The organism is Virgibacillus kekensis, from assembly GCF_042654125.1.
GTDB lineage: Bacteria > Bacillota > Bacilli > Bacillales > Amphibacillaceae > Lentibacillus > Lentibacillus kekensis.
In genome coordinates this window covers 1-103198 of sequence record NZ_JBHSFU010000014.1, presented here as the reverse complement: position 1 = coordinate 103198, position 103198 = coordinate 1, and the positions used below count along the sequence as shown (strand labels likewise).

Annotated in this window: 106 protein-coding genes, 12 tRNA genes, 1 pseudogene and 1 other annotated feature; of the genes and pseudogenes, 85 read left to right on the top strand and 34 right to left on the bottom strand. The window is 42.3% G+C overall.

Annotated elements, in window-relative coordinates; all coding sequences use genetic code 11:
* From ACFO3D_RS17650 to ACFO3D_RS17610, 9 genes are all read left to right on the top strand, one after another.
* Positions 1-684: IS3 family transposase (locus tag ACFO3D_RS17650; protein WP_390299251.1), on the top strand; the 684-nt coding region annotated here is incomplete at its 5' end.
* Positions 685-1321: 637 nt separating this feature from the next.
* The gene (locus ACFO3D_RS17645; RefSeq protein ID WP_390299248.1) at positions 1322-1771 is read left to right on the top strand and encodes a DUF2188 domain-containing protein; all 450 of its coding nucleotides are present in this window, start codon (positions 1322-1324) and stop codon (positions 1769-1771) included.
* An 84-nt stretch (positions 1772-1855) separates the two neighbouring features.
* On the top strand, positions 1856-2716 hold the full coding sequence (locus ACFO3D_RS17640) for an MBL fold metallo-hydrolase (protein ID WP_390299245.1): 861 nt from the start codon (positions 1856-1858) through the stop codon (positions 2714-2716).
* Between the two features lie 126 nt (positions 2717-2842).
* Complete coding sequence (locus tag ACFO3D_RS17635; RefSeq protein ID WP_390299241.1) at positions 2843-3562, top strand: DsbA family oxidoreductase; 720 nt, start codon at positions 2843-2845, stop codon at positions 3560-3562.
* Between the two features lie 202 nt (positions 3563-3764).
* The gene (locus ACFO3D_RS17630; protein ID WP_390299237.1) at positions 3765-4718 is read left to right on the top strand and encodes an ABC transporter permease; all 954 of its coding nucleotides are present in this window, start codon (positions 3765-3767) and stop codon (positions 4716-4718) included.
* Entirely contained in the window at positions 4708-5658 is a 951-nt protein-coding gene (locus tag ACFO3D_RS17625; RefSeq protein ID WP_390299234.1) for an iron chelate uptake ABC transporter family permease subunit, read from the top strand. The genes ACFO3D_RS17630 and ACFO3D_RS17625 overlap by 11 nt, the downstream gene beginning before the upstream one ends.
* Positions 5652-6410, top strand: a complete 759-nt coding sequence (locus ACFO3D_RS17620) for an iron ABC transporter ATP-binding protein (RefSeq protein WP_390299231.1) — start codon at positions 5652-5654, stop codon at positions 6408-6410. Before ACFO3D_RS17625 ends, ACFO3D_RS17620 begins: the two co-directional genes overlap by 7 nt.
* Positions 6411-6432: 22 nt before the next feature.
* The gene (locus ACFO3D_RS17615; protein WP_390299228.1) at positions 6433-7368 is read left to right on the top strand and encodes a siderophore ABC transporter substrate-binding protein; all 936 of its coding nucleotides are present in this window, start codon (positions 6433-6435) and stop codon (positions 7366-7368) included.
* A 692-nt stretch (positions 7369-8060) separates the two neighbouring features.
* Positions 8061-8813: a SurA N-terminal domain-containing protein gene (locus ACFO3D_RS17610; protein ID WP_390299225.1), complete on the top strand. Its 753-nt coding sequence runs from the start codon at positions 8061-8063 to the stop codon at positions 8811-8813.
* A gap of 61 nt (positions 8814-8874) precedes the next feature.
* Here ACFO3D_RS17610 and hisC read toward each other — a convergent pair whose 3' ends face one another.
* Genes hisC through hisZ form a run of 9 tightly spaced genes read right to left on the bottom strand, consistent with a single transcriptional unit; the run spans position 8875 to position 16428 of the window.
* The gene (hisC, locus tag ACFO3D_RS17605) at positions 8875-9936 is read right to left on the bottom strand and encodes a histidinol-phosphate transaminase (protein WP_390299222.1); all 1062 of its coding nucleotides are present in this window, start codon (positions 9934-9936) and stop codon (positions 8875-8877) included.
* Positions 9926-10567, bottom strand: coding sequence for a bifunctional phosphoribosyl-AMP cyclohydrolase/phosphoribosyl-ATP diphosphatase HisIE (gene hisIE / locus ACFO3D_RS17600; RefSeq protein ID WP_390299266.1), 642 nt, complete (start codon positions 10565-10567; stop codon positions 9926-9928). Before hisIE ends, hisC begins: the two co-directional genes overlap by 11 nt.
* Positions 10567-11331, bottom strand: coding sequence for an imidazole glycerol phosphate synthase subunit HisF (gene hisF / locus ACFO3D_RS17595; RefSeq protein ID WP_390299219.1), 765 nt, complete (start codon positions 11329-11331; stop codon positions 10567-10569). Before hisF ends, hisIE begins: the two co-directional genes overlap by 1 nt.
* Positions 11321-12043 (bottom strand): 1-(5-phosphoribosyl)-5-[(5-phosphoribosylamino)methylideneamino]imidazole-4-carboxamide isomerase, encoded by a 723-nt coding sequence (hisA, locus tag ACFO3D_RS17590; protein WP_390299216.1) that lies wholly within the window; start codon positions 12041-12043, stop codon positions 11321-11323. Before hisA ends, hisF begins: the two co-directional genes overlap by 11 nt.
* On the bottom strand, positions 12040-12645 hold the full coding sequence (gene hisH / locus ACFO3D_RS17585) for an imidazole glycerol phosphate synthase subunit HisH (RefSeq protein ID WP_390299213.1): 606 nt from the start codon (positions 12643-12645) through the stop codon (positions 12040-12042). Before hisH ends, hisA begins: the two co-directional genes overlap by 4 nt.
* Positions 12646-12689: 44 nt before the next feature.
* Positions 12690-13274, bottom strand: a complete 585-nt coding sequence (gene hisB / locus ACFO3D_RS17580) for an imidazoleglycerol-phosphate dehydratase HisB (RefSeq protein ID WP_390299210.1) — start codon at positions 13272-13274, stop codon at positions 12690-12692.
* A complete protein-coding gene (gene hisD / locus ACFO3D_RS17575) occupies positions 13267-14553 on the bottom strand; it encodes a histidinol dehydrogenase (RefSeq protein ID WP_390299207.1) in 1287 nt (428 codons plus the stop codon). The genes hisB and hisD overlap by 8 nt, the downstream gene beginning before the upstream one ends.
* 3 nt (positions 14554-14556) lie before the next feature.
* Entirely contained in the window at positions 14557-15186 is a 630-nt protein-coding gene (hisG, locus tag ACFO3D_RS17570) for an ATP phosphoribosyltransferase (RefSeq protein WP_390299204.1), read from the bottom strand.
* Complete coding sequence (gene hisZ, locus ACFO3D_RS17565; protein ID WP_390299201.1) at positions 15187-16428, bottom strand: ATP phosphoribosyltransferase regulatory subunit; 1242 nt, start codon at positions 16426-16428, stop codon at positions 15187-15189.
* Between the two features lie 110 nt (positions 16429-16538).
* On the opposite strand from hisZ, the gene ACFO3D_RS17560 reads away from it, so the two are divergent.
* The 4 genes from ACFO3D_RS17560 (at position 16539) to murB (ending at position 19623) form a co-directional block, all read left to right on the top strand.
* A complete protein-coding gene (locus tag ACFO3D_RS17560) occupies positions 16539-17333 on the top strand; it encodes a histidinol-phosphatase HisJ family protein (RefSeq protein ID WP_390299198.1) in 795 nt (264 codons plus the stop codon).
* Positions 17334-17438: 105 nt separating this feature from the next.
* Positions 17439-17822, top strand: coding sequence for a YbaN family protein (locus ACFO3D_RS17555; RefSeq protein WP_390299195.1), 384 nt, complete (start codon positions 17439-17441; stop codon positions 17820-17822).
* A 27-nt stretch (positions 17823-17849) separates the two neighbouring features.
* Positions 17850-18680, top strand: coding sequence for an alpha/beta hydrolase (locus tag ACFO3D_RS17550; RefSeq protein WP_390299192.1), 831 nt, complete (start codon positions 17850-17852; stop codon positions 18678-18680).
* Positions 18681-18762: 82 nt separating this feature from the next.
* Positions 18763-19623: a UDP-N-acetylmuramate dehydrogenase gene (gene murB / locus ACFO3D_RS17545; RefSeq protein ID WP_390299263.1), complete on the top strand. Its 861-nt coding sequence runs from the start codon at positions 18763-18765 to the stop codon at positions 19621-19623.
* Between the two features lie 681 nt (positions 19624-20304).
* On the opposite strand, the gene ehuA is transcribed toward murB, so the two are convergent.
* From ehuA to ehuB, 4 genes are all read right to left on the bottom strand, one after another.
* Entirely contained in the window at positions 20305-21075 is a 771-nt protein-coding gene (gene ehuA, locus ACFO3D_RS17540; protein WP_390299188.1) for an ectoine/hydroxyectoine ABC transporter ATP-binding protein EhuA, read from the bottom strand.
* Positions 21076-21107: 32 nt separating this feature from the next.
* Complete coding sequence (gene ehuD / locus ACFO3D_RS17535; protein ID WP_390299185.1) at positions 21108-21806, bottom strand: ectoine/hydroxyectoine ABC transporter permease subunit EhuD; 699 nt, start codon at positions 21804-21806, stop codon at positions 21108-21110.
* A complete protein-coding gene (gene ehuC / locus ACFO3D_RS17530) occupies positions 21803-22465 on the bottom strand; it encodes an ectoine/hydroxyectoine ABC transporter permease subunit EhuC (protein ID WP_390299260.1) in 663 nt (220 codons plus the stop codon). Before ehuC ends, ehuD begins: the two co-directional genes overlap by 4 nt.
* Before the next feature lie 199 nt (positions 22466-22664).
* Entirely contained in the window at positions 22665-23567 is a 903-nt protein-coding gene (gene ehuB, locus ACFO3D_RS17525; RefSeq protein ID WP_390299182.1) for an ectoine/hydroxyectoine ABC transporter substrate-binding protein EhuB, read from the bottom strand.
* Positions 23568-24075: 508 nt separating this feature from the next.
* Between ehuB and ACFO3D_RS17520 the strand changes: the two genes are divergently transcribed.
* Together ACFO3D_RS17520 and ytzI are read left to right on the top strand one after the other, a co-directional pair.
* Positions 24076-24996 (top strand): ketopantoate reductase family protein, encoded by a 921-nt coding sequence (locus tag ACFO3D_RS17520; protein ID WP_390299179.1) that lies wholly within the window; start codon positions 24076-24078, stop codon positions 24994-24996.
* An 11-nt stretch (positions 24997-25007) separates the two neighbouring features.
* On the top strand, positions 25008-25181 hold the full coding sequence (gene ytzI / locus ACFO3D_RS17515; RefSeq protein WP_390299176.1) for a YtzI protein: 174 nt from the start codon (positions 25008-25010) through the stop codon (positions 25179-25181).
* Here the strand turns inward: ytzI and ACFO3D_RS17510 are convergent, their stop codons facing one another.
* Both ACFO3D_RS17510 and ACFO3D_RS17505 read right to left on the bottom strand, forming a co-directional pair.
* Complete coding sequence (locus tag ACFO3D_RS17510; protein ID WP_390299173.1) at positions 25182-26159, bottom strand: ring-cleaving dioxygenase; 978 nt, start codon at positions 26157-26159, stop codon at positions 25182-25184.
* 61 nt (positions 26160-26220) lie between these two features.
* Entirely contained in the window at positions 26221-26793 is a 573-nt protein-coding gene (locus ACFO3D_RS17505) for a M15 family metallopeptidase (RefSeq protein ID WP_390299170.1), read from the bottom strand.
* A gap of 170 nt (positions 26794-26963) precedes the next feature.
* Between ACFO3D_RS17505 and ACFO3D_RS17500 the strand changes: the two genes are divergently transcribed.
* The 8 genes from ACFO3D_RS17500 to ACFO3D_RS17465 all read left to right on the top strand — a co-directional run bounded on the left by ACFO3D_RS17500 (position 26964) and on the right by ACFO3D_RS17465 (position 34583).
* Positions 26964-27581: a glycerol-3-phosphate acyltransferase gene (locus ACFO3D_RS17500; protein WP_390299167.1), complete on the top strand. Its 618-nt coding sequence runs from the start codon at positions 26964-26966 to the stop codon at positions 27579-27581.
* Between the two features lie 16 nt (positions 27582-27597).
* Positions 27598-28083, top strand: coding sequence for a DUF456 domain-containing protein (locus ACFO3D_RS17495; RefSeq protein ID WP_390299164.1), 486 nt, complete (start codon positions 27598-27600; stop codon positions 28081-28083).
* A 23-nt stretch (positions 28084-28106) separates the two neighbouring features.
* Positions 28107-28931 (top strand): bifunctional hydroxymethylpyrimidine kinase/phosphomethylpyrimidine kinase, encoded by an 825-nt coding sequence (gene thiD, locus ACFO3D_RS17490; protein WP_390299162.1) that lies wholly within the window; start codon positions 28107-28109, stop codon positions 28929-28931.
* 176 nt (positions 28932-29107) lie between these two features.
* Positions 29108-29313, top strand: a binding site (T-box leader).
* Positions 29314-29362: 49 nt separating this feature from the next.
* Positions 29363-30802, top strand: a complete 1440-nt coding sequence (gene proS, locus ACFO3D_RS17485) for a proline--tRNA ligase (protein ID WP_390299159.1) — start codon at positions 29363-29365, stop codon at positions 30800-30802.
* A gap of 404 nt (positions 30803-31206) precedes the next feature.
* Complete coding sequence (locus ACFO3D_RS17480; RefSeq protein ID WP_390299156.1) at positions 31207-32376, top strand: M20 family metallopeptidase; 1170 nt, start codon at positions 31207-31209, stop codon at positions 32374-32376.
* 23 nt (positions 32377-32399) lie between these two features.
* Positions 32400-33176, top strand: coding sequence for a transporter substrate-binding domain-containing protein (locus ACFO3D_RS17475; protein WP_390299153.1), 777 nt, complete (start codon positions 32400-32402; stop codon positions 33174-33176).
* Positions 33177-33208: 32 nt separating this feature from the next.
* Positions 33209-33868 (top strand): amino acid ABC transporter permease, encoded by a 660-nt coding sequence (locus ACFO3D_RS17470; protein ID WP_390299150.1) that lies wholly within the window; start codon positions 33209-33211, stop codon positions 33866-33868.
* Positions 33861-34583 (top strand): amino acid ABC transporter ATP-binding protein, encoded by a 723-nt coding sequence (locus ACFO3D_RS17465; RefSeq protein WP_390299147.1) that lies wholly within the window; start codon positions 33861-33863, stop codon positions 34581-34583. The genes ACFO3D_RS17470 and ACFO3D_RS17465 overlap by 8 nt, the downstream gene beginning before the upstream one ends.
* A gap of 85 nt (positions 34584-34668) precedes the next feature.
* Here the strand turns inward: ACFO3D_RS17465 and ACFO3D_RS17460 are convergent, their stop codons facing one another.
* A complete protein-coding gene (locus tag ACFO3D_RS17460; RefSeq protein WP_390299257.1) occupies positions 34669-35157 on the bottom strand; it encodes a glutathione peroxidase in 489 nt (162 codons plus the stop codon).
* Positions 35158-35393: 236 nt separating this feature from the next.
* Between ACFO3D_RS17460 and ACFO3D_RS17455 the strand changes: the two genes are divergently transcribed.
* Together ACFO3D_RS17455 and ACFO3D_RS17450 are read left to right on the top strand one after the other, a co-directional pair.
* Positions 35394-36416, top strand: a complete 1023-nt coding sequence (locus ACFO3D_RS17455) for a TAXI family TRAP transporter solute-binding subunit (RefSeq protein ID WP_390299144.1) — start codon at positions 35394-35396, stop codon at positions 36414-36416.
* 114 nt (positions 36417-36530) lie between these two features.
* Complete coding sequence (locus ACFO3D_RS17450; protein ID WP_390299254.1) at positions 36531-38438, top strand: TRAP transporter permease; 1908 nt, start codon at positions 36531-36533, stop codon at positions 38436-38438.
* Between the two features lie 157 nt (positions 38439-38595).
* Here ACFO3D_RS17450 and trhO read toward each other — a convergent pair whose 3' ends face one another.
* Complete coding sequence (gene trhO, locus ACFO3D_RS17445) at positions 38596-39570, bottom strand: oxygen-dependent tRNA uridine(34) hydroxylase TrhO (protein ID WP_390299141.1); 975 nt, start codon at positions 39568-39570, stop codon at positions 38596-38598.
* A gap of 298 nt (positions 39571-39868) precedes the next feature.
* Here trhO and ACFO3D_RS17440 point away from each other — a divergent pair, with 298 nt between their 5' ends.
* From ACFO3D_RS17440 to ACFO3D_RS17415, 6 genes are all read left to right on the top strand, one after another.
* Positions 39869-40066 (top strand): cold shock domain-containing protein, encoded by a 198-nt coding sequence (locus ACFO3D_RS17440; RefSeq protein ID WP_390299138.1) that lies wholly within the window; start codon positions 39869-39871, stop codon positions 40064-40066.
* Positions 40067-40184: 118 nt separating this feature from the next.
* Positions 40185-40886, top strand: a complete 702-nt coding sequence (locus ACFO3D_RS17435; RefSeq protein WP_390299135.1) for a class I SAM-dependent methyltransferase — start codon at positions 40185-40187, stop codon at positions 40884-40886.
* Positions 40876-41181: a hypothetical protein gene (locus ACFO3D_RS17430; RefSeq protein WP_390299132.1), complete on the top strand. Its 306-nt coding sequence runs from the start codon at positions 40876-40878 to the stop codon at positions 41179-41181. Before ACFO3D_RS17435 ends, ACFO3D_RS17430 begins: the two co-directional genes overlap by 11 nt.
* Positions 41182-41184: 3 nt before the next feature.
* Positions 41185-41628, top strand: coding sequence for a GNAT family N-acetyltransferase (locus ACFO3D_RS17425; protein WP_390299129.1), 444 nt, complete (start codon positions 41185-41187; stop codon positions 41626-41628).
* Positions 41629-41706: 78 nt separating this feature from the next.
* On the top strand, positions 41707-42381 hold the full coding sequence (locus ACFO3D_RS17420; RefSeq protein WP_390299126.1) for a TraR/DksA C4-type zinc finger protein: 675 nt from the start codon (positions 41707-41709) through the stop codon (positions 42379-42381).
* Between the two features lie 147 nt (positions 42382-42528).
* Entirely contained in the window at positions 42529-42735 is a 207-nt protein-coding gene (locus ACFO3D_RS17415; protein WP_390299123.1) for a zinc ribbon domain-containing protein, read from the top strand.
* Positions 42736-43298: 563 nt separating this feature from the next.
* On the opposite strand, the gene ACFO3D_RS17410 is transcribed toward ACFO3D_RS17415, so the two are convergent.
* Positions 43299-44087, bottom strand: coding sequence for a zinc ribbon domain-containing protein (locus ACFO3D_RS17410; protein WP_390299120.1), 789 nt, complete (start codon positions 44085-44087; stop codon positions 43299-43301).
* Between the two features lie 148 nt (positions 44088-44235).
* Complete coding sequence (locus ACFO3D_RS17405) at positions 44236-45576, bottom strand: S1C family serine protease (RefSeq protein WP_390299117.1); 1341 nt, start codon at positions 45574-45576, stop codon at positions 44236-44238.
* A gap of 170 nt (positions 45577-45746) precedes the next feature.
* Between ACFO3D_RS17405 and ACFO3D_RS17400 the strand changes: the two genes are divergently transcribed.
* From ACFO3D_RS17400 to treR, 7 genes and pseudogenes are all read left to right on the top strand, one after another.
* Positions 45747-46433 carry a response regulator transcription factor gene (locus tag ACFO3D_RS17400; protein ID WP_390299114.1) on the top strand — a complete coding sequence of 229 codons (687 nt, stop codon included), beginning with the start codon at positions 45747-45749 and terminating at the stop codon, positions 46431-46433.
* 2 nt (positions 46434-46435) lie between these two features.
* Positions 46436-47755: a sensor histidine kinase gene (locus tag ACFO3D_RS17395; RefSeq protein ID WP_390299111.1), complete on the top strand. Its 1320-nt coding sequence runs from the start codon at positions 46436-46438 to the stop codon at positions 47753-47755.
* A 61-nt stretch (positions 47756-47816) separates the two neighbouring features.
* A complete protein-coding gene (typA, locus tag ACFO3D_RS17390; protein WP_390299108.1) occupies positions 47817-49646 on the top strand; it encodes a translational GTPase TypA in 1830 nt (609 codons plus the stop codon).
* A gap of 260 nt (positions 49647-49906) precedes the next feature.
* Positions 49907-51010 carry a PQQ-dependent sugar dehydrogenase gene (locus ACFO3D_RS17385; protein ID WP_390299105.1) on the top strand — a complete coding sequence of 368 codons (1104 nt, stop codon included), beginning with the start codon at positions 49907-49909 and terminating at the stop codon, positions 51008-51010.
* Positions 51011-51284: 274 nt separating this feature from the next.
* The gene (treP, locus tag ACFO3D_RS17380) at positions 51285-53222 is read left to right on the top strand and encodes a PTS system trehalose-specific EIIBC component (protein WP_390299102.1); all 1938 of its coding nucleotides are present in this window, start codon (positions 51285-51287) and stop codon (positions 53220-53222) included.
* A 119-nt stretch (positions 53223-53341) separates the two neighbouring features.
* Positions 53342-55000 carry an alpha,alpha-phosphotrehalase gene (gene treC, locus ACFO3D_RS17375; RefSeq protein ID WP_390299099.1) on the top strand — a complete coding sequence of 553 codons (1659 nt, stop codon included), beginning with the start codon at positions 53342-53344 and terminating at the stop codon, positions 54998-55000.
* 12 nt (positions 55001-55012) lie between these two features.
* Positions 55013-55713: pseudogene (treR, locus tag ACFO3D_RS17370) on the top strand (trehalose operon repressor).
* A 609-nt stretch (positions 55714-56322) separates the two neighbouring features.
* On the opposite strand, the gene ACFO3D_RS17365 reads toward treR, so the two are convergent.
* Positions 56323-57186 carry a manganese catalase gene (locus ACFO3D_RS17365; protein WP_390299096.1) on the bottom strand — a complete coding sequence of 288 codons (864 nt, stop codon included), beginning with the start codon at positions 57184-57186 and terminating at the stop codon, positions 56323-56325.
* Positions 57187-57266: 80 nt separating this feature from the next.
* Here ACFO3D_RS17365 and ACFO3D_RS17360 point away from each other — a divergent pair, with 80 nt between their 5' ends.
* The 4 genes from ACFO3D_RS17360 to arsC all read left to right on the top strand — a co-directional run bounded on the left by ACFO3D_RS17360 (position 57267) and on the right by arsC (position 59725).
* Positions 57267-57554 (top strand): YkvA family protein, encoded by a 288-nt coding sequence (locus ACFO3D_RS17360; protein ID WP_390299093.1) that lies wholly within the window; start codon positions 57267-57269, stop codon positions 57552-57554.
* A 71-nt stretch (positions 57555-57625) separates the two neighbouring features.
* Positions 57626-57967 carry an ArsR/SmtB family transcription factor gene (locus tag ACFO3D_RS17355; RefSeq protein WP_390299090.1) on the top strand — a complete coding sequence of 114 codons (342 nt, stop codon included), beginning with the start codon at positions 57626-57628 and terminating at the stop codon, positions 57965-57967.
* Between the two features lie 25 nt (positions 57968-57992).
* A complete protein-coding gene (locus tag ACFO3D_RS17350; RefSeq protein ID WP_390299087.1) occupies positions 57993-59291 on the top strand; it encodes an arsenic transporter in 1299 nt (432 codons plus the stop codon).
* A 14-nt stretch (positions 59292-59305) separates the two neighbouring features.
* Entirely contained in the window at positions 59306-59725 is a 420-nt protein-coding gene (gene arsC, locus ACFO3D_RS17345; protein ID WP_390299084.1) for an arsenate reductase (thioredoxin), read from the top strand.
* A 35-nt stretch (positions 59726-59760) separates the two neighbouring features.
* On the opposite strand, the gene ACFO3D_RS17340 is transcribed toward arsC, so the two are convergent.
* Together ACFO3D_RS17340 and ACFO3D_RS17335 are read right to left on the bottom strand one after the other, a co-directional pair.
* Positions 59761-59949, bottom strand: a complete 189-nt coding sequence (locus ACFO3D_RS17340; protein ID WP_390299081.1) for a hypothetical protein — start codon at positions 59947-59949, stop codon at positions 59761-59763.
* A gap of 293 nt (positions 59950-60242) precedes the next feature.
* Complete coding sequence (locus ACFO3D_RS17335) at positions 60243-60401, bottom strand: YfhE family protein (protein ID WP_390299078.1); 159 nt, start codon at positions 60399-60401, stop codon at positions 60243-60245.
* 147 nt (positions 60402-60548) lie between these two features.
* Between ACFO3D_RS17335 and ACFO3D_RS17330 the strand changes: the two genes are divergently transcribed.
* From ACFO3D_RS17330 to ACFO3D_RS17320, 3 genes are all read left to right on the top strand, one after another.
* Positions 60549-61697 carry a thiolase family protein gene (locus ACFO3D_RS17330; protein WP_390299074.1) on the top strand — a complete coding sequence of 383 codons (1149 nt, stop codon included), beginning with the start codon at positions 60549-60551 and terminating at the stop codon, positions 61695-61697.
* 179 nt (positions 61698-61876) lie between these two features.
* Positions 61877-63163: a DUF2254 domain-containing protein gene (locus ACFO3D_RS17325; protein ID WP_390299071.1), complete on the top strand. Its 1287-nt coding sequence runs from the start codon at positions 61877-61879 to the stop codon at positions 63161-63163.
* Positions 63164-63215: 52 nt separating this feature from the next.
* A complete protein-coding gene (locus ACFO3D_RS17320; RefSeq protein WP_390299068.1) occupies positions 63216-64382 on the top strand; it encodes a CapA family protein in 1167 nt (388 codons plus the stop codon).
* A 28-nt stretch (positions 64383-64410) separates the two neighbouring features.
* On the opposite strand, the gene ACFO3D_RS17315 is transcribed toward ACFO3D_RS17320, so the two are convergent.
* Together ACFO3D_RS17315 and ACFO3D_RS17310 are read right to left on the bottom strand one after the other, a co-directional pair.
* Positions 64411-65100 (bottom strand): DUF1129 family protein, encoded by a 690-nt coding sequence (locus ACFO3D_RS17315; protein WP_390299066.1) that lies wholly within the window; start codon positions 65098-65100, stop codon positions 64411-64413.
* Positions 65078-65431, bottom strand: a complete 354-nt coding sequence (locus ACFO3D_RS17310) for a PadR family transcriptional regulator (protein ID WP_390299064.1) — start codon at positions 65429-65431, stop codon at positions 65078-65080. Before ACFO3D_RS17310 ends, ACFO3D_RS17315 begins: the two co-directional genes overlap by 23 nt.
* Before the next feature lie 373 nt (positions 65432-65804).
* Here ACFO3D_RS17310 and ACFO3D_RS17305 point away from each other — a divergent pair, with 373 nt between their 5' ends.
* The 3 genes from ACFO3D_RS17305 (at position 65805) to ACFO3D_RS17295 (ending at position 67697) form a co-directional block, all read left to right on the top strand.
* Positions 65805-66617, top strand: a complete 813-nt coding sequence (locus ACFO3D_RS17305; protein ID WP_390299061.1) for a DUF368 domain-containing protein — start codon at positions 65805-65807, stop codon at positions 66615-66617.
* A 68-nt stretch (positions 66618-66685) separates the two neighbouring features.
* Positions 66686-67006 carry a thioredoxin family protein gene (locus tag ACFO3D_RS17300; protein WP_390299058.1) on the top strand — a complete coding sequence of 107 codons (321 nt, stop codon included), beginning with the start codon at positions 66686-66688 and terminating at the stop codon, positions 67004-67006.
* An 88-nt stretch (positions 67007-67094) separates the two neighbouring features.
* Positions 67095-67697: a class I SAM-dependent methyltransferase gene (locus ACFO3D_RS17295; RefSeq protein ID WP_390299055.1), complete on the top strand. Its 603-nt coding sequence runs from the start codon at positions 67095-67097 to the stop codon at positions 67695-67697.
* Between the two features lie 3 nt (positions 67698-67700).
* On the opposite strand, the gene ACFO3D_RS17290 is transcribed toward ACFO3D_RS17295, so the two are convergent.
* The 6 genes from ACFO3D_RS17290 to phnD all read right to left on the bottom strand — a co-directional run bounded on the left by ACFO3D_RS17290 (position 67701) and on the right by phnD (position 74123).
* Positions 67701-68330 (bottom strand): VOC family protein, encoded by a 630-nt coding sequence (locus ACFO3D_RS17290; protein ID WP_390299052.1) that lies wholly within the window; start codon positions 68328-68330, stop codon positions 67701-67703.
* A 77-nt stretch (positions 68331-68407) separates the two neighbouring features.
* Positions 68408-70000 (bottom strand): bifunctional metallophosphatase/5'-nucleotidase, encoded by a 1593-nt coding sequence (locus ACFO3D_RS17285; RefSeq protein ID WP_390299049.1) that lies wholly within the window; start codon positions 69998-70000, stop codon positions 68408-68410.
* A 680-nt stretch (positions 70001-70680) separates the two neighbouring features.
* Entirely contained in the window at positions 70681-71481 is an 801-nt protein-coding gene (gene phnE, locus ACFO3D_RS17280) for a phosphonate ABC transporter, permease protein PhnE (RefSeq protein WP_390299046.1), read from the bottom strand.
* The gene (gene phnE / locus ACFO3D_RS17275) at positions 71481-72296 is read right to left on the bottom strand and encodes a phosphonate ABC transporter, permease protein PhnE (RefSeq protein WP_390299043.1); all 816 of its coding nucleotides are present in this window, start codon (positions 72294-72296) and stop codon (positions 71481-71483) included. Before phnE (ACFO3D_RS17275) ends, phnE (ACFO3D_RS17280) begins: the two co-directional genes overlap by 1 nt.
* Entirely contained in the window at positions 72293-73069 is a 777-nt protein-coding gene (phnC, locus tag ACFO3D_RS17270; RefSeq protein WP_390299040.1) for a phosphonate ABC transporter ATP-binding protein, read from the bottom strand. The genes phnE (ACFO3D_RS17275) and phnC overlap by 4 nt, the downstream gene beginning before the upstream one ends.
* A 124-nt stretch (positions 73070-73193) precedes the next feature.
* Positions 73194-74123 carry a phosphate/phosphite/phosphonate ABC transporter substrate-binding protein gene (gene phnD / locus ACFO3D_RS17265; protein WP_390299037.1) on the bottom strand — a complete coding sequence of 310 codons (930 nt, stop codon included), beginning with the start codon at positions 74121-74123 and terminating at the stop codon, positions 73194-73196.
* Positions 74124-74335: 212 nt separating this feature from the next.
* Here phnD and ACFO3D_RS17260 point away from each other — a divergent pair, with 212 nt between their 5' ends.
* The 6 genes from ACFO3D_RS17260 (at position 74336) to ACFO3D_RS17235 (ending at position 78611) form a co-directional block, all read left to right on the top strand.
* Complete coding sequence (locus tag ACFO3D_RS17260) at positions 74336-75235, top strand: YegS/Rv2252/BmrU family lipid kinase (RefSeq protein WP_390299033.1); 900 nt, start codon at positions 74336-74338, stop codon at positions 75233-75235.
* 120 nt (positions 75236-75355) lie between these two features.
* Entirely contained in the window at positions 75356-75955 is a 600-nt protein-coding gene (locus tag ACFO3D_RS17255; protein WP_390299030.1) for a DedA family protein, read from the top strand.
* Between the two features lie 214 nt (positions 75956-76169).
* On the top strand, positions 76170-76793 hold the full coding sequence (locus tag ACFO3D_RS17250; protein WP_390299027.1) for an SDR family oxidoreductase: 624 nt from the start codon (positions 76170-76172) through the stop codon (positions 76791-76793).
* A gap of 188 nt (positions 76794-76981) precedes the next feature.
* On the top strand, positions 76982-77260 hold the full coding sequence (locus ACFO3D_RS17245) for a glutaredoxin family protein (protein WP_390299024.1): 279 nt from the start codon (positions 76982-76984) through the stop codon (positions 77258-77260).
* 74 nt (positions 77261-77334) lie between these two features.
* Positions 77335-77688 carry a YppG family protein gene (locus ACFO3D_RS17240; protein WP_390299021.1) on the top strand — a complete coding sequence of 118 codons (354 nt, stop codon included), beginning with the start codon at positions 77335-77337 and terminating at the stop codon, positions 77686-77688.
* Between the two features lie 221 nt (positions 77689-77909).
* On the top strand, positions 77910-78611 hold the full coding sequence (locus tag ACFO3D_RS17235) for an alpha/beta hydrolase (protein ID WP_390299018.1): 702 nt from the start codon (positions 77910-77912) through the stop codon (positions 78609-78611).
* Between the two features lie 42 nt (positions 78612-78653).
* Here the strand turns inward: ACFO3D_RS17235 and ACFO3D_RS17230 are convergent, their stop codons facing one another.
* Together ACFO3D_RS17230 and ACFO3D_RS17225 are read right to left on the bottom strand one after the other, a co-directional pair.
* Complete coding sequence (locus ACFO3D_RS17230; RefSeq protein ID WP_390299015.1) at positions 78654-79508, bottom strand: DegV family protein; 855 nt, start codon at positions 79506-79508, stop codon at positions 78654-78656.
* Positions 79509-79571: 63 nt separating this feature from the next.
* Positions 79572-80477, bottom strand: coding sequence for a DMT family transporter (locus ACFO3D_RS17225; RefSeq protein WP_390299012.1), 906 nt, complete (start codon positions 80475-80477; stop codon positions 79572-79574).
* A 434-nt stretch (positions 80478-80911) separates the two neighbouring features.
* On the opposite strand from ACFO3D_RS17225, the gene ACFO3D_RS17220 reads away from it, so the two are divergent.
* The 3 genes from ACFO3D_RS17220 (at position 80912) to ACFO3D_RS17210 (ending at position 85081) form a co-directional block, all read left to right on the top strand.
* Complete coding sequence (locus ACFO3D_RS17220) at positions 80912-82390, top strand: degradosome RNA helicase CshA (protein ID WP_390299008.1); 1479 nt, start codon at positions 80912-80914, stop codon at positions 82388-82390.
* Positions 82391-83181: 791 nt separating this feature from the next.
* Positions 83182-83661 (top strand): PH domain-containing protein, encoded by a 480-nt coding sequence (locus ACFO3D_RS17215; protein ID WP_390299005.1) that lies wholly within the window; start codon positions 83182-83184, stop codon positions 83659-83661.
* The gene (locus ACFO3D_RS17210) at positions 83654-85081 is read left to right on the top strand and encodes a PH domain-containing protein (RefSeq protein WP_390299002.1); all 1428 of its coding nucleotides are present in this window, start codon (positions 83654-83656) and stop codon (positions 85079-85081) included. Before ACFO3D_RS17215 ends, ACFO3D_RS17210 begins: the two co-directional genes overlap by 8 nt.
* Positions 85082-85273: 192 nt before the next feature.
* On the opposite strand, the gene ACFO3D_RS17205 is transcribed toward ACFO3D_RS17210, so the two are convergent.
* On the bottom strand, positions 85274-86041 hold the full coding sequence (locus tag ACFO3D_RS17205; RefSeq protein WP_390298999.1) for a rhomboid family intramembrane serine protease: 768 nt from the start codon (positions 86039-86041) through the stop codon (positions 85274-85276).
* Between the two features lie 154 nt (positions 86042-86195).
* Between ACFO3D_RS17205 and acpS the strand changes: the two genes are divergently transcribed.
* The 15 genes from acpS (at position 86196) to ACFO3D_RS17130 (ending at position 99464) form a co-directional block, all read left to right on the top strand.
* Entirely contained in the window at positions 86196-86555 is a 360-nt protein-coding gene (gene acpS / locus ACFO3D_RS17200) for a holo-ACP synthase (RefSeq protein ID WP_390298996.1), read from the top strand.
* A gap of 64 nt (positions 86556-86619) precedes the next feature.
* Entirely contained in the window at positions 86620-88140 is a 1521-nt protein-coding gene (locus tag ACFO3D_RS17195) for an NAD(P)H-hydrate dehydratase (RefSeq protein WP_390298993.1), read from the top strand.
* A gap of 74 nt (positions 88141-88214) precedes the next feature.
* Positions 88215-89234, top strand: coding sequence for a LolA family protein (locus tag ACFO3D_RS17190; protein WP_390298990.1), 1020 nt, complete (start codon positions 88215-88217; stop codon positions 89232-89234).
* Positions 89235-89340: 106 nt separating this feature from the next.
* Positions 89341-90465 (top strand): alanine racemase, encoded by a 1125-nt coding sequence (alr, locus tag ACFO3D_RS17185; protein ID WP_390298987.1) that lies wholly within the window; start codon positions 89341-89343, stop codon positions 90463-90465.
* Between the two features lie 261 nt (positions 90466-90726).
* On the top strand, positions 90727-91014 hold the full coding sequence (locus tag ACFO3D_RS17180) for a CopG family ribbon-helix-helix protein (RefSeq protein ID WP_390298984.1): 288 nt from the start codon (positions 90727-90729) through the stop codon (positions 91012-91014).
* Between the two features lie 4 nt (positions 91015-91018).
* Positions 91019-91378, top strand: a complete 360-nt coding sequence (locus tag ACFO3D_RS17175; RefSeq protein ID WP_390298981.1) for a type II toxin-antitoxin system PemK/MazF family toxin — start codon at positions 91019-91021, stop codon at positions 91376-91378.
* A 281-nt stretch (positions 91379-91659) separates the two neighbouring features.
* The gene (locus ACFO3D_RS17170) at positions 91660-92529 is read left to right on the top strand and encodes an RsbT co-antagonist protein RsbRA (RefSeq protein WP_390298978.1); all 870 of its coding nucleotides are present in this window, start codon (positions 91660-91662) and stop codon (positions 92527-92529) included.
* A gap of 4 nt (positions 92530-92533) precedes the next feature.
* Positions 92534-92890 (top strand): STAS domain-containing protein, encoded by a 357-nt coding sequence (locus tag ACFO3D_RS17165; RefSeq protein WP_390298975.1) that lies wholly within the window; start codon positions 92534-92536, stop codon positions 92888-92890.
* Between the two features lie 2 nt (positions 92891-92892).
* Positions 92893-93294 carry an anti-sigma regulatory factor gene (locus tag ACFO3D_RS17160; RefSeq protein ID WP_390298972.1) on the top strand — a complete coding sequence of 134 codons (402 nt, stop codon included), beginning with the start codon at positions 92893-92895 and terminating at the stop codon, positions 93292-93294.
* Positions 93295-93379: 85 nt separating this feature from the next.
* Positions 93380-94390, top strand: a complete 1011-nt coding sequence (locus ACFO3D_RS17155) for a PP2C family protein-serine/threonine phosphatase (protein ID WP_390298969.1) — start codon at positions 93380-93382, stop codon at positions 94388-94390.
* A gap of 107 nt (positions 94391-94497) precedes the next feature.
* On the top strand, positions 94498-94830 hold the full coding sequence (locus ACFO3D_RS17150) for an STAS domain-containing protein (protein WP_390298966.1): 333 nt from the start codon (positions 94498-94500) through the stop codon (positions 94828-94830).
* On the top strand, positions 94830-95306 hold the full coding sequence (gene rsbW, locus ACFO3D_RS17145; RefSeq protein WP_390298963.1) for an anti-sigma B factor RsbW: 477 nt from the start codon (positions 94830-94832) through the stop codon (positions 95304-95306). Before ACFO3D_RS17150 ends, rsbW begins: the two co-directional genes overlap by 1 nt.
* Complete coding sequence (sigB, locus tag ACFO3D_RS17140) at positions 95278-96069, top strand: RNA polymerase sigma factor SigB (protein ID WP_390298960.1); 792 nt, start codon at positions 95278-95280, stop codon at positions 96067-96069. Before rsbW ends, sigB begins: the two co-directional genes overlap by 29 nt.
* Positions 96066-96671: a SpoIIE family protein phosphatase gene (locus ACFO3D_RS17135; protein ID WP_390298957.1), complete on the top strand. Its 606-nt coding sequence runs from the start codon at positions 96066-96068 to the stop codon at positions 96669-96671. The genes sigB and ACFO3D_RS17135 overlap by 4 nt, the downstream gene beginning before the upstream one ends.
* A gap of 615 nt (positions 96672-97286) precedes the next feature.
* Positions 97287-99464, top strand: a complete 2178-nt coding sequence (locus ACFO3D_RS17130) for a Tex family protein (RefSeq protein ID WP_390298954.1) — start codon at positions 97287-97289, stop codon at positions 99462-99464.
* A 49-nt stretch (positions 99465-99513) separates the two neighbouring features.
* Here the strand turns inward: ACFO3D_RS17130 and ACFO3D_RS17125 are convergent, their stop codons facing one another.
* Complete coding sequence (locus tag ACFO3D_RS17125; protein ID WP_390298951.1) at positions 99514-100977, bottom strand: catalase; 1464 nt, start codon at positions 100975-100977, stop codon at positions 99514-99516.
* A 162-nt stretch (positions 100978-101139) separates the two neighbouring features.
* Between ACFO3D_RS17125 and ACFO3D_RS17120 the strand changes: the two genes are divergently transcribed.
* The 13 genes from ACFO3D_RS17120 (at position 101140) to ACFO3D_RS17060 (ending at position 103130) form a co-directional block, all read left to right on the top strand.
* Positions 101140-101598, top strand: a complete 459-nt coding sequence (locus ACFO3D_RS17120; protein WP_390298948.1) for a SprT family protein — start codon at positions 101140-101142, stop codon at positions 101596-101598.
* Between the two features lie 207 nt (positions 101599-101805).
* A tRNA-Asn gene (locus ACFO3D_RS17115) sits at positions 101806-101880 on the top strand.
* 6 nt (positions 101881-101886) lie between these two features.
* Positions 101887-101977 (top strand) — tRNA-Ser (locus ACFO3D_RS17110).
* 7 nt (positions 101978-101984) lie between these two features.
* Positions 101985-102056, top strand: a tRNA-Glu gene (locus ACFO3D_RS17105).
* Positions 102057-102080: 24 nt separating this feature from the next.
* Positions 102081-102157 (top strand) — tRNA-Asp (locus tag ACFO3D_RS17100).
* 8 nt (positions 102158-102165) lie between these two features.
* Positions 102166-102240: transfer RNA gene (locus ACFO3D_RS17095), tRNA-Gln, on the top strand.
* Between the two features lie 153 nt (positions 102241-102393).
* A tRNA-Lys gene (locus ACFO3D_RS17090) sits at positions 102394-102469 on the top strand.
* Between the two features lie 5 nt (positions 102470-102474).
* Positions 102475-102555: transfer RNA gene (locus tag ACFO3D_RS17085), tRNA-Leu, on the top strand.
* 81 nt (positions 102556-102636) lie between these two features.
* Positions 102637-102722 (top strand) — tRNA-Leu (locus tag ACFO3D_RS17080).
* Positions 102723-102778: 56 nt separating this feature from the next.
* Positions 102779-102855, top strand: a tRNA-Arg gene (locus ACFO3D_RS17075).
* Positions 102856-102862: 7 nt separating this feature from the next.
* Positions 102863-102939: transfer RNA gene (locus ACFO3D_RS17070), tRNA-Pro, on the top strand.
* A 31-nt stretch (positions 102940-102970) separates the two neighbouring features.
* A tRNA-Gly gene (locus ACFO3D_RS17065) sits at positions 102971-103044 on the top strand.
* A 12-nt stretch (positions 103045-103056) separates the two neighbouring features.
* A tRNA-Ile gene (locus ACFO3D_RS17060) sits at positions 103057-103130 on the top strand.
* Positions 103131-103198: the final 68 nt, after the last annotated feature.

Below are 103198 nucleotides of genomic sequence, written 5' to 3'. Positions count from 1 at the left end.
GGTGGGATTTATGGTTATCGACGAATAAGGATGGTTATCCAGCGCGAGTTTGGGAAACGGTATAACCTAAAACGCATTCGCCGTCTGATGATTCAATTGGGATTGAAATCGTTTATTCGCCTTTCCAACGGGTATTCCACGAGAACCAGCTATGTCAACATAGAAGACAATATTCTGAATCGAGAATTCACTGTGGATAAACCAAATCAGAAATGGGTAACTGATATCACGCATCTTCAGTATGGACTGGGCGGCAAAGCTTATTTGAGCGCCATCAAAGATCTGTATGATGGATCAATTGTGGCATACAAAATAGGCCACTATAACAATAACCCGTTGGTCATAGAGACTATTAAAACAGCCTTAGAGCTCAATCCTGACGCAACTCCTCTACTTCATAGTGATAGAGGCGTACAATATACATCGAAGGAATATCGTTATGTCACAACTGAAGCTGGAATCACACGCAGTATGTCCCGTGTAGGAAAATGTATCGATAATGCACCGATAGAAAGCTTTTTTGGTCACTTTAAAACGGAGTGTTATGACTTAAAACAATATAAAAGTTATGAAGAACTAGTACAGGATATAGATCGATATATCCAATTTTATAATGAAAGACGTTACCAGGAGAAATTAAACAGCCTGACACCATTAGAATATCGGTACCAGGCCGTTGCATAGATTTTTTGTTTTTCACTGTCTACTTGACAGGGTGCAGTTCAATTTAGGTAGTTCGGGTTTTGTGTTAGCAAAACTTCGTATAATCTATAAAATGCGAAGTAGTCAAGACTTCTAAGATAGAGTGCTGAAACTCTGCTACGGAAATACACTACGCTTTCCACGGGCGGCTGTTGAGCCTCCTCGAGCTAAAGCTCTCCGGGGTCTCATCGAGGCCTCTGCTCCCGTAGGAGTCTCCGTGTATTTCCTCCGCTGATATAGCCGATGATTGAAGCGTAGGGCAGTCGACTTCTGCGGGAACAGCACGTGTCTGAAGACCCCGCAGCGGTGGTTTTCCGCGAGGAGGCTAAAACCGTGCCCGGCGGTAAAGGAGACACTGCGAATTCATGAGCAGATGTCGTACTTGCACCCGGAGTGGTGAAAGCGACTGCGCGAAGCGGAAATCAACATAGCTAGCTATGTCGCATTTTATACTAACTCCGAAATGATCTAACTAGAAGGGTAACATTCCAAGATTCCCACATTAATTCGTTCGTCTCTCGAAAGCAAGTTTTAGTTATGTCCCAGCCTCTTTTACGTTTGCTGTAAACAGATAAGGGAACATTAATTACAATACTTACATTATGCAGGAGGGACTTTTATGCCTTGGACATTAAATGACTATCCTTCATCCATGAAGAATCTGGATAAGGTTACGAAAAAGAAGGCAATTGATATAGCGAATTCCATGGTAGACGAGGGGTATGATGAAGGACGGGCCATCCCCATTGCAATTGAGCAGGCGAAAGAGTGGCATGATAACGCCAGTGAAGATGAATTGGACGAATATAAAGAACATGGACAGCCCACGAAACGTTCGAGAGAAGGGAAGAAATATGAAAATAACCCGGAACGACTCGAAGAAGGTGAACATGTAGAAGCACATGATGATGGTTGGGCTGTACGGTCCGCTGATGCAAAACGGCCAAGCGAAGTCTTTGAGAATAAAAATGAAGCGGTAAAGCGGGCGCGTGAAATAGCAAAAAATAAAGGAACATTCTTGACCGTGCATAAATCCGATGGTTCTGTTCAGGAGGAAAGGTCCTATTAAATATCCCGTTAATATAACTCAGTTTTTCAATGTTTAAAAAGCAATAACCTCCAGATACTATAGAAAAAGAAGGGCGGGATGTATATGGAGACTCAGAGAGAACAGAGCAGTGATGAAAAGTTTATCCCCATGACCTCGGTGACCAGCGGATCAGGCAGGGAGGTTATCAATGATGTTTATTATTACACCGATCAAATTGCCAATATTTGCTTTATCGGTTATCCAAGTGAAGGAGACTGGGTGCTGGTGGACGCAGGACTCCCTAGATCCGCAGCGGAAATTCGATCAGTCGTGGTTGACCGATTTGGAAGGAACAGTAAACCATCGGCTATTTTATTAACTCACGGGCATTTTGACCACATTGGAGGACTGAGAGAATTGGTTCATGAATGGGATGTGCCTGTTTATGCACATGAGAAGGAACTTCCTTACTTAACAGGCAAAAAAAGCTATCCAAAACCAGATTCCTCGGTAGAAGGTGGGATGCTCGCCAAAATAGCAGAAATGTATCCAAATGAACCGATTGATTTAGGTGATTCTGTTCACGCACTGCCATCCGATAATAGTGTGCCAGGCCTGGATGATTGGAAATGGATTCATACACCGGGACACTCTCCAGGACACGTATCGTTTTACCGGGAAACAGATTCGTTACTTCTCTCAGGCGATGCATTCATTACGGTCAGGCAGGATAAGTTTTACAATGTATTGATGCAGACTGAGGAGGTAAATGGACCACCACGGTATTATACCACCGATTGGACTGCGGCTAAGAAGTCCGTGGAGACACTGGAATCACTTCAACCGGAAATGGTAATCCCTGGGCATGGAACCACGATGAAAGGGGATAAGTTAAAGGAAGGGCTTCGGAAGCTTGTTCAAACGTTTGATCAAACGGCCGTCCCGGATTATGGTCGTTATGTTGACGATCAGCGTGAACATTAATCGACGGGTCCAAAAGGCTCACGAATGAACTGGATATCACCGGGTTTTGTGAATCACGATAAGCACAACATTTACTGTAAATTGCATAGCTATGCTAAAATAAGACACAGAAATGAGGTGTTTTCTATGAAAATAGAGGTATGGTCAGATTTTGTCTGTCCGTTTTGCTATATCGGTAAACGCAGACTGGAATCGGCACTTGATCAATTTCCACACAAAGAAGAAATAGAACTAGAATATAAAAGTTATGAACTTGATCCTAATGCAGAAAAAAATCCCGGTAAAGATATCCATGAAATCTTAGCAGGAAAATATGGGATGAGTTATGAAAAAGCCAAAAACTCCAATGAGCAACTTGGTCAGCAAGCTGCGGAACTTGGTTTGACGTATAACTTTGATACCATGAAACATACCAATACATTTGATGCACATCGTGTTGCAAAGTATGCGGAAGAGAATGGTAAAGGAAAGGCAATGACCGAACGGCTTCTGAAAGCTTATTTTACCGACTCAGAACTAATCAGTGATCATGAGACACTTATCAGGCTTGCTGATGAAATGGGGCTTGATACAGACCGTGTCACGGAACTTCTGAAGGTAGATGATTATGCAATTCATGTTCGGGCTGATGAAGAGAAGGCGCGGCAGATTGGAGTACAGGGCGTACCTTTCTTTGTTTTAAACGAGAAATATGCTGTGTCCGGTGCCCAACCGTCCGAAGTATTTTCCGAAGTGCTGGAAAAGGTTTGGGAAGAAGAAAATGAAAAACCGGCATTGCAATCGTTGAACCCCAAAAAGTCTGAAACCGAATACTGCACAGATGAAGGTTGTGAAGTTAAGGAATAATTTAACATGAATACAGGCAAACCGTGGAAGAATCAGTTTCCACGGTTTTTTTATGTGAACAAATAAAATAACACTTTTGAAATTGTTGACGTTAAATGGTGGTATGCTATAATCTTTATTAAGGCTAATTGATAATGAATTTCATTATTGATTAAACTTTGTAAAAGATAGTAATTAATATAATCTGCGAGAAGGTCTTTCCATGAAAATCCGTTACCTATTTATAACAGTAATAATACTGTCATTTAGCTCAGTCTTTATAGGAGTCACCGAGATTGGGCCATTGGAAATATTCAACCTGTCTGACGAACAGATTGAAATTCTTCTCATAAGCCGATTACCGAGACTGGTAAGCATTCTGATTGCCGGGATGAGTATGAGCATATGCGGGTTGATTATGCAGCAGTTAAGTCGTAACAAATTTGTATCACCAACAACAGCGGGAACGCTTGATTCCGCAAGGTTAGGGGTTCTGGTTGCCCTAATGGTGTTTACGTCGGCAACTCCACTCCAAAAAATGCTGATTTCATTCTTATTTGCGCTTATTGGAACTTTTATTTTCATGAAAATTCTTGAAAAAATAAAGTTCAAGGATGCGATATTCATCCCGCTGGTAGGATTGATGTTTGGTAATATCATAAGTTCGCTTGCTACCTTTTTCGCATATAAAAACGATTTGATTCAGAATATGTCCTCCTGGATGCAGGGTGACTTCTCGCTGATCATGAGTGGAAATTACGAGCTGATGTACATAAGCATTCCAATCCTCGTAATTGCCTATTTATTTGCGAATAAGTTTACCATTGCTGGAATGGGGGAGGATTTTTCTAAAAATCTTGGGCTCAATTACCGGCAGGTCGTAAATATCGGCTTAATTATTGTCGCACTTGTAACTGCGTCTGTTGTTCTGTCGGTTGGCGTAATACCCTTTCTGGGACTGATTATTCCGAATATCGTAACCATCTACCAAGGGGACCATTTGAAAAAAAGCCTACTGCATACCGCTTTGCTTGGAGCATCGTTTGTTCTCTTTTGCGACATTATTGGCCGGGTCATCATTTACCCGTATGAAATACCAATCAGTCTGACAGTCGGTGTGATCGGAAGTGGGATATTCATTTATTTGCTGCTAAGGAGAAAGAAGTATGGGCTATAAGAAAAAGACAATTATACTTGCAGCTATCGCACTAGTCCTGGCCCTGGTGTACATCCTTTACGATTTAAAAGGCAACATTGGATATATACTTCCACGGAGGCTTCTAAAAGTTAGTGCCATTATTATCACCGGTACTGCAATCGCCTTCTCGACGACCATTTTTATGACCATTACGAATAACCGAATACTCACACCAAGTATTCTTGGGCTTGATTCTTTATATATGCTTCTCCAGACGTTCATTATCTTTGTGTTTGGGTCTCAATCGCTTGTAATGATGAGCAGCAATGTCAATTACTTTTTGTCGATAGGGGTAATGGTTATTTTTTCACTGGCATTGTACCGATTTCTATTTCGGGGGGAAAAAAATAATATTTATTTCCTCTTATTGATTGGCATGATTCTTGGAACGTTTTTCGGAAGTATGACTGATTTCATGCAGGTTCTTATTGATCCTAATGAGTTTATGGTTGTACGGGATCGCATGTTTGCAAGTGTTAACAATGCAAATGAAAGTCTTGTCTATCTATCTCTGTTATTTCTGATTTTAGTTACGATGTATTTTGTGCGGTTTTATAAATATCTGGACGTACTTGCATTGGGAAAACATCAGGCAATAAATCTTGGAGTTCCATATGATTATGTCGTTAAACGCTTGCTGATCATTGTCGCTGTATTGATCTCAATCGCTACTGCATTAATCGGACCCATCACATTTCTAGGGCTGCTGGTAGTCAATCTGGCATATGAGTTCCTGAAAACATACCGTCATTTCTACCTGATTATCGGGTCAGTTTTGATTAGTATTATAGCTTTGCTCGGCGGGCAGTTCGTGGTGGAAGAGATATTTACTTTTGAGACAACAATCAGTGTGATTATTAATTTTGCTGGCGGAATTTATTTCATTTATCTTTTGTTAAAGGAGAATCAATCATGGTAGATATTAAAAGTGTTTTCAAGCGCTATAACGAGAGAAGTGTTATAAAGGATGTCTCCCTTAAGATTGAAAAAGGGACAATTACCTCGTTCATCGGTCCCAATGGTGCCGGAAAAAGTACATTAATTTCTATGATCAGCCGACTTATCTCTAAAGACGATGGGGAAATCACGATAGACGGAGAAGACATTACGAAAGCTAAAAATAATGAACTTGCAAAGAAAATCTCCATTTTAAAACAATCTAATGCGATTAATCTAAGATTGACTATTCGGGAACTTGTATCCTTTGGACGCTTTCCATACTCACAGGGCAGACTTAAACATGAGGATTGGGAAAAAGTTGAGGAAGCTATTGATTACATGGAACTTAGGGAGATTCAGGATAAATATCTTGATGAACTTAGTGGCGGGCAGCGGCAACGCGCACATATCGCCATGGTTATCGCCCAAGATACAGAATATATTCTGCTTGATGAACCACTGAACAATCTGGATATGCGACATTCTGTTCAAATCATGAAAACTCTTAGAAGGCTAGTAGATGATTTGGGGAAAACCATCCTGATTGTGATTCATGATATAAATTTCGCTTCCTGCTACTCTGATCAGATTGTCGCCTTGAAGGATGGAAAGGTCATCAAACAAGGAAGAACGTGTGACGTGATTGATGAATGCGTACTTAAGGATATTTACGATATGGATATCAATATAAAAAATATTAATGATAACCGGATTTGCGTCTATTTCGCATAAATAACTCAGGAGGTTGGTAGTCATGAGAAAAGCTTTTTGGATAATAACATTCGGTTTAATTGCTGTACTGGTTGCTGGATGCAGTAATACAGATGCAAGCGGTGACACAGGGAATAAGGAAACCATAACTGTTTCCCATGAACTCGGTGAAACAGAGGTAGTCAAAAACCCTAAAAAAATTGTTGTCTTCGATTTTGGGGTCTTGGATACGCTTGATAAGTTGGGTATTGAAATTGCTGGTGTCCCACAGTCAAGTACAATTCCTGAATATTTGAGCAAATACAGCGATAACAGCTATGAAAATGTGGGAAGTCTGAAAGAACCAGACTTTGAGAAATTGGCCCAAATAAACCCGGATTTGATTATAATTTCCGGCAGACAGGCCTCCTTATATGATCAGCTCAGAGAGATAGCACCAACTGTATACCTAGGGGTGGACGCTTCGAAATATATGGATTCTTTTAAAGAGAATATGTCCGTAATTGGAACCATCTTTAATAAGAAGGAAGAGATAGACCAGGAACTACAAAAAATTGAACAGTCAATTGCCTACTTGAAGCAACAGGCAACTAACAGTAGCAAAGAAGCGTTGATTATTCTGGCTAATGACGATAAAATTAGCGCCTATGGACCAAGTTCACGATTTGGCCTTATTCACGATGTGTTTGGTGTACCAGCGTCCGATAAAGGAATTGAAGTTTCCACGCATGGCATGAATGTTTCTTTCGAGTATGTGGTTGAACAAAATCCTGATTTACTTTATGTAATTGACCGAGGAGCCGTTGTCGGTGGTCAGTCATCTGCAAAACAGCTTGTTGAAAATCAGCTTGTTAAAAAAACCAACGCATATAAAAATGACCGTGTTATCTACCTGGATCCAGACTATTGGTATCTGTCTGGTGGTGGCTTGGTATCGGTAGCGGAAATGATCAAAGAAATTGAAACTAGTCTAAAATAAAACTAACAGGCAGTCGCATGCGACTGCCTGTATTTATGCTTCCTGAGTAATATCTATAAACTGCGACATATCTGCGAAGCTTCGCTCCGGCAGAATACTTCGCTTTCCGGGGGCACGGCTTCAGTCTCCTCGCGGAAATACCGCCGCTACGGGGTCTTCCGACTCGTGCTGTTCCCCAGGAGTCTTCGTATTCTGCCTACGCTAAAATACGTTCACTATTTGATAAGATTAAAAGGCCAATGTTAAATACAGTACAAATCCACAATCCAGCGAGGGAAATACATGGAGACTCCTGCGGGAAAAGCAACAGCTGAAAATCCCGCAGGAAGTGGTTTTCTTCCGAGGAAGTTGAAGCGTTGCCCGCGGAAAGCGTAATGTATTTCCCGAGCGAAGCTACGATCTATGTCGCACTTTACATCAACTGTAAGCTTAATAAGCACTGGAACTTACGAAAAAAGACATTAAAAAACGAGGGTTTAGACAACAGCTTATTTAAATAAGCTGTGGCATGGTGCTTTATTATGGCAGAAGTATGTAAATTTACGTAAAAGCGTAAACTAAATGTAAACAACCCGTCAGAATCCCCGTGTGGAGCTTATTAATGGCTGACCACAGGACTTTTGGGACTTGCAATACCCCCATTATGTGTGATTGAATAAAAGAACAACAAATGAAATGAGGGAATACCAAATATGAAAAAAGCAGTATTGTTTATAATGACTCTGGCCCTTTTAACAATTTTGGCAGCATGTGGTGAGGATGCAGCTAAAGGTGACGATAAAAATAATGAAAAGCAACAGGATCAACAGGAACAACAGCAACAACAACAGCAACCGCCAAAAGTAGAGGTTACAGATAAAGAGAAGGTAAAAGAGGATAAAGTAGTTGTTTCTGTAAACGGAACGGATATTACAGGAAAGAAATATAATTCCGTATATGCACAGACCAAAATGATGATGAGCCAATATGGACAAGATGTAAGTGATACAAAGAAAATCAAGGATATGACAATCAGCGCCCTAGTCGAACAGGAAATTCTAAAACAGGATGCCAAAGATAAGGGAATTAAGGTTACTGAAGAAGAAGTACAGTCTGCATTTGAAAAAGACAAGTCCAGTACAAAAGGTGACTTCAACAAAGTTCTCGAACAGAATCACTTTACAGAAGAATCTTATAAGGAACAGGTAGAACTCCGCCTGATTGTTGAGAAATATGCTAATGAAACATTAGATATAAAAGTAACAGATAAAGAGGTTCAGGATTATTACGATAAGATTCTTGAACAACAGGAAAAGGCACCTGAAGAACAGAAACAAGAAGTTCCGAAGCTGAAGGAGCTGGAAGACCAGATCAGACAGCAACTTAAGGTTCAAGAAGAGCAAAAACTTCTTCAGAAAAGAGTTAACGAGTTGAAAGATAAAGCAGAAATTAAGACAATGATATAAAATCATGTAATGGCAGCTGTTCCGGCCGAACCGGGCAGCTGCCATTTTTGTTTTTTCAACCTTATTCCATAATCAAATCAAGCGTTTTAAGCAGGGTATTCATTTGGTCATCCGTACCAATTGTAATCCGCAGATAGTTTTCAATATCAGGTTTACTAAAATGCCGGACAAGAATGAGTTGTTCCTTCAACTTTTTATATAAGTCTTCAGCAGCGTAATGATAATGATTAACGAAAATAAAGTTAGCGCTCGAAGGCAGGACATGAAATCCTCTTTTCTTCATTTCACGGACAGTCCATTCACGCGTATTTATAATTTTTTCCGTAGTTTTATTAAAATAGGCTGTATCTGTTATAGCTGCTTCTGCCCCGGCAATCGCAAGCCGATCAATCGTATAGGAGTTAAACGAGTCTTTTATGCGCATTAACGCTTCTATCAGTTCTGGACTTCCAAGTGCGAATCCTATCCTAAGCCCTGCCAGTGATCGGGATTTTGACATTGTCTGTACGACCAGAAGGTTTTCATACTTATTAAGTAAAGTGACGGCTGACACATCAGCGAAGTCAATATACGCTTCATCAATAATTACAACCTTATCCTGATTGCTATCGAGGATGTCTTTTATTGTTTCCAGTTCCATGTAAATACTTGTCGGGGCATTGGGGTTAGGGAAAATGACGCCACCTTCCGACTGGAAAAAATCCTCTGCTGGAATGGTAAAATCACGGTTTAGGCCAACCTCCTCAAATGGTACATTAAACAGCTTTGCATAGACCGGATAAAAACTGTAAGATATCTTTGGGAATCTGATTGTTTCTGTACTGTTAAAGAATGCCATAAAAGAAAAAGCCAGAACTTCATCAGACCCATTTCCCACAAAGACATTGCTCGTATCAAGATTATAATAATCGCCTATTTTGTGGCGCAGTCCCTCCAAAGTGGGTGAAGGGTATAATTGAAGTTTGCGGTCAAGCTCCTCTTTAATGGCTGCTGTAACATTAGGGGAGGGGGGATAAGGGTTTTCATTGGTATTCAGTTTAAGGAGGTTAGGCAGATTCAGCTGCTCCCCCGGTACATACGGCTCCGTACGTCTGACTGTTTCACTCCAGAATTTACTTGCCATTTTTACCTTCCTTTTCAATGTGCCTGCTATACAGTACTTGTTTTATATCGTCAATCGTAACACCGAGAAGCTCCATCAGGACAAGGGTGTGATAGGTAAGATCGGCAATTTCCCACCTAATTTCATTTTTATCGTTATTTTTTGCGCCGATAATGACTTCACTGGCTTCTTCACCGACTTTTTTGAGGATTTTATCAATCCCTTCCGTGAACAGATAATTTGTATAAGACCCTTCAACAGGATTTAGTTTGCGTTCCCGAATTTTTTCAGTCAGTTCATGAATGACTGTACGTGCTGGCGTTTCATCACCAGAAAGTGTGCGGTGGAAGCATGTTCTTTCACCAGTATGGCACGCCGGTCCTTTTGGATTAACCTTAACAAGTAAAGCATCCGCATCGCAATCGTATGTAATGCTTTGAACACTCTGTTTGTTGCCTGAGGTTTCTCCTTTATTCCAAAGCTCCTGACGTTTTCTGCTGAAAAACCATGTTTCGCCTGTGTCTACAGTTTTTTGCAGAGCTGTTTCATTCATGTATGCAAGCGTTAAAACTTCTCCTGTACTGAAATCCTGTATAATTGCTGGTATCAAGCCGTTTTCATCATATGCAAGTTCGCTGAAATTTGTCTCCATCATCGTTCCCTCCTGACTGTGATTCCATCCGCTGCTAAGTAATCTTTTAAATCGATAATTTCAATTTCCCCGTAGTGGAAGACGGATGCGGCAAGTGCTGCATCAGCTCTACCGTCCTTCAGTACATTAGCAAAGTGCTCCATCGTGCCGGCACCGCCGCTTGCAATAACCGGGATATTTACTGCATCCGAAATTGCCCTAGTCAACTCAAGGTTATACCCGTTTTTTTCTCCATCGGTGTCGATGGCATTAACCACAATTTCACCGGCTCCGAGTTTCTCACCTTCAATTGCCCACTCAATCGCATCTTTCCCGGTATTTGTTCGGCCGCCGTTTACAAAGACTTCCCATTTATCGTTCTCAGTTGCCTTGGCATCGATTGATAAAACGACACACTGACTGCCAAATTTTAAGGCAGCTTCGGTAATTATCTGCGGATTTTTTACTGCGGCACTGTTAATCGAAACCTTATCCGCACCGGCCCTGAGTGTCTGGTGGATATCAGAAAGGGTTCTGATCCCTCCACCTACTGAAAAGGGGATCGCAATCTCAGCTGCAACACTTTCCACTACATCAAGAAAGATATTGCGTTCTTCATTCGATGCCGTAATATCATAAAAAACAAGCTCATCGGCACCTTCCTGATTATATTTTTTGGCCAGATCAACTGGGTCAGCTACGTCCTGGATATTCTGGAATTTCCGCCCTTTAACAACCCGACCTTTATCGACGTCAAGACAAGGAACGATCCGCTTAGCCAACATTAGAATCACCATCCATCAGAGAACTGAATTCAAGGGTTCCATCGTAAAGAGCTTTCCCAATAATTGCACCGTAAAGATCCATAGCTTTCAGTTGTTCAACATCCGTTTTGGTTGTAATGCCCCCAGAGGCAATGGTATTCATCGATGTTGCTGTGTTAATTGCTTGCAGTTCATCAAAGTTAGGTCCTTTCAACATTCCGTCTTTCAGAATATCCGTGTAGACAATCGTCCGAACGCCAATTTGTTCTAGGTCTTTAACGAGATCAACAGCTTTTACATTTGTTGTTTCCGTCCATCCATCAGTTGCCACATAACCATTACGCGCATCAATAGACACGGCAACTTTTTCCCCATATCCCTGTACGGCCTGTTGCAGCAGTACTTTATCCGTAATAGCTGCAGTACCTAGTATTACCCGATCAATTCCTGCGTTTATATATTCTTCTATGCGTTTAAGGGAACGGATGCCACCGCCAACCTGAACAGGTATAGAAGTTTCAGCAGCAATCTCTGTTATCGTATTAAGATTTGTTGAATCACCTGTTCGTGCACCATCCAGGTCCACAACGTGCAGAAATTCAGCTTTCTTAGCTTGCCACTCCAAGGCGACTTTTGCCGGGGAGTCATTATAGATTTTCTCCTGGTTATAGTCACCCTGTGTAAGGCGGACACATTTTCCGTTTCTGATGTCGATTGCCGGAAATAAAATCATGAAATCATCTCCCCGAAGTTTTTCAGCAGTTGTAATCCGGTTTCGCCACTTTTCTCCGGGTGAAACTGCATGCCTGTAACATTTTTGTACTTAACAATTGAAGGAATTAATCCCCCATACTGAGAACTGCTGATAAGGTCTTCTTGCTGGTCATCGGTCACGGCGTAGGAATGGACAAAATACACGTAAGCGTCCTCTCTGATATCATTCAGAAGCTCGCTGTTCTGGTGATGCTGCAAGGTATTCCATCCCATATGGGGAACCTTCACGGTATCAGGAATTCTACTGACATTCCCTTTAATTAGGCCTAGACCTTCCCAGTCGCCATCTTCGTAGCTGCGCTCATAAAAGAGTTGCATACCTAGACAGATTCCCAGAAGCGGTTTGCCAGCCGATGCTTCGTCTTTAATCGTTGCCGCCAGTCCAAGACCGTTCAACGCATCCATGGCATCTTTAAATGCTCCGACACCTGGCAAGATAATTGCCTCAGCGTTCCGGATTGTTTCAATATCAGTTGTCAGGCAGGAATCCAGGTTCACCTTTGAAAGGGCAAATTGAAGGCTTTTAATGTTTCCCGCCCCATAATCGATAATCGCAATCATTTATATGAACTCCTTCTTTATAAGGTAGTTTTCTTAAAAAATATTTACAAAGATCCCTTTGTAGACGGCACTCCTTTTATACGAGGGTTCTGTGCGCTTGCCTGATCAAGTGCGCGTCCAAAACCTTTAAATATTGACTCGATAATATGGTGCGTGTTCCGTCCATATAACAGGTTAATATGAAGGGTGACTTTGGCGTTGCTTGCAAATGCCTGGAAAAATTCCTCCACAAGTTCTGTATCAAAATTACCGACTTTATCTTTAAGTCCCTCAACATGATAGACGAAATAAGGACGCCCGCTAATATCAATCGAAACAGTGGAAAGGGACTCATCCATTGGTGTTGTGACAGTTGCATATCGGGTAATACCTTCCTTGGTACCTAGTGCTTCATTGAATGCCTGTCCAAGGGCTATCCCGATATCTTCCACAGTATGATGCTGGTCAACCTCAAGATCGCCCTTACAGGAGAGCTCCATATCGAAGAGGCCATGTCTGGACATCAGGGTAAGCATATGGTCCAGAAACCCGACTCTGGAGTCAATTACCGAACTGCCGTCACCATCAACCGAAAACGAGAGGTCAATCGAAGTCTCACTGGTCGTGCGTTGTATGCTTTGTTTACGCATGATAAGCATCCTTTCTGACTTTAATTGAATTTGCGTGCGCGGTCAGACCCTCTGCCTCAGCCATTGTGATAATGTGGTCGGAAGCTGCTTGCAGTGCACTGTTCGAGTACTGAATAATACTGGACTTTTTGAGAAAATCATACACACCGAGAGGGGAGGCAAATGCCGCCGTTCCACTGGTCGGAAGAGTGTGATTTGGTCCCGCAAAATAATCACCCAAAGGTTCAGGTGAATAATTGCCAAGGAAAATGGCCCCCGCGTGTTTGACCATTCCAAGTTTCTCGGAAGGGTTCTCAATCATAAGCTGGAGATGCTCGGGTGCAATTTCGTTTACAAGGGAAAATGCTTCTGCCAAATCACTTACGTTAATGATCCGGCCGTTTGCCGAAAGTGACTTCTGAATAATCTCTTTCCGTTCAAGCTTTTCTGTTTGCTGATCAATCGTTTGTTTAATTTCTTCTGCCAATGTTGGACTTGTAGTGATACATATCGATCTAGCCTGTTCATCGTGCTCAGCCTGAGATAACAAATCGGCCGCAACAAACTCAGGTGATGCGGTCTCATCCGCCACAACGCAGATTTCGCTGGGACCCGCAATCATATCAATTGCGACATCACCGTAAACCCATTTCTTGGCTCGAGCGACAAATGAATTACCCGGCCCTACAATCTTTGCTACTTTTTTAACTGTAGGAGTTCCGTACGCTAACGCTGCTATTGCTTGTGCACCGCCAACCTTGTATACGGCGTCCGCACCGACCATCTCTGCGGCAGTTAAAACCTCTGGGCTGATTTTACCGTTCGTATCTGGCGGTGTAGTAATGACGATTTCGTTTACGCCTGCAAGTTTAGCAGGTATAACATTCATCAATACGGTTGACGGATAGGCCGCTTTACCGCCAGGAACGTACACACCAACCTTATCCAGTGGAGTAACTTTTTGTCCAAGCATAATTCCATCCTCAGAATGGGTAAACCACGATACTTCCTTCTGTTTGGCATGGAAATCAGTAATGTTTTGCTTTGCTGCTTTCAGTGCTTTAATAAATGTTTTACTGACAGCATTTCTTGCCTCTCTAAATTCCTCATCGGTCACGGCAAGTTGATTAAGCTTAACTCCGTCCAACTTTTCGGTATACTGGAGCAATGCCTTATCGCCTGATTCTCTGACCTCTTTTATAATAGTAAGGACAATCTCATCAATTTCAGCATTGCTGTCCTGTTCAAGTGAACCAGCATCCCTTTCTTGTCTGAACTGTTCGGCTGTTATCAGTTTCATTGATCATCTCTCCATTACCGATTTTAATTTATTGATAAGTTCATGTATGGCTGCTGACCGCGTTGTGAAACTCGCTTTATTAACAATCAGTCGTGTGCTGATGGATTCAATCTCCTCGATTACCTCAAGTCCGTTTTCCCGAAGAGTAGTACCGGTCTCGACAATATCTACGATGACATCCGCCAATCCAATCAATGGAGCAAGCTCGACTGATCCGTTAAGTTTAATAGTCTCGGCAGGAATTCCTTTCTTTTGGAAGTGCTTCATTGCCACTGTCGGGTATTTGGATGCGATGGTAAGACGCTGGGAGCCTTCTAGTCTTGTTTCTGGCTTCCCTGCAACAGCAAAGTGGCACTTTCCGATTTTCAGGTCAAGAATCTCATAGACGTCTGCTTCGGATTCCAGGATATTATCTTTTCCAGCCACACCTATATCCGCAGCACCTTTTTCCACATATGTCGGTACATCGACTGCTTTAACAAAAATCAGTTTTACGGAACGGTCGTTATTATGAAAAACTAATTTTCTGCTTTTAGGGCTGAAATCCGGGAAATGGATTCCTGCTTCCTCGAGCAGGCTGATCGTACTGTCGGCGGTTCTGCCCTTTGCAAGGGCTATGGTGATAGTATCCATTTACGTATTCTTCATCCCTTCCTCAATAAGACTGAGCAATTCTTCCTCATTAGTAAACTCGTTTTCCGTGTCACCGTTGACGAGTAGATTTTTTCCGTCTTTAAAATAGACTTGATAGTCGAAAGCAGCTTTACAATCTTCTGTATTTTCCAGTGAAGAGGTGATCACCGGGTAACCCGCCGTTCGAAGGGAACCTGCAGCGGTCAATGCGTATTTTTGCTTAGCGTTATCGTAATAAATAACTATCTCTGTGCCAGTTTCAGGTTCTGTCTGTGGAGTTATTGCCTGAAGAAGGCTGTCAACTTCACAGGCAAATCCGATTGCTGGTATCGACGCACCAAATTCCTCAGCCAATCGGTCATAACGTCCTCCCATAAGAACTGGTTTTCCAAGACTGGCAACAAATCCTTGAAAAATAACCCCTGTATAATAGTTCATGTTATTGATCAACCCAAGATCGAACACAACATAATCCTCAACTCCATAGGCCTCCAGCACCTTATACACCTCACGGAGATTCGTTAAGGTCTGTTTCATCGTTTCATTGACTGCAAGGTTATCTGCTTTGCCTAGTACATTGTCAGGGTCCCCGTATAACATGGGAATCTCATATACCGCATCGGCAAGTTCTTTTTTAACCGGAAGACCTGCCAGGAGAGACTCCATTTCAGCTAAATTTTTTGATTGAATTAATGCCTGCAGCTGTTCGGTTTTCCCTGAGGAAAGATTTAACTCATTGACAAGTTCTCTGAAGAAACCAGCATGCCCAACCTCAAGTTTGAACGAATCAAAACCCAGGTCTTTCAATGTATGGATGGCCAGCGCGAGTATTTCAGCGTCGGTTTCAGGGGTATTTGCCCCAAAGCATTCAATACCTGCCTGCGTGGTTTCCTTTCTGTCAATTTGTTCGTATGTTTGGCGGAATACATCCTGTACGTAGAATAACCTTGACTGGTCTGGCACCTGTCTTTTCCCCGTTGCAACCATCCGGGTAATAGGTATCGTTACATCAGGGCGGAGTACCAGTACTTTCCCTGAACTATCCACAACTTTTATCATTTCATCTTTGTTTATGGTTCCTGTAATGGTCGAATAAAGATCATAATATTCGAAGGCTGTAGTTCGGACCTGTTTGTACCCGTATGTGGAAAAGCGGCTCTTAAGGATAGAGATAATTTCATCCCGCCGCTGAAAGTCTTCAACACTGGTATCTTTTGAACTATCTAGCAAATATTGCTGCACAGGATTAACTCCTTTCAATGCTTTATTACTTTACCGCTTTATTTAATTAAAGTTATATTGTATTGTATAGATTAATAGAAATAATGTCAACCAGAAGGGATGTAGTAAAAATGTTTGATTATCATATACACAGTGACTTTTCGGCAGATTGTGAAACACCTATGGAGCGGACAATTGAAGAGGCTATAGAACTGGGGCTTAAAGAAATTTGTTTCACCGAACATATTGATTATGACTATCCGGACGAATCAATCGTATTCGAATTTGACCTCAAGGATTATGACGAAAAAATTACTCGAATGCAGGATACCTATCAAAGCCAAATACAGATTAAAAAAGGGATTGAAATTGGAATCCAGCCACATTTAATACCGCGATACAATAACCTGCTCGATAAGGAGAAGTTTGATTTTATTATTTGCTCGATGCACACTTCCCAGCGTAAAGATCTTCATTCAGGAAGTTTTTTTGAAGGCAGGTCTGTAGAGGACTCATATCGTGCGTACTATAGTGAACTCCTCCAGTGTGTCAAGGAATTCAAAAACTATAATATCCTCGGCCACATTGATCTTGTGAAGCGCTACAGGAAGCTTGACAGCACAAATGATTTTCATGATGTTATCCGCGAAATTTTTAAAGTGATTATACCTGAAGGGAAGGGGATAGAGCTGAACACTTCAGGTAGACGTTATGGAATGGAAAATGGTATGCCTAGCACCGATATTCTCAGACTCTATAAAGAATCCGGCGGTGAAATTATCACCCTTGGGTCCGATTCACATGTTGAATCGACTCTGGCATACGATTTCCGAGCTTCACTTGATCTGCTGAGAGAAATAGGTTTCAAGTATATAACAACCTATAATGCAGGGCACCCGGAGTTTCATGACATCAGCAAGCTTTAGTTCTTAAAAAAACTGACACAATTTTTCTGTAATAATAAGGCACTGAAAGTTCCATGATGATATAATATAAACGTTGTAAAAATTTTAGCTATAGCTGGTGCTAACATGAAAAATTTAACCCGATACGTTCTGATTGCCGCAGGAACAGTTAGTCTGTTTTTCGGACTCCTGGGAATTGTTCTTCCGCTGCTGCCGACCACGCCACTACTGCTACTCGCTGCAGCCTGCTATGTGCGGAGTTCAGAACAATTATATGAATGGCTGATCACCAATAAATATTTTGGTCCCTATATAGAAAATTACCGGGCAGGGAAGGGGATACCGCTCCGCGCTAAGATTATTAGTGTGACTCTGCTGTGGATATCCATGGGGTATACGATTCTGTTTGTTATTCCCCTTATCGGGATTAAATTTTTATTGGTTTGTATCGGTATGTTTTTTACGTGGTTTATTCTGAAGCAGAAAACATTACAGAAAGCTGAAAGATAAAAGGAATAGTAAGCGGGGTCAGTTTTGTTGAAAAAGAATCGTATTATAAATTCAGTATCACTTTTTGCCATTTTCATCGGTATTATCTTTGTTATTTATTTGCCAAAGGAAGCGAAGTCAGTACCTGCTTCCGGTAATCCGACCGTGTTTGTCCACGGCTTCAAAGGAACCCATAATTCATTCGGAAGATTGCTTGATAGGTTTGAGTATAAGTATAATTGGGGAAACAAGGCATTGGTGTACCGGGTAAATGAGGCAGGGCGTCTGCAGGTTTACAATTTGAACAAAGGGAAAAAAGAACCTGTCTTTGTGCAGGTAGTATTTGACGACGCCCGGGCCAGCATGACTGACACGTCAAGATGGCTGGCATCGGTATTGGCACATATGAAATCTGTCTACGAAATAGATACAGTAAACCTTGTCGGTCATTCGATGGGCGGACTTGTATCGCTTAAGTATATCGTGGAACGTGCGGATCGCACCCATTTCCCGGAGGTCGAAAAGCTTATCACAATCGGTAGTCCATTTGATGGAGTATACAATAAACTTTATTTCAACCGTAACTGGGGAAAAGCATTGGTTGATCTGCAGCCCGGTTCACGAGCGCTCGACCGCTTGCGGAAAAGAAAAGAGTCTGTCCCTGATGCGCTGCAAGTATTAAGTATCGGCAGTACCGGAGATGCTGTTGCTGTACCGGAAAGTGTCCAAACCTTGAAGCGTATCATAAATAAGGACCAATTAACGGAAATAATGATAGCTGACAGAACACTGGGGCATAGTGAGATGCATGAGGATATGCGGGTTGATAAGCTGATTCATGATTTTCTCGCAGAGCCCCTAGCAGAGGTCAGACATTAATAATAGTTAAAGGAATGATTTTGTGGTGAACTATCATCATGTGTACGATGATTTAACAGCAATAGCTACCGTGAAAAATGTGATGGTGGATGAACAGTTAAGAAATCATACGTATACACGACTGGGCGGAAAAGCCGACTTTTTTGTAACACCTGAAACATATGAACAGGTTCAGCAGATTGTTAAATTATCAAATGAAAAAGATATACCTTTCACATTGCTTGGAAATGGCTCCAATCTGATTGTAAAAGACGGAGGTATCCGGGGCATTGTTATGAATCTTAACCGCCTGGCAAGCATCCAGACAAATGAAACAACAATTGTGGCGCAGAGCGGATCCAGAATAATAGATGTTTCCCGGGAGGCACTGGGTAAAAAACTGACAGGACTTGAATTCGCCTGTGGGATACCAGGGTCAGTCGGAGGGGCACTTTTCATGAATGCCGGCGCTTATGGCGGCGAAATAAAGGATGTCCTGGAGAGCACAAAAGTTGTCGACCGTAATGGTGATTTGCTCTCATTATCTGCCGATGAACTCGATCTGGAATACCGTTCAAGTAATATTCCGGATAGAGGCTATATTGTGGTGGAGGCTACTTTTTCCTTGAAAGAAGGAAACTATGATGAAATTAAGGCAATGATGGATGATTTAACGTTTAAGCGGGAATCGAAGCAACCGCTTGAATATCCATCATGTGGCAGTGTGTTTAAACGTCCGCCGGGTTATTTTGCCGGAAAACTGATTCAGGACAGCGGGCTGCAGGGTACACAGATTGGCGGTGCCCAGGTTTCACTGAAACATGCCGGATTCATCGTCAATAAGGATGGTGCATCAGCTAAAGAATATATTGGCTTGATTCACCATGTTCAAAATACAGTAAAAGAGAAATTCGGGGTAAGTCTTGAACGCGAGGTAAAAATTATCGGTGAAGACCCGAAGTAATAGGAAAGAGCCGTAAACGTACTTGAATGTTTACGGCTCTTTATTTCAAAGTTGATATAAACTGCGACGTAGTGAATTTATATAATACTAGGAAACCGCTTCAGCAATACTCTTCGCTTTCCGTGGACTCACCACGAGCCTCCTCGTTCGCCAAAACCGCTCACTGTGGGGTCTCTTAGGCTCGTTGTTCCACAGGAGTCTACGCGTATTGCTTACGCTTGTTGAATTTGGCATAATTCCATTAGGCTTGCACTGAAGTCTACATAAACCTGCTTCGCTAACTAGGCGTTGATTGGAGCGTAGGGTAGTCGACTCCTGCGGGTCACCGGCTAAAACCGGTCACGTCCTGTGACCAACGCCGGTACTAGAACGTCCTGTTCGTCGAAGCAACAGCTGAAAATCCCGGAGGAAGTGGTCTTCTTCCGAGGAAGTTGAAGCGTTGCCCGGCGGCAATGGAAACACTGTGAAAGCTTTAGCTTGAACAGATGTTGGACTTGCACCCGGAGTGGTGAAAGCAAGTATTCTGCCAGAGCGAAGCTACGCTGTTATCTCGCAGTTTATAGTTTATACGAAGTTAACCTAACAGAACAATCCGAACTACCTTATTTTCATAAGATAGTTCGGATTGTTATATGAGTTATACACTTTTGTCCCAGCCGCTGTGTTCAAAGATAAATTCAATTATGCTCTGAATCTATGCAGGAAGCTTCGGAGGCGTTCGTTTGTTGAATTCTCCAATACTTGCTGCGGTGGGCCCTGCTCGGCGATTACGCCATTATCCAAGAACAGAACACGGTCAGCTATGTCACGTGCGAAGTCCATTTCGTGGGTAACGAGTACCATCGCCATTTCGCCCTCTTTGGCAATATCACGAATAACTTCGAGAACCTCACCGACCAGTTCCGGGTCAAGTGCTGAGGTAACTTCATCAAAAAGCATGATTTTCGGACGCATTACAAGGGCCCGGGCCATGGCTACACGCTGTTTCTGACCGCCTGAAAGCTGACTTGGATAGTTATCTAACTTTTCACCGAGGCCAACCTTTTCAAGCATCTCAATAGATCGTTTCTTCGCAGAAGCTTTATCTTCTTTCTGCACGTTAATAGGTGCAGTCATACAATTCTCCAGAATAGTCATATGCGGAAACAGGTTAAAGTGCTGAAACACCATACCGATATCCCCACGTACCTGGCGGAGATGTTTTTCATTAGCTGGTACAAGTTCACCGTTCTTTTCCATATGCCATAAATTTTTGCCATCCACTATAATTGTGCCCGATGTAGGCTGTTCTAAGGTCATAAGCATACGGATAATGGTTGTTTTACCCGAACCACTTGGCCCAATTACAGCTACTTTTTCAGCGGGCATAATATCTAGATTGATTCCTTTCAGTACTTCCACATCGCCAAAAGATTTGTGGACATCATTATATCTAACGATAGGTTCAGTCATCGCTTCACTGCTCCTTTTCTTCTTTTGTTTACTTAGCTTTCTGAGAGTGCTTTTTTGTCAAAGCGGCGGTTGAATTTCCGCTCAAGTTTGTTTACAAGCAGTGCTGACGGGTAACTTAATACTAAGAACAGAATAGCTACGATAGTCAGCGGTTCCAGGTATCTCCAGTGCTGGGCACCATAATCGTTTGCAAGTGCAAGGATTCCAAGTACCCCGATGGTTGATGCCAAAGGAACTTCCTTGAACATAATAATTAAATAGTTTCCTAGCATCGGGATGGTTGGCGGGATTGCCTGTGGAATTATAATTTTAGTCCACTTTTTTCCGGTTGAGAAGTTCAGTGCTCGCGCGGCTTCCCACTGACCCTTGTCTACGCTTTCGATTCCGGAACGATATACTTCTCCGACATACGTACTGTAATGCAGACCAAGCCCTAAAACTGCACTTGTGAACGGATCGAGCGTTACACCAATGACTGGTACCATTGGCCAAGCATAAAATATGAAGAATAACTGAACAAGTGGTGGAGTAGAGCGGATGAACTCCATAACCCAAAGTAGTAACCATCGGATTGGTTTAATTGGCATTCGGGCAATCACTGTCCAGAAAAAGCCTACTATCAATGCGAACAAATAACAAGCAACTGTTAGGCCTAATGTTATCCCAAGTCCGTCTAAAATTACAGGGAAAGATTCCATGAATACATCCCAATTCCAATTACCGCTATTCATTGGCTAGCCACCCCTTTCTTGGACATCTTTTCCATTTTCTTGGTGAGTCCGATTAATGGAAGTGCCAGAATGAAATAGAATACAAGAACTAAGAAATAAACGGTTGGTGCCTGTGACAGGTCGGAACTCCGGAGGATATCACCGTAATATAGAATATCGGTCATACCTATCAAGGATACCAGTGACGTGGATTTCAGCATCAGAATTAGGTAGTTGCCAAATTCCGGGAGCATCATTCTGACCGCCTGAGGAAAAATAACGAATCTCATGCGCTGGAAGCGTGACATATTCAATGCTGTAGCAGCTTCCGACTGTCCTTTAGATACAGCAAGAATGGAACTGCGCACTATCTCCGACATATATGCACCATAGTTCAGTGATATTGCCAGAACACCAGCCCAGAAATTACTGTTAATTTCAATTCCGAAAAGAATCGGCAACGCATAATAAAGCCAGAAAAGCTGAACAATCAGTGATGTTCCACGGAAAACCTCTACATAAAAAGCCGTTAAATTTCGAAGGATTGGATTACTTGATAAACGACAGAAACCTGCAATAAATGCCATCAGATAGCCGAAAACAACTGAGGCAAGCATTACAGTTACTGTAATTTCCACACCCTTCCACAATACGGGAAAAATTTCCGCTATTGCATCGATGGTAATCACTCCTTTTTTTGGCAGAAATTATTAATACTAAACTCCATAATGTAAGGGGATCTGTAAAAAAGCATTGTACGCCTTTTGAGATTCCAGATACCAAGTTTCTATGAAATTATATTTTTTGCATAAGTATAGGGTCAGACCCCCTGGGTGAGGGAGCCAGACCCTATGGAGCCAATGTTATTTAATCAGCGTATTAGTATTGTTCGCCGCTGCAAACTCCTTTGGTTGTAATATCTTCAGGAACGGAGTTATTTTCTGCACTGAATCCATTAGCTTCTAAAAGTTCTTTAACTGTGCCGTCTTCTTTCAACTTAGCAAGTTGCTCGTTGTATGCTTCGCGAAGATCGTCATTGTCTTTATGGAATGCTGCAGCGCCATAACTTGGAATACCTTTAATCTCAGGTTGTTCAAAGTCTGTTACAAATTCAAGGTCCTGATCTGATGATTCCAGTGCCATCTTAAGTGACATTTCAGTAGCTGTTGTAGCATCGGCACGTCCAGACGCTACTGCTGAAAATGTAGCTGGAATATCGGATGCAGACTGAATCTGATCTTTACTTACACCAGACTCTTTAACATATTCAATTTCAGTGGCACCCTGCATAATGGACACTGTAGCATCTTTTTCTGCGATATCTTCATAGCTGTGCAGATCAAGCGGGTTACCTTTTTTTACAACAAGTCCTTCACCATACATCATTTCCGGTTCACCGAAGTCAGCGTTTTTACAACGGTCAGGGTTGATTGCCATACCTGCTGTAATAACGTCAAATTTACCAGCATTAAGACCAGGGATCAGCTGACTGAAATCAGCAAGCTTACCTTCTACAGTATCAATTCCCATTTCTGCGAAAACTGCTTCTGCAATATCAACTGCTGCCCCTTTTAACTCCCCGTCTTCCTGATATGCATACGGTTTTTCATTGGCGAACCCAACCTGTACAACGCCTTCTTCTTTCAGCTGTGCAAGTTTGTTTCCTTCACCTTCGCCACCGCCTTCACCATTGCTGCCACCGTCGCTGGATTCTCCTGATCCGCATGCAGCAAGCATTATTACGGAAAGAAAAATGATTGAAGCAAATAATAATTTCTTCATCTCCTAAAAGACCTCCCATTCAGTTTTTTTTGGTAAACTTAAAAGCCTTCGACAATGCGAAGAACTTGTTTACCTGAACTCTATTCTCATAAATTCTATCTATACCCAACTGAGAATAAAGTGTGTTAATAAAATTAAGTAAAATTGTTTGGCGTTTTGACAATGCCAAATGTAAGAACGTGTTATGTGACTTTTTTACTAAGAATTAGGCAAGGCAGGAATTAGGGGAAAATTCTGTTCAAACAGTCATACTTTAATATTATAGGGTATTTCTTATTGGTTCAAACGCAATATTATTTGATAATTTGGAATAAACCTGCATATTAAGTGAACAAGTTACCAATACCTTTTGTACACAAAGATATGCTTGGATATATTATATATTTCTTTGGTTTCCTCAAAATTTGTTATAATTTCCGAAAATTACGGAATATTGAAATCTATTATGGACATATAGACAGGAAACGGGGTAACATAAGGGATAAAGACCGAAACGGAGGGGAATTGCATGCATATTGTCGTTCTAGGTGCTGGAGCCCTTGGTGGGTATTTTGGCGCACGCTGGGAGGAAGCAGGTGCAAAAGTGACTTTTTTAGTGCGGGAAAAACGAGCCGCACAAATCAGTAATCAGGGGTTGAAGGTGATCAGTACAAGAGGTGACTACTTATTGGAAGAACCACGGGTGTCAACCAGTCCAGTAGAAATTGAAAACCCGGATGTGGTATTTGTCAGTGTAAAGGGCTATCACCTAGAAGGAACGCTTGAAAGCCTGAAAGTTCTTGCTGATAAAGGAGCATATATACTGCCGGTCCTTAATGGGATTGAACACATTAACGTTCTTCAAGAAAGCTTGGGAAAAGAATGTGTCCTTGGTGGTCTTGCATTTATTGCTGCAACTCTGAATGAAGAAGGTAATATTGAGCATACAAGTGATTTTGATCGGTTAATATTCGGCCCCCTGGAGCGGAAACAGAATGATATCTGTGACCGTTTGCTGGAACTCTCCGGGACGGCAAACTTTGAACCGATCAAAAGCGACGACATTTTAAAAGAGTTATGGAAAAAATATATGTTCATCAACGCGCTCTCTGGAATCACGACTGCAGTCGACCTGCCAATCGGGCCGATACGCGATCAGAAAGAGACCTTATACGTCGCGGAAAACATCCTGATAGAGATGAAACAGCTAGCAAATAGCTATGGTACTAACTTGGATGACCATAATGTGGAGCAGGCAAAGGAACAGGTAAAGGGGTTTGGGTATGAAGCGACGTCTTCCATGCACCAGGACCGACGTAAAGGACTGCCCCTTGAGCTCGATCATCTTCACGGCGGGGCACTCCGCATGGCAAGAACCAAGGGAATTTCGTTGCCATTTACCGAGGCTGTCTATGGTATAATTAAGCCATTTGCGAATACAAAAAATTAAGGGGTTTAAGAATGACAACACAAATCATTATTGCTGTTTCCATCATGCTGGTTGTTCTTCTTCTTACATTGGCAGCTATATCAAAAGGATATGCGTATAAGCATACAGTTGACCCAATGCCGGGTGAAGATGAAGAAAAAGAGGGCAAGAATGAACAGCAAGTTAAAAACGACCACACAAAGTAATCAGTGTGGTCGTTTTGTATTAAGGGGGTTAAGATTATTTTCGATTTCTTTCCGTCGATCCTCGAAGAAAGGTGGAAGTGCCAGGGATTCACCGAGAAACTCAGGATCCTCATCTGTTGCAAAACCAGGTCCATCGGTTGCAAGTTCGAACAAAATTCCATTAGGTTCACGGAAATACAGGGATTTAAAATAGTAGCGGTCAACCAGTCCGGAATTAGGTAATCGTTCTGATTGCAGCTTTTTCCGCCATTCAGCAAGTTCTGCTTCATTTTCTACCCGGAAAGCTACATGGTGTACACTGCCCCGTCCCGGACGTTCTCTTGTCAGGTCGTTCCGGATTTCCAAATGAATCTCAGCTCCAGTGCCGCCTTCTCCAGTTGTATATACCTGGATATCTTCCTGTCCTTCTATTGGAGACGGATAACTGCTCGTTTTTTTGAATGTTAGTACGTTAGTCAATACGTGAATGGTTGGTTCAGGGTTTTGGACTGTCAGTTTGGACGGCCCAAGTCCGATAATCCCCTTATCCGCAGGCACACTGCTATCTTTCCAAGGCTGCCCTCCTGGGACACCGGTGTTTGTTTCATCTGAGATTAGCGTTAACCGTTGCTTCTCTGGATCCCGGAAATGTATCACTTTCCTGTCATATTGCTCCGAGATGCCATCATGATCGACTTGGTGTTCATCCAACCGTTTTTCCCAGTATTCCAAAGCCCGGTCGTCAGGAACTCTTAAAGAAGTGCCGGAAATACTGCTGAATCCAGGGTAAGTGTTGCCTGCGTTGGGGATTTCAAAAAAAGTCAGGTCTGTACCCGGATTGCCTATTTCATCCGCATAGAATAAATGATAGACGGACGGGTCATCCTGATTGATTGTTTTCTTTACCAAGCGCATACCCAGCACATCCGTATAAAATTGATAGTTATTTTTTGCATTTGCCGTAATGGCAGACACATGGTGGATTCCTTTTAATTCCATATAAACACCCTCCATGTTAATTCAATTTATCTTGAATTAAGAATAAATTCATTATATCACATTACTTAGGATCATCCTTCTTTTCATGCTTGGGGCGCAGTCCGTTTTGCAGCTGTCGGATACTCAGTCCGAAATCCATCTGCAGGTGCGGATAATCTTTAAAACGACTCCAGTCGCCGCCCCATTCAAATCCAAGATCTTTTGCAATTTCAGCAACTTCAAACCAGTCAGGTTTACCATTCCCATTACCATCATAATTTATATCCCAGATCAGTTCGCCGTCTTTATTCCTGAGTGCGTAGTCAAATGCAAGCCCGTAGTTATGGTAGGACTCACCACCCCTTGCATACGTCACCACACTCCCATCAGCAGTTCTTCCCTTTGCGTACAGTTCATTCTGTTCTATTTTAGAGCGAACTGTTTCGGTAATTACAATCTCAATCCCTTTATCAGCAGCCCTTTGAACAAGCTTATCCATTTTCTCTTCCACAACGGGGTTCAGTTTATCGGGAAGTGGTGCATCATCTCCCAAATCTTTATAACGGCTTTCCCGCTGGCTGAAAACTAGAAGCAGCACAATCACCAGCAGAATAAGAATTCCCCAGGCTGTAAAGTCTGTGGCGTATCGTCTCAATTTGTCATGTCTCCCCCGCATGAGTTTCTTCCATAATTATACCATTCTCCGCATTACTATTTCTTAGAATACGATTGCTCCCATTAGTAAAAGTTATCTAAATTTTTTAATGAATGAAGTTGATGTGGTGAGGGATTGACTATAAAATAAACCAAGAGGGGGATGAAAAGGTGTTTTTTTTCATAGTCAGTCTTATTGGTTATCTATTCGGATGCTGCCACGGCTCCCAGATTATTGGTAAATGTAAAAGGATTAATATTAAAAATGAAGGGGTCAAGAATTCCGGGGCATCCAATACTACTATTATTCTTGGATGGAAATTTGGAATACTGGTCGCACTTATCGATATTTTTAAAGCAACATTGGCAATTCTGCTGGTACTTTATATTTTAAATGGTCAGGGTATTGAAGGAGAAAGACAAACATTACTCGTTTATATAACTGCCCTGTTTATTATTCTTGGGCACAATTATCCGGTAACCATGAAGTTCAGCGGGGGAAAGGGTACAGCGTCGCTGGTGGGCGTCCTTTTGGCGATTGACTGGAAGATTGCTCTTATCGGAATCGGTATTTTATTGCTGTTCACACTGTCAACCGATTATCTGGTAATCGGGGTACTATTTATGTATATTTCCTTCCTTGTCACGACGTATATATTCTTTGGAATCGAACCAGCAATGGTTGTTGTGCTATTATCGGTGTTAAGTATTATGAAACATATGGAGAATTTCAAACGTATACGTATGAGGACAGAGACGAAACTCTCAACTATGTTCCGAAAAAAGTGATAGATGGAGGATTTAAATGCTCGATATTATTATGTGGGTGCTTATTATCGCCCTGTTTATTTTAAGTTTTGTCGGGATTGTATTCCCGATTATACCCTCGCCGCTAGTGATCTGGATCGGTTATCTGCTGTACCATTTTGTAGTCAACGGTGAGGAATTGACCGCTTTATTCTGGATTGCCATGGCAATTCTGACTGTTCTGCTGATTGTTTCCGATATGATTGCCAACAGTTATTTTGTGAAAAAATATGGGGGGAGTAAATGGGGAGAGCGCGGTGCAGCGGTCGCTGTCATTGTCGGTTCCTTCATTATTCCGCCATTTGGCATATTGATTGTACCGTTCGTTGCAGTGTTTGCTATTGAGATGATTCAACGGAAAACAGTTCAGGATGCACTGCGGGCGTCTATTGGTTCCCTGATTGGGTTCCTTGGCGGTGCGGTGGCTAAAGTACTGATCCAGCTGCTGATGATTGTCTGGTTCTTTGTAGTTATTTTGATTTAGTATGACAGAAAGGATTTTTTAGCATGAATTACCCACCAAGAGTACTAACGATTGCAGGGTCTGCCGCCGGTGGTAGTGCCGGAATTCAGGCAGACTTGAAAACATTCCAGGAGCTTGACGTGTATGGCATGAGTGTAGTGACAGCATTGGTTGCAAAGCATCCGGAGACCGGTAAGAATGTTCACATGCAGACACAAGAAGCAATTGAAGCACAGTTTGCTACTGCCAATAAACAAGTGGGCATTGAAGCGATTAAGTTAGGGATGTTATTTTCAAAAGAAGTCATCGAATGTGTTGCTGATTTAATAGCTGATTCAGGTGATACTTTAGTGGTTGATCCTGTCATGATCGGCAAAATGAACTCCAAACTGCTCGCTGACGATGCGATTGATGCGTTAAAAAAAGAACTTATACCCGATGCATCGATCATTACACCAAACATGCCGGAAGCATCTGTATTGTTAAACGGCAGAAATCTGGAAAATGTCGATGATTTACGGCAGGCAGCAGTCGACCTTCATAAATTAGGACCCGCGAATGTCCTTGTTAAAGGTGGAAGGCTTGCCGGTGATGCGGTTGATGTCTTGTACGACGGTAAAAGAATTACGACATTCTCTGTCCCACGTATTGATACTGAACACACGAGCGGTGCAGGGTGTACCTATTCCGCTGCTATTACCGCGTATATAGCGAAAGGCTATTCTGTAGTTGAGGCAGTCCATGCAGCGAAAAGCTTTGTGACAACCGCCATTGCATATGGATTTTCCTATACGGATACAGTCGGCCCAACATACCATGCAGGCGTACGAAAACATGGTGAGGCGCATACCGTTAAAGTCAGCAATTAATGACGCCTGGGCTAAAAAGTTTTCGGAAGCTGGACATGCTTACAGGTATACCGAAAATCCGCTGGTTTATAATGTATACCAGCGGGTTTTTTTACATATATGACCAAAACTCTTCCAACAACAGCTACCTGCCTTGACTTTGCCCGCACATCTCTATATATTAAAAAATATAATATACGTAAACGTTGATGAGGATCAGTACTTCTTGAATGTCTTTCTCAGAGAGGAAATGGCTGCTGAAAATTTCCAGAGACACAAGTGGGAACCTGCCTCTGAGTTCGCATTTAAATTTGCGCGGTTCACGGCCGTTATCCGTTTAAGTGTACAGAGTGATAGTTTCCTCTGTAAACAAGGGTGGTACCACCAGACCTCGGTCCCTTACAGGATGGAGGCTTTTTTATATGGAAAAAAATTATAGTGAGGTGTAAAGCATGGGTAAAAAGAACAAACAATTCGTTGAAAAGATCACCGCAATGGAAGATGACTTCGCACAATGGTATACCGATGTGGTGAAGCAGGCAGAACTGGTTGATTATGGACAAGTAAAGGGTACAATGATCATTAAGCCGTACGGGTATGCCATCTGGGAAAATGTCAAAGATGAGCTCGACAATATGATAAAGGCTACCGGTCATTCCAATGTATCATTTCCATTATTTATTCCGGAAAGCTTGCTTCAGAAGGAAAAAGACCATGTGGAAGGATTTGCGCCTGAAGTGGCATGGGTTACACATGGCGGCGAAGAAGAGCTTGCGGAACGAATAGCGGTACGCCCGACTTCCGAAGTGCTGTTTTGTGAATATTATTCGAAAAATATTCATTCGTATCGTGATCTCCCAAAACTTTATAACCAGTGGGGTAACGTTGTACGCTGGGAGAAAACAACCCGTCCATTCCTGCGTTCATCTGAATTCCATTGGCAGGAAGGACATACAGCGCACGCTACCGATGAAGACGCATCAAATGAAACAGACCGGATGCTCGGCGTGTACGCAGATCTTGTAGAAGAATATCTGGCTATCCCGGTTATTCGCGGCCGTAAAACGGAGAGCGAAAAATTTGCCGGAGCTAAATATACGTTAACCATCGAAGCGATGATGCATGACGGAAAGGCATTGCAGTCTGGGACTTCCCACCATTTCGGATCCGGTTTTGCAGAAGCTTTTAATATTACTTATTTGGATGAAAATGGTGAAAGCCAGCATGTACATCAGACTTCCTGGGGGCTTTCCACCCGGATTATGGGAGCATTAATCATGGTTCATGGCGACAACCGTGGGCTTGTTGTTCCGCCACGCATTGCTCCAACACAGGCCATGATTGTACCTATCGCTCAGCATAAAGAAGGTGTACTCGACAAGGCATATGACCTGCGGGATAAACTGAAAAATGTTGCCCGTGTGGATATTGATGGCAGTGATAAGATGCCAGGCTGGAAGTTCAATGAATATGAGATGAAAGGAATCCCTGTCCGTGTGGAAATGGGACCGAAAGATATTGAGAAAGAACAAGTTGTACTTGTCCGCCGTGATACCGGTGAAAAAGAATTCGTTAAGCTGAGTGAGGTAGAAGATCGTTTGCCAAAACTGCTTGATGAAGTCCAACAGAATTTATATAACCGGGCGCTTGAGCACCGAAATGAAAGAACCTTTACTGCCACGAATATGGAAGAATTCAGCAAAGTCCTTGAGGAAACCCCAGGGTTCATTAAGGCAATGTGGTGTGGTGAAGAAGCATGTGAAGATAAAATTCAGGAAGAAACCAGTGCTACGTCCCGTTGTATCCCGTTTGAACAGGAGAAAGTGGCAGATCATTGTGTCTGCTGTGGAAAAGAAGCTAAGGAATTGGTTTATTGGGCAAAAGCATATTAATTTCAAATCGGATGCCAAAACGGCATCCGATTTTTTATATATTTTAACTAAAATTCAAATTAAGTATTTATTAGGCGATTTTGAAGCACTACTAGGCGAAAAATGCTTCGAATCAGGCGATTTCACAAGAGACCATTCCCGGATAGATAGTTTTTTCCAATTGGATCGAGGCAGACAAACTATTTTAATTCAGCGCTAATTGGATGATTTGTCAATTATTCAGCGCCGCAATCCAATAATTCAGCGAAGCAGCCTTTCTCATCTCAAATTAACCACGCTGCATTTTCTATCATGCGCAAAAACACCTTTTTTTTAACTAATTTCAAAAAACCATTGCACATACCGATCAATCTATGGTATAAATATACACATCAACTAATAAATATACAAAAAGGTGAATAAATATGAAAGAGTTATTACAAGAGGAAATTAAAAAAATAGAGAATGACCTATGGGCAATGAGTGATCACCTATACGCCAATCCAGAGCTTGGCGACCAGGAATTCAACTCAATGGAACTTCTCACTAAATTCCTCAAAGACCATGGCTTTCAGATTGAAACAGGGATCGTTAATCGGCCGACTGCTTTTAAAGCCACTTTCGATAGTGGAAAACCTGGTCCTGTCATTGCATATCTGGCTGAATATGATGCACTGCCAGGCGTGGGACATGGCTGTGGCCATAATATTATCGGAACAACGAGTGCTGGAGCGGGTGTTACCCTCAGTAAACTTGTTCAGGAAACCGGCGGATCAGTAGTTGTGCTGGGTACACCAGCCGAAGAAACAAACGGCGCAAAGGTACCGATGAGTGATGAAGGGACATTTGAAGGTATTGATGCAGCAATGATTCTTCACCCATCCGATCAATCGTATGAAAGCGGAGAATCGCTGGCAATGGATGCAATTCAATTTGCATATACCGGCAAATCCTCACATGCGGCAGCGTCGCCTGAGAAAGGAATAAATGCGCTGGATGCAGTTATACAATTGTTTAATGGAATTAATGCATTACGCGAACATTTGTCACAGGACATCCGGGTTCATGGAATTATTTCAGAGGGAGGTCAAGCAGCAAATGTGGTTCCCGACTATGCAGTTGCCAGATTCTATGTCCGGGCTGGGGAGCGTTCTACATTAAATGAAGTTGCAGGAAAGGTGAAAAAAATTGCGGAAGGCGCAGCGTTGATGACGGGTGCTCAACTTGAAATATCAAACTATGAATTAAGCTATGACAATATGATCACCAATTCCTCTTTATCGAAGGCGTTCACGGAAAATCTGAAATCTGTTGATCCGCTGCCCGTTTATTCCGCGAAACAGGGATATGGCTCAATTGATATGGGGAATGTCAGTCAGGTAGTACCCGCAATTCACCCATATATTGGACTTGGTGAAGAGGGCCTGATAGCCCATACTAAAGAATTTGCGGATAGAACAGTCACCGAATCAGGGCATAAGGCAATTTCCAATGGGGCCCTAGCCCTTGCCCAAACGGGTTATGATCTACTGATCGACGATGATTTGTTGAATAAAGTTAAGCTTGAATTCAGAAAGACTACTAATAGATTATAAATAAAAAAAGGGGAGCGAACGAGATGAAAATTTTTGGTAAACTAGTTGTTTTTGCAATCATTATGGTTCTTGCAGCATGTGGCGGTAATGGAGAAGGTAACGAAGGTAGTGCGGAGGCATCGGAGGAGCAGAAGGTTCTTAAGATGGCGACATCTGCTGACTTTCCACCTTTTGAATCACGCGATCCGCAGGGTAACTTTGAAGGATTTGATATAGACCTGGCTCATATTATTGCCAAAGAGCTAGGGTATAAACTTGAAATTGAAGATATGAAATTTGACGGCCTTATAGGAGCACTGCAGGCTGGTCGTGTGGACTTTGTTATGGCAGGTATGAGTGCTACTGAGAAACGTAAGAAAAATGTGGAGTTCTCAACCGAGTATAATCATTCAGGTGAAATGTTCATCAGTCAGCCTGACTCTACCATTAAAAGTCTGGAAGATTTAAAAGGAAAAACAGTTGGTGTGCAGCTTGGTACGATTCAGGAAGAAGGTGCCGAGAAGCTGAGCGAGAAGTATGGCTTTGAAGTAAAGAAACTGGATAATTCAAGCGTACTAATTCAGGAATTGAAATCCAACCGTGTTGATGTTGCTTACATGGATAAGACGGTGGCAGTTGGGTACATTGAAGAGCAGGGACTTGCTGGATTTGACGACCCAACATCAAGTTCACCAGGTATGGGTATCGCATTTCCAAAGGGCAGTGACCTTGTTGATGATGTAAACAAGGTACTTAAGAAACTGGAAGAGAACGGGAAACTCCAGGAACTGAAAGATAAGTGGCTTAAAGATTCCCAGTAAAAAATACAACTAATGAAATGAGGTGTTAAGGCATGAATTTGGATTTCACCCAAATCGTGCCTTATATTCCTTTCATGCTTGAAGGGATATTGGCAACATTAAAATTTGTAATCATATCTATTTTTATAGGTTTAGTTCTAGGAACGCTTCTCGCTCTATGTAAAATAACCAAGACCCCATTCCTAAAGTGGCTAGCTGATGCGTATACTTCGATTTTCCGCGGTACACCTCTAATTTTACAGTTAATGCTTATTTACTTTGCAATACCGCAGTTGACCGGGTATGACATAACGGCTTTTCTTTCAGCTATTTTGGCATTCGGACTCAATTCAGCAGCGTATGTTTCGGAGATAATCCGGGCCGGTATTCTAGCTGTGGATCGTGGTCAAACCGAGGCGGCTGAGGCCCTTGGAGTACCTTATAAACCAATGATGCTGAATATTATTTTACCGCAGGCTCTTAAAAATATCTTACCGGCTTTAATGAATGAATTCATTACATTGACCAAAGAATCCGCGATTGTATCAGTGATTGGCTATCTCGATCTCATGCGTCGTGCACAGATTGTTGGATCGGATATATATCGAAACTTCGAGCCATTATTGTTTGCCGGGCTAGTTTATTGGGTTCTTGTATATATTCTGACATCGCTAGGAAAAGTCGTAGAACGGAGGCTCAGACAAAGTGATTAAGGTGGAAAACATTACAAAGAAATTTGGCAAAAACACTGTACTGAAGGATATATCCACAACTATTAATGAGGGAGAAGTGGTTGCTGTAATTGGCCCATCTGGTTCTGGTAAATCCACCTTCCTGCGGTGTCTGAACCTACTCGAGGAACCAACAAAAGGACATATTTGGATTAATGAAGAAGAAATTACTGCTCCAAAAGTGAACAAACTTGCAGTACGTGAGCAAATTGGTATGGTATTTCAACATTTTCATCTGTTTCCTCATATGACTGTATTGGAAAATGTATCTTATGCGCCGCAAAAGGTGAAGAATACAAACAAAAAAGATGCAGAAGAAATAGCCAGCGGATTAATCAGCAAAGTAGGGTTGAGTGACAAACTGGATGCATATCCAAATCGTCTTTCCGGCGGTCAGAAGCAGCGAGTTGCAATAGCTCGGGCCCTTGCGATGGAACCGGCGACCATGCTTTTTGATGAGCCCACTTCAGCATTAGATCCAGAAATGGTCAAAGAAGTTTTGGATGTGATGAAGGATCTCGCGAATACTGGGATGACAATGGTGATTGTCACACATGAAATGGGATTTGCGAGGGAGGTTGCTGATCGAATTATGTTTCTTGATGAGGGGAAACTAATGGAGGAAGGAGAACCACAACTTTTCTTCAATAACCCGAAAACAGACCGTGCAAAAGAATTTCTGGCTAAAATACTTTAGAAGTTTTTTGCTATAGAGCACCATTTGCCGAGTGAAACCTTAAACTGACTAATAAAAACAACCATCTGAAGAGCAAATTAGCCCCTCAGGTGGTTGTTTTATTAAGTGCATTTTCGATATCTTCTTGCAGACTTTCCGGTTTTGTTTGTGGGGCATAGCGCTCGATAACCTCACCATTTCTATCCACGAGAAACTTAGTGAAATTCCATTTGATTTGCTTAGTCAGTATGCCTTTAGCCTGCTCAGTCAAATAAACGAAAAGTGGGTGCGCATTGTCACCTTTTACATTAACTTTACTGAACATAGGAAATGTCACGCCATAGTGTTTCCGGCAAAAGGACTGGATTTCTTCGTCAGATCCGGGGTCCTGCTCATTAAACTGATTGCATGGAAAGCCAAGCACTTCGAATCCCTGTGGATGATAGGCATCGTGAAGTTTTTGCAACCCATCAAACTGCGGGGTGAATCCGCATTCGCTTGCAGTATTAACAATTAAAAGTACTTCTCCCTTGTAATCTTTCAGCGATTTCGTTTCTCCGGTTATTGTTTCGGCGGAAAAATCATAAACATTAATAGGTAACAGCCTCCCTTTTACCAAATAATAGCAACATTAAGAAGCAAGTGTCAAAATATTGACGTCCTGGGAAAATATCGGAACGCTTGTCTTGTAACTTGAACAATTGGTGAATTAAAGTTAAAATTACATAATAAAACGTTTTCTTTTCTTACAGAGAACGTGGGTATCACGTTTTAAACCATATGGCCCATTTACTTATGGTTTAAATAAAAAATTATAAAGGGGGCATTACTTTGTCTAAAAAAGTACTATTTTCATTTGTACTATTTCTTGCCATTGCCATGGTACTGAGTGCATGTGGCGGCGGCGGTGAAGAAGGTTCTGGAGATTCAGGTGGTTCCGGCGGCGGAGATTCTCAAGGAACTAAGACTAATCTGACGATGGGAACCGGTAGTGTTGGTGGGGTTTATTACCCACTTGGCGGAGAAATGGCAAATCTTTGGACAGACAACATCGACGTGGAAGGCTTTGATGTCAGTTCAGTAGAATCGGGCGCTTCAGTCGAGAACATTGCCAAGATTGAATCTGGCGATTTCCAGCTTGGTATTGCACAGAACACAACCATGATTAACGCTGTGAATTCAGCTGGTTCTTTCGAAGGAAAAGAGATTAAAAATGTAGGCGTTATCGCTTCATTATATCCAGAGGCACTTCAGGTTGTAACACTTGAATCCACTGGAATCGAATCTATTGAAGATCTGAAAGGCAAAAAAGTTGCTATCGGCCCTCCAGGTGGAGCTACCCGTGAAGCAGCAGAAATGGTTCTAAGCGCATATGGAATTGAAGAAGGCGATTATCAGGCATATGAAGAAGGCTTTGGAGATGCTAAGAGTAAATTGCAGAATGGTACCATTGATGCATCATTTGCTGTTGTAGGGGTACCATCTTCAACTACCGATGAGCTTGCAAGCGCTACTGGTGAAGTTAAATTCCTTGATATTGAAGGAGATGCACTTCAGAAAGTAGTTGACCAGAGCCAATATGAAGCTTACACTGTTGAGCCGGGCACATACGATTGGCAGGATGAGCCAGTACAGACAATTACTGCAATGGCACTTCTGCTTGGATCCACTGAACAGGTAAGTGAAGATCTTGCTTACCAGATGACTAAGACACTGTTTGAAAAAACAGGTGATATGACAATCGCTCAGGCGAATATGATTACAAAAGAAAGTGCGCTGACTGGGGTGCCTGATGAATTGCCATTGCATCCTGGTGCGGAGAAATACTTTAAAGAGATTGGCGTCATTGAATAACAGAAAGAACCGGACAATTTGTCCGGTTCTTTCACCTCAATGGGTCAACTGTAAGAATGGAGGGGAAGGTATTTGGCTATACAAGACACAAAAGAAGTAGACAAACATGAACTGATGGCTAAATATGACAAGGAAAGTGCTTTCCGTACTAACCTCGGGCCGTGGGGCTGGATAACGTTAATACTAGGTGGCGCGTTAACCATTTTCCAGTTATATACAGCTTATTATGGTGCCTATGTTTCGATGATTCAGGGTGCTCTCCACCTCGGTGCAGGATTGAGTCTGGTTTATCTGCTCTATCCAATTAAACCCTCGATGACAAAACGGCGAGGGGTACCTTGGTATGATGCATTACTTGCGCTTGCTGCTTTTTACACGAACTATTATATCGTTTTGAATTATGAGCGATTGATTAACGAAGCAATCATCTTCGGGTTCACACAGATGGATCAGATTATAGCAACGGCAGGGATAATTCTGTTGCTTGAGGCAACCCGCCGTGTAGTGGGATTGCCAATTGTAATAATTGCAATTGCCGCTTTATTGTATGGACTCTTCGGTCAATACATCCCGGTAATCGGTCACGCTGGTTATGACTGGGCTTCATTAGCTACAGAAATGTTCTTTAGTTCAAGCTCCATCTTTGGTATCCCTATTCAAATTTCATCCACGTATATATACCTATTCTTATTCTTCGGAGTTATCCTGGTTAAGACAAACATCGGGCAGTTTTTTAACGATATCGCCTTAAGATTAACGGGTAAATATACGGGTGGTACGGCCAAGGCAGCTGTTGCTGCAAGTGGCCTGCAAGGAATGGTAAGCGGAAGCTCTGTAGCGAATACAGTAGGGTCCGGGTCATTCACAATTCCGATGATGAAAAACGCAGGGTTTAAACCTCATTTTGCTGCTGCAACAGAAGCGTCTGCGTCAACTGGTGGGCAGCTTATGCCACCTATCATGGGTGCTGCGGCTTTTATCATGGCTTCGTATACTGGTATACCTTATAACGAAATAATCGTAATTGCTATTATTCCAGCAGTCCTTTACTTCTCAGGTGTTTTTCTAGGTACACATTTTGAAGCAAGAAAGCTTGGAATCATGGGTCTAAGTAAAGAACAATTGCCTAAAATCAAAAATCTGGTTAAACGGCTTGATTTGTTTGCTCCTCTGGTAATCATAATTGGTTTCCTGCTTGTGGGTTACACACCGACCTTCGCAGCATTATTCGCAATTGCGGTTGCATTTGTTATCAGTTTTTTCCGGAAAGATACCCGGCTGTCCTTTAAAGGAATTATAAAACTGCTCGAAGAAGGCGCAAGAACAGCTCTACCTGTTATTGCTGCCTGTGCGACAGCAGGTATTATTGCTGGTACAGTAACAACCACAGGGCTTGGGCCTAAGATTGCCGGCGGAATTATCGACCTGGCACAAGGTCAGTTCTTCCTTGTAATGTTCTTTACAATGGTTGCTTGTATAATCCTTGGAATGGGACTTCCTACTACTGCAAACTATGTTGTAACTGCTACAATGGCAGCTCCTGCACTACTTGCTTTTGATGTGCCGGTTATTGCTGTTCATATGTTTGTGTTCTATTTCGGAATAGTTGCTGATATTACACCGCCGGTTTGTCTTGCTGCGTATGCAGGGGCTGGTATAGCTAGGGCAAATCCGATGAAAGCTGGGGTGACAGCTGTTAAGCTTGCGATTGCCGCTTTCATCATTCCGTATATGTTTGTATCCCAGCCAATTCTGCTGCTGCAGGGTGATGCAAATACGCTCAATGTTTCGATAGCAATTGTTACATCGCTGCTTGGAATGGCAGCTATAAGTGCAAGCATGATAGGTTACTTTATAACAGATGTTAATTGGATTGAGCGGATTGTCTTGATAATTGGAGGTTTGCTGCTCGTTTATCCGGATATCACATACTCTCTAATTGGTCTGGCAATCTTTGCTGTAATGACCACATTGCAGGTTATTCGTGGCAGATCCGATAAAGTGAAAGAGCAGGTTTCATGATAGAAAACTTGCCATTTCTTTTAGGGATTCTTCAAAAGCGTAATGCTTTTAATGAATCCCTTATACTTTGGAGTACAAGTTTGATGACGAATGGCTAAGCTGTACTTACGACGATAAAAAACCAAAAAAAGGCAGGCGATTAATCGCCTGCCTTTCATTATGCTTCCATTTTTGTGTTCTCTTCTTCAATGCGCTTAAGTCTTTCCTCAACTTCTTCTGCTGAGAGATTATGCTCCTGTACATACAGGTTTCGAGGACTTACACGGCATTCATGTGAACAGCCTCGCATATATTTATGCTCATTCTTTTCAGAGCAAAGCATTTGTCTGTTACATTCAGGGTTAGCACAATTTACATAGCGCTCACATGGTTCACCATCAAAATAATCCACGCCGACTACAACGTGTTCTTTTTGATTAACTGGTACGGAGATACGCTCGTCAAAAACATAGCATTTTCCATCCCAGAGTTCTCCCTGAACTTCAGGGTCTTTACCATATGTGACAATTCCCCCATGCAGCTGGGCAACATCTTCAAATCCTTCTTTAACCAGCCAACCGGAGAATTTTTCACAGCGAATTCCACCTGTGCAATACGTCAGAATACGTTTTCCTTCAATAAGATGCTTATTTTTCTCTACCCATTCAGGTAGTTCGCGGAAAGATTCGATGTCCGGACGGATTGCTCCGCGGAAATGACCGACATCATATTCGTAATCATTTCGTGCATCTAGAACCACTGTATTTTCATCCTGCATCGCTTCATAAAACTCTTTAGGGGAATAGTATTTACCTGTTGTTTCGTTTGGATTGATATCATCATCCAGACGAAGGGTTACCAGTTCTTCCCGAGGACGTACGTGCATTTTCTTGAATGCATGTCCCTCATGCGGATCCACTTTGAACGTCATATCGGCAAAACGTGGATCATTATGCATCGTCTCGATATATTTATTCGTTTGTTCAACAGTACCCGATACGGTCCCGTTGATGCCTTCATGGGCGACGAGAATTCTTCCTTTAAGACCGAGATCCTTACAGAAGTCAAGGTGATCTGCTGCATACTCAACAGGATCATCAATCTCGACATACTTGTAATACAGTAATACACGATATTCCTTACTGTTTTCCATTTTATTACCACCTATCATTCATATTTGCAAGATATAAATGTTTGGTAGTCGATTATTCTTTTATAATCTTGCAAGGAAATATTTTATCAATATACTTGTCATAATTCAACAGTGCAGGAAAAAATAAAATATTTTTTTTACCTTTTGACTTGCATTTTATTCCGATAAAGGGTAAAGTTATAAGTGCAAAAGGAAATTGGAGTTTGAATAATACTTTACGATCCCTTTAATAAGTGGTGTAAAAGTATTTATGATTCAATTATACTTTGCACGATATTTGTATAGGGAGGTCATTTACATGACTGGTAAAGTAAAATGGTTTAACGCTGAAAAAGGCTTCGGATTCATTGAGCGTGAGGACGGAGACGACGTATTCGTACACTTCTCAGCTATCAACTCTGAAGGTTTCAAAACTCTTGAAGAAGGTCAAGACGTAGAATTTGAAATCGTTGAAGGTAACCGCGGACCACAGGCAGCTAACGTAACTCAACTATAATAGATGATCCAAAAAGGCTTATCCCATTGATGGGGTAAGTCTTTTTTGTTTTCTTGTACTATTTAAGATTTCTAATCAGGCTTTCCCCGTATTATAATAAAAGCAGGAAGGTGATACGATGACAGGATCTTTTAATTGGCAGAAAGAAGCCGAGGCACAGTGGAATAGTCGTGCTGGTTTTTGGAATGAACGCAGTATGAGTATGTGGGATAATGGCAGCCGCAAGGACATCATCCCCTTTATCGGAAACCATCTGGAGAGTGGAAGCCGCATACTCGATATCGGGTGTGGTGATGGTTATGGTTCATGGAAACTGCATCATGCAGGGTACCACGTGACGGGGATTGATTTATCAGAGGAAATGATTCGTCGGGCAAAAGAACGCGTACATAATGATGAAATAAGCTTTTTGCAGGGGGATGCCGGTAAATTGCCGTTCAATAATCAAAGCACCGAGGCGATTATGGCAATTAATGTTCTTGAGTGGACAGAAGATCCAGCAGCCACCATCAGGGAATTTCATCGTGTACTCAAGGATGGCGGGGTGCTTTTTGCAGGGATACTTGGACCAACTGCAGGACCAAGAATGAACAGTTATCCTCGCTTAAAGGGTGAAAAAGTAATTTGCAATACCATGATGCCGTGGGAGTTTCAGCCGCTGGCCGACGAAACGGGTCTGAAGTATAAAGATGGGTTCGGTGTCTATAAAGAGGACATACAGACACAGCATCAACATGGACTTCCGCTTGAACTAAAACAGGCATTAACATTTATGTGGGTATTTAAGTTTGTGAAAGAGGGGGAGGACAATGGAGCGTAAAGAGATAGAGGATAAAGTCGTCAAAAGTTACCAACAGGATGAAAAAATGATGATCTTGGTGTATGCCCAGTGGTGTATTAATAACGGGCTAGACCCGAAAACGCTTTATGAAAAAGCGTATCCTGGCCAGATAAAGAACAATGCGCTTTATGAAGCACTCGAGTTGACTGTACCAAAAGAGGAGTCAGAGTGTATACCTGATCAGACGGTTATTAATGTCCTGCAGTTATTCGGCAATGATGACCTTGCCTTCGTCGTGCAGGAGGAAATTGATAAGCGGAAGGGCGGCAGCTAATCAATGTGGCATATAAAGACGTTCCAGGAATTAAGCAATGAAGAATTGTATGCATTGATGAAAATTAGGGTGGAAGTGTTTGTTGTAGAACAGGAATGCCCATACCCGGAACTGGATGATAACGATCAGCAGGCGATTCATTATTTTTATGAAGAAAATGGCAGGATAGTTGCCAATGTTCGTATCCTCCCGAGTGGTTCAAAATATAAGGAAGTTTCCATTGGTCGTGTTCTTGTGGCGAAGGAATTCCGCGGAAAAGGTTTTGCCAAGGAAATAATGAATCGTGCCATTGATTTTATTGTAAATGAATGGAATGAAAAGAAGATATTTCTTCAGGGACAAGAACACCTTAAAAAGTTTTACTCAGATCTTGGGTTCACTCAGATTTCTGACGCATATATGGATGATGGAATCCCACATATTGACATGATTTTGGAGCGGAATTAAAGTATCAGCCTGGCTGATTTACACATAGTATAGTTAGCGGTCCAATTTATCCGAATCATTGAATGGAGGTTAACTGCTATGATCACCAAGGAACAACTGAACCAGTGTAAAAATGCTTTGCTGAGTCGCCAGTCGGAGTTAATCGAACATATACAGGACCACTTTGGAACTGAACAGGGATACTGGAAAGAATCCATGGGCGAATTATCGAGTTATGACAATCATCCTGCAGACTCAGGTACAGAGATGTTTGAACGGGAAAAGGACATCGCCTTAAATGAGCATGCCGAGGATGAACTCGAAGAAATTAATGCAGCCCTCCATGCGATTGAAGAAGGAACATACGGAATCTGCACACAATGTGGTGAAGACATTCCTTTTGAACGGCTGCAGGCAATACCAACGGCTGACCGATGTATGAACCACGCGGAACATGGCAACTATATGCAGGATCGTCCGATTGAGGAAAGTGTTTTTAGTCCAAATATCAACCCCGATGAAATAACTAATGAAGATCAGAATGCCTATGATGCGGAAGACTCTTGGCAGGATGTCAGCAGATATGGCACATCGGAATCTCCATCAGACTTTTATGGAGACAGGGATAGTTATAATGAAATGTACCCAAATAGTGATGAAAATGTTGGCAGTGTGGAAGATGAGGAAAGCTTTTTGGCAGCTGACCTGGACGGTAAGTTTACCGGAGTAACGCCAAATCACAATAAATATGAAGAGGAATACAGCGAGGAGTAGCTGCAGGTTAACAAACCGCAGCTATTCTTATTTTTATCTCGATGGTTTAACTAGTAGTTAAAACGTTTAAAGGAATACATAGGTTGGATGAATTGATGAAACCATTGCAGAGAGGAAAGCGTATATTCCTATAAGGAGTTGATGAGAATGGAACAAACCAGCGGATGTATTAAATGTGGTAGTACAGATGCAGATAAAAAGGAAGTTTCCATGGCCGGGACTGGGCTTTCGAAAATGTTTGATGTGCAGAATAATCAGTTTATTGTTGTTTACTGTAAAAATTGCGGTTACTCGGAGTTCTACAATAAACAGGCCTCATCAGCCAGCAACATTTTCGACTTTTTCTTCGGATAAAAACGAGCTGGGACAGAAGTGCATAAGTAGTATAAAATCCGGACTATCTGATATCTGAAAGATTGTCCGGATTTTTCTGTTAGGATGTCTTCGTATAAACTGAAAACTAAAAAGTAACTACCGTACTACCACTCCCGGCAACAAGGCGCTATTTTTATTTATTCGACTAAATCCAGATGAAGGAAAAATTCTTTTTTTAACATAAAAAAATCGGCTCAAAGTTAATATAAACTGCGAGTTATAAGCCAAATAATTCTAAGCGGACACAGAATACCCTATTTCCAATAAAAGCATGGTTTTACTTTTTTAGCGGCCATACGAGCCCTTAATTACTATGAATTAATCAAAGCAAGCTATCATTTAGCTCAATAAGGGCTCTGTGTCCGCAAAACTCCATATTGTTCCTATATTTCTACAAATAGAGTCTTCTGTGTCCGCTAAACAGCTTAACCGGACAGAAATAAAATCCAACTATAAAAGGGTAACATTATAAAATTCCCATCCTAATTCGTTCACCTCTGGAAAGCAAAGTTTACTTATTTCCCAGCCTCTTTAACTTTCTTCTAAAATCCATTTGAGAGCATATTCATAAAATCATCGAGGAACATCTGCATAAATGACTGTGTCAAAAAGCTGAATACCAGCATAATCATCACGTACATTCCAAGCATTACATAAATTCGGTCAAATCCCTCGGTTGCCTGTTCCATTAAGATAAAGGACGGAGCAATAAACAACGCCCCTAATATGCTTACCATAATCATCAGTCCTGCCAAGGCGGGAAGGCCTAGCAATGATAATAAGGCGCCACCGGCATATGCAAGGAGGAAGGGAACCAGATATGCACCGTATTTCGCGATTATATCCGGAAATGTAACTGCCTGTACGGCGAGCTTCGCCCCAAGGAATGCCAGTCCGGCAATGATTAAGAATAAAAGAGTAAAGATCACAAGCGGGATGGCAAAACTGTCCAGAAATGTAACTTCGACAAAGAAACCCCTGGTGAACGATTGCATGATTAAATGATAACTGAGTGCGATTATTAAGGAAAATGAAACTATGGTAATGATTCCGGAACTTAAGTCAGAGCTATTGGCTTTCTTTGCTTCACTCGGGCTTTTTATCAGGGTAGTGAAAAAGTGCCAAAAATTTGCTCCAGTGGTTTTAAGTTTATCCATCGTTTCAGCGGTATCGTGTTCCGGTTCCCGGCTTACTGCGGTAAATTCTTCAGCTTGTGAATCATCAGAGAGAGCAGACTTTTCGCGTTCATAATCCTCTCTGTCCAACTGTGCTCCACAGTTGGTGCAGAATTTCCCTTCTGCCGATTCCTGTCCGCATACTGAACAATGCATTTAAAATCACTTCCTTCTTAACTAAAAGTTATTATGTATTTCTCTTCTTATTTTAGTACAATTTCGGCAAAATTTGTGCAATTCCCGGAAAATAATACAGGAAAAAACCTGCAGCCAGATAAGCTGCAGGTTTAAAAGGTCTTATTTTCTATTGTTCTCTTGCCGCCAGTTCTATTTCGATGGTTTGTGGCTCACCGTTACGATAAATTTCAAGTTGTACTTTTTCACCGATTTTAGCTTCGGTGTAAAGATATTTACGCAAATCCAGAATAGATGTAATTTCATTGCCGTTAATTTTTGTAATTACGTCAAATTGCTGCAGGTTTGCTTCGGCTGCTGGTGAGCCTGACTGTACCTGTGCCACAACCATACCGCCTTTAACACCTTCTGGAAGTTGAATTTGGTCACGATACTGCGGTGGTACCTGGCCAAGCGGTGCAGTGGAAATTCCTATGAATGGACGTGCCACATCACCGTCTTCTTCCAGCTGTTTCATAATAGGAAGTGCTGAATTAATTGGGATCGCAAAACCGATACCTTCTACTTTTGTATTAGCAATCTTCATGGAGTTAATGCCTATCACTTCACCATTAGCGTTTACCAATGCACCGCCACTGTTACCAGGATTGATTGCTGCGTCTGTTTGAATGACTTCGGTAACCCAGTCTGCTTGCTTATCACCATTTGTATCGATGCTTACAGAGCGGTCAAGGCCACTAATAATACCTTTAGTAAGAGAGTTTGCGAAATTCATGCCCAGTGGGTTTCCGATTGCATATACAGTCGTTCCTACTTTAAGGTTTTCAGATGTACCCAATTCGGCTACAGTATCAACGTGCTTCCCGTCAATTTGAAGGACTGCCAGGTCTGTAAGGGGATCGCCACCAAGTACTTTAGCAGGTACCCGTGAATCTTTACCTAAAACAACTTCTACTTCTTCTGCACCTTCGACAACGTGCTGGTTAGTTACAACATACGCTTTTCCATTTTCCTTTTTATAAATAATTCCTGACCCTGTACCTGCTTCCTTACCTTGCGACCATACACTCTGTTGTTGTAAATTTACGACACCGACAACAGCTTCAGTAGCCTCCTGAAGATTGGATACTTCATCAGCGTTTTCCGATTTTGACATCGTCTGAACTACTTCGGGAGAAGCGGAATTGTTATTGCTTCCGGAATCAGCAGAGTTGCCTGCATTGTCTGAACTCCCATTATTCAGCGGGATAACATTGGTGGTGAAGAGTAATGCAACAATAACTGCAGATATGACACCGCCGATTATTCCACTCATTAGTGATTTTGCTCCTGATTTTTGCTTTGGTTTATTTCTCTGCCCGGCATAGTTACTTTCACGTGCACTCTGGGCAATGCCTGGACTACTTTCCTGTGTATCATTTGTTATAGTATCTTCATTTGTATGTGAATTGGTTTGATCGGTCGAATTAGCATTAAATTCTTGCTCGTTATTATGATCATTTCGTTCCATTAATAAATCACCCTTTTTTGTTTTATTATGATTACAACCTTATTCTACTAATCATGTTTGGTACATATATGGTCCAAATGTGGAAAAAGTGTAGAATTTGCTTTTCAGTGTTCACATTCCCAAACTTGTGTAAAAATAACCATAAGAACAATAAAAAAAGGGGGTCTATTATGAATAAACATATTGGTGTTGTAGAAGATGACCCGAACATCCAGAACATCGTTTCCGCCTATCTGAAAAAAGACGGTTTTAGCGTAACAGTTTTAGAATCCGCTGAAAAGGCATGGGAATTGTGGGAATCCCAGCCTCCGGATATGTGGGTGTTGGATATTATGCTCCCTGGTATGGACGGGTATGAGTTTTGTAAAAAAATCCGTAATGAAAGTGACGTTCCAATCATTATCATTTCAGCGAAAGATGAAGAGATTGATAAAATTCTTGGGCTCGAATTAGGAGGGGATGACTACCTGACGAAACCATTCAGTCCGAGAGAACTGCTCGCCCGAATAAAAACAGTTTTTAAACGGTACCGCCCACAAACAATCACCAGTCAAAACGGCAGTGGACGTGTGAAAGTTGACAATCTGCTGATTCAGCTAAGTGACCGACGGGTATTTTATAAAGGAGAAGAACAGGAGGTCACTACCAAGGAGTTTGAAATGCTGTTGTTATTCGCCGAGAATCCTAACAGGGCTTTTTCCCGTGAGGAACTCCTTGTGAAAATATGGGGCGAGGATTACTTTGGAAGTGATAGAGCCGTTGATGACCTGGTAAAAAGAATCAGAAAAAAACTGCACGATCTACCACTTGAAACGGTATGGGGTTACGGATACCGGTTACGCAGTGAAGAGGACTAACGATGAAACTACAATCCCAACTCAATGTTGCATTCACAGCGCTTCTGTTAGTTATTCTTACGGTGACAGGTTTTGTTATCTATTCGTTGATTCTCGGAATGCTGATTAACGATGAACGAGCAGAGCTTAGGCAGAAGGGAGAACTGCTTGTCCAGGTGATCAATGAACAGTACGGCACCAGGGAAGGCATCCAAAGTTTCAGCAGCTTTTTGAAACAACAGGATCTCCAGCTCTTTTTGTATAACCGGAATAGTGACCAGATACTTGCTTCCACCCTCCCTGAACGGTATGTGGAAGGCTTTCAGGCAATGAACAGTTTTTCGGGCGCTCCAGATGAATTGATGGAAATCGGCTCTAACAAATTTGTTACTTCCAGGATTCTGATTAACCCGCCAGTGTCCGGGCTTGAGCTTATACTTCTGACTCCGTTAAATGATCTCCAGGCAGTCCAACAAGATTTTTTTCAACGATTGTTAATCGTTTTTATGATTGGAGCAGCGGCTGCAGTTGGACTTAGCTATTTTCTTACCAGGAAATTAGTTACTCCGCTTAGTAAGTTGAAAGTCCAGCTTAAAAAGATTGAAAATCGGAAGTTTGACGAGCTGGAACCAATCAAGGCTACTGGAGAAATAAAAGAAGTTGGGCAAAGTGTTTATGAAATGGCTGATGAGCTGCAACGGTATGTGAGCTCGCAGCAGACTTTTTTTCAGAATGCGAGTCATGAACTGAAGACACCATTAATGACGATTCAGGGCTATGCCGAGGGTATTCGTGATAAAGTTTTCGATGAAGAAGATCAGGAGAAAGGTCTTGAGATGATGGTCACCGAGGTTAATCGTCTCAAGATGATTATTAATGAAATGATCCTTTTAGCAAAGCTTGACAGTGAATCGGAAACATATGAGCCGGAAGAAGTGCAAGCTGCTGAGCTAATCGGCCAGGTGGTCGACCGTGCCTTGCCGCTTGTAAATGAAAAAGGAATCACGCTTAATCACCAGGTTGACGCGGACAGTACCCTGTTTGTTGATCAGGAGAGGCTGCTGCGTGCACTTCTGAATATTACTTTTAATGGCATACGGCACGCAAATACACGGGTCGACATTATGGTGAAGGGTTCAGTTATCACCATTGAGGACGATGGCCCCGGGATTTCCGATGACCTGCTTCCACATATTTTTCACCGGTTTGTAAAAGGTAAGAACGGGGAAACTGGTTTAGGACTGGCAATAGCCCGTGCTATCGTGGAGCAGTCAGGCGGAAGAATAACCGCCGGTGACTCTGTACTCGGGGGTGCCAAGTTCACGCTATCTTTCACAATTTAGACATATGTGATACAATAGTATAGTTTGATTCATCCCGTAATTATAGAGGAGCGTACTTTTTATGCAATTAAGAGAAGATATTCGTAATATCGCCATTATCGCCCACGTTGACCATGGAAAAACAACACTTGTTGACCAGCTGCTTAAATACTCTGGAACATTCCGTGAGAACGAGCAGGTAAATGACCGTGCGATGGATTCCAACGATATTGAACGTGAACGTGGAATCACTATACTGGCAAAAAACACTGCGATTAAATATAACGATACAAACATCAATATCCTTGATACACCCGGACACGCCGACTTTGGCGGGGAAGTGGAACGGATTATGAAAATGGTTGATGGAGTTATTCTGGTTGTTGACGCATATGAAGGCACCATGCCACAGACACGGTTTGTGCTGAAAAAAGCGCTAGAACAGAAACTGACTCCTATCGTTGTTTTAAATAAAATCGACCGTCCGAATGCACGCCCGAACGAGGTTATTGATGAAGTTCTTGACCTGTTCATCGAGCTGGGTGCAGATGATGACCAGCTTGAATTCCCGGTTGTTTATGCTTCTGCGCTGAATGGTACTTCTGGTGAAGAACCTGACGACCAGCAGGAAACAATGGATCCTGTATTTACAACTATTATGGATCATATCCCTGCACCAGTCGACACACAGGATGAACCACTTCAGTTCCAGATTACACTGCTTGATTACAATGATTACGTCGGACGAATCGGTGTTGGTAGGGTTGTTCGCGGTACAATTAGTGTCGGTCAACAGGTAGTCGTAATGAAGAAGGACGGCTCAAGCAAAAACTTCCGTATCAGTAAGCTGTTTGGTTTCATCGGCCTGAAACGTATGGAAATTCAGGAAGCGAAAGCTGGAGATATTGTAGCGATTGCCGGACTTGATGATATCAATGTCGGTGAAACAATCTGTCCAGTTGATCATCCGGAAGCATTGCCATGGCTTCGAATCGATGAGCCGACACTGCAGATGACATTCCTGGTAAATAACAGTCCGTTTGCAGGCCGTGAAGGTAAGTATATCACTTCCCGGAGAATTGAAGAACGGTTGATGAAACAGCTTGAAACTGATGTCAGTCTGCGGGTTGACCCAACCGAATCACCAGATGCATGGACTGTGTCAGGACGTGGAGAGCTTCACTTGTCCATTCTGATTGAAAACATGCGCCGTGAAGGGTTTGAGCTGCAGCTTTCCAAGCCACAGGTTATTATCAAGGAAATTGACGGCGTTAAATGTGAACCATTTGAGCGCGTACAAGTTGACGTACCGGAGGAATATACAGGGGCTGTTATGGAATCACTAGGTGCACGTAAAGGTGAAATGCTCGACATGGCAAACCAGGGTAATGGCCAAGTTCGTCTTGAGTTTAAAGTTCCTTCACGTGGCCTGATTGGTTATTCAACCGAGTTTATGTCCCAGACACGTGGATATGGAATTCTTAACCATACGTTTGATGCTTACGAGCCGTTTGCTAAAGGCCAAGTCGGCGGTCGTCGTGAAGGTGTGCTGGTCGCACTTGAACACGGAAAAGCATCCACTTATGGAATTATGAAACTTGAGGATCGTGGTGTTATTTTCGTCGACCCGGGTACTGAAGTATACGCTGGTATGATTGTTGGAGAGCATAACCGCGAGAATGACCTGACAGTAAATATCACGGTTGAAAAGCACTTAACCAACGTCCGTTCAGCAACAAAAGATCAAACTTCTACGATTCGTAAAACTAGAGATATGTCGTTAGAAGAAGCTATTGAATACCTGAACGATGATGAGTATTGTGAAGTAACACCTGAGTCTATTCGTCTCCGTAAAAAAATACTCAATAAGAATGAACGCGAAAAAGCATCGAAGAAATCAAAATTGGGCTAAGCTCAACTGATAGCTACCATTCAAGAATAAGCAACGCACAGTGATTCGAAACAAGTCACTGTGCGTTTTTTTTTTAATGAACGCCCATAAAGGAGAATCCTGAAAAGGCCATGGCATACTTGATCATCAGATTCACAGAAGAAAAGAGGTGTGGAATCGGCAAAACAGGGTATTGAATTAGCATGAAAGTATACATAATGGGCATAACGGCTTTTCTTTCATCGAAATAACTTTAATTGTATTTAAATAAGATTGAGAAGGTGATTCCAATTCGTATAACATTGTTTTTTACCTTAATGTCAGCACTTCCGTTAATTTCAGCTTGCTCTGAACAGCAACAGGAGGATTCATTCACGACTGATATCCCTGCGGAGGAAACACAGAAACCAGTCGAAGTAGAATACCAAGTAATCGCGGAAAATCTGAAAGTCCCCTGGGAGATTGCGAATGAGGGTGATACATTCTATATCAGTGAGCGTCCAGGTACGATTATCACCGTCGAAGGGGATGAACAGACGCGGAAGCCGGTGAACTTTTCGGAAAACCTCTCCAGTCAGCCAGAAGCAGGGCTGCTCGGGATTGCACTCCCGCAAGATTTTGCTGAAACCAAAACAGCATACGCCTATTATTCGTACAAGGAGAACGATAAGTTCTATCAACGGGTGGTTGAAATTAAAGAGTCAGGCGATTCCTGGGAAGAAACAAAGGTTCTTCTAGATGAAATCCCAGGTGGGCGGTTCCACCAGGGAGGCCGGATTGCGATTGGTCCTGATCAAAAGTTATATGTGACAACTGGCGACGCAACTAATCCAGATTCAGCCCAAAATCTGGAAAGCCTGGCAGGAAAAATTCTTCGTATGAATCTTGACGGTTCCATTCCAGAAGATAATCCATTCGACAAATCATATGTTTACACATATGGACACCGGAATCCACAGGGGTTGGCATGGAATAGTGCCAATGAATTATATGCGACTGAACATGGCTCGGATTCGATGGATGAAATTAACTTGATTACTCAAGCAAACAACTATGGGTGGCCAGAAATCCGGGGAGACAAAACGGAACATGGAATGATTCCGCCGGTTATTCACTCTGGGGAGATTTCCTGGGCGCCATCAGGTATGACATATTTTAAAGGGAGCTTTTATTTTGCCTCGCTGGGTGGTGAAGGACTCCGCCGTTTCAACCTTGAGAGTAAAAAGGAGACGTTAATTGTGGATGATGTGGGGCGTGTACGAGATGTCCATGCTACGAGTGAGGGTATTTATTTTGTAACCAATAATACCGACGGCCGGGGGGATCCGGCAGTGAATGATGACCGACTTTTGTTTGTCCCTGCCAGCGAACTTGCCGCGGATTAATGAAAAGAACTGCTTTGCACAAACTATGTGGAGCAGTTTTTTTGCAGTAAAGATTACTGACAAGGAGCTATAGTACTGATATAGGGCTATCCAAGTTCTCTTTAAAGCATGAGTCTTAAAATAACCAAGTGACATTTTTCGCGAATGTATAAATGGGAAAAAATTCTCTATGAAAGCCCTTGCATTACTTGTATATACAAGTTATACTGAATTAGGTAATCACAACTTGTATATACATGTTATATGTATTCGAAATAGTAGGGGAGGCATTCCTTTGGTTAACAAAGAAGAATTTATATTTGCGCCATTAAGTGGTGAAGTAAAACAACTTGAAGATGTTCCTGATCCAACATTTGCGGAAAAAATGATGGGTGACGGAATTGCGATTGACCCGAGCGACGGAGAAGTCATTTCTCCGTTGAATGGTGAAATAGTACAAATTTTCCCGACCAAGCACGCTGTTGGATTGAAAGGGGACAATGGGGTTGAAGTCCTAATACATATAGGACTTGATACGGTTAACCTTAACGGTGAAGGCTTTACCGCGCATGTGTCTCAGGGTGATTATGTGAAAGCAGGGGATCCACTAATCACATTTGATCTCGACTTCGTACGGGAGAAAGCACCATCTGCCATTACTCCGATTATAATTACAAATGGATTCGACTTCGGTGGGATTGAAAAAACAGCCGATAAATCGGTTGCCCGTGGCGAAAGTGTCCTGCTGAAAATTCAAAGTAAAGAAGGACTGCAAGAAGAAAAATCCAAAACAAGCGAAGAGCCAGCTACAGAACCGGCAAAAAAGCAAGGCGAGTACAGCCAGGAAGCGAAAGAGATTGTGGCTGCACTGGGTGGAGAAGAAAATGTTAACGTTGCGACACACTGTGTAACGAGGCTGCGCTTTGCGCTGAAAGACGATGATAAAGTAAATAAAGAAGAACTGGAAAGCCTGGATATTGTTAAAGGCTCATTCTTATCCAGTGGCCAGTTCCAAGTAGTAATTGGACAAGGTACAGTAGATAAGGTATACGCTGCAATGGTTAACCAAACCGGCATCAGCGAGGCATCAAAAGAGGATGTTAAGGCAGCGAGCGGTAAGAAGCAAAATCCGCTTCAGCAGGCTATTAAAGTACTTGCTGACGTATTTATCCCGATTCTGCCGGCAATCGTAACAGCTGGTCTGTTGATGGGTATCAATAACATTTTGGTTAACCCGGTATTCTGGGATGAATCAGTTGTTGAGAGGTATCCGGAGTGGGCTGGTTTAGCGGACATGATTAACATTATTGCCAATACTGCATTCACCTTCCTTCCCGCATTAATTGGTTGGTCGGCTGTGAAACGCTTTGGTGGTAATGAGCTGCTTGGTGTCGTTCTTGGTCTGATTATGGTTCACCCGGCTTTATTAAATGCATGGGCATATGGGGACGCAGTAAAAGAAGGAACTGTTCCGGTATGGAATCTGTTTGGATTGGAAGTAGAGAAAATCGGTTATCAGGGTCAGGTTTTACCTGTTCTGATTGCTTCGTGGGTGCTTGCAAAAATAGAAATTTTCATGCGAAAACGTGTTATGGATTCGTTGCAGTTGCTCATCGTGGCACCAGTTGCACTGCTTGTGACCGGATTCCTGACATTTATCATTATCGGACCAATCACATTTGCAATCGGAAATACTATTACCGACGGACTTATTGCTGTATTTGACAACTTCCCGATTATTGGTGGTCTATTGTACGGGGCTATTTACGCACCGTTAGTAATTACCGGAATGCACCATACATTCTTGGCGGTTGACCTTCAACTGATAGGTTCCACTGGTTCCACCTTCTTGTGGCCGATCCTGGCGCTGTCCAACATTGCACAGGGGTCAGCTGCATTTGCGATGATGGTTGCGGCAAAAGAGGAAAAACTAAAAGGTCTTGCTGGTACATCAGGACTCTCTGCGTATCTTGGGATTACCGAGCCGGCAATGTTCGGTGTAAACTTAAGGTTTAAATATCCGTTTATAGCAGCTGTTATCGGTTCATCGATTGCCGGTGGCTGGATTACCTGGATGGGAGTGAAAGCAACCTCAATTGGAATCGGTGGGATTCCTGCACCGTTATCAATTATGCCAGATGGATGGTTTGCTTTTGCTATCGGAATGATTATTGTGCTCATTATTCCATTCTTGATTACGTTATTAATAGGGCTACGCAAACTAAATAAATAAGGCTTCTATTCAGTAGCTACAGCAGGGGAAATATACACATATTTCCCCTGCTGCTATAAAAATATAGAATCTGCAGCTTTACGAGTAAACATAAATTTAAACAGCATGAGGTGTTAACAATGAGCGAAGCATGGTGGCAGAAAGCTGTCGTTTATCAGATTTATCCGAAGAGCTTCAATGATACAACAGGCAATGGCCTGGGTGATATTCGGGGGATTATCGAAAAGCTGGATTATATTAATAAGCTAGGTGTCGATGTTATCTGGCTGACACCTGTCTACCAGTCCCCGCAAAAAGATAATGGCTACGATATCAGTGACTATTTCGCTATTGAACCTGCTTACGGAACAATGGAGGATTTTGAAGAATTGCTGGAGGAGACACATAAGCGTGGGATGAAACTGATTATGGATCTGGTCATCAACCATACATCTACCGACCATGAGTGGTTCCAGAAGGCCGCAGAGTCGAAGGACAGTCCATTCCATGATTTCTATATCTGGAAAGATGCTGCTAATGGTGATGAGCCAAATAACTGGCAGTCAAAATTCGGTGGATCAGCATGGGAGTTTGATGAGAAAACAAACCAGTATTACCTTCATTTATTTGACCGGACACAAGCGGATCTTAACTGGGAAAACGAAGAGCTTAGGGAAAAGTTATATGACATGATGCGGTTTTGGGCCAAGAAAGGCATTGATGGCTTTCGCCTTGATGTTATCAACCTAATTTCCAAAAATCAGGATTTTCCAAATGATGATACTGGGGACGGTCGCAAGTTTTATACCGATGGACCCCGGATTCACGAGTACCTGCATGCGATGAATCAGGAAGTATTTTCGCAGTACGACATGATGACAGTTGGAGAAATGTCGTCAACAACGCTTGAGAATTGTGTGCTGTATACCCGACCGGAGCGAAAAGAACTGGATATGACATTTCAGTTCCATCATTTAAAAGTGGATTATCCCGGTGGCGATAAATGGACGAAAGCGCCATTCGATTTTCTTGAACTGAAAAAAATCCTTTCTGACTGGCAGGTCGGTATGAATGAAGGTGGCGGATGGAACGCTCTGTTCTGGTGCAACCATGACCAGCCTCGGGCGGTGTCCCGATTCGGTGATGACGAAAAGTATCATCGAGAGTCCGCGAAGATGCTTGCGACCACTTTGCACATGATGCAGGGTACTCCCTATATCTATCAGGGTGAGGAATTTGGGATGACCAACCCGAAATTTGACCATATCGATAAATACCGTGATGTAGAGTCAATCAATGCACATGAAATACTGAGTCAAGCCGGTAAGTCAGAAAATGAAATACTGGAAATCTTAAAGCAGAAGTCACGCGACAATGCTCGGACGCCAATGCAGTGGTCTTCTGAAAAGCATGCCGGATTCTCTGAAGGAACCCCGTGGATTCCACTTGCCGATAATTACAAAGAAATCAATGCGGAAAATGCAGTAAAGGATTCGAACTCAATTTTTGCACATTATCAGGAGCTGGTGAAACTACGAAAAGAACGTGATATAATTACCTATGGTGATTATCAGCTTATCCTCGAAGATGACGATAAAATCTTTTCCTATACACGTAACTGGAACGGGGAGACGCTACTTGTGGTCAGCAATTTTTATGCAGAGGAAGTAACCCCAGAGATTGATCTGGAGAGGGATGGCGACATAGAACTCGTTATCTCCAACTATGCAGACTCCAGCCCAACTTATAAGAACCTGACCCTGAGACCGTATGAATCAGTTGTCTATTTTATAAAGTAATGGGGAATGGAAATGCAGAAGAAGTATTTAACTATTTACAATGACCTTGCCGGAAAAATTCAGGATAATTTTTGGCCAAAAGAATCAATGCTCCCTTCGGAAAATGGGCTTACTGAAATGTATGCAACTTCCCGTGAGACAATCCGAAAAGCATTGAACTTGCTAGCACAAGAAGGTTATATTCAGAAAGTCCGAGGTAAGGGTTCAGTTATTATTAATAGAGATAAATTTGATTTTCCGGTTTCCGGGAATTGGCTGAAAATCTTCAACTGTCTTCCAAGACAATAGTGAATCAGCTGACTGATTGCGAAGCCGACAGAGAACTGAGTGACAAGCTTGGGCTCGAGCCGGAAGAAACAATCCTAAAGGTTAGTCGTTCTAGAGAGATTGACGGGGCACGAATCATCTTGGATAAGGACTTTTTCAATAAGAATTATGTACCTTCTTTGACAGAAGATATTTGTGAAGATTCGATTTATAAATACCTTGAAAAAGAACTAGGGCTCGTTATCGGGTTTGCCAGAAAAGAGATCGTGGTTGAAGAACCTTCTGATGAAGACAGGGCACTGATGGATCTTGAGGGTCATACAAATATTGTTGTGATTAAAAGTACGGTTCATCTGGATGACGCCAGTCTATTTCAGTATACCGAATCAAGGCACCGTCCTGACAAGTTTCGGTTTGTTGATTTTGCCCGAAGGATTCAGAACTGACGGAATTACCAAAGACGAACGAAATAGCATAAGAATCTTAAAATGTTACTCTTCTATAAGTGGATCTTATTTCTGAGTTGATATAAAAAGCGACGTAGTGAAAACTCAATTGACTAGGAAACGCTATGGATGCGTGCGTCTTCGTCGCTTCGGAAATGCACTTCGCTTTCCGCGGGCGGCTGGTGAGCCTCCTCGTGCTTTGCACTCCGGGGTCTCAACGAGGCCTTTCCTCCCGCAGGAGTCTACGTCCATTTCCTCCGCTGGAAAAAGGCGAGCGAACTGTATTTATATTGACCTCCTAATCTCATTTATTAGCGTAGCGTAGCAGAATACGGAGACTCCTGTGGGAACAGCACGAGTCGAAGACCCCGCAAGAAGCGTTTTTTGCTTCTGAGGAGGCTGAGGCCGTGCCCACGGCAAAGGAAACACTGTGAAAGCTTTAGCTTGAACAGATGTTGGACTTGCACCCGGAGTGGTGAAAGCGAAGTATTCTGTCGTAGCGAAGCTGCGCTGTTATGTCGCAGTTTATAGTTTATACGAAACATCAAATCCGAACTACTCAATCGATAGTTCGGATTTTATATGACCTATAAACTTTCTGTCCCAGGACTATTCGTTTTTATAGGTAGCATTGTTTGCATCGGGAGGTGTTTTCCTGGGGACAGGTGTACCGTGCACATATGGTGGCGATGCATTTAAAATAGGAACCTGGCCCATGGCTTCAGGGTTTGAAATATATTCGAAATTCCCCTGTCCGTCATAGGAAGAACCTTTCGCCCATCGGCCATTTGCACTTTCCTCGCCTTTTGAGAAGTTCATGAATGAGTAGGACACTTCCTGTTTTTCTTTCTCCTGCGGGAAGGTACTTGGCACAATTGCTTTCTGATTTTGTTCAAGTTCTTCAATTGCAGCCATCCATTGGTTTTGATGCATGGTATCGCGGGCAATAAGAAAAGAGAGCATATCTCTTACACCAGGATCTGTAGTTGACTCATACAACCTAACAACCTGGAGCCGCCCTTGTGATTCAGCATTAAGATTTGCCCGGAAATCGGCAAGCAGGTTACCACTCGAGATTGTATAACGTGAGTTCCATGGGTATCCCACACTGTCGGTTGGAGTTGCTCCCAATCCAGATACAATCATATGCTGCGGGTTCATACCACCGAGTACAGACTCTATGATTGGATCTTTTGCAGCCTCATCGACGTCCTTGGCGGGTGCCCCGTCAAGTAACTGCGCAATCATGGTTGCAATCATCTCAACGTGGGCTATTTCCTCCGTCCCGATATCGAGGAGCATATCACGATATTTCTGTTCACCGCGGCAGTTCCAACCCTGGAAGAGATATTGCATCATAACAGTCATTTCTCCAAATTGACCACCCAGGATTTCCTGCAGCTTTTTGGCATAAACAGGATCCGGCTGCGATGGCTTTGCATTGTACTGGAGTTCCTTAATGTGATAAAACACAATTTGTCCTCCTTTTATGTTATCATTCTGTTGTAGTATGGGTATCTGGTTTAAAACTATGCGAAGGGAAGGCGACATCAATGTTTAAACTCCTAAAGCGAATGCGTTTTATCCTGAAATTTCATAAGTCTGTTCCGTTCATAAAAGATTTCTTTACTTCCACCGAGGTTAAGCGTGGAACCAAATTGTTCTATGCCGTTTTATTTTTCGGATATTTAGCATTCCCGTTTGATATCATCCCTGATTTTCTAGCTTTTTTCGGTGTATTGGATGATATTGCTATTGCTGCTTTTCTTTTAGAGCGGATGGTTAAAGCTGCCCCCGACTCACTTAAAGAGAAGCATGCTGCAGTAAGCGAGATAAGTTGATATTACTGCAGTTTTCTATTATGCTTATATAAGCATTTGCTTATATTCTAATGAATGACGGGGGGAATTTTATGGAAAAAACCGGTGTACGAATAGATGACATGGTTCCTGTGTTAAAACTTTTAGGTGACCGTACCCGATTAACAATCGTGTTTTTGCTTAATCGGAATCCTTGCTGTGTCTGTGAACTTGTGGAAGTGCTGGAAATGTCTCAACCGTCAATCAGCCAGCATTTACGCAAATTAAGAGACGCACGGATGGTCACAGAAGAACGCAGGGGCCAATGGATTTATTATTCTATAAATAAAGAGTCATCGTCCTATGGGTTGGTAGAGAATGTTTTGGAGTTGCTCCCTGCCCAGAAAGAATGGATGGAAAAATTGAATGAAGCAAAAGCTAATACACAATGCTGACTGCATCGATACAGGGGGAACATAATTGGATTTACAAACGTTTTTTGCAATAGCTATCTTTTTAATTACATTAATACTGATTATCTGGCAGCCTAAAAATCTTGGTATTGGCTATACAGCATGTGCCGGGGCAATCCTTGCTCTTATTGCCGGGGTCGTTAATTTTGACGATGTCATTGCTGTAACGGACATTGTCTGGAATGCAACGCTTGCATTTGTAGCGATTATTATTATTTCACTTATTTTAGATGAGATTGGTCTATTTGAGTGGGCTGCATTGCACATGGCGCGAATTGCTGGCGGGAATGGAATTAAGATGTTTGTATACATCTCGGTACTTGGAGCGATTGTGGCGGCACTATTCGCCAATGACGGAGCTGCGCTTATTCTGACGCCAATCGTCCTCGCGATGGTCCGTGCACTTAAATTTAAAGAAACATTTATATTGCCGTTCATCATGGCGAGTGGCTTCATCGCGGATACAACTTCCTTGCCATTGATTGTAAGTAACCTGGTGAATATCGTCTCAGCTGACTTTTTTGGAATAGGCTTTTTGGAATATGCTTCACGAATGATTATTCCAAATCTGTTTTCATTGGTTGCAAGTATAATTGTTCTATATCTCTTTTTCCGGAAAGATATACCGCGCGACTATGATCTGAACGACCTGAAATCTCCAGTCACGGCGATCCGGGACCAACGAATGTTCCGCATATCATGGATCGTTCTAGCTGTTTTACTAGCAGGCTATTTTGCCAGCGGTATATTCGATATACCTGTTTCCATAATTGCAGGCGCTATTGCTATTATTTTTCTATTGATGGGAAGAAGAAGCGAGGCAGTGAATACTGCCAAAGTAGTAAAGGGCGCACCATGGGCCATCGTATTTTTCTCTGTTGGTATGTATGTAGTTGTTTACGGCCTGCGTAATGTGGGGCTTACTGACCTGCTGGCCAACGTAATCGGAGCCGCTGCAGAGCAAGGCTTATTCGTGGCAACGATTTCAATGGGCTTTATCGCAGCGATATTGTCATCGATTATGAATAATATGCCGACGGTGATGATTGATGCGCTTGCCATTGCCGATACGAATACCACCGGCGTTATAAAAGAAGCGCTGATTTACGCTAATGTAATTGGAAGTGATCTGGGACCTAAGATAACACCGATTGGTTCATTGGCAACACTTCTGTGGCTGCATGTACTCAGGACCAAAGGGGTCAGGATCTCATGGGGTTATTATTTTAAAATTGGAATAATCCTTACCGTTCCGACACTATTTGTAACGCTAGTAGGGCTCTATCTTACACTCTTATTATTTTAAGGAGCTGATATAAAATGGCTAATAAACCTATTCTCTATTTTTTATGTACGGGAAATTCCTGTCGCAGTCAGATGGCTGAAGGTTTTGGAAAGAAACATCTGGGTGATGAATGGGAAGTAAAAAGTGCCGGGATTGAAGCACATGGGTTGAATCCTCTGGCAGTAAAAGCGATGGCTGAAGTTGATGTCGATATATCTGATCAGGAATCAAATATTATAGACCCTGACACCCTCAATAATGCTGATCTTGTCGTGACTCTTTGTGGGGACGCTAAGGATAAATGCCCAATGACCCCTCCAAGTGTCCGTCGCGAGCATTGGGGTTTCGACGATCCTGCCAAAGCAGAGGGAGCAGAGTCGGAACGCTGGAAAGTATTTCAGCGTGTCCGCGATAACATCGAAGCACGAATCGTTCAATTTAAAAATAACCAATAAGAAAACCGGGGGCCTTATAAGGCTCCCGGTTTTATTTACTGATTTCCTGATTGTTGCTCGTCTTTCTCATCAGGAATATATTTAGTAAAGTATGCAGCGAAAATTAGGCTGATGAAGGTTAATCCCCATGAAGCTATACCACTCCAACGGAAGTCCAGCCGTAATCCGATAATTAATATGACGCCACTCAAAACCAGGAAAAAGGTTGATAAATACCGTTTCAAAGATAACACCCCAATATTAGGTATAACAATTCGAATGAATTTCTCTCTCATTATATGTCTCTATCCCCAGTTATATCATAAAAAAAGGTCCAATAGGGCTTTAGGAGAATAATTTTACGATTCATTAATATGGTTAGCCTTTTATATATTGCCATTAACAAGGCGAAATTAAACAGATAGCTGGGTGATTGAATTCTTTATATATAATACGTATGCGGGGCGTATCATGTTTCACTGAAATATAAATTTAAAAAGTACCCTGGGGTTAAACCAGCAGGGTACTTAGAATCTTTTTATGAAATTAAGTTAGGGTTTTCACGTTTTGCTTCTTTAACGCGTGGTCTGCGGAAGCCACCGGCCATGTCCGCTTGTTTGAATTCTTTTGAGTAGCGCACTTCCTGGGCATCTGTCATTTGCTTATCTTTAGCAGGTTGATACTGTTTTCTGCGCATTTTTAGACATCCTTTCTAGTAATAGATTTTCTGTCTATTAATTTAATTCCCGTTACATCATTACTAAAACATATAGAATAGGGTTTTAAAATTTTTAAAAAGTCAGATATAATGAAAATACGTACTGTAAAAAAGGGGTGGAAGTGAATGCGGGAAGTAGTTATTGTAGAGGGCTGCCGTACTGCTGTGGGACGAAGAAAAGGAATCTTTGCAGATTACCGGTCCGATGAACTGGCAGCGGTGGTGTTGGATGAGGTAGTTAATCGGGCAAAAGTAGACAAATCGGCTGTTGACGATATTATCCTTGGGTGTGTAACACAAGTTGGTGAACAGGCTGGGAATGTCGCAAGAACTTCGGCACTGATAGCCGGATTTCCGATTGAGGTTCCTGGTGTCACCATCGATCGACAATGCGGTTCCAGTCAGCAGGCTGTACACTTTGGTGCACAGGCCATTGCAGCCGGGGATATGGATATTGTGATTGCTGGCGGTGTGGAAAGTATGACACGGGCACCGATGTTCTCCAATATTCAGGATACCAAGCCAAGCAAAAAGCTTACCGATAAATATGAGATAGTTAATCAGGGAATCTCAGCAGAGAAAATGGCAGATAAATGGGGCTTTTCCCGGCATCAGCTTGATGAATACTCCTTGCAGAGTCACCAGCGTGCTTTGAATGCAATAGAAAAAGGTGCTTTTGACAAAGAGATTGTCCCAGTAGAAGTTCCAGATGGAAATGATGAAACAAAGGTAGCCGAACAAGATGAGGGGCCACGTGCTGATACAACTATGGAGGCACTGGGAGAATTGAAAACAGTTTTCCGTGAGGACGGGAAAATAACTGCCGGTAACGCCAGCCAGATGAGTGATGGTGCCAGCGCGGTTTTGTTAATGTCCAGAGAAAAAGCGGAGGAATTGGGTCTGAAACCAAAAGCCCGAATCATAAGTCGCGCTGTGGTAGGTTCGGATCCAACCCTTATGCTGACCGGACCGATTGCCGCCACACGGAAGGTTCTAGAGAAAGCGAGTCTTTCTATCGATCAAATTGATCGGTATGAAGTTAATGAGGCTTTTGCGCCTGTCCCGCTTTCCTGGCTGCATGAAACAGGCGGGGATCCTGATAAATTAAATGTAAATGGCGGGGCCATCGCGCTAGGTCATCCGCTTGGTGCTACAGGAACCAAGCTTCTGGTTACATTACTTAATGAATTAGAACGGTCAGATGGCAAGTATGGTTTATTAGCAATATGTGAAGGAATGGGTACAGCCAACGCCACCATCATCGAGCGGCTGTAAAGCTTTCCGTAGATACACGTGATCCAATGGGTCATGTGTATTTTTTTATACTATTAGTTTTCTAAGGAAGATAGTATAAGAAAAACTTCGACACTCGTTATAGTCGAGACGAATATCGAGTTTTTCTAATGGTTTTCGGGTATAGGGAAAAATACGGTGAACAATGAGGAGGTATCTTGGTGAAATCTACAAAAACATGGATTGGTATCCGTGATAATTTTTGGCTCGTCCCTGCTATTTATGGAATTATTGCTATAGTTTCTGTAGTGGGCCTGAATGCACTTGATAGCTGGCTCATAGCTGCGTATACAAAGGAAATTCCGCAATTGTTGCTGACAAGCCAGGAGACTGCCAAATCATTATATGCATCACTTGTAACTGCTATCCTAACAATGACGACCATTAGCTTTTCAGTAATCATGGTAGTTCTGACTACGTATTCCATGCAATTTTCACCGCGTACCCTTCAAGATTTTATGCGAAGCAGAGTCACCCACCATGTCCTTGGGGTATTCAGTTTTGGTTTTATATTTGCACTGACTTACTTACTGCTAAGTGGAGAAAATCGGACGATACTAGGTCCGATTATGATGACTATGGTCGCTATTTGCTGTCTTGGTTTTTTTATTTACTTCATCCATCACTCTGCACGCCTGGTTCAGGTAAACCAGCTGATCAAAAAAATTCATGCAGATGGGAACCAGGTCATTTCTCATGCCTTTAGGGGGAGAGAATTTAACGAGCATGAGACGTGGGAAGGAAAGGATATAGAGCAAATCAAAGAGCAGTCCGGATACGAGCTGACTGCTAACGGTCCTGGCTACATTCAATCAATTAACTGGAAGCCGCTTGTAAAGTGGGCAAAAGAAAAAGACATTGCAGTCGAATTAAAAATTCAGACCGGTGATTATGTTTTCAAGGATGTTCCTGTAGCAAAAATAGTAGGTACTGACAGTGAGACTGCATCCAAGAAACTGCATAATCACATCGTAATCGGCAATGAACGGACAGATATCCAGGATGTTGAGTTTCTGTTAGAGAAACTGGTTGAAATTGCGGTAATGGCGATTTCGCCTGCCAAAAACGATCCACATACCGCTTCCAACAGTATTAACAGAATTGGATCTTTACTTGCCAGACTGGGAAAAGAATACCGTGAGGCACGTTATTTGTCCGACAAGGATGGTGAGCTCCGGGTAATCGCCCGTCCAAAACGTTATGAGGACTATCTGTATAAAAGTTTCTATCAGATCAAACATTATAATAACGACGACGTATCAATATATTTCAGTATGATAGAGGTCCTTTACAAAGTTGCACTCGTGAGTGAGGAAACAATCCAGCGAAAAATATGGGATTTCCATCATTATATCATTGAAGCAATTGACTGGGAGTCACTTCAGAAGACCGACCGAGAATACCTGCAGGAAATATATGATAAATTCCTGTCGATATATGATAGTTAAGAGTATCTCGCTGTGATATGATGAAGGAAAATGACAAGGAGTATTTTGGCCTATGAAACGGGTTAAATTAATAACTTTGCTGCTGTTATTCATATTTATTTTGCTGGCGGCCTGCTCGGATAAGGAATCAGGTCAAACAGCCGAACAGGACAAGCAAGAGAAACCTGAACAGCAGTCTGAAGAACCAGCTGAACCGGAAAATCAGGATAAAGAAATCACCATTTCGGCAATCGGCGATTTACTAATTCATGATAGCGTCTATAGAGACGCAAAAGCGTCTGATACCTATAATTTTATGAAAATGTTTGATCAAGTAGCGCCATACCTAAAAGATTCCACCATAACAATGGCCAACCAGGAAACAATGATTGGGGGAGAAGAGCTTGGTTTATCTTCCTATCCTCAGTTTAACAGTCCGTTTGCGGTTGGCGATGCACTGAAACAGTCAGGTGTAGATGTGGTTACCATTGCTAACAATCATACGCTCGATGGCGGAGAAGAAGCGATTAAACGGGCGATAAATCATTGGGAAAAGATAAATATGATGTATACGGGTGCCTATAAATCTAAGGCGGACAGTAATCAGCTTCGAATCTACGAAACAGAGGAAGGGATCTCTGTCGCATTCCTGGCATTCACGTATGGCACCAATGGATTGCCAGTTCCTGAAGGGAAGAACTATCTGGTTAATCTGATTGACCGGCAATTGATTGCCAGCCGAATCGAAGAAGCAAAGAAACAGGCGGACGCTGTTATCTTAAGTCTGCATTTTGGTAATGAATACGAACGCCTTCCAAGTGAACGACAGAAAGAGCTTGCACAGTTTGCAGCTGACGAAGGAGTGCACGCCGTGATTGGGCATCACCCGCACGTCTTGCAGCCGGTGGAGTGGGTGAAAGGTGAAAATGGAAATAAAACGTTAGTAGCGTACTCATTAGGGAATTTTCTTTCAGGTCAGGATGAGTTCTACCGGCGGATTGGCGGAATGCTGAAGTTTACCATTAAGAAGAACAACGAAAATGGCAATGGTTCAGTCGAGATTACGTCCCCCAAGTTTCTGCCAACGTTTGTAAAGTATCAAAACTGGTCAGATTATGAGATTGTTCCGATGCACCGGCTTTCAAATGATGAACTAACCAATGCCTCGAAACATTATCAAGAGATAAAAAATCATATGGCACAATGGATGCCTGAACTGGAATTCATCGAGGAGAAGTGAAACGCCTATCCAATTACGGATAGGCGCTTTATGTAATGCGGTATCTTTTGTTCATGGCGAAAGAAACCAGGTAAAGCAGTAATCCAATTCCGGCAAATGAGAGAGTAGGGATACGGATTATTGGTCCAAATGCAGGTATTAAATACGGAATAGTGACAAACAAGCTAATCGCACATGTGCTTATTAACCAAATCTGGAATATTTCTGACCACTTACCAGTAACTTTCTCGGCAAATGAAGAACCTTTCAGCCATTTCAGGATGAGTTTAACAGACAACCAGAGCAGAAGCAGGTCTAAAATTATTGTAATAATAGCTGAGCCAAGTGAAAAAACGGTTTGCTCTGAACCTAATTCAAACAAGAAATTTAAGCCGAACCCTATAATACCGTGCGTCAAGGAAATAATCGCAAGGAATTGAAGTGCGATAAAGCTAATGAATTTTATCCGTTTTTGTGGATCTTCACGAGGGATTTCGCCGATTATCTCCTGACAATATTTCTCAGGGTTATTTCCGAACACCTCTTTTGCAGTACGCCCCTCACTCTGTGCGTGAAGCAAGTGTTCAAGCAACTCAAGAAGAACTTCTTCTGTATACTGTTCTGACTTATTGGAGTGCAGGCGAATGTATGTAAGCATATTCTCATAATAAGTACGATTATTATTATTCAATTGCTCCCGTAATTCATTGTTTCGTTTAATTATTTCTTTTGGATTCATCTGGATTATCCTCCTTTCCGATAATACTGTCGACGGGTAATTTTATTGCCTTCCAATGACTAATAAATTGTCCAAGGGCATCCTTCCCGTCGGATGTTAAATAGTAATATTTCCGATTAGGTCCAGTCTCTGACTTCTCCATCTCGCCCTGTATTAAGCCTTCCCGCTGCAGGCGAAGAAGGAGGGGATAAACCGAACCTTCACTAACATCCGTAAGACCAAATTCCTGAAGACGTACTGATAGTTCGTAGCCGTAAACAGGCTGCCTGTTAATGATGGCTAGAATACATCCTTCCAAAATACCTTTAAGCAGCTGACTTCGTAATGACATATAATTACCTGCCTTGTAATACAAGATACTAGCGGTTTCAATAGCTACCTTGTTAAACAAAGTAGTTATCTTAAGTATACATTTTTTTCAGGAAAGTACAAGTAAATATTGAGCATCCTTCATATGCTTTACACTAGGATGTTTTCTTAAAGTCTGTTGCTCTTTAATCTCGTAGTTTGTGTGAATTGCGACATAGTTAATTTGGGATGTGCTTTCTAACTTTAGACTAATGAGTGTGCTTTATCACCGCTCCGGGTGAAAGCGGAGTGTATTTCCGGAGCGAAGCCTTTCTGTTGCATGGAAGTTTATTTTTTAAAATCAATCTTTCAATAAACAGCTTATCAGTAAAACAATCAAAGGGGGGGGATATTAAATGGAGTGGAAGAACGTCTATCGGGGTATGGTGATGGGTGCAAGTGATATCATCCCCGGTGTGAGCGGAGGGACAATCGCAGTCATTCTCGGCATTTATGACCGGATGATTACCGCGATAAATGGGATTGCAGGCAGGGAGTGGAGGAAGCATCTGAGCTTTTTGGTTCCATTGTTGATTGGAATTATGACTGCTGTCTTTTTGCTTAGTCGTGTAATGGAATGGTTGTTTGCGAGCTTTCCGGGGCCGACTAAATTTTTCTTTCTTGGCCTTATTTTTGGAGTGCTACCGTATCTTGTGACAACCGCTGGATTAAAAAGTTTTAGGGGAAATCATTTTGTTTTATTGCTATTTGGGTGCCTTATTGTTGCCTTGCTTAGCTTCCTCTCCGTAAACGATGGCACTGTGATGGAGGGAGTGTCAGGAACCACATATGCACTACTATTTATCGCAGGGTTCATTGCCAGCAGTGGCATGATATTGCCTGGAATAAGTGGCTCTTTTATGCTGTTAATTTTGGGGGTTTATCCAACCATCATCACCGCAATTAGCAATTTTAGGATTGATGTACTTTTGATTACCGGGGCAGGGGTGATAATAGGCATCCTGATTATGAGTAAAATAATCCACTATTTCTTGAAGGCCTACTATACAGCGACTTTTGCTCTGATTATCGGAATGGTTTTGGGATCGGGGTTTGTTATTTTCCCGGGCTGGCCGGCTGATACTGAACTAGTATCCATAAGTGTCGCTGCTTTTGCTTTGGGTTTGGCTGCTGCCTATCTGCTTAGTAGGGTGGAACATCGTTCATAAGCATTCTGTAAGACATAGCCGTAAAATGCGGTTACAATAGTCTAGAGAATGCAAAAGGGGTGTTTGACATGATACATTTAGATACAGAAGCGCAGTTCAACGAGGTAATTCAATCGGACAAGCCTGTCATTGTAAAGTTTTTCGCAGACTGGTGTCCAGACTGCAAACGGATGGATATGTTTATTGGAGATGTCATGGAAGAATTCAAGAATCATGATTGGTATCAGATTAACAGTGACGAAGTTGAAGGGATAGCTCAGAAATATGAAGTAATGGGAATCCCAAGTATACTAATTTTCCAGAATGGCGAGAAAATCGCCCACCAGCACAGTGCATATACCAAGTCTCCAGAGTCTGTCAGTGAATTTCTTCATCAGCAACTGGGATAATATATAAATGGCCACTTTTAAAGTGGTCATTTTTGATTAGGATCCGGGTAATTCAGGGTATGGTATTTCCTGAGGAGTGACATATTTTATGGGGAAAATAAATATGTATAGCCAGTTTGCCAGACCACAGGGGCTGCCCGGCTGGATTGCTGGATGGTATATGTCCCGCGAGAACAGAGAGATAAATAAGTGGACGATTGATTTTCTAAATGTGCAGGACGGTGAGCATGTACTTGAAATAGGATTTGGTTCAGGTAAGGCACTTAAATATATCCTGCAACAGGCAGATGAAGTCAGGCTTACAGGTGTCGATGTATCGGAAGTGATGGTATACCAAACATTACGAAGATTAAACAAACATTTGATCAATAGTGAAATCCTTCTAATGGAAGGACAGGCGGACAAATTGCCACTGTTATCGCAAAAAGTGGATAAAGTTCTGGTGATCAATAATGTTACATTCTGGGAAACCCCCGTTAAGACTTTGCGTAACATATACAGTCAAATGACAGAGGGAGGGAAGATTGCTCTGACTATTCGACCGCATGAAAAAGGGGCGACTGACGATACGAGTGAACTGATTGGCGGGCAGCTGTCTGCACTGTTGGCTCAAGCAGGTTTCACTAATATTGAATTTTTTCTTAAACCTACCAAGCCCACCAATACAGTTTGCGCCCTCGGAACAAAATAAAGGTCAACCGAGGGAAAATGTCAGTTTGTCTGCAACTTTTAGTTCGGTATTTGAAAGCTGGGTGGAATCATCATCAAAATGAAGTTGAAAGACATGACTGAATTCTTCCATGTTATTAATCATAGCAGATAGACTGGTAATCTGCTGACTGTTGATTAGACTTCTGTCAGACGGAGTGTTTTTGACAGGACCCCATTCAATTAAAAAAGGTAATTCTTCTTCTTTGGTTGATTGGGGAAACAGCATTCGCCATTCGAGGGTTGACCCATCAGGTCTATTCCTGCTGCCCGGAATCGGCCCTGTAAACGAAATCCCAGCTTTACTAAAGTGTTCCACAAGTCCATCCATATTTTCTGTTCGGAGAGCGTATTGAACTATTCCTTCTTGATTGTGATCAAGCGCCTCGACAACCTCCTGGATTAATGGATTATCAGATTTAGCGGCAATCTTCCGGTCGAACAACCCAATCCATTCAATATAACTGTTATTATCAAAGTAGGCGAGATAGTTATAAGTACCCCAATAATCATGTTTACCGCCTTGGATAACTTTCACACTATGTTCATCTTCAAACTTCTGTGCTGCCTGTTCCGGGTTGTGTGCAACTATTACAATATGATCAATTGCCAACATGTTATCGCCTCCAAAAGAATATTTAAAGGAGGGGAACTACCGTCTCCTACGTGTTTTCCCCTCTGTCTGCCACTGATTTATTTTTTAACAGTAAAGTTCTTGGTGGTAGTGGCGGCAACGGTTCTGTATTTTTCAAAATAAGTTCGGATAAGTTCGACCGCATCTTTTTGAATTTCTTTCACTACCGGTTTACCTTTAAACATATCATAATTGCCTCCACCGTTAGCACGGTAGTTATTCAGAACGACGTGATAAGTTTCATCTGCTTGGAGCGGATTCCCATGATGGGTAACTTCTTCGAGGCGTGATCCGCTGGGCCGACGCATGTTGATTGTATACTCAATCCCTTCCCACATATCATAGTTGTAATGTTGGGGCTTAGGCTCTATATATGAAGGATTGACTACAACCTCGTCATTATCGAGGATGAAATAATCAGCACTCTTCTCAAGGGCATCAATAATATCCTGCCCTGACAGCTCAAGTACGACCAATGTATTCGGGTACATATAGTTGGAGACGATATCTCGCATCGTCACAACGGAACCAAAGCCTTTAGACTCATTATTAAGCAATGAGGTCACGGATATATCAGTCCCACTCGCTTCCATTTGAACACGCTGAATAAACTCGATAAAAGCATGTTTATTTAATCTGGCATCAAGAGGATTATCAATCGTCATATCTCCCTCGATACGGCCAATTGGCTGGTCAAGCCATTGCTGGGTGGATGATTCGATTTCGTCCATATAACTAATAATCTCTGCATCTTCCTCAACATGTTCAAGTGAGTTTACCGCAGCCTGTTTTCCGGTTACAATCCATCCGTTAACCCTGTGTTCAAGAAGCAAATCCACTTCCCCAAAAAACTTTCCATTGTTTCCTGGCTGTATAACCAGAACGTTGTTTATATCTCCAGTTAGTACTCGATGCTGATGGCCGGTAAGTAATACATCAATGCCTTCCACCTGTTCACACATTGCGTATCCCTGATTTTCACCAGTCAGTTCTTCCGTTGCTTCACCGGTTTCCAAATCACGTTCGAAACCGCCATGATATGAAGCAATTAGAATATCAGGCTTTTCGGTATCCCGAATACTGGTAACCCACTTGCTTAAGGTCTCCAATGCATCCTCAAACCGGACTTGGGCAATATGCTCCGGAGATTCCCAGTTTGGGATATAATGCGTAGTCACCCCAACGATTGCAATTTTAATACCGTTATCCAGCACCTTTGTTATGTAAGGTGGTCCATAATATGGTTCTCCGCTGGTTTGGTCTACAGTGTTGGCCGATATCCAAGGAAACTCTGATTGGTTTACCGCATCCTGTAGAACCTTTTTTCCAAAGTTAAATTCATGATTGCCAATTACACTTGCTTCAATTCCAATCCGGTTCATAATTCCAATCATGGGATTTTCCTTGTCACTGTGCTCTTTAACATAATGTGTCATTAGAGGAGTTCCTTGAATGAGATCCCCATTATCAAGCACCATAACATGTTTATTTTCTTTCTGTTTTTGCTTAACGACGGTTGCATATTTTGCTAAGCCGAGTTCGGCATATTCGTTTGTTCCATATAGAATCGGCATGGCGTTACCGTGAACATCGCTTGTATAGAGTAATTTTACTTTTTCTGTCTTGCTCTGCACTATAATCCTTCCTTCCATTAGAAAAAAACATGACGAAATTCCCGTAAGCGTTCTTCTAATACTATCTTCCAACGAAACTGTCTTAATATAAAAGATTGGTTGTTTTTCACATAAAAACTATAAACTACGAAGTAGTGAAGGTTCTAAGATAGAGTGCTGAAACACTGCTACGGAAATACACTACGCTTTCCACGGGCGGCTGTTGAGCCTCCGTTGAGCTAACGCTCTCCGGGGTCTCATCGAGGCCTCTGCTCCCGTAGGAGTCTCCGTGTATTTCCTCAGCTGATAGTGAGCTTCGGATTTGCTTTTTATGCCTCTTACGCTTGAGGGACTCTATACAAGGGTACCTTAGAACAGCTCGTTTTTAATCCGGAAACCTGTAATAGAGCAGGTAGAATACGTAGACCCTTGGGGAACAGCACGAGTCCAAAGACCCCACAGCGAGGAACGATTGAGGAGGCTGAGGCCGTGCCCCCGGCAAAGGAGACACTGCGAAAGTATGAGCAGATGTCGTACTTGCACCCGGAGTGGTGAAAGCGAAGTATTCTGCCGGAACGGGTCCAAACACTCATATATTAAATTTTCACTGCTGCGCAGTTTATATCAACTGCGGGCTAAGGGTAACAAAGCTAGTTTTTGTTAGTATAAGAAAGAAACGAAATCAGAGCATGTCTTCTAATTTCGTTTCCATTTTTCCATTATACAATTTTTCGTCTGATTCGTGCAGAAACAAAATCTATAACTGTGACAACGATAATGATTGCCAGTAGAATTAGGCCCATTTCGTTCCAGTTACGGTTGTTTGCAGCAAAAATAATCATTGTACCGATACCACCGGCGCCCACGATACCGAGAATGGAAGATGCCCGGATATCAATCTCAAATCGATAGATCGCGTACGACAGGAATTCCGGTATAATCTGTGGCAGAACTCCATAGAAGAGCGCCTGTACTTTATTAGCGCCATTTGCCTCCATGGCCTCGACCACCTGCATATCAATCGATTCAACGACCTCGGAATATAGTTTACCAAGCATCCCGGTGGATCCTACTGCAATCGCCAGCACACCGGCAAAAGCATTTGGTCCAACTGCAACTACGAACAAGATTGCTAAAATAATGTCAGGAAAAGCACGGACTGCGGAGAGTATCCACTTACCGATCGCCGTTAAAAAGCGGCTGCGGGACATATTCTGGGCTGCTAAAAATCCAAGTGGGATTGCTAGGATAGCGGCCATAAATGATCCGGCAAAAGCGATGGTGATCGTTTCAATAATTTTTACCGTCACTTCACCAGCTGCTTCCCAGTTAGGATGGAACAGTTTGGGAATTACCCGGTGGAAATTATTAAAGGCGCGTTCAATAGCCCGTCCCCAATCGATATCGATTCCGAGGAATGTCCAGACATATAATGCAATTACTGCAAAAAAGATTGCGATATGTTTCAGCCGTTTGACTATAGATTTTTTCCGTTTTGGAGGTAATGTATATGTCGCCATTAGATAAGCGCCTCCCTTAACTTGTTACTGATATATTCAATAATAAGCACCACTACAAAAATTAATATAATGATGGCCATTGCATTCGGATAATTATAGAAACGAAGCTGCTGGTCAAGCACAAGTCCGATACCACCTGCTCCTACTAGTCCAAGTACTACGGAAGCACGGATGTTTATTTCAAACACGTACAGTACAAATGAGGTGAATTGTGGCAGGACCTGGGGTACCAGCGCATAATATATAACCTGCAGTGTATTACCTCCCGCAGCCCGCATTGCTTCTAATGGGTTCATATCAACTGCTTCGATTGTTTCACTGATCAACTTTGCGAGGATTCCAAGCGAAAATATAATTAGAGCCATAATACCTGGGAATAGTCCCACACCGAAAAGCCCTACAAATACAACCGCAAGCACAAGGTCAGGAATGGTACGCAAAATGTTCAGAAGCGTCCGTACACCTGCGTAGAGCGGCTTAAATGTCGTAATATTTTGCGCTGATAGGAGTGCCAATGGAATTGTCAGAATAGCAGCTACTGTTGTAGCGATAATAGCCATTTGGATTGTTTGTGCCATCGGGTCCCATACTGCTGGGATTACACTGAGATTTGGCGGGAAAAACTTCTCAATAACTACCCCCATATTGCCAAGTGCGTCTCCAAATCCCCCGACCATTTTTCGCTGTGTCCAATACATACTGAACAGGTAAAAACCTATTACGATAAAAAAAATAAGGGTAACCTGCGCTTTTGTTTTGGCAGGATACAGGGATGGTGTTGTCGTCTGTGAAAGAGAAGGCGTTTGCTTGGTCACGATTCTTTTGCCCCCCCACGCAAGTCATCCTCACGTATCGTACGGCCGTAAATTTCTTCAAATGTTTTTTCGGTTACTTTTGACACCGGTCCATCAAAAACTACTTCACCAGCACGCATTCCGATAATCCGATCAGCGTACTCCATAGCCATATCAATAAAGTGCAGGTTAACAATTGTTGTGATATTATCTTCTTTATTTATTTTTTTCAGGTATGTCATAACCTGATGGGAAGTCGGCGGATCAAGGGAAGCAACCGGTTCATCAGCAAGGATATAATTAGGTTTTTGTGTAAGCACGCGAGCGATACTGACCCGCTGCTGCTGACCGCCACTCAATTCGTCAGCACGATTGTGGATTTTTTCTTCAATGTTCACTCGCTTAAGGCTTTCATAGGCGAGGCCCACGTCTTCTTTTTTATATAGGCTGAGAATGGAACGAATTGTACCGGTATGGCCAAGGCGCCCTGCGATAACATTCTTAAGCACATTACTCCGTTTAACTAGATTATAGTTCTGAAAGATCATCCCAATTTTCGTCCGTAGTTTGCGAAGATCAGAACCACGGTACTTTAATATGTCATCATCATCAATAAGCAGTGAACCAGAAGTAGGTGTGACAAGCCGGTTAATACTTCTGATAAAGGTTGATTTTCCGGCGCCGGATAAACCAACGATTACGACAAATTCACCATCTTTTATGGTTACGTTCACGTTTTTGAGCCCTTCTGTTCCGTTTGGATAGACAAGCCCTACATCCTTAAATTCAATCATTTTATGTATTTCCCCCGTTACATTTGTTTGATATAACACGTCGAAGTCCATGTCAGATTATCTTGACTTAGAAAAAAAGGAGGAGATGGTTCCTCCTCCTTTAAATGTAAAGTTAATGAAGTATTTATAGTTCAATGTTATCTTTAAATTTCTGGTACGTATCTTTAACTACCGTATATTCTTCATCAGAAGCTTCGATAATCGCGTCCCAGTTGTATACTTCGTTCATGATTTTAATCATCTCTTCGTCTTCATTGAATGATAGGAAGATTTCTTTGATTTCTTTCACAAGCTCATCATCCAATTCTTTTGTTACCGAGATGGTGTCGTTTGGAATATCCTGTGTATGGCCGATAACTTTTAATTTATCCATTACATCCGGATATTCTTCTTCAAGCTCTGTCCGGACGTCATCGAAAGTTGTTGCCACATCGGCATCCCCTTCATAAACTGCGATAGCAGCTGTGTCATGCCCGCCGGCTGAAAGAGTGTTAGAGAAAAAATCAGTTTCCAGTTGTGGTCCAGATTCATAGCCGAATTCCTGCATCAATTGGTTTGCAGGGAAAAGATAACCGGATGTTGATCCCTTATCAGGATATGCCCAAATTTTTCCTTCTAGGTCAGCTAATTCTTCAATCCCTGAGTCTGTACGTACCAGGTATTGTGCTTTGTATGTACCAGAACCATAGCGTTCAGATTTAAGGATTACTTCCACACCGTATTGCTCGTTGGCAAGAACGTAGCCGAATGCAGGTATGAATCCAACCTGGACCTGATTGGCACCCATTGCTTCAACCAATGCGTTGTAGCTTGTCATAACCTGTCCCTGAACTTCAATTCCGAGTTCTTCACCCAGACGCTTTGCCAGAGGTTCTACAGTATCGGCGATAGTATCGGAATCCTGTGAGGGAACAAATCCCATAACGATTGTGTCAGGTTTTTCTCCGCCGTCCCCGCTGCTGCCTTCTGCTGAATCTCCACCTTCTGAACTGCCGCATGCCGCCAGGAACAGTGCGATACCCAGCACAAGCAATAGACTAAAAAGTTTTCTCATTTTGACCCTCCTGAAAATATATAGATAATTTTTACTACCCCTTAATTAAATACTATTTTTCCAAAAAATGCTATACAATTTTTGAAGTTTTACATACAATTAACGTATTTTTCAGGGATTAGTGTGTAAAATTTCCCTTTTTGATTCGATGGTTTCCTGCCTGCTAAAAGAGGTAATAGTAATGATAGAACATTGTAGGGAGGAACCACCCATTGAAATATGAAACAGGACTGTTTATATACAATGGAACGGCCGGTAGCGAGGATATGGAAGAGAAGCTTTCGTTGACCCTTCCGGTTATTTCAAAAGCTGTCAAATCGTTGACAGTGTTACAAACGGAGACACTTCAGGAAGCACGCGATGCTTTCCGTCACTTTTCCGATAAAGTGGAAATTATGATTATCCTTGGCGGTGATGGAACCCTGCATGAGTGTATAAATAGTATTGCACCGTTGAAGAAGCGTCCGGTTATTGCAATTTTGCCGGGAGGGACATGCAATGACTTCAGCCGTATGCTGAATATGCCACAGGAACTCTACCAGGCAGCCAAAACAATTGTCTCCGGGGAAGTTGTGAATGTCGACCTCGGAGTAGCTACAGACCGTTATTTTTTGAATTTCTGGGGCATTGGACTTGTGGCAGAGACCTCCCAAAAAAATGACCGGGAACAGAAAAAACATCTTGGTGTGCTCAGTTATTTTATGAATACGTTAAAATCGCTTAATCAGACTGCACCTTTTTCCTATAAAATAACTGCGGATGGAAAAGAGTATCAAGATGAGGGAGTGCTAGTTCTTGTTTTAAATGGAAAGTTCATCGGTACCAGACAGATTCCCATTCAGACAATCAGCGCCTATGACGGAAAGCTGGATATCCTGGTGGTCAAACACTCCATGCTTGCCTCGTTCCGTGAACTGTTGACGATGAATATAGCCAATAACGACACAAATCAATTGAACGAACTGACACACTTTCGGGCGTCCACAGTTAAGATTGAAACTGAAAGCAAGAAGGAAATTGATATGGACGGTGAGATTGACGGGTTCACTCCAGCTGAAATCAGCGTTCTCCCCGGCCATATCCAAATGATCAGGAATCCGGTCTGGACATGACCAAGGCATCAGCATACACCTCCATTATTTTCCTGTTGCGGTTTTCAGGGTTACCTTACATCTATTCCGGGAATAGGGTCTCTAACCGCAATTATTTAACCACAAAAGGAGTCCCAGCATATGCTGCAATTTATTGTAGATGTAATTAACCAGCTGGGGTACTGGGGATTGTTCCTGAGTCTGGCAGTCGAAGCATCTTCTATCCCTTTCCCCGGCGGACTAGTAACGCTGACATTTGCATATATCTTGAATATATCTTTTATGCAGGTTATCTGGTTCACAATAACCGGAAGTGCAGTCTATGCTGTATTCAGTCTGATTCCTTTTTTTATTGGCTATAAAATGGAAGATAAATTAAAAGAAAAACTTAACAAAAAGAAGATTGAACGTGCACAGCGCTGGTTTAACCGATTTGGAATATGGACGATTGCTATTTCCCGTCCACTAGGGCTTGGTAACTATATTTCATATGCTGCTGGAATCAGTAAAGTGAAGTTATGGAAGTTTCTTAGTCTTACCATTTTAGGAATCCTTCCTTGGACATTTATAATGCTGTGGGTTGGAAGTATTGGCAAGTTCAAATCAGTTAAAAAACTTATGGAGGATGTCCAGTTGTATGGTTTGATTTTCTTGGTACTTGCCATAGTTGCTTACCTGTTGTACCGACGCCATAAAAAGAACAATCATAAATCGCAAACACCAAGCGAACAGACGCAATGAAAATTTCAAAGGTGTGATGAAAATCATAGCGGCTTTTGATGCAAGAAGTTATGGTAACAGAGAGGGGATACGGGATGTCCCTGCTCTTTTATAGAAGCCTGTGTGGGGACAGGCAAAAATTCTAAGCAAAACACCTTTTTGCTATAATCTGGTGTTTTGCTTCTTTTGTTTACGGCTATAATACAGTTGGAGCCTAAAAAAGGAGGTTAATTTCGTGCGTGTATTAGTAATTGGAGCAAATGGTTCTGTCGGCAAGCATACAGTAGAGAAACTGAAAGAATCAGAGCATGATCCTGTGGCGATGGTAAGAAAAACGGAACAGGTTCCTTATTTTGAACAAAAGGGAATTGAAACGGTTCTGGCAGACCTCGAAAAAGACTTTGAAAGGGCATATCATAATGTGGACGCTGTCATCTTTGCAGCTGGTTCTGGCCCCCATACAGGTGCTGACAAAACTGTGCTTATCGATCAGGAAGGGGCCATTGAGGCTGTAGATATTGCTAAAAGGTTCGGTGTGAAAAAATTCATCATGCTCAGTTCCATTGGTGCTGATAAGCCGAAGGAAGCAGAACAGATTAAATATTATCTTTATGCTAAGCATCGGGCTGATGAACATTTGAAACAGTCAGGGTTAACCTATTCAATTTTAAGACCTGGAATACTGACGAACGACCCTGGAACTGGAAAAGTGGAGCTACAGGATAAATTGCCCGAGATAGGGAAAATCCCTCGTGAAGATGTAGCTGCCTTGCTTGTACAGTTGTTAACGGAACATAAGGCTGATAATAAGATTTTTGAGGCAATAGAAGGTTCAACAGATATATCAAAAGTACTGTAAACTGAATCGTAAAAATAAACGATTCTGGCTTTGTCAGCGTCTGCGACAAAGTCAGAATGTTTTTTTACCGACATCTTTGTAATACAACTGCAACACTTTTTACATTTTTGCGTTTACCCTGTCATAATTACGGGAATAGGGGAATTGCAGAACATAAAAAGTGTTCGGTAATTAAGGAGGAAAAGAGATTGAGCAATAAGAATGTCGTGGTTTATATTAGTGCTAACTGTGCACATTGCGATAAATTAATTAATGATCTGGACCTGTTTGGAATTAACTATGAAACGAAGAATGTAACGGAATATCCTGAATATATGAAAGAGCTGCAGGCGCGTGGGGTTTATGGGACACCTGCAACGTTAATCGAAGAAAAAGATGAAATAATTTCAGGTCTGCAAACCAGTAAAATTAAACATATGCTTGGGTTAACCAACATTTATCGTTCCTATCATCAGTCATTGAGTTAAGATTCTGCAGTCCCACACACTTCCTGAGTAACATGCATATTATAATTACACAAACCCGGGAAGAGGTGTGTCCAATGTTTGAAAAACCGTATAACTATCCACAAAGCTATTATAATTCATACAATTATCCTTACTATTCAAAACCTAACCACCCAACATTGAAGTCTAATTACACTACAGATGCACAAACACCTTTCGAATTATATTCCAAACCGAAACAGCCTGCGGGTTGGCGCCCAAACTACTATGCAGGCAATATGTATTATCCGAAACCAAAGAACAGTAACCTGACATATTATTTCCAGAATACAGAGGGCGAACTGGATATAAATAAAATGTTATCAACGGTTGGGCAGGCTGCTTCAGTTGTACAGCAGTTGACACCGCTTGTTAAACAGTTCGGATTCTTCATGAAACAACCTAAATAGGATATTTCATACTGATTCAGTCGCGGCAATGGAACTGGATCAGTATGTTTTTTTGTTGCCTTTCCTGTAATACCTGCTAAATTACAACAGAAATGGCAGAAGGTATTCCGTAAACCTAAACAGTTATAGACATAACAATGCATTGTTTAGGGTAAAAGAAACTGAACGCACAATAACAAATAAGTTTACTTACGGTATCTAAAAAGATGAGGAGAATATTTATGATAGGATGTCTAATAATTCATGGATTCACCGGTGGGCCATATGAGGTTGATCCATTGGCATCGTTTTTAAAGAGTGAGACTAATTGGCATATTGAGGTGCCGACACTTCCTGGACATGGGAGGAAGCTTGCCCTTGATGATGTTTCCCATGACAAATGGATTACCACTGCTGAAAATTCCCTTAAAAAAATGAAAGAGAAATTTGATGAGGTATACCTAATTGGCTTTTCAATGGGAGGTATGATTGCCGCATATCTTGCAGCAAAGCATAAGGTCGACAAACTGGTACTGCTCGCGCCTGCCGGAAAATACCTTTCCTTTAGGCAAATCAGCAAGGATGTAAAGGACGTAGTGACCGACGGATTCCGCGGCAGGCTAAAGGAAAACAAATTGTATATGCATTATCGCCGTAAACTGGGAGAGGTTCCGTTTAAAGCAAACCTTGAATTTCTAAAGGTTGTCAAACTTACCCGCAAATATCTGAGCAAGGTGGAATCCCCCGTATTAATTGCGCAGGGACAGCAGGATGGCATGGTTCCCTATAAAACAGCGTATTATCTGGATAAGGAGATAACCTCGGCACCAAAAGAAGTCGTCTTTTTTGAACGGTCCCGACACCTTATATGTCTGGGAGATGATAAAGATACTTTGAATACCATGGTATACGATTTTTTGAAAAAGGAAAAAGAGCAAATTTAAAGGTGATTGCCCATACTGGTTAGCAATCACCTTTTAAGTTTCTCAATCATTAAAGAATGCTATTACCATGCCGCCTTCTCCGGCGTATGTTGCAATCAAGGGCCCCATCTCAGTCAGGTAGGAGTCCTTAAATGGGTACTTGGCTTTTATTTCTCCGAGTACTTTCTTCGCCCGATCTTCTGCGTCAAAGTGGGTCATGGAAATAATTTTCCCGTCAAAGTTTCCGGTATATTCACCAATTTGATCGACAAAACGACGAATTGATTTTTTGTCCCCACGTACCTTTTCTGCAACTTCAATTTTTCCCTCTTGACTTGCCTTCATCAATAGTTTGATATTGAGTGTTTTGGCAATTGTGCCTTTCACTTTATCAAGGCGGCCCCCACGAACCAAGTTTTCCAGGGTTTTAAGAACAAATAAAGTGGAAATGTTTTCGGTGCGTTTCCGCAGATGGCTGACAAGTTGTTTGTAGTCGTAGCCTTCGTCCAGTTTAGACTTTGCTTCATCCAATAGAAGCGCAATTCCACAGGAAGCAGTCTTTGTATTGATGACTTCAATTTTCCGGTCAGGTTCTTCTTCAAGCAGCATGTCCTTTGCCAAAACGGCGTTTTCATACGTAACACTTAACCCTTTTGACAGACTCAACATAACAATAGGCATATTTGGGTCCACCGCTTTATACGCCACATAGAAGTCGTTTGGACTAGGGGCTGATGAGCGTGGCAATTCTTCCGATTCCTTCATCTTTTTCCGGAATGTTTTCAAATCAATGGTTACCCCAGTCTGATATTGTTCATCGTTAAAATTCAGGTAAAGTGGTACTTCAACTACGTTTATTGCTTCTCTGAGGCTTTCCGGGATATCCGCGCCTCCATCGGTCATCAGTTGGACAGTCATGACATCACCCAATTCCATTTTTTTAAATTATATCAAGTCCTTAGAGATGTTAGTACGTTTTTCTTAACTCTTTCGAGAAATGGTAACTTTCGATTTCCGTGTCGTGCTCATAATAAACAGGAATAGACCAAACAGTACAATGGTCCCTCCTAGTAACTGTGACCAGGTTACTACCTCACCAAGTATAAAGTAAGCAAGAATTGAGGCCCCAATTGGCTCGAAAACGATTCCCATAGAGATGGTGGAAGTACTCAGCCATTTCAGTGCCCAGTTGAACAGTGTATGTCCAAAGAAAGTCGGAATAATGGCTAGTCCGAGAAAATATAGCCAATGATCAGCCGGGTAGCCGAAGAATGGATTTTGAACGGCTAAATTATACAAAATAAGGGTAATGGAACTGATACCGTATACCACAAATGTATAGGTCATAAGCGACAGCCGCTTTCTGACTTGTTGGCCAAGCAGAAAATACGCGGTAACCATAACGGCGCCAAGCAGGGCAAGTAAGTCGCCGAGCAACGCCAGACCGCTGATTTGGAAATCACCCCAGCTTATGATGATACTGCCGAATATTGCAATAATCATGCTGATTACCGCACCAGGAGAAAACCGCTCACTGAAAAAGAAATATGTTCCAATAAATGCAAAGATCGGCTGCAGGGTAACAAGCACCACTGAGCTTGCTACAGATGTATAATTTAATGATTCAAACCAGAGAATAAAATGAAGTGCAAGAAATACTCCGGCCAAGACGGAGAAAAGCAGATCCTTTTTTTGAATGGACTTGAATTCCCGACGGTTCTTCAAAAGCACATATGGTGACATAATAATTACGGCGAGCAAAAGTCTATACAGTGCAATTACCGCGGCTGGTGCTTCACCGGCCAGCCTGACAAGAATGGCGGATGAAGAGACTGCAATAACACCAACTACTACTGCTATATATGGATTGAATGGAGGTAATCGCATTCAGACCCTCCTTTAAAGTTTCCTGCATAAGCGTAACAAAGGCTTTCGCCACAGGGCCTGACGATAAGCCGAGTTTCCTATTATGAACTATTATAGTTATTTTACCATGCAACTGCGGAAAAATCATACAGTTGATAGTGGATAAAATTATAATGGGTATGTTATTATAAAGTAACCGTTACTTTGTATGAGATTTCAAGCAGGAGGCCTCTTTCCATAACATTGGGTGAAGCCTCTTTTTGTACGTCAGGAAAGTATACAATTTTAGCCATGAAGTTCATTCGACGTAGGGAAAACTTTAAGGAGCCAGTATTAAGTGCAACTAAGGCTTCAGTCACCGCCTAAAGGCTTTGGTGACAGCTAAGGTTTCTAATACTGTAAAGGAAACTATATAGTAAACAAAATTGCAAAAGAAAAAGGAGTAGAGTAATAAGGTGACAACATTTTCAGAGCTTAGTATATCACAGCCCATTATGAAATCATTGGAGAAAATGGGGTTTGAAGAAGCCACCCCAATCCAGGCGGAAACCATACCGCTGGCCATGGAAGGAAACGATGTAATCGGGCAGGCACAGACAGGTACAGGTAAAACTGCTGCATTTGGAATCCCGATGATCGAAAAAATCGATACGAAACAACGGAAAATTCAGGGCCTAGTGGTTGCACCAACAAGAGAACTTGCTATTCAGGTCGCAGAAGAAATACACAGACTTGGAAAAATAAAAGGCGTTCGGACCCTGCCGGTATACGGCGGTCAGCACATGGAGCGACAGATTCGTGCGTTGAAAGATGGTCCGCACATTGTAGTTGCGACACCAGGACGTTTGCTTGACCATTTGCGCAGGCGCACCATCCGTACAGATAGTGTTCATACCGCTGTGCTGGATGAAGCAGATGAAATGCTTAATATGGGTTTCATTGATGACATCCGTGATATTCTTAAAAACATACCTGAAGACAGACAGACCCTGCTGTTCTCAGCAACGATGCCAAAAGAAATCCGTGATATTGCAACTAATCTGATGAAAAATCCGAAAGAAGTAAAAGTCAAGACAAAGGAAATGACGGTTGAGAATATTGACCAATCCTTTATTGAAGTGCCAGACAAGTATAAGTTCGATACACTTACAAATCATCTTGATATTAATGCACCACAACTTGCAATTGTATTTTCCCGTACCAAAAAGCGTGTGGACGAGATTGCAGAGGGGCTTCAGGCAAGAGGCTTCAGTGCTGAAGGGATTCATGGGGATCTGACTCAGGGCAAACGAATGTCCGTCCTGAACAAATTTAAAAATGGACGAGTTGAAGTACTTGTAGCAACTGATGTAGCTGCCCGTGGACTTGACATTTCCGGTGTTACCCATGTCTATAACTTTGATATCCCGCAGGATCCTGAAAGCTATGTTCACCGGATTGGCCGTACAGGGCGTGCCGGCCGTACCGGGGAAGCAATTCTGTTCATCACACCAAGGGAAATAGGACATCTCCATTTAATTGAAAAGGTTACAAAGAGCAAAATCAAACGGATGGTTCCACCGACCAATCAGGAAGCACGGCGGGGACAGCAACAGATTGCTGTTGAGAAACTTACCAAAACGATTGAAAAAGATGATCTTAAATCTTATCAGGAAACTGCAAGTGAAATACTGCAGGATCACGATTCAGTATCTGTTATTGCAGCCGCACTGAAATTACTGACAAAAGAGCGGCGTGATACACCGGTAAGCATATCCTCTGCCCAGCCGATTAGTGTTAAACGTTCTGGTGGACGAGATAACCGTAAATCCGGTAATAAAAAATTCTACGGAAAGCGTGGCCAGGGCGGTCGTAATCAAGGTGGTCGCAACCAGTCCGGCCGGAATCGCAAAGGAAACTTCCAAAAACGCAGAAATAACAGACCGAACAGCTAAGTGAAAGAGGCTGAGACATATAAAAACCGAACTATCATAAGGTAGTTCGGTTTTTATATTAGCAAAACTTCGTATAAACTATAAATTGCGAAGTGCAGCTTGGTTGATTTCAGCTCCGGGCAGTCGCTTTCACCGCTCCGGGTGCAAGTCCAACATCTGTTCAAGCTAAAGCTTTCACAGTGTTTCCTTTGCCGCCGGGCAACGCTTCAACTTCCTCGGAAGAAGACCACTTCCTGCGGGATTTTCAGCTGTTGCTTTTCCCGCTGGAGTCGACTACCCTTCGCACCAATCAACGCCAAGTTAACGAAGGAGATTCATGTAGAACTAGGTGAAAGGCTGTTGAAGCATACTAAAACCCATAGAAATTATGGACACCAAGCGTAAGCAATACACGAAGACTCCTGTGGAACAACGAGCCTAAGAGACCCCACAGTGAGCGCTCTTTGCGAACGAGGAGGCTCGTGGTGAGTCCAACGGCAAAGGAGACACTACGAAAGCGAACAGCGTGAGCTTGAGTAGATGTCGCACTTGCACCCGGAGTGGTGAAAGCGAAGTGTATAGCTGAAGCGATTTCCTAGTATTTCAAAATTCACTACATCGCTTTTTATATCAACTCCACAATAAATTAACTAAGGGTAACATTCCAAGATTCCCACACTAACTCATTCGTCTCTAGAAAGGTAAGTTTTAGTTCTGTCTAAGCCTTTGAAGTAACAAGAATGAAACGTATTGGGCAGTATTCCGTATACTTAATGCACGATACTTTCAAGCAACTAATAGGAGGAGAAAAGATGCGACAGCCACCAAGCAATACAATTGCATTAGAAGCGATTAAAGCCTGGAAAATTACAGCGTGGATTTATATGGCGGTTCTCTGGCTGGTAACCATTGGATTAATAGTTTGCTCACTTGTTTGGGAAATCTCCTGGTGGTTTCCAGGTGTCTTATTTATAATCAGTGGACTTGGTACATATTTGTCTGTTTATCTTTTTCCGGTACTGCGCTGGAAACGATGGCGTTACGAAGTGTTTGAGCAGGAAATTTACATACAGCACGGAATATTGATTGTTTCACGAACCCTGATTCCAATGATTCGCGTTCAGCATGTGGATACCAAGCAGGGACCGATATTAAAAAAATACAAGTTGGCAAGTGTAACCATTTCAACAGCAGCGACTACCCATGAAATCCCGGCGCTGCTTGAAGAAGATGCGTCCGAACTGCGTGATAGGATTTCAGCACTTGCAAGGGTGGATGAAGATGATGTCTGAGCCAAAGCGTCTCCATCCGGCAGCAATTTTATTTTTATTCGCCAAGTCATTGCGTGAAGCAATCTTTGTAATTGTCCTAGGCTTTATCTCGTTTAAGGATAATGGACTAATTTATTTTCTATTAGGTATCGGGCTTCTTCTGATTTTATTAGTTGGTTTGAGCATATTATCATGGATGCGCTATACATATAGGGTGGAAGGTGAGGAACTTCGGATAGAATACGGTATTCTGATCCGTAAGAAACGCTATATTTCCAAGAACCGCATCCAATCCATAGATTTGACCGCCGGCGTTGTCCACCGTATTTTCAAACTGACCCGAGTGCAGATTGAAACGGCCGGAAGCGGCATGAATGCTGAAGCTTCCCTTAGAGCGGTAAGGCTTTCTGAAGGAGCGGCATTACGGAGCGAATTAAAGACGGTCCAATCGAAGCAATCGGCAGAAGTACACGATGAAACACCTGAAGCGCAGGGTCCATCCAGGAAAATTACTAATAAACGATTGTTTATTGCCGGTTCCACTTCGGGCAGGGTTGGAGTAGTGTTTGCTATTTTGGCCTTGTTTTTTTCCGAACTGGAACAATTTATCCCTGATCGAGTTTATGACGAAACGCTTAATTGGGTAGTAAGCTTAAGTATTATTTTTATTGTGGGATTGGCAGTAATCTTTCTGTTAATACTTTGGGTGCTGGGTATTGTGGGTATGGTAATCAAGTATGGCAACTTCACTATTACCAGAAATGGTGATGAATTATTCATCACCCGCGGTCTTTTGGAGAAAAAAGAATTGACTATTCCGCTGAAAAGAATACAGGCTGTAGGTACGCAAAAGAGTCTGATTAGACAGCCGCTCGGCTATGTAACCGTTTTTGCTGAGGTCGCTGGCGGCTCAACCGATAAAAATGAAGACTTTTCTTCGATTCTGTTCCCGATTATGAAAGACGATGAGGTTGACAGCTTTCTCGAAACTTTTCTGCCAGATTATACAGGTATGGAAGATGAATTAACCAGGTTACCATCCCGGGCACTTAAGTTTTATATTATCCGTTCTGTACTGCCGTTTCTAATTATTGGAGGTGTTAGCTGGTACTTCTTCCCTCAGTTTTTCTGGGCCCCGTTATTACTGATTGTGGCTAGTATCGGCATGGGGATTCTTAGACACAGAGATGGCGGGATACGGGAAGATGGGGACCGTTTGACTATCCAGTACAGATTTTTCAGCAAGAACCGGATTGTGCTGTACCGGCGGCGTGTACAGTCCATCGAGCGGAAACAACATCGCCTCCATATGAAACAGCGCCTAGCTACCATAAAGCTGTCCATAATCGGTAAGATGGGCATGGGTAAACACTTCACTATTAAAGAGTTGGAAGAGGAAACTGCCAATCAGGCTGCAGACTGGTACTCGTTCCGCAAATAACCAAAAAAAGCTGCTGTACGAGGGGTTTGCTCCTAGTACAGCAGTTTTTTAATTACTTTAGAAGGCCTTTTCATAATTTTTGTTCCTCATTAAACCGCTCAGTTGAGGTGAATTGCAAAGTAGTGAATTTAGGAAGTGCTTTATCACTGCTACGGAAATACACTCCGCTTTCCTCTCACAGAAAACAGCCTTTTAGAAAAAGCGGTTGGCAAGTCCTAGGAGAACAAGGATACCAATGATCAACCATAGTGTGTTTTTAAAAAGCCCACGCGGCAAGCGGATACGTTTCTTTCTCCAACGATTAGGATTAAATTGAATAGACCCATCATTATAATACGTTCTATTTCGCCAGGGAGAGTAGGCTTGAGCTTTGGTGAGCACCAGTGGAGCCAAAACAAGGCCACCGACAAACCCGAAAATATGCGCGTATATATTGATTCCCGGTTGAATGAACGTCATTACAAGTCCAATAATACAAATAGTCATGATAATTTGGGAGTTAGCCTGGTCAATTAAGTTTTTCCGGAATCCGACCATATAAATATAAATACCGAACAGACCAAACACGGCTCCTGAGGCACCAACATAAGCATAATTCAGCGATGGTGCCAGGAAATAAGTTGCCAAATTGCCAATCAGTCCAGCACCGACATAGGCAAAAATAAATTTTGCTTTTCCGATCATCTGCTCAAGTGCGGGCCCGAACAGCACTAATGAAAATGAATTAAAGAGTGCATGCATTAGTCCTGCATGGATAAAAATTGACGTAAACAGCCGCCAGTATTCACCCTGGCTTATAAAGTAGTTATGCCCAGTACCCAATTGATCGAGCCGGTCACCAAACGGTAATGGCAGGAAATCGGTAATGAACCATAATATTAAATGGATAATCACAATCCACGTGACTACGGGATAATACCGCATAAATTCTTTAACACTTCTCTCTGTACGAATGAACATATGTACCCCTCTTTGCACAAAAAAGTTATTATCTGGTGGAAACAGGTAATATTAGTTTAATATAGTAGTGTAAATAGTATGACCATTATAAGCTTACTAGAATACATATATTAGTATAACATGTCACACTTATTAAAAAGGAAAGGTACATAAAATGATTAAAGGTATTGGAATAGATATCATTGAACTTAAACGAATAGTAAATAGTATGCAAAATAAACGATTTGCTGAGCGGATTCTTACCCCGGCTGAGCGAGTTATCTATGAAGGGTTCAAGGGGGAAAAAAGGAAAGCTGAATATCTGGCGGGCAGGTTCGCTGCAAAAGAAGCATTTGCCAAGGCTGCAGGAGAAGGCATTGGTAAGCTAAGCTTTCAGGATATTGAAATCATTGCTGATGAAAAAGGTGCCCCTAAGATAAAAGTGGAGAGATATGCTGATAGGACAGTACATGTCTCGATTACACACACTGATGATTACGCTGCTGCACAAGTAATCATTGAAGACAGGAACTAATTGCGTATTCTGCATAATTGATAAGGTTGTCTCATATATTTTAGTGCGGGTAGGAGGGAACATAGTGTATATTGTCACCGCAGATGAAATGTACGATATTGACCGGTTTACAATGGAACAGGTTGGACTGGACGGTAAGATGCTGATGGAAAATGCAGGACGGGCTGTGGCAGAAAGGATAGAATCTCTCGGGGGAAAATCGGACAGGATCCTTATAGTTGTCGGGAGCGGCAATAATGGAGGCGATGGGTTCGTAATTGCCAGGACACTTTTTAATAAGGGGTATAACGTTGAGATTGTACAAATAGTACCGGATAAAAAAGTTTCCGGCGATGCCCTTTTTCACAAAACGTTATTTATGTCCCTAGGTGGCCAGTTAGCAGTAACTAAGGATCCAGAGAAAATCCGGAAGAAAGTTCGAAAGGCTGATATCGTAGTGGATGCAATCCTGGGAATCGGAGTGAATGGTATGCTGCGGGACCCGGTCGCAAAGATTGTTTCCATCCTAAATGAAGAAGCTGATAGAATCATTTCGATTGATCTTCCTTCTGGTTTACCGGCAGATGAAGGGATGACAGAGTTTCTTGCTGTAGAAGCAAGTCAAACTTTCGTGATTGAACATCCCAAAATCAGCACCTTCCTTCAGCATACAGCTCCTTATTACGGTGAGTGGGAGACGGTTCCAATAGGCCTTTCAGCCAATGAGAACGGCGTCAGAATCGATCGAATGGTTTGGGGAGAATCAAACTTCCGGCGGTCAATGCCTGTGCGGAAAATGGACTCACATAAGGGAGACCATGGGAAAGGACTGATTGTTGGCGGCAATACGGTGATGCCCGGCTCGATTGCAATGTCAGTAAAGGCTGCACTAAGAACTGGTGCGGGACTGGTTACGGCAGGAACTACCGAGACAGTTATTCCTGCTGTCGCTGCTCATTGTCCGGAAGCCACGTATCTCTTGCTTGGTGAGAAAGAGATTAAGCCTGATGCGAATCGTACTGTATCCTTCGATGGTTTTGATGCGACAGCCGTTGGAATGGGGATGGGACGGCATGATAATGCTGGCAAGCTTGTATCACGTCTTGTAGAAGATACACTAGGCCCACTCATCGTGGATGCTGATGGGCTGCATCATCTAAAACCTATCATTAGTAAAGTTAAGGAGCGCCAGCATCCAACCATTTTAACGCCTCATCCTGGAGAGATGGCTATGCTTCTGGATACGACAGTTCCAGAACTCTTAGCACAACCCTTTTCATTTTCAAAAGAGTTTGCAGCCGAGCACCAGGTATACATTGTTCTGAAGGGGCAGTTTACTATTATTACTGCCCCTGATGGCAGGCAGGCTGTAAACATAACGGGGAATCCGGGACTAGCCAAAGGTGGGAGTGGTGATGTCTTATCCGGCATGATCCTGGCGATGGTTATGCAAAAACTGAGCATGTTCGAAGCACTATCGAATGCATGCTTTGTTCACGGGAAGTCCGCTGATCTGCTAGTCGCCGAGACCCATTCAGAATATGACTTGCTCGCATCCGATGTAATTGAGGGCATTGCAAAGGTCTATCGTACATTTCTGAAATAAAATGTGGCAATTCAGTTCCCTGCTCAAGTCCGTAACTCGTACAAAGAGTGAAATGAGACAAGGGAGACATGTCCATGAAAAAAACATTTGGCATCTGGGTAGCAGTTGTCTTTGGTCTGATTCTCATACTCGGCGCTTGTGGGGAAAAATCTCAGGAGGATGTCGTGAATAAGCTTGAATCAAAGCTGGAATCCATGAACGGGTATAAGGCCAAAGCACAAATGACCATGAACACAGGGCAGGAAGATCAGAAGTATAATATAAACGTCTGGCATAAGAAAAAAGATTTTTACCGCGTGGAACTAATGAATGATAAAGATGAAAAAGGAAAGCAAATCATTCTGAAAAACGAAGACGGTGTATTTGTCCTTTCACCAGCGCTAAATAAAAGCTTCAAGTTTCAAAAGGAATGGCCGGACAATGGAAGCCAGCCATACCTCTATCAATCGCTGGTAAGTGATGTGTTAAAAGACAAGGAAGCTACGTTTAAAGTAGGCGAGAAAAACTATATTTTCCAGACGAAGACAAATTATCAGAGTAACAACAATTTGCCATATCAGGAAATATACTTTGATAAAAAGACATATACCCCTGTAATGGTAAAAGTACTTGATAAAGATAAAAATTCTCTGATAGAAGTCAGTTTTTCAGATTTCAACATGAATCCATCATTTAAAGATGATGACTTCGAGATGGAGAAAAACATGACAAGCAGTATCAGCACTGATAAACCGGTTTCCGGTGATGGGAAGGTGGAACCATTTACCGTAGTCTTTCCACTGAATTTGGAAGGTTCAGAACTGGTTGCTAAAAAAGAAGTCTCTCTTGACAACGGTCAGCGGGTTATCATGACATTTGAAGGGGAAAAGAACTTCACATTGATTGAGGAAAAACAGGATACGCTGCCGGCAATGTCCACTCCGAAAATGGTGGAGGGGGAAATTGTCAACCTTGGTCATTCAATCGGAGCATTATCGGATAATACGGTTGAATGGACCAACAATGGCGTGAATTTTGTCTTAGCCAGTGACGAGTTAACCAAAGATGAATTAATCGAGGTAGCAAAATCCGTTCAGGGTAAAGAAGTGAAGTAGAGTGATTGGTACCAAGCAGGCTCATAAGAGAGGGGGTCTGCTTTTTATTTTTGCCCATTATAAGTTAAAATGACTTTAGATTACTATGGTGAAAGGACTGGTAACTGTGGCTGACCAATTCTATCGGGATACATGGGCAGAAATAAACCTTGATGCAATAGCGTATAATATTCAACAGATTAAAAGAAAACTGCCACGTTACAGTGATATTATGGCGGTGGTAAAGGCGAACGCATATGGACATGGAGCAGTAGATGTAGCAAAGGAGGCAATCAGCGCGGGAGCAGGAATGTTGGCGGTTGCTCTTCTCGAGGAGGCAGAGGAGCTTAGAGATGCGGGTATAGAAGTTCCTATACTTGTCTTTGGTCGTGTATCTCCACGGGATGTACCGATTGCAGTGGAGCGGGATATCACCCTAACATTTTTTCAGGCGGATTGGTTGCGTGAAGTAAAACAGCTGCAGCTATCACAACCTGTCAGCCTCCATATGAAATGGGATACGGGAATGGGGCGTGTCGGATTACGAACCGAAGAAGAACTCCTCGCCATTCTTGGTGAGCTGGAAGATCAGCATGCTGCAACACTTACAGGTCTGTATACCCACTTCGCGACAGCTGATGAAGCGGATCTTTCCTATTTCCATATGCAGTATCGGCGTTTTGAAGATTTATTGAAACTATTTAAGCGTTATTGGGATCAACCGGTGGTAATTCATACTGGAAACAGCGCGGCATCTATCCGTTTTCCGGAAGAAATGCAGCACTATATCCGATTTGGAATTTCGCTGTATGGGCTTTATCCTTCTACAGTAGTTAAAAATGAACGGGAGATAGATTTACAGCCGGCATTTTCTTTGCACACCCGGTTAATACATGTGAAGAAAATTGAGGCTGGCGAATCTGTCAGTTATGGAGCGACCTATACGGCGGAAAGAGAGGAATGGATTGGCACGATTCCTATCGGCTACGCTGACGGTTGGACGCGAAAGCTTCAGGGCATTGATGTCCTTGTGGATGGCAAACGGATGCCAACTGTCGGAAGGGTATGTATGGATCAGACAATGATCAGGCTTGATAAAGAGTATCCGGTAGGTACGAAAGTGACGTTAATCGGCAAGCAAGTGGAGGAAGAAATCGAAGCCGATGAGCTAGCTTCCTGGCTGGATACCATAAATTACGAAATTCCATGTATGATATCGGCACGTGTGCCAAGAATATATACCAGAAGATAGCAGGAATTTTTTAGCACAGCTTCCAAGGTAATATTAGAACCCCAATTACTATATGGAATGGCGTCCTTTGGAAAAGCGGATTTTGGTATAATGTTAATATTTTGGAAATAGATATATACCACAGGGAATTTTTATTGAAACCAAAAATCGCCATTTTTATTAAAAAAATTGCAATAGGCCTTTGCAAACCGTACTTTAGAATGCTATTATTAAAAAAGAGCTTAATAAAGTACGTTCAACAGTTGGCGGAGGTGCATGGTTTTGTCAGAGAGCTTACAGGAAATCATCGTACGATTACCAAAAAACCTGTTAAATGAGGTGGATGGATTAATGAAATATGAGAACAGTGACTTAAGTGACTTCATCTGTCAGGCTACCAAAAACTATTTGGATTCTAAGAAAGAAGAGCATATCCAGCAATTCCGTGAGTCTATGCAGCAGGGTTATGAAGAAATGGCCAGAATTAATCTTACAATTGCTTCTGAAGCTTTCCAGGCTGAAGAGGAGGCTGAACAAAACACCTTAGAACGCTCTGTGATCGGGGTGTAAGGGTTTGATCGTTCAACGAGGCGAAGTATACTTCGCTGACTTATCCCCTGTGGTTGGATCAGAACAGGGGGGCATTCGCCCAGTATTGATCCTTCAGAATGATATCGGTAATCGGTTCAGCCCGACCGTTATTGTCGCTGCGATTACCGCCCAGATACAAAAGGCTAAGTTACCCACTCATGTGGAAATTGATGCCAAACGTTATGGGTTTGACCGCAATTCTGTAATTTTGCTGGAACAGATCAGAACGCTCGACAAACAGCGTCTGACTGATAAAATAACTAAACTGGACAGTGTAATGATGGATAAAATCGATTATGCACTGGAAATTAGTCTTGGTTTAAAAGAAATGTATAATAAGTGATTGATACCCCCTTCAAGTCATATGAAGCAGGGGTATTTTTGTTTTCTAAACTGTTTATAGCAAGCTTCACAGGAGCCCTTTGTAGAATTTGTCTACCCCATTCCACCTAACAGGAAACGCTGTAATTCAATTTATGTTACAATAACGGCGAAAGTGACTAACTTAGATACATTCCGCTAAAAGAGTCTTTAAATGATAAAAAGTCTATATAATGATAAAATTTGAATAGACATGCATTTTTTGACTTAAGTAGCCATTTTCAAGATTTCGGGAGGTAAACTATGGACCAGAAATTCAAGAAGATTGTATTGGAAAACAGCGATACAATTGTTCACATGTGGATGGACGAAATAAATTCTTTAAAAGAAGGCAACTATACATCAAGTATCTCTGATGAGTTGTTTGAGAGTACTAACAGGGAATTTGTAAACGTCATTTTTACAAGTATAAAAGATCAGGGGTCAAGCAAGGCATTGGAGAGCTTTTCAGAAAAACTGATTAATCTTGGCTGGCCATTAAGTTATATAACTGATGGTTTGCAGGTGTTCCGTCGGGTTACATTTGACTATATTCTGAGTCAGTCTGATAAACTGGATTCCCCGTATATCTCAAATATACTTAAAAGTGTCGACTTATGGACGGAGCCAATTATCCGTCAGTTGGTCAATGAGTATTCCGGAAGCTGGGAACATATTGTATCCTTGCAACGTGTAGCGCTTCAGGAATTATCGGCCCCACTGATTCCTGTAATGGAAAACATTACTGTAATGCCACTGATTGGAACCATAGATACGGAGCGGGCAAAGTTGATTATGGAAAATCTTCTTGAAGGTGTAATTAAGCATAATTCAGACGTTGTGCTTATAGATATAACAGGAGTGCCGGTTGTAGATACCATGGTGGCTCACCATATCATTCAGGCAGCAGAAGCTGTACGTCTGATTGGTTCTACATGTATCCTTGTTGGGATACGGCCGGAAATTGCTCAGACTATCGTTAATCTGGGTATTGATCTAAGCAATTTCCCAACTAAGAGCTCACTTAAAAAAGGATTTACCAAAGCACTGGAACTCACTAACCGTAAAGTTGTTGACACAAAGGAAAAAAATGTTGATATCGAAGAAATGATAGAATCCTTAGGTGGAGAGTGATAAAATGCGCATACCTATTCTAAAGTTACACAACTATCTGCTAATCTCTATCCAGACGGAAATTGATGATAATACAGCGATTCAGTTCCAGGAGGACCTGTTAGATAAAATTCATAAGAGTGGTTCGTCCGGAGTGGTTATTGACCTTACATCAGTTGAAGTGATTGATTCGTTTATTGCAAAAGTCCTTGGGGACGTCGTGACCATGTCAGATTTAATGGGGGCAAAAGTAGTATTGACGGGGATCCAGCCGGCAGTTGCCATGACATTAATCGATTTGGGAATCCACTTAAGTAATGTCCCAACTGCTTTAGATCTTGAGCAAGGCTTGATTAAACTTCATCAGGAATTGGGGGAATGAGTATGAATCTCCAATCCTGTGTCACGATACAGAAAGAGTGGGATATCGTAGCGGCGAGGCAACTGGGCCGTGATATTGCACGAAAGACCGGGTTTGGTACAGTAGACCAGGCACGTATCGCAACTGCGATATCAGAACTCGCTCGTAATATATATTTATATGCCGGGAGCGGTAAAATCTGTTTTGAAGTAATCGATAACCTGGATCAGAAAGGGATGGCCATGATTTCAATTGATTCCGGTCCCGGGATTAAAGACCTCAGCCTCGTTATGGAGGATGGCTATTCGACATCAGGAGGACTTGGCGCTGGTTTGCCGGGGGTTAAACGGCTGGTTGATGAATTTGATATTAAATCAGAAGAAGGGGAAGGTACTGAAATAAGGGCCATCAAATGGGTTCGATAAGTAAGTATAAAAAGGGGAAAATTCATGCGAATTTTTCCCCTTTAATGTAAGTTGGGAATTAATAAATGACAGGGAGGTACACTTTTTGGATGCCTTAAAATTAGACGCAGCTAACTACAAAGATTTACTAAAACACTACATTGAAACGCAGGATGAACAATCCCTGTACGGGGCCGAGCAAATAAGCAAAGCATTTATCAAAAATAATATCCCTCCAGAAGAAATTGTAAACTTGCACCTTCAGGCATTGGCCAAGTTATATCCGGATCTTCCTGCCCATATTCAGCACTCGCTGGATTTCTTGTTGGAAACCATGATATCATACGGGCTTGCCCACAAGGAGTACCAGACTTTAAGAGAGCAGCAGCTTGAACTGAAGTCAGAAATCTCCGTAGCAGCAGGTATGCAGGATACACTGCTTGCCACCACAAAGCCCGTAATTGACGGACTGGATATAGGGGTTATCAGTGTTGCGGCACATCAGATGAACGGAGACTACCATCATTTCATTAAAGGAAGTGACGGTTCGCTTGGAATTGCACTAGCCGATGTAATCGGCAAAGGAATCCCCGCAGCGCTGTGTATGTCGATGATTAAATACTCCATGGATAGCTTTCCAGAAGAAACGATGAGCCCGAAAGCGATTCTTAAAAACCTGAACAGGGTCGTAGAACGTAATGTCGATCCAAGTATGTTTATTACAATGTTTTATGCTCATTATCTTCCGTCAGAACATAAACTTCGCTACTCCTCAGCAGGTCATGAGCCTGGATTTTATTATGACGCAAGCAAGGATACCTTTGAAGAAATTGAAACAAAGGGACTCGTGTTAGGTGTTTCTCCCGACGCTGATTATCGGCAATATGAACGTGTCATAAACAAAGGTGATATGGTTATTCTTTTAACTGACGGGGTTACTGAATGCCGGCAGGGTGACCGCTTTATTGAAAGTGAAGAAGTCCTGGAGGTTATTAGAGAAAATGCTGACCTACCTGCACAGAAACTGGTGGACAAAGTATATAAGCATTTTGAGCGCCTGCAGAATTTTCAGCTGAGAGATGATTTCACTCTAATTGTTTTAAGGAAACTGGTTTAACTAATAAGTTTTCGGGGTATTGAAAACATGTTACTTAAAAATATATTTCCACTTGTAGAGAGATTTTCAATTTAATCAGTGAAATAACTGCTTTAGGAGGATAAGCAATGAATTTAAATGTGGATGTTGCAGAAGATAATTCCAAATCTGTTATAAAGCTTTCAGGCGAAATTGATGCTTACACAGCCCCAAAATTAAAAGAAACATTACTTTCCAAGACAAAATTGGATGGCCAGACCATTGAAGTGGATCTGGAGAATGTTAACTATATGGATAGTACCGGGCTTGGGGTCTTTATAAGCGCCCTTAAGTCCACGAAGGAAAATAATAGTCACATGCAACTAGTCAATTTGCAGGAGCGAGTATTCCGGTTATTCAAAATCACCGGATTGGAAGAAATTATAGATATTAACTCTACGATCAAAGGTGGAAGTGAGTAATGGAGAAATTTGACTTTATTGAAATGAAGGTCCCTGCTAAACCTGAGTACGTAGGTGTTATCCGTCTATCGATATCCGGTATTGCCAGCAGGATGGGCTTTTCCTATGAAGATATTGAAGACTTAAAAGTTGCCATATCTGAAGCAATTACAAATGCTGTAACCCACGCTTACAGTGATGGTGACGGTGGTGAAATCACAGTAGGATTTGGGGTTTATGAAAACCGTCTTGAGGTCATGGTAGCTGATCACGGTGGCAGCTTTAATTTGAAAGAAATAAAAGGCGGGATTGGTCCATATAGAAACTCTGAACCGGTAGAAAATCTGCGTGAAGGTGGGTTTGGTCTCTTCCTCATTAACGCATTGATGGACAAAGTGGAGATTAACAATAACAGCGGCGTTATTGTCTTAATGACAAAGTATTTAGCTGAAACAGGGGTGGGTCTCGATGACGACCAGATCTCAACCAGACAATAAAGATCGGGATGAGGTTTACCAATGGATCGAACAACTGCAAGAGGATCCTACCGATGAAGTGATCCAGGAGCGTATTGTACTGGCTTATACGGATCTCGTTGAATCGATCGCCAGGAAGTACTCCAAAAACAGCAGCATCCATGAGGATCTGTCTCAAGTAGGGATGATTGGTTTGCTGGCTGCAGTAAGACGATACGATCCATCCTTTGGTAAGTCCTTCGAATCCTTCGCAATACCAACAATAATTGGAGAGATCAAGCGGTTTATCCGCGATAAAACATGGAGTGTGCATGTTCCCCGCCGCATAAAAGAACTTGGACCAAAAATAAAGAAAGCAGTAGATGAACTTACTACGGAAAACCAGGAATCCCCTACGGTAAGAGAAATTGCCGATTATCTGGAGGTCTCAGAGGAGGATGTTCTGGATACGATGGAAATGGGAAAAAGCTACAAAGCTCTTTCAGTTGACCGCAAAATTGAAGCGGATTCTGATGGAAGTACTGTAGCCATCCTTGATCTTGTCGGTAGTGAAGAAAATGGTTATGAGAATATTGACCAGCGACTGTTGCTTGAAAAAATATTACCGATATTATCTGAACGGGAACAGCAAATCCTGAAATGCACTTACTTTGATAATATGAGCCAAAAAGAAACCGGTGAATTACTTGGTATATCCCAAATGCACGTATCGCGTCTTCAACGCCGTTCCCTCAGAAAGCTCCGAGAAGCTATCCAATCCGAGAGCACGGAGGTTCTTGATTGAGCAGCAATAACACGAAAGTAGATGTTTCTATTTTCCAGCGAGCAAAGAAGGGCCAATATTACTGTGGGGATAGCTACTTTTATAAGGAAACGGATAATGAATTTGTATGTGCCCTGGCAGACGGGCTGGGGAGCGGTGAATTCGCTAAGGAATCCTCTCAAATTGTTATCGATATAATAAAGAACAATGCCGATGCAAAAGTAGAACGAATTATAAAAAAGTGCAATGAGGAATTGACAGGAAAACGCGGAGTTGTTGTAGGAATTCTTAAAATGGACTTTGTAGGACGCGAATATTCCTTTTCTTCGATAGGGAATATTGGGATTATGACAATCCCGAAGAATGGGAGAAAGAGAAGAAACATTCCAAACGCCGGATATCTGGCTGGGTATCATCGACCATTTAAGGTTGTTACCAATAAGCTTGAGGATGAAATGAACTTCATTATGTTTTCCGATGGTGTTACTGATAACGATCTTTCGCAGGCTTTCCTTCTGAACAGGGAAGTCGAGCAGATTACAAAGGTTTTTGAGTACCGTAATCAGGAAGCTCGGAATGATGACACTACTTTAATCGCTATTCATTATGAGTTAAAAGAATAATCAAGGAAAGACCGACGATATGTCGGTCTTTTTCAATTAGCTGTCTTCTAAGGATTGTTGCTTTTACACAAAAACTATAAACTGCGACATAACTCGTAGCTTCGCTCCAGAAGTACATTCCGCTTTCCGCGGGCAACGCTTCAACTTCCTCGGAAGAAGCCCACTTCCTGCGGGATTTTCAGCTGTTGCTTCGACGAACAGGACGTTCTAGTACCGGCGTTGGCCACAGGACGTGGCCGGTTTTAGCCGGTGACCCGCTGGAGTCTCCATGTATTTCCGTCGCTGGATTGAAGTTGATTTATATGTATATCAACGCCAAACGCCTATTAGCGCAGGCAGAATGCGTAGACTCCTGGGGGAACAGCACGAGTCCGAAGACCCCGCAGCGGCGTTTTTTCCGCGAGGAGGCTGAGGCCTTGCCCCCGGCAAAGGAAACACTGTGAGAGCTTTAGCTTGAACAGATGTTGACCTTGCACCCGGAGTGGTGAAAGCGAAGTATTCTGACGTAGCGGTAGGTACGGCTGTTATGTAGCAGTTTCTATCAACTTCGAATTGAGGGGCAATGAAATTTACGGAAAGAGCCTGTAAACTTAAGGGGTTTTTGGTAAAATAAGAATGTACATAAAGGAGGAGCAAATAGTGTCAGTTGAATTAGAACAATGGGTTGCTAAAGAAACAGATGTAAACACAGCCACGGTTAAGCGTGTTATTTCCCTGCTTGACGAGGGTAACACCGTTCCTTTTATAGCCAGGTACCGTAAAGAAGTTACCGGTGGTTTGGATGAAGTACAAATTAAATCGATTCAGGATAAATATCAGTATGCAGTTAACCTTTCTGAACGCAAAGAAGAGGTAATCAGGCTGATTGACGAGCAGGGAAAACTCACTGAAGAACTTGAACAGGGGATAAGATCGGCAACACAACTGCAGCGTGTGGAAGACTTATACCGGCCGTATAAACAGAAGAGGAGAACAAAAGCCACAGTTGCAAAGGAAAAAGGGCTTGAGCCGCTTGCAGACCTTGTATGGGAACAGCAGGTTTCTGACATATCATCTGAAGCAAAAGTGTATCTCTCGGAAGAACATGAACTGACAACCATAGAGGAAGTTTTAGCTGGGGTGAATGATATTCTGGCCGAGCGTATTTCGGATGACCCAGCGTACAGGGAATATATCCGTGAAGAGACATTTAAGCGGGGGACAGTCCATTCTGAAGCTAAAAATGCGGAGAAGGACGAAAAGAAAGTATATGAAATGTACTATGATTACGATGAAACAGTCCGTTCAATGGTCTCCCATCGTATTCTTGCGCTCAATCGCGGTGAGAAAGAAAAGGTTTTAAAAGTATCTGTAAATCCTCCTGTTGATCGGATACAAGAATATCTGGAGAAAAAAGTGATCACAAATAAATCAAACCACGAGAGTGCAGATATTCTACATAAGGCGATTGAGGATGGATATAAGAGGCTTATCCAACCTTCAATAGAACGAGAAATTCGTAACACCCTTACGGAAAAAGCAGAGGAACAGGCAATTGATATTTTTTCCAAGAACCTGAAGAATCTCCTGCTGCAACCGCCGCTTAAAGGTAAGACAGTATTGGGTGTGGACCCCGCATTTCGAACAGGTTGTAAACTTGCTGTAGTGGATGAGACCGGTAAAGTTCATGAAGTAGGTGTTATTTATCCGACAGCGCCGAAACATGATACTGCCGGTGCTGAGAAAAAAGTGATGGAACTTATCCGGAAATACGGCGTTGAACTAATTGCTATTGGAAACGGAACCGCATCACGAGAGACAGAGCAATTTATCGCTGACGTGATTGGTAAACATTCACTTGAGATGCCGTATATTATTGTTAACGAAGCAGGCGCAAGTGTGTACTCAGCATCAAAACTTGCACGTGAAGAATTCCCCGATTTGCAGGTTGAGGAAAGAAGTGCAGCGTCTATTGCCCGGAGAGTTCAGGATCCACTTGCCGAACTGGTGAAAATCGATCCGAAATCAATTGGAGTTGGACAGTATCAGCATGATGTCAGCCAGAAGGCGCTTAATGAATCACTGACGTTTGTCGTGGAAACAGCGGTTAACCAGGTTGGTGTTAACGTAAATACTGCCTCAACTTCGCTGTTGCAGTATGTAGCTGGGTTAAGTAAAACGGTTGCGAATAATATTGTGAAACAGCGTAATGAAGAAGGGAAGTTTTCCAATCGTAAGCAACTGAAAAAGATACCACGGCTTGGAGCTAAAACATATGAGCAGGGGATTGGCTTCCTACGTATTCCGGATGGTCAGAATCCATTGGACAGAACACCTATACACCCGGAAAGCTACAATCATACCGAGGAGTTATTAAGGACGATTGGCTGCAGTCTGGAGGATATAGGAACAGATAACCTTCAGGAAAAGCTGAAGGATATAAACAAGAAAGAGATGGCGGACCAGCTTGGGATCGGAGAACCGACACTTGCTGATATCATGAGTGCGTTGAGCCGGCCCAACCGGGATCCGCGTGACGATCTTCCAAAACCGCTGCTCAAGCAGAATGTGTTAAGTATGGAAGACCTGAAACCTGGAATGGAATTGCAGGGGACAGTAAGAAATGTGGTTGACTTTGGTGTCTTTGTCGATATTGGAGTGAAACAAGATGGTCTAGTTCACATTTCCAAAATGGCAAATAAGTTTGTAAAACATCCAATGGATATTGCGTCTGTCGGTGATGTGGTCACGGTCTGGGTAGAACAGGTTGATACTACAAAAGGTCGTATCGCACTTTCCATGATTCAGAACTAATACAAAAAAGCTGATTACCTTTTGGATAATCAGCTTTTTAAAGTTCCTGTTATTGTTTTACCTCTTCTGGAACCGCAAGTCCCAGTCCTTTGGCGATTTTCTCGCCTAGCTCCCGATCAGCTTTATAGAAATGGCTGATCTGACGCAGCTTTATCTCGTCTTTCTCCACAGGTGCCATATGATTTACGAATGCTTTAATCGTACGTTCTTTTTCATCTTGTTCCATCAAACGGAACAAGTCGCCTGCCTGTGTATAATGGTCTTCATGGTCATATGGAACACTGTCCGCCTCGCCGTACACTTCAAACGGGCTAGTTTTGGATGCCGGATCTTCTTTTGGCTCAGTGTCGTAACTGTTTGGCTCATAATTTACAGAACCAGTTCCATTGGTATAGCGCATTTGACCATCGTACTGATTGTTGTTTACTTCGTTTATCGGGCGATTGATCGGCAATTGCTGATGGTTAGCTCCAATACGATATCTGTGCGCATCAGAATAACCGAACAGACGGCCCTGCAGCATTTTATCAGGGGATGCCTCAATTCCCGGTACGAAGTTTCCAGGCGAGAATGCAGCCTGTTCTACTTCAGCAAAGTAGTTCTCAGGGTTACGGTCAAGCACCATGCGTCCAACTTCAATACGCGGATAATCTTTTTGAGACCATACTTTAGTTACATCGAACGGATCCCATTTATATGTTTTTGCATCTTCATATGGCATGATCTGCACGTAAAGTTTCCATGCAGGATAATCGCCGTTTTCAATAGCGTTATATAAATCCTCAATATGGTAGTCAGGATTTTCCCCTGCAAGTTTCTCGGCAAGGTCTTCTCCTAGCCCCTTGACACCCTGTTCACTGATAAAGTGGTATTTAACCCAGAATGCTTCTCCCTGATCATTAACCCATTTGAATGTATGACTGCCGTAACCGTTCATGTGCCGCCATGTTGCAGGGATACCACGATCGCCATGCAGGTATGTTATTTGATGTAAAGATTCAGGTGACAGTGACCAGAAGTCCCAAACGGCATTTGGATCTTTCAAGTGTGTCTTTGGATTGCGTTTTTGTGTATGGATGAAATCAGGGAACTTGATTGCGTCACGAATAAAGAAAATAGGTGTATTATTACCAACGAGATCATAGTTTCCTTCTTCAGTGTAAAATTTAATTGCAAATCCGCGCGGGTCGCGAACAGTATCTGCAGAACCAATTTCTCCAGCAACTGTGGAGAATCGGATGAACATTGGAGTGCGCTTTCCAACTTCATTTAAAAATGAAGCCTTTGTATATTTGGATATATCGTTTGTAACTTCAAAATATCCGTGGGCGCCTCCACCTTTAGCGTGTACAACACGTTCCGGAACACGCTCTCTATTAAAGTGTGCCAGTTTCTCTAGTAAATGAACATCTTGTATTAATATAGGACCGCGATGACCTGCCGTGATTGAGTTTTGGTTATCTCCAACTGGAGCTCCTGATGCAGTAGTTAATTTTTTCTTTTCATTACTCACTTACTGAACACCTCTCATTAATAATTTTTTGAACACATATATAATTATAATATAAATCTATTAAAAATCAATGTTTAATTAAAATTATTATAAAAAGAGATAATGTAATTAGCGTTACTTATATGATAAAATATCGAAAGAACGACTTTTAGGATGATTTATATGAAACTGTTGGACAAAAAAGAACTGCATGAACTGGTAAACAGTTTGTCGATTAAGTATTTCTCAAAGCCATTCAACGATTCAGTCTGCTATAATAACCGACTGCGCACCACAGGCGGGAGGTATTTCCCGAGTAAGAGATTGATAGAGCTGAATAAAAAGTACTTTGCGGAGATGGACGAAGAGGAAGTAATAGGTGTAATCAAGCATGAGCTATGTCATTATCACCTTCATATAGAAGGAAAAGGGTATAAGCATAGAGATAGAGACTTTAAGGAGTTATTAAGGAAGACCGGATCACCAAGGCACTGCAGGCCGCTTCCATCCTATGAAAAAAGAAATCCGAAACATACTTATATATGTAAGAATTGCGAACATGTCTATAAACGATACAGAAGAGTTAATACCAGTCGGTACAGATGCGGAAAATGCCGTGGAGAGTTGGTAGCAGAGGAGTAACAAATGCTGCTAAATAAATTCATGAAATGGATTGACGAAATAAGTCATCCATGTTAAATTAAATAAGCCTTAAGAAAACGGCCAAATAACTAGATTTACTTTTAAATAAGTTATTGAAAAATGATTGACATTGTTCGCTAAATAATGTATTATATTTTTCGTCGCAATAATGATTGAAACACAACCAATCAAGTCAATCGATATTATTCCACAGTAGCTCAGCGGTAGAGCAATCGGCTGTTAACCGATCGGTCGTAGGTTCGATTCCTACCTGTGGAGCCATTAAACGGAGAAGTACTCAAGTGGCTGAAGAGGCGCCCCTGCTAAGGGTGTAGGTCGCGTAAGCGGCGCGAGGGTTCAAATCCCTCCTTCTCCGCCATTTTAATGGCCCGTTGGTCAAGTGGTTAAGACACCGCCCTTTCACGGCGGTAACACGGGTTCGAATCCCGTACGGGTCATCTTATATTTTTATGAATCGGTTGGGTCCGGTAGTTCAGTTGGTTAGAATGCCTGCCTGTCACGCAGGAGGTCGCGGGTTCGAGTCCCGTCCGGACCGCCATATTTTTTTGGGCTATAGCCAAGCGGTAAGGCAACGGGTTTTGGTCCCGTGATTCCCAGGTTCGAATCCTGGTAGCCCAGCCATTAAGGTTCATTTAAGTATATGAATAACAGAACTCATATGAGCCATTAGCTTGCCGCTAACATCCTTGAATTACTGCTATGTGCAGGCATGCGAGGAGTCATTACGACGAGCACCAATGGACACAGTCATCTAATAAGAATACTTTACTCTATGAGCCATTAGCTCAGCTGGCAGAGCATCTGACTTTTAATCAGAGGGTCGGAGGTTCGAATCCTCCATGGCTCACCACCTTTGCGGGTGTGGCGGAATTGGCAGACGCGCTAGATTTAGGATCTAGTGTCTATGACGTGGGGGTTCAAGTCCCTCCACCCGCATCAACCACTTAACTTGCTGTGATATTACACGGCATTTTATTTTGGTTTTTACCAACTATTTAATTCTTTGGCTTTTATTTTGCGGTCGTGGCGGAATGGCAGACGCGCTAGGTTGAGGGCCTAGTGGGGGCGACCCCGTGGAGGTTCAAGTCCTCTCGGCCGCACCAAAAAACTTCTTGCAATGATTTTGGATATATGATATATTAGAATATGTCGCTTTGAAGCGCCCGTAGCTCAATTGGATAGAGCGTTTGACTACGGATCAAGAGGTTAGGGGTTCGACTCCTCTCGGGCGCGCCATTTTTAACGGGAAGTAGCTCAGCTTGGTAGAGCACATGGTTTGGGACCATGGGGTCGCAGGTTCGAATCCTGTCTTCCCGACCATCGTTAGTTTTTTCTTCTATAATAATATTATGCGGGTGTAGTTTAGTGGCAAAACCTCAGCCTTCCAAGCTGATGATGTGGGTTCGATTCCCATCACCCGCTCCATTAATTACTTATGGGCCTGTAGCTCAGCTGGTTAGAGCGCACGCCTGATAAGCGTGAGGTCGGTGGTTCGAGTCCACTCAGGCCCATTTGATCCTTGAAAACTGAACAAAACAACCAGTATGTCAAGAAGACAGGAAAAGCATTTAATGCTTTC

Excerpts from the sequence above, each read along its gene's own strand:
- ACFO3D_RS17645 (WP_390299248.1), top strand. The coding sequence starts at position 1,322 with ATGCCTTGGACATTAAATGACTATCCTTCATCCATGAAGAATCTGGAT.
- ACFO3D_RS17640 (WP_390299245.1), top strand. The coding sequence starts at position 1,856 with ATGGAGACTCAGAGAGAACAGAGCAGTGATGAAAAGTTTATCCCCATG.
- ACFO3D_RS17635 (WP_390299241.1), top strand. The coding sequence starts at position 2,843 with ATGAAAATAGAGGTATGGTCAGATTTTGTCTGTCCGTTTTGCTATATC.
- ACFO3D_RS17630 (WP_390299237.1), top strand. The coding sequence starts at position 3,765 with ATGAAAATCCGTTACCTATTTATAACAGTAATAATACTGTCATTTAGC.
- ACFO3D_RS17625 (WP_390299234.1), top strand. The coding sequence starts at position 4,708 with ATGGGCTATAAGAAAAAGACAATTATACTTGCAGCTATCGCACTAGTC.
- ACFO3D_RS17620 (WP_390299231.1), top strand. The coding sequence starts at position 5,652 with ATGGTAGATATTAAAAGTGTTTTCAAGCGCTATAACGAGAGAAGTGTT.
- ACFO3D_RS17615 (WP_390299228.1), top strand. The coding sequence starts at position 6,433 with ATGAGAAAAGCTTTTTGGATAATAACATTCGGTTTAATTGCTGTACTG.
- ACFO3D_RS17610 (WP_390299225.1), top strand. The coding sequence starts at position 8,061 with ATGAAAAAAGCAGTATTGTTTATAATGACTCTGGCCCTTTTAACAATT.
- hisC (WP_390299222.1), bottom strand. The coding sequence starts at position 9,936 with ATGGCAAGTAAATTCTGGAGTGAAACAGTCAGACGTACGGAGCCGTAT.
- hisIE (WP_390299266.1), bottom strand. The coding sequence starts at position 10,567 with ATGGAGACAAATTTCAGCGAACTTGCATATGATGAAAACGGCTTGATA.
- hisF (WP_390299219.1), bottom strand. The coding sequence starts at position 11,331 with ATGTTGGCTAAGCGGATCGTTCCTTGTCTTGACGTCGATAAAGGTCGG.
- hisA (WP_390299216.1), bottom strand. The coding sequence starts at position 12,043 with ATGATTTTATTTCCGGCAATCGACATCAGAAACGGAAAATGTGTCCGC.
- hisH (WP_390299213.1), bottom strand. The coding sequence starts at position 12,645 with ATGATTGCGATTATCGATTATGGGGCGGGAAACATTAAAAGCCTTCAA.
- hisB (WP_390299210.1), bottom strand. The coding sequence starts at position 13,274 with ATGCGTAAACAAAGCATACAACGCACGACCAGTGAGACTTCGATTGAC.
- hisD (WP_390299207.1), bottom strand. The coding sequence starts at position 14,553 with ATGAAACTGATAACAGCCGAACAGTTCAGACAAGAAAGGGATGCTGGT.
- hisG (WP_390299204.1), bottom strand. The coding sequence starts at position 15,186 with ATGGATACTATCACCATAGCCCTTGCAAAGGGCAGAACCGCCGACAGT.
- ACFO3D_RS17560 (WP_390299198.1), top strand. The coding sequence starts at position 16,539 with ATGTTTGATTATCATATACACAGTGACTTTTCGGCAGATTGTGAAACA.
- ACFO3D_RS17555 (WP_390299195.1), top strand. The coding sequence starts at position 17,439 with ATGAAAAATTTAACCCGATACGTTCTGATTGCCGCAGGAACAGTTAGT.
- murB (WP_390299263.1), top strand. The coding sequence starts at position 18,763 with ATGGTGGATGAACAGTTAAGAAATCATACGTATACACGACTGGGCGGA.
- ehuA (WP_390299188.1), bottom strand. The coding sequence starts at position 21,075 with ATGACTGAACCTATCGTTAGATATAATGATGTCCACAAATCTTTTGGC.
- ehuD (WP_390299185.1), bottom strand. The coding sequence starts at position 21,806 with ATGAATAGCGGTAATTGGAATTGGGATGTATTCATGGAATCTTTCCCT.
- ehuB (WP_390299182.1), bottom strand. The coding sequence starts at position 23,567 with ATGAAGAAATTATTATTTGCTTCAATCATTTTTCTTTCCGTAATAATG.
- ACFO3D_RS17520 (WP_390299179.1), top strand. The coding sequence starts at position 24,076 with ATGCATATTGTCGTTCTAGGTGCTGGAGCCCTTGGTGGGTATTTTGGC.
- ytzI (WP_390299176.1), top strand. The coding sequence starts at position 25,008 with ATGACAACACAAATCATTATTGCTGTTTCCATCATGCTGGTTGTTCTT.
- ACFO3D_RS17510 (WP_390299173.1), bottom strand. The coding sequence starts at position 26,159 with ATGGAATTAAAAGGAATCCACCATGTGTCTGCCATTACGGCAAATGCA.
- ACFO3D_RS17495 (WP_390299164.1), top strand. The coding sequence starts at position 27,598 with ATGCTCGATATTATTATGTGGGTGCTTATTATCGCCCTGTTTATTTTA.
- thiD (WP_390299162.1), top strand. The coding sequence starts at position 28,107 with ATGAATTACCCACCAAGAGTACTAACGATTGCAGGGTCTGCCGCCGGT.
- proS (WP_390299159.1), top strand. The coding sequence starts at position 29,363 with ATGGGTAAAAAGAACAAACAATTCGTTGAAAAGATCACCGCAATGGAA.
- ACFO3D_RS17480 (WP_390299156.1), top strand. The coding sequence starts at position 31,207 with ATGAAAGAGTTATTACAAGAGGAAATTAAAAAAATAGAGAATGACCTA.
- ACFO3D_RS17475 (WP_390299153.1), top strand. The coding sequence starts at position 32,400 with ATGAAAATTTTTGGTAAACTAGTTGTTTTTGCAATCATTATGGTTCTT.
- ACFO3D_RS17470 (WP_390299150.1), top strand. The coding sequence starts at position 33,209 with ATGAATTTGGATTTCACCCAAATCGTGCCTTATATTCCTTTCATGCTT.
- ACFO3D_RS17450 (WP_390299254.1), top strand. The coding sequence starts at position 36,531 with ATGGCTAAATATGACAAGGAAAGTGCTTTCCGTACTAACCTCGGGCCG.
- trhO (WP_390299141.1), bottom strand. The coding sequence starts at position 39,570 with ATGGAAAACAGTAAGGAATATCGTGTATTACTGTATTACAAGTATGTC.
- ACFO3D_RS17440 (WP_390299138.1), top strand. The coding sequence starts at position 39,869 with ATGACTGGTAAAGTAAAATGGTTTAACGCTGAAAAAGGCTTCGGATTC.
- ACFO3D_RS17435 (WP_390299135.1), top strand. The coding sequence starts at position 40,185 with ATGACAGGATCTTTTAATTGGCAGAAAGAAGCCGAGGCACAGTGGAAT.
- ACFO3D_RS17430 (WP_390299132.1), top strand. The coding sequence starts at position 40,876 with ATGGAGCGTAAAGAGATAGAGGATAAAGTCGTCAAAAGTTACCAACAG.
- ACFO3D_RS17425 (WP_390299129.1), top strand. The coding sequence starts at position 41,185 with ATGTGGCATATAAAGACGTTCCAGGAATTAAGCAATGAAGAATTGTAT.
- ACFO3D_RS17420 (WP_390299126.1), top strand. The coding sequence starts at position 41,707 with ATGATCACCAAGGAACAACTGAACCAGTGTAAAAATGCTTTGCTGAGT.
- ACFO3D_RS17415 (WP_390299123.1), top strand. The coding sequence starts at position 42,529 with ATGGAACAAACCAGCGGATGTATTAAATGTGGTAGTACAGATGCAGAT.
- ACFO3D_RS17410 (WP_390299120.1), bottom strand. The coding sequence starts at position 44,087 with ATGCATTGTTCAGTATGCGGACAGGAATCGGCAGAAGGGAAATTCTGC.
- ACFO3D_RS17405 (WP_390299117.1), bottom strand. The coding sequence starts at position 45,576 with ATGGAACGAAATGATCATAATAACGAGCAAGAATTTAATGCTAATTCG.
- ACFO3D_RS17400 (WP_390299114.1), top strand. The coding sequence starts at position 45,747 with ATGAATAAACATATTGGTGTTGTAGAAGATGACCCGAACATCCAGAAC.
- ACFO3D_RS17395 (WP_390299111.1), top strand. The coding sequence starts at position 46,436 with ATGAAACTACAATCCCAACTCAATGTTGCATTCACAGCGCTTCTGTTA.
- typA (WP_390299108.1), top strand. The coding sequence starts at position 47,817 with ATGCAATTAAGAGAAGATATTCGTAATATCGCCATTATCGCCCACGTT.
- treC (WP_390299099.1), top strand. The coding sequence starts at position 53,342 with ATGAGCGAAGCATGGTGGCAGAAAGCTGTCGTTTATCAGATTTATCCG.
- ACFO3D_RS17360 (WP_390299093.1), top strand. The coding sequence starts at position 57,267 with ATGTTTAAACTCCTAAAGCGAATGCGTTTTATCCTGAAATTTCATAAG.
- ACFO3D_RS17355 (WP_390299090.1), top strand. The coding sequence starts at position 57,626 with ATGGAAAAAACCGGTGTACGAATAGATGACATGGTTCCTGTGTTAAAA.
- arsC (WP_390299084.1), top strand. The coding sequence starts at position 59,306 with ATGGCTAATAAACCTATTCTCTATTTTTTATGTACGGGAAATTCCTGT.
- ACFO3D_RS17335 (WP_390299078.1), bottom strand. The coding sequence starts at position 60,401 with ATGCGCAGAAAACAGTATCAACCTGCTAAAGATAAGCAAATGACAGAT.
- ACFO3D_RS17330 (WP_390299074.1), top strand. The coding sequence starts at position 60,549 with ATGCGGGAAGTAGTTATTGTAGAGGGCTGCCGTACTGCTGTGGGACGA.
- ACFO3D_RS17320 (WP_390299068.1), top strand. The coding sequence starts at position 63,216 with ATGAAACGGGTTAAATTAATAACTTTGCTGCTGTTATTCATATTTATT.
- ACFO3D_RS17315 (WP_390299066.1), bottom strand. The coding sequence starts at position 65,100 with ATGAATCCAAAAGAAATAATTAAACGAAACAATGAATTACGGGAGCAA.
- ACFO3D_RS17310 (WP_390299064.1), bottom strand. The coding sequence starts at position 65,431 with ATGTCATTACGAAGTCAGCTGCTTAAAGGTATTTTGGAAGGATGTATT.
- ACFO3D_RS17305 (WP_390299061.1), top strand. The coding sequence starts at position 65,805 with ATGGAGTGGAAGAACGTCTATCGGGGTATGGTGATGGGTGCAAGTGAT.
- ACFO3D_RS17300 (WP_390299058.1), top strand. The coding sequence starts at position 66,686 with ATGATACATTTAGATACAGAAGCGCAGTTCAACGAGGTAATTCAATCG.
- ACFO3D_RS17295 (WP_390299055.1), top strand. The coding sequence starts at position 67,095 with ATGGGGAAAATAAATATGTATAGCCAGTTTGCCAGACCACAGGGGCTG.
- ACFO3D_RS17290 (WP_390299052.1), bottom strand. The coding sequence starts at position 68,330 with ATGTTGGCAATTGATCATATTGTAATAGTTGCACACAACCCGGAACAG.
- ACFO3D_RS17285 (WP_390299049.1), bottom strand. The coding sequence starts at position 70,000 with ATGGAAGGAAGGATTATAGTGCAGAGCAAGACAGAAAAAGTAAAATTA.
- phnE (WP_390299046.1), bottom strand. The coding sequence starts at position 71,481 with ATGGCGACATATACATTACCTCCAAAACGGAAAAAATCTATAGTCAAA.
- phnC (WP_390299040.1), bottom strand. The coding sequence starts at position 73,069 with ATGATTGAATTTAAGGATGTAGGGCTTGTCTATCCAAACGGAACAGAA.
- phnD (WP_390299037.1), bottom strand. The coding sequence starts at position 74,123 with ATGAGAAAACTTTTTAGTCTATTGCTTGTGCTGGGTATCGCACTGTTC.
- ACFO3D_RS17255 (WP_390299030.1), top strand. The coding sequence starts at position 75,356 with ATGCTGCAATTTATTGTAGATGTAATTAACCAGCTGGGGTACTGGGGA.
- ACFO3D_RS17240 (WP_390299021.1), top strand. The coding sequence starts at position 77,335 with ATGTTTGAAAAACCGTATAACTATCCACAAAGCTATTATAATTCATAC.
- ACFO3D_RS17235 (WP_390299018.1), top strand. The coding sequence starts at position 77,910 with ATGATAGGATGTCTAATAATTCATGGATTCACCGGTGGGCCATATGAG.
- ACFO3D_RS17230 (WP_390299015.1), bottom strand. The coding sequence starts at position 79,508 with ATGACTGTCCAACTGATGACCGATGGAGGCGCGGATATCCCGGAAAGC.
- ACFO3D_RS17225 (WP_390299012.1), bottom strand. The coding sequence starts at position 80,477 with ATGCGATTACCTCCATTCAATCCATATATAGCAGTAGTAGTTGGTGTT.
- ACFO3D_RS17215 (WP_390299005.1), top strand. The coding sequence starts at position 83,182 with ATGCGACAGCCACCAAGCAATACAATTGCATTAGAAGCGATTAAAGCC.
- ACFO3D_RS17210 (WP_390299002.1), top strand. The coding sequence starts at position 83,654 with ATGTCTGAGCCAAAGCGTCTCCATCCGGCAGCAATTTTATTTTTATTC.
- ACFO3D_RS17205 (WP_390298999.1), bottom strand. The coding sequence starts at position 86,041 with ATGTTCATTCGTACAGAGAGAAGTGTTAAAGAATTTATGCGGTATTAT.
- acpS (WP_390298996.1), top strand. The coding sequence starts at position 86,196 with ATGATTAAAGGTATTGGAATAGATATCATTGAACTTAAACGAATAGTA.
- ACFO3D_RS17190 (WP_390298990.1), top strand. The coding sequence starts at position 88,215 with ATGAAAAAAACATTTGGCATCTGGGTAGCAGTTGTCTTTGGTCTGATT.
- ACFO3D_RS17170 (WP_390298978.1), top strand. The coding sequence starts at position 91,660 with ATGGACCAGAAATTCAAGAAGATTGTATTGGAAAACAGCGATACAATT.
- ACFO3D_RS17165 (WP_390298975.1), top strand. The coding sequence starts at position 92,534 with ATGCGCATACCTATTCTAAAGTTACACAACTATCTGCTAATCTCTATC.
- ACFO3D_RS17160 (WP_390298972.1), top strand. The coding sequence starts at position 92,893 with ATGAATCTCCAATCCTGTGTCACGATACAGAAAGAGTGGGATATCGTA.
- ACFO3D_RS17150 (WP_390298966.1), top strand. The coding sequence starts at position 94,498 with ATGAATTTAAATGTGGATGTTGCAGAAGATAATTCCAAATCTGTTATA.
- rsbW (WP_390298963.1), top strand. The coding sequence starts at position 94,830 with ATGGAGAAATTTGACTTTATTGAAATGAAGGTCCCTGCTAAACCTGAG.
- sigB (WP_390298960.1), top strand. The coding sequence starts at position 95,278 with ATGACGACCAGATCTCAACCAGACAATAAAGATCGGGATGAGGTTTAC.
- ACFO3D_RS17130 (WP_390298954.1), top strand. The coding sequence starts at position 97,287 with ATGTACATAAAGGAGGAGCAAATAGTGTCAGTTGAATTAGAACAATGG.
- ACFO3D_RS17120 (WP_390298948.1), top strand. The coding sequence starts at position 101,140 with ATGAAACTGTTGGACAAAAAAGAACTGCATGAACTGGTAAACAGTTTG.